113 protein-coding genes (1 of these 113 only partly in view) are annotated in these 115,343 nt (G+C 44.5%); 59 read left to right on the top strand and 54 right to left on the bottom strand.

The window, feature by feature from the left end; all coding sequences use genetic code 11:
• The 3 genes from ON006_RS31210 to ON006_RS31200 form a co-directional block, all read left to right on the top strand.
• Positions 1-779, top strand: the 3' portion of a protein-coding gene (locus tag ON006_RS31210) for a tagaturonate reductase (RefSeq protein ID WP_244821951.1). It extends 766 nt beyond the left edge of the window; 779 of the gene's 1,545 nt are visible here — the last part of the coding sequence; its start codon lies off the left edge, out of view; its stop codon occupies positions 777-779.
• Positions 780-798: 19 nt separating this feature from the next.
• Entirely contained in the window at positions 799-2,079 is a 1,281-nt protein-coding gene (locus ON006_RS31205) for an MFS transporter (RefSeq protein WP_244821952.1), read from the top strand.
• An 85-nt stretch (positions 2,080-2,164) separates the two neighbouring features.
• Positions 2,165-2,599 carry a nuclear transport factor 2 family protein gene (locus tag ON006_RS31200; protein ID WP_244821953.1) on the top strand — a complete coding sequence of 145 codons (435 nt, stop codon included), beginning with the start codon at positions 2,165-2,167 and terminating at the stop codon, positions 2,597-2,599.
• 57 nt (positions 2,600-2,656) lie between these two features.
• On the opposite strand, the gene ON006_RS31195 is transcribed toward ON006_RS31200, so the two are convergent.
• From ON006_RS31195 to ON006_RS31175, 5 genes are all read right to left on the bottom strand, one after another.
• A complete protein-coding gene (locus ON006_RS31195; protein WP_244821954.1) occupies positions 2,657-3,694 on the bottom strand; it encodes a PDDEXK nuclease domain-containing protein in 1,038 nt (345 codons plus the stop codon).
• Between the two features lie 90 nt (positions 3,695-3,784).
• Entirely contained in the window at positions 3,785-4,339 is a 555-nt protein-coding gene (locus ON006_RS31190) for a hypothetical protein (protein ID WP_244821955.1), read from the bottom strand.
• Between the two features lie 209 nt (positions 4,340-4,548).
• A complete protein-coding gene (locus tag ON006_RS31185; protein ID WP_244821956.1) occupies positions 4,549-5,763 on the bottom strand; it encodes an ATPase in 1,215 nt (404 codons plus the stop codon).
• A gap of 150 nt (positions 5,764-5,913) precedes the next feature.
• Positions 5,914-7,305 carry a leucyl aminopeptidase family protein gene (locus ON006_RS31180; protein WP_244821957.1) on the bottom strand — a complete coding sequence of 464 codons (1,392 nt, stop codon included), beginning with the start codon at positions 7,303-7,305 and terminating at the stop codon, positions 5,914-5,916.
• Between the two features lie 75 nt (positions 7,306-7,380).
• Positions 7,381-8,931 (bottom strand): M20/M25/M40 family metallo-hydrolase, encoded by a 1,551-nt coding sequence (locus ON006_RS31175; protein ID WP_244821958.1) that lies wholly within the window; start codon positions 8,929-8,931, stop codon positions 7,381-7,383.
• A 148-nt stretch (positions 8,932-9,079) separates the two neighbouring features.
• Here ON006_RS31175 and ON006_RS31170 point away from each other — a divergent pair, with 148 nt between their 5' ends.
• On the top strand, positions 9,080-9,997 hold the full coding sequence (locus tag ON006_RS31170; RefSeq protein WP_244821959.1) for a UbiA family prenyltransferase: 918 nt from the start codon (positions 9,080-9,082) through the stop codon (positions 9,995-9,997).
• Positions 9,998-10,012: 15 nt separating this feature from the next.
• Positions 10,013-10,672: a class I SAM-dependent methyltransferase gene (locus tag ON006_RS31165; RefSeq protein WP_244821960.1), complete on the top strand. Its 660-nt coding sequence runs from the start codon at positions 10,013-10,015 to the stop codon at positions 10,670-10,672.
• Here ON006_RS31165 and ON006_RS31160 read toward each other — a convergent pair.
• A complete protein-coding gene (locus tag ON006_RS31160; RefSeq protein WP_244821961.1) occupies positions 10,638-11,537 on the bottom strand; it encodes an EamA family transporter in 900 nt (299 codons plus the stop codon). The two genes, ON006_RS31165 and ON006_RS31160, sit on opposite strands and share 35 nt — an antisense overlap.
• 182 nt (positions 11,538-11,719) lie before the next feature.
• Here ON006_RS31160 and ON006_RS31155 point away from each other — a divergent pair, with 182 nt between their 5' ends.
• The gene (locus tag ON006_RS31155; RefSeq protein ID WP_244821962.1) at positions 11,720-12,517 is read left to right on the top strand and encodes an HAD family hydrolase; all 798 of its coding nucleotides are present in this window, start codon (positions 11,720-11,722) and stop codon (positions 12,515-12,517) included.
• 3 nt (positions 12,518-12,520) lie between these two features.
• Here the strand turns inward: ON006_RS31155 and fabF are convergent, their stop codons facing one another.
• The 7 genes from fabF to ON006_RS31120 form a co-directional block, all read right to left on the bottom strand.
• Entirely contained in the window at positions 12,521-13,774 is a 1,254-nt protein-coding gene (gene fabF / locus ON006_RS31150; protein ID WP_244821963.1) for a beta-ketoacyl-ACP synthase II, read from the bottom strand.
• 34 nt (positions 13,775-13,808) lie between these two features.
• Positions 13,809-14,045, bottom strand: a complete 237-nt coding sequence (locus tag ON006_RS31145; RefSeq protein WP_510185783.1) for a DUF2798 domain-containing protein — start codon at positions 14,043-14,045, stop codon at positions 13,809-13,811.
• Between the two features lie 45 nt (positions 14,046-14,090).
• Positions 14,091-14,849, bottom strand: a complete 759-nt coding sequence (locus tag ON006_RS31140) for an SDR family oxidoreductase (RefSeq protein ID WP_244821964.1) — start codon at positions 14,847-14,849, stop codon at positions 14,091-14,093.
• A 65-nt stretch (positions 14,850-14,914) separates the two neighbouring features.
• Complete coding sequence (locus tag ON006_RS31135) at positions 14,915-15,502, bottom strand: TetR/AcrR family transcriptional regulator (RefSeq protein ID WP_244821965.1); 588 nt, start codon at positions 15,500-15,502, stop codon at positions 14,915-14,917.
• A 150-nt stretch (positions 15,503-15,652) separates the two neighbouring features.
• A complete protein-coding gene (locus ON006_RS31130) occupies positions 15,653-16,915 on the bottom strand; it encodes a PQQ-dependent sugar dehydrogenase (protein ID WP_244822271.1) in 1,263 nt (420 codons plus the stop codon).
• Positions 16,916-17,071: 156 nt separating this feature from the next.
• On the bottom strand, positions 17,072-17,626 hold the full coding sequence (locus tag ON006_RS31125) for a DUF2911 domain-containing protein (protein WP_244821966.1): 555 nt from the start codon (positions 17,624-17,626) through the stop codon (positions 17,072-17,074).
• A 52-nt stretch (positions 17,627-17,678) separates the two neighbouring features.
• Positions 17,679-19,271, bottom strand: coding sequence for a serine hydrolase domain-containing protein (locus ON006_RS31120; protein WP_244821967.1), 1,593 nt, complete (start codon positions 19,269-19,271; stop codon positions 17,679-17,681).
• A gap of 116 nt (positions 19,272-19,387) precedes the next feature.
• Between ON006_RS31120 and ON006_RS31115 the strand changes: the two genes are divergently transcribed.
• Positions 19,388-20,545 carry a DEAD/DEAH box helicase gene (locus tag ON006_RS31115; protein ID WP_244821968.1) on the top strand — a complete coding sequence of 386 codons (1,158 nt, stop codon included), beginning with the start codon at positions 19,388-19,390 and terminating at the stop codon, positions 20,543-20,545.
• A 2-nt stretch (positions 20,546-20,547) separates the two neighbouring features.
• Here ON006_RS31115 and ON006_RS31110 read toward each other — a convergent pair whose 3' ends face one another.
• From ON006_RS31110 to ON006_RS31090, 5 genes are all read right to left on the bottom strand, one after another.
• Positions 20,548-21,663 carry a sialidase family protein gene (locus ON006_RS31110; RefSeq protein WP_244821969.1) on the bottom strand — a complete coding sequence of 372 codons (1,116 nt, stop codon included), beginning with the start codon at positions 21,661-21,663 and terminating at the stop codon, positions 20,548-20,550.
• A 58-nt stretch (positions 21,664-21,721) separates the two neighbouring features.
• Positions 21,722-22,729 (bottom strand): NAD(P)H-dependent glycerol-3-phosphate dehydrogenase, encoded by a 1,008-nt coding sequence (locus ON006_RS31105; RefSeq protein ID WP_244821970.1) that lies wholly within the window; start codon positions 22,727-22,729, stop codon positions 21,722-21,724.
• A 303-nt stretch (positions 22,730-23,032) separates the two neighbouring features.
• Positions 23,033-24,454, bottom strand: coding sequence for an efflux RND transporter periplasmic adaptor subunit (locus ON006_RS31100; RefSeq protein WP_244821971.1), 1,422 nt, complete (start codon positions 24,452-24,454; stop codon positions 23,033-23,035).
• Positions 24,455-24,553: 99 nt separating this feature from the next.
• Positions 24,554-26,047 carry a TolC family protein gene (locus ON006_RS31095; RefSeq protein ID WP_244821972.1) on the bottom strand — a complete coding sequence of 498 codons (1,494 nt, stop codon included), beginning with the start codon at positions 26,045-26,047 and terminating at the stop codon, positions 24,554-24,556.
• A 115-nt stretch (positions 26,048-26,162) separates the two neighbouring features.
• Positions 26,163-27,398 carry a spore maturation protein gene (locus ON006_RS31090; RefSeq protein WP_244821973.1) on the bottom strand — a complete coding sequence of 412 codons (1,236 nt, stop codon included), beginning with the start codon at positions 27,396-27,398 and terminating at the stop codon, positions 26,163-26,165.
• Positions 27,399-27,535: 137 nt separating this feature from the next.
• Here ON006_RS31090 and ON006_RS31085 point away from each other — a divergent pair, with 137 nt between their 5' ends.
• Positions 27,536-28,003, top strand: a complete 468-nt coding sequence (locus tag ON006_RS31085; protein WP_244821974.1) for a hypothetical protein — start codon at positions 27,536-27,538, stop codon at positions 28,001-28,003.
• A gap of 522 nt (positions 28,004-28,525) precedes the next feature.
• On the opposite strand, the gene ON006_RS31080 is transcribed toward ON006_RS31085, so the two are convergent.
• Entirely contained in the window at positions 28,526-28,744 is a 219-nt protein-coding gene (locus ON006_RS31080) for a helix-turn-helix transcriptional regulator (RefSeq protein ID WP_244821975.1), read from the bottom strand.
• Between the two features lie 169 nt (positions 28,745-28,913).
• On the opposite strand from ON006_RS31080, the gene ON006_RS32390 reads away from it, so the two are divergent.
• Positions 28,914-29,147: a SymE family type I addiction module toxin gene (locus tag ON006_RS32390; RefSeq protein WP_374760229.1), complete on the top strand. Its 234-nt coding sequence runs from the start codon at positions 28,914-28,916 to the stop codon at positions 29,145-29,147.
• Between the two features lie 125 nt (positions 29,148-29,272).
• Here the strand turns inward: ON006_RS32390 and ON006_RS31075 are convergent, their stop codons facing one another.
• Complete coding sequence (locus tag ON006_RS31075; protein ID WP_244821976.1) at positions 29,273-30,211, bottom strand: TIM barrel protein; 939 nt, start codon at positions 30,209-30,211, stop codon at positions 29,273-29,275.
• 6 nt (positions 30,212-30,217) lie between these two features.
• On the bottom strand, positions 30,218-31,477 hold the full coding sequence (locus tag ON006_RS31070; RefSeq protein ID WP_244822272.1) for a Gfo/Idh/MocA family protein: 1,260 nt from the start codon (positions 31,475-31,477) through the stop codon (positions 30,218-30,220).
• A gap of 211 nt (positions 31,478-31,688) precedes the next feature.
• Here ON006_RS31070 and ON006_RS31065 point away from each other — a divergent pair, with 211 nt between their 5' ends.
• Positions 31,689-33,284, top strand: a complete 1,596-nt coding sequence (locus ON006_RS31065; protein WP_244821977.1) for a Na+/H+ antiporter — start codon at positions 31,689-31,691, stop codon at positions 33,282-33,284.
• A 2-nt stretch (positions 33,285-33,286) separates the two neighbouring features.
• On the opposite strand, the gene ON006_RS31060 is transcribed toward ON006_RS31065, so the two are convergent.
• The gene (locus ON006_RS31060; RefSeq protein WP_244821978.1) at positions 33,287-34,813 is read right to left on the bottom strand and encodes a S8 family serine peptidase; all 1,527 of its coding nucleotides are present in this window, start codon (positions 34,811-34,813) and stop codon (positions 33,287-33,289) included.
• Between the two features lie 167 nt (positions 34,814-34,980).
• On the opposite strand from ON006_RS31060, the gene ON006_RS31055 reads away from it, so the two are divergent.
• The 12 genes from ON006_RS31055 (at position 34,981) to ON006_RS31000 (ending at position 46,877) form a co-directional block, all read left to right on the top strand.
• On the top strand, positions 34,981-36,270 hold the full coding sequence (locus tag ON006_RS31055) for an aminopeptidase P family protein (protein WP_244821979.1): 1,290 nt from the start codon (positions 34,981-34,983) through the stop codon (positions 36,268-36,270).
• A gap of 56 nt (positions 36,271-36,326) precedes the next feature.
• Positions 36,327-36,563 carry a hypothetical protein gene (locus ON006_RS31050; protein WP_244821980.1) on the top strand — a complete coding sequence of 79 codons (237 nt, stop codon included), beginning with the start codon at positions 36,327-36,329 and terminating at the stop codon, positions 36,561-36,563.
• Complete coding sequence (locus tag ON006_RS31045) at positions 36,553-36,885, top strand: type II toxin-antitoxin system RelE/ParE family toxin (protein WP_244821981.1); 333 nt, start codon at positions 36,553-36,555, stop codon at positions 36,883-36,885. The genes ON006_RS31050 and ON006_RS31045 overlap by 11 nt, the downstream gene beginning before the upstream one ends.
• Positions 36,886-36,971: 86 nt before the next feature.
• Positions 36,972-37,601 carry an MgtC/SapB family protein gene (locus tag ON006_RS31040; RefSeq protein ID WP_244821982.1) on the top strand — a complete coding sequence of 210 codons (630 nt, stop codon included), beginning with the start codon at positions 36,972-36,974 and terminating at the stop codon, positions 37,599-37,601.
• A 202-nt stretch (positions 37,602-37,803) separates the two neighbouring features.
• Positions 37,804-38,652 (top strand): EboA domain-containing protein, encoded by an 849-nt coding sequence (locus tag ON006_RS31035; RefSeq protein ID WP_244821983.1) that lies wholly within the window; start codon positions 37,804-37,806, stop codon positions 38,650-38,652.
• Positions 38,653-38,663: 11 nt separating this feature from the next.
• Positions 38,664-39,692, top strand: coding sequence for a TatD family hydrolase (locus ON006_RS31030; protein WP_244821984.1), 1,029 nt, complete (start codon positions 38,664-38,666; stop codon positions 39,690-39,692).
• A 2-nt stretch (positions 39,693-39,694) separates the two neighbouring features.
• Positions 39,695-40,564, top strand: coding sequence for a UbiA-like protein EboC (gene eboC / locus ON006_RS31025; protein WP_244821985.1), 870 nt, complete (start codon positions 39,695-39,697; stop codon positions 40,562-40,564).
• A gap of 39 nt (positions 40,565-40,603) precedes the next feature.
• A complete protein-coding gene (locus ON006_RS31020; protein ID WP_244821986.1) occupies positions 40,604-41,767 on the top strand; it encodes a 3-dehydroquinate synthase in 1,164 nt (387 codons plus the stop codon).
• On the top strand, positions 41,764-42,963 hold the full coding sequence (gene eboE, locus ON006_RS31015; RefSeq protein ID WP_244821987.1) for a metabolite traffic protein EboE: 1,200 nt from the start codon (positions 41,764-41,766) through the stop codon (positions 42,961-42,963). Before ON006_RS31020 ends, eboE begins: the two co-directional genes overlap by 4 nt.
• Positions 42,956-44,320, top strand: a complete 1,365-nt coding sequence (locus ON006_RS31010; RefSeq protein ID WP_244821988.1) for an alkaline phosphatase family protein — start codon at positions 42,956-42,958, stop codon at positions 44,318-44,320. Before eboE ends, ON006_RS31010 begins: the two co-directional genes overlap by 8 nt.
• 58 nt (positions 44,321-44,378) lie before the next feature.
• Positions 44,379-45,572, top strand: a complete 1,194-nt coding sequence (locus ON006_RS31005; protein WP_244821989.1) for a PQQ-dependent sugar dehydrogenase — start codon at positions 44,379-44,381, stop codon at positions 45,570-45,572.
• A gap of 60 nt (positions 45,573-45,632) precedes the next feature.
• Complete coding sequence (locus ON006_RS31000) at positions 45,633-46,877, top strand: saccharopine dehydrogenase family protein (RefSeq protein WP_255772942.1); 1,245 nt, start codon at positions 45,633-45,635, stop codon at positions 46,875-46,877.
• Between the two features lie 98 nt (positions 46,878-46,975).
• Here ON006_RS31000 and folB read toward each other — a convergent pair whose 3' ends face one another.
• The 3 genes from folB to ON006_RS30985 all read right to left on the bottom strand — a co-directional run bounded on the left by folB (position 46,976) and on the right by ON006_RS30985 (position 49,340).
• Positions 46,976-47,326, bottom strand: coding sequence for a dihydroneopterin aldolase (folB, locus tag ON006_RS30995; protein WP_244821991.1), 351 nt, complete (start codon positions 47,324-47,326; stop codon positions 46,976-46,978).
• A gap of 8 nt (positions 47,327-47,334) precedes the next feature.
• Positions 47,335-48,333, bottom strand: a complete 999-nt coding sequence (locus ON006_RS30990) for a DivIVA domain-containing protein (protein WP_244821992.1) — start codon at positions 48,331-48,333, stop codon at positions 47,335-47,337.
• 104 nt (positions 48,334-48,437) lie between these two features.
• Complete coding sequence (locus ON006_RS30985; protein WP_244821993.1) at positions 48,438-49,340, bottom strand: WD40 repeat domain-containing protein; 903 nt, start codon at positions 49,338-49,340, stop codon at positions 48,438-48,440.
• Positions 49,341-49,399: 59 nt separating this feature from the next.
• Here ON006_RS30985 and ON006_RS30980 point away from each other — a divergent pair, with 59 nt between their 5' ends.
• Positions 49,400-50,029 (top strand): 4'-phosphopantetheinyl transferase family protein, encoded by a 630-nt coding sequence (locus ON006_RS30980; protein WP_244821994.1) that lies wholly within the window; start codon positions 49,400-49,402, stop codon positions 50,027-50,029.
• Here the strand turns inward: ON006_RS30980 and ON006_RS30975 are convergent, their stop codons facing one another.
• Complete coding sequence (locus tag ON006_RS30975) at positions 50,030-50,875, bottom strand: transglutaminase-like domain-containing protein (protein WP_244821995.1); 846 nt, start codon at positions 50,873-50,875, stop codon at positions 50,030-50,032.
• A 212-nt stretch (positions 50,876-51,087) separates the two neighbouring features.
• Between ON006_RS30975 and galE the strand changes: the two genes are divergently transcribed.
• The 7 genes from galE (at position 51,088) to ON006_RS30940 (ending at position 58,274) form a co-directional block, all read left to right on the top strand.
• Positions 51,088-52,107 (top strand): UDP-glucose 4-epimerase GalE, encoded by a 1,020-nt coding sequence (galE, locus tag ON006_RS30970; RefSeq protein ID WP_244821996.1) that lies wholly within the window; start codon positions 51,088-51,090, stop codon positions 52,105-52,107.
• Positions 52,104-53,159, top strand: coding sequence for a dTDP-glucose 4,6-dehydratase (gene rfbB, locus ON006_RS30965; protein ID WP_244821997.1), 1,056 nt, complete (start codon positions 52,104-52,106; stop codon positions 53,157-53,159). Before galE ends, rfbB begins: the two co-directional genes overlap by 4 nt.
• A 93-nt stretch (positions 53,160-53,252) precedes the next feature.
• Positions 53,253-54,119 (top strand): glucose-1-phosphate thymidylyltransferase RfbA, encoded by an 867-nt coding sequence (gene rfbA, locus ON006_RS30960; protein WP_244821998.1) that lies wholly within the window; start codon positions 53,253-53,255, stop codon positions 54,117-54,119.
• Between the two features lie 47 nt (positions 54,120-54,166).
• Positions 54,167-54,811: an O-methyltransferase gene (locus ON006_RS30955; protein WP_244821999.1), complete on the top strand. Its 645-nt coding sequence runs from the start codon at positions 54,167-54,169 to the stop codon at positions 54,809-54,811.
• An 81-nt stretch (positions 54,812-54,892) separates the two neighbouring features.
• Positions 54,893-57,340, top strand: a complete 2,448-nt coding sequence (locus tag ON006_RS30950; protein WP_267609934.1) for a LysM peptidoglycan-binding domain-containing protein — start codon at positions 54,893-54,895, stop codon at positions 57,338-57,340.
• A gap of 12 nt (positions 57,341-57,352) precedes the next feature.
• Entirely contained in the window at positions 57,353-57,955 is a 603-nt protein-coding gene (locus ON006_RS30945) for a DUF3109 family protein (protein ID WP_244822001.1), read from the top strand.
• On the top strand, positions 57,939-58,274 hold the full coding sequence (locus ON006_RS30940; protein ID WP_244822002.1) for an MGMT family protein: 336 nt from the start codon (positions 57,939-57,941) through the stop codon (positions 58,272-58,274). The genes ON006_RS30945 and ON006_RS30940 overlap by 17 nt, the downstream gene beginning before the upstream one ends.
• Before the next feature lie 68 nt (positions 58,275-58,342).
• On the opposite strand, the gene ON006_RS30935 is transcribed toward ON006_RS30940, so the two are convergent.
• The 3 genes from ON006_RS30935 to ON006_RS30925 all read right to left on the bottom strand — a co-directional run bounded on the left by ON006_RS30935 (position 58,343) and on the right by ON006_RS30925 (position 61,224).
• Positions 58,343-58,741 (bottom strand): hypothetical protein, encoded by a 399-nt coding sequence (locus ON006_RS30935; RefSeq protein ID WP_244822003.1) that lies wholly within the window; start codon positions 58,739-58,741, stop codon positions 58,343-58,345.
• 241 nt (positions 58,742-58,982) lie between these two features.
• Positions 58,983-59,561 carry a hypothetical protein gene (locus tag ON006_RS30930; RefSeq protein WP_244822004.1) on the bottom strand — a complete coding sequence of 193 codons (579 nt, stop codon included), beginning with the start codon at positions 59,559-59,561 and terminating at the stop codon, positions 58,983-58,985.
• 187 nt (positions 59,562-59,748) lie between these two features.
• On the bottom strand, positions 59,749-61,224 hold the full coding sequence (locus ON006_RS30925; protein WP_244822005.1) for a sodium:solute symporter: 1,476 nt from the start codon (positions 61,222-61,224) through the stop codon (positions 59,749-59,751).
• 108 nt (positions 61,225-61,332) lie between these two features.
• Between ON006_RS30925 and ON006_RS30920 the strand changes: the two genes are divergently transcribed.
• From ON006_RS30920 to ON006_RS30910, 3 genes are all read left to right on the top strand, one after another.
• A complete protein-coding gene (locus ON006_RS30920) occupies positions 61,333-61,608 on the top strand; it encodes an ATP-dependent Clp protease adaptor ClpS (RefSeq protein WP_244822006.1) in 276 nt (91 codons plus the stop codon).
• Positions 61,609-61,690: 82 nt separating this feature from the next.
• Positions 61,691-62,305, top strand: coding sequence for a recombination mediator RecR (recR, locus tag ON006_RS30915; RefSeq protein WP_244822007.1), 615 nt, complete (start codon positions 61,691-61,693; stop codon positions 62,303-62,305).
• Between the two features lie 23 nt (positions 62,306-62,328).
• Positions 62,329-63,039 (top strand): superoxide dismutase, encoded by a 711-nt coding sequence (locus tag ON006_RS30910; protein ID WP_244822008.1) that lies wholly within the window; start codon positions 62,329-62,331, stop codon positions 63,037-63,039.
• Positions 63,040-63,209: 170 nt separating this feature from the next.
• Here the strand turns inward: ON006_RS30910 and ON006_RS30905 are convergent, their stop codons facing one another.
• Positions 63,210-64,553 carry a tetratricopeptide repeat protein gene (locus ON006_RS30905; protein WP_244822009.1) on the bottom strand — a complete coding sequence of 448 codons (1,344 nt, stop codon included), beginning with the start codon at positions 64,551-64,553 and terminating at the stop codon, positions 63,210-63,212.
• 195 nt (positions 64,554-64,748) lie between these two features.
• Between ON006_RS30905 and ON006_RS30900 the strand changes: the two genes are divergently transcribed.
• Positions 64,749-65,294, top strand: coding sequence for a TlpA family protein disulfide reductase (locus ON006_RS30900; protein ID WP_244822010.1), 546 nt, complete (start codon positions 64,749-64,751; stop codon positions 65,292-65,294).
• Positions 65,295-65,368: 74 nt separating this feature from the next.
• On the opposite strand, the gene azu is transcribed toward ON006_RS30900, so the two are convergent.
• Positions 65,369-65,866 (bottom strand): azurin, encoded by a 498-nt coding sequence (gene azu / locus ON006_RS30895; protein ID WP_244822011.1) that lies wholly within the window; start codon positions 65,864-65,866, stop codon positions 65,369-65,371.
• A gap of 104 nt (positions 65,867-65,970) precedes the next feature.
• Positions 65,971-66,573, bottom strand: coding sequence for a hypothetical protein (locus tag ON006_RS30890; protein ID WP_244822012.1), 603 nt, complete (start codon positions 66,571-66,573; stop codon positions 65,971-65,973).
• Between the two features lie 103 nt (positions 66,574-66,676).
• Here ON006_RS30890 and sucD point away from each other — a divergent pair, with 103 nt between their 5' ends.
• The 8 genes from sucD (at position 66,677) to ON006_RS30850 (ending at position 75,888) form a co-directional block, all read left to right on the top strand.
• Complete coding sequence (gene sucD / locus ON006_RS30885) at positions 66,677-67,555, top strand: succinate--CoA ligase subunit alpha (protein ID WP_244822013.1); 879 nt, start codon at positions 66,677-66,679, stop codon at positions 67,553-67,555.
• 60 nt (positions 67,556-67,615) lie between these two features.
• Positions 67,616-68,797, top strand: a complete 1,182-nt coding sequence (locus ON006_RS30880) for a DUF4271 domain-containing protein (protein WP_244822014.1) — start codon at positions 67,616-67,618, stop codon at positions 68,795-68,797.
• A gap of 41 nt (positions 68,798-68,838) precedes the next feature.
• Complete coding sequence (locus tag ON006_RS30875; RefSeq protein ID WP_244822015.1) at positions 68,839-69,621, top strand: uroporphyrinogen-III synthase; 783 nt, start codon at positions 68,839-68,841, stop codon at positions 69,619-69,621.
• Between the two features lie 130 nt (positions 69,622-69,751).
• Positions 69,752-70,729 carry a PorP/SprF family type IX secretion system membrane protein gene (locus tag ON006_RS30870; protein WP_244822016.1) on the top strand — a complete coding sequence of 326 codons (978 nt, stop codon included), beginning with the start codon at positions 69,752-69,754 and terminating at the stop codon, positions 70,727-70,729.
• Between the two features lie 356 nt (positions 70,730-71,085).
• Positions 71,086-72,159, top strand: a complete 1,074-nt coding sequence (gene porK, locus ON006_RS30865) for a T9SS ring complex lipoprotein PorK/GldK (RefSeq protein WP_244822017.1) — start codon at positions 71,086-71,088, stop codon at positions 72,157-72,159.
• 116 nt (positions 72,160-72,275) lie between these two features.
• Positions 72,276-73,091, top strand: a complete 816-nt coding sequence (gene porL / locus ON006_RS30860; protein ID WP_244822018.1) for a type IX secretion system motor protein PorL/GldL — start codon at positions 72,276-72,278, stop codon at positions 73,089-73,091.
• A gap of 98 nt (positions 73,092-73,189) precedes the next feature.
• Positions 73,190-74,782, top strand: coding sequence for a type IX secretion system motor protein PorM/GldM (porM, locus tag ON006_RS30855; RefSeq protein ID WP_255772943.1), 1,593 nt, complete (start codon positions 73,190-73,192; stop codon positions 74,780-74,782).
• A gap of 38 nt (positions 74,783-74,820) precedes the next feature.
• Complete coding sequence (locus tag ON006_RS30850) at positions 74,821-75,888, top strand: gliding motility protein GldN (RefSeq protein WP_244822019.1); 1,068 nt, start codon at positions 74,821-74,823, stop codon at positions 75,886-75,888.
• Between the two features lie 70 nt (positions 75,889-75,958).
• On the opposite strand, the gene ON006_RS30845 is transcribed toward ON006_RS30850, so the two are convergent.
• Positions 75,959-76,570, bottom strand: a complete 612-nt coding sequence (locus tag ON006_RS30845) for a hypothetical protein (protein ID WP_244822020.1) — start codon at positions 76,568-76,570, stop codon at positions 75,959-75,961.
• Positions 76,571-76,758: 188 nt separating this feature from the next.
• Here ON006_RS30845 and miaA point away from each other — a divergent pair, with 188 nt between their 5' ends.
• Positions 76,759-77,691 carry a tRNA (adenosine(37)-N6)-dimethylallyltransferase MiaA gene (gene miaA / locus ON006_RS30840; RefSeq protein WP_244822021.1) on the top strand — a complete coding sequence of 311 codons (933 nt, stop codon included), beginning with the start codon at positions 76,759-76,761 and terminating at the stop codon, positions 77,689-77,691.
• A gap of 46 nt (positions 77,692-77,737) precedes the next feature.
• Here miaA and ON006_RS30835 read toward each other — a convergent pair whose 3' ends face one another.
• From ON006_RS30835 to ON006_RS30820, 4 genes are all read right to left on the bottom strand, one after another.
• The gene (locus tag ON006_RS30835; RefSeq protein WP_244822022.1) at positions 77,738-78,043 is read right to left on the bottom strand and encodes a rhodanese-like domain-containing protein; all 306 of its coding nucleotides are present in this window, start codon (positions 78,041-78,043) and stop codon (positions 77,738-77,740) included.
• A gap of 27 nt (positions 78,044-78,070) precedes the next feature.
• On the bottom strand, positions 78,071-79,939 hold the full coding sequence (locus tag ON006_RS30830) for a T9SS type A sorting domain-containing protein (RefSeq protein WP_244822023.1): 1,869 nt from the start codon (positions 79,937-79,939) through the stop codon (positions 78,071-78,073).
• Positions 79,914-80,711 carry a PASTA domain-containing protein gene (locus ON006_RS30825; protein WP_244822024.1) on the bottom strand — a complete coding sequence of 266 codons (798 nt, stop codon included), beginning with the start codon at positions 80,709-80,711 and terminating at the stop codon, positions 79,914-79,916. Before ON006_RS30825 ends, ON006_RS30830 begins: the two co-directional genes overlap by 26 nt.
• A gap of 70 nt (positions 80,712-80,781) precedes the next feature.
• On the bottom strand, positions 80,782-81,375 hold the full coding sequence (locus ON006_RS30820; RefSeq protein WP_244822025.1) for a riboflavin synthase: 594 nt from the start codon (positions 81,373-81,375) through the stop codon (positions 80,782-80,784).
• A 142-nt stretch (positions 81,376-81,517) separates the two neighbouring features.
• On the opposite strand from ON006_RS30820, the gene hisB reads away from it, so the two are divergent.
• From hisB to ON006_RS30800, 4 genes are all read left to right on the top strand, one after another.
• Positions 81,518-82,642, top strand: a complete 1,125-nt coding sequence (hisB, locus tag ON006_RS30815; RefSeq protein WP_244822026.1) for a bifunctional histidinol-phosphatase/imidazoleglycerol-phosphate dehydratase HisB — start codon at positions 81,518-81,520, stop codon at positions 82,640-82,642.
• 343 nt (positions 82,643-82,985) lie between these two features.
• Positions 82,986-83,285, top strand: a complete 300-nt coding sequence (locus ON006_RS30810) for a hypothetical protein (protein WP_244822027.1) — start codon at positions 82,986-82,988, stop codon at positions 83,283-83,285.
• A 111-nt stretch (positions 83,286-83,396) separates the two neighbouring features.
• On the top strand, positions 83,397-84,044 hold the full coding sequence (gene can, locus ON006_RS30805; RefSeq protein ID WP_244822028.1) for a carbonate dehydratase: 648 nt from the start codon (positions 83,397-83,399) through the stop codon (positions 84,042-84,044).
• A gap of 49 nt (positions 84,045-84,093) precedes the next feature.
• Positions 84,094-85,671, top strand: coding sequence for a SulP family inorganic anion transporter (locus ON006_RS30800; RefSeq protein ID WP_244822029.1), 1,578 nt, complete (start codon positions 84,094-84,096; stop codon positions 85,669-85,671).
• A gap of 88 nt (positions 85,672-85,759) precedes the next feature.
• Here the strand turns inward: ON006_RS30800 and ON006_RS30795 are convergent, their stop codons facing one another.
• The 8 genes from ON006_RS30795 to ON006_RS30760 form a co-directional block, all read right to left on the bottom strand.
• On the bottom strand, positions 85,760-86,218 hold the full coding sequence (locus ON006_RS30795; protein WP_244822030.1) for a hypothetical protein: 459 nt from the start codon (positions 86,216-86,218) through the stop codon (positions 85,760-85,762).
• Between the two features lie 19 nt (positions 86,219-86,237).
• The gene (locus ON006_RS30790) at positions 86,238-86,678 is read right to left on the bottom strand and encodes a hypothetical protein (protein WP_244822031.1); all 441 of its coding nucleotides are present in this window, start codon (positions 86,676-86,678) and stop codon (positions 86,238-86,240) included.
• A 54-nt stretch (positions 86,679-86,732) separates the two neighbouring features.
• A complete protein-coding gene (locus ON006_RS30785) occupies positions 86,733-87,275 on the bottom strand; it encodes a sigma-70 family RNA polymerase sigma factor (RefSeq protein WP_244822032.1) in 543 nt (180 codons plus the stop codon).
• Positions 87,276-87,480: 205 nt separating this feature from the next.
• A complete protein-coding gene (locus tag ON006_RS30780; RefSeq protein WP_244822033.1) occupies positions 87,481-88,434 on the bottom strand; it encodes a transketolase family protein in 954 nt (317 codons plus the stop codon).
• 62 nt (positions 88,435-88,496) lie between these two features.
• Entirely contained in the window at positions 88,497-89,354 is an 858-nt protein-coding gene (locus ON006_RS30775) for a transketolase (RefSeq protein WP_244822274.1), read from the bottom strand.
• A 105-nt stretch (positions 89,355-89,459) separates the two neighbouring features.
• Entirely contained in the window at positions 89,460-89,918 is a 459-nt protein-coding gene (gene bcp / locus ON006_RS30770; protein WP_244822034.1) for a thioredoxin-dependent thiol peroxidase, read from the bottom strand.
• Between the two features lie 4 nt (positions 89,919-89,922).
• Entirely contained in the window at positions 89,923-91,881 is a 1,959-nt protein-coding gene (locus ON006_RS30765; protein ID WP_244822035.1) for a M23 family metallopeptidase, read from the bottom strand.
• Positions 91,882-91,956: 75 nt separating this feature from the next.
• Entirely contained in the window at positions 91,957-92,568 is a 612-nt protein-coding gene (locus ON006_RS30760; RefSeq protein WP_244822036.1) for a fumarylacetoacetate hydrolase family protein, read from the bottom strand.
• Positions 92,569-92,675: 107 nt separating this feature from the next.
• Between ON006_RS30760 and ON006_RS30755 the strand changes: the two genes are divergently transcribed.
• The 3 genes from ON006_RS30755 (at position 92,676) to ON006_RS30745 (ending at position 96,313) form a co-directional block, all read left to right on the top strand.
• Entirely contained in the window at positions 92,676-93,308 is a 633-nt protein-coding gene (locus ON006_RS30755) for a C40 family peptidase (RefSeq protein WP_244822037.1), read from the top strand.
• A gap of 132 nt (positions 93,309-93,440) precedes the next feature.
• Complete coding sequence (locus ON006_RS30750; RefSeq protein ID WP_244822038.1) at positions 93,441-94,661, top strand: hypothetical protein; 1,221 nt, start codon at positions 93,441-93,443, stop codon at positions 94,659-94,661.
• Positions 94,658-96,313 carry a DUF8832 domain-containing protein gene (locus ON006_RS30745; protein WP_244822039.1) on the top strand — a complete coding sequence of 552 codons (1,656 nt, stop codon included), beginning with the start codon at positions 94,658-94,660 and terminating at the stop codon, positions 96,311-96,313. Before ON006_RS30750 ends, ON006_RS30745 begins: the two co-directional genes overlap by 4 nt.
• Before the next feature lie 5 nt (positions 96,314-96,318).
• Here the strand turns inward: ON006_RS30745 and ON006_RS30740 are convergent, their stop codons facing one another.
• A complete protein-coding gene (locus ON006_RS30740; protein WP_244822040.1) occupies positions 96,319-96,975 on the bottom strand; it encodes an HAD family hydrolase in 657 nt (218 codons plus the stop codon).
• Positions 96,976-97,223: 248 nt separating this feature from the next.
• Here ON006_RS30740 and ON006_RS30735 point away from each other — a divergent pair, with 248 nt between their 5' ends.
• Positions 97,224-97,697 (top strand): RNA polymerase sigma factor, encoded by a 474-nt coding sequence (locus tag ON006_RS30735; RefSeq protein ID WP_244822041.1) that lies wholly within the window; start codon positions 97,224-97,226, stop codon positions 97,695-97,697.
• Positions 97,694-98,152, top strand: coding sequence for a hypothetical protein (locus tag ON006_RS30730; RefSeq protein ID WP_244822042.1), 459 nt, complete (start codon positions 97,694-97,696; stop codon positions 98,150-98,152). Before ON006_RS30735 ends, ON006_RS30730 begins: the two co-directional genes overlap by 4 nt.
• Before the next feature lie 69 nt (positions 98,153-98,221).
• Here ON006_RS30730 and ON006_RS30725 read toward each other — a convergent pair whose 3' ends face one another.
• On the bottom strand, positions 98,222-98,692 hold the full coding sequence (locus ON006_RS30725; RefSeq protein WP_244822043.1) for a Dps family protein: 471 nt from the start codon (positions 98,690-98,692) through the stop codon (positions 98,222-98,224).
• 254 nt (positions 98,693-98,946) lie between these two features.
• Between ON006_RS30725 and ON006_RS30720 the strand changes: the two genes are divergently transcribed.
• From ON006_RS30720 to ON006_RS30710, 3 genes are read left to right on the top strand one after another with little or no spacing between them, the layout of a single operon-like run.
• On the top strand, positions 98,947-99,423 hold the full coding sequence (locus ON006_RS30720; protein WP_244822044.1) for a hypothetical protein: 477 nt from the start codon (positions 98,947-98,949) through the stop codon (positions 99,421-99,423).
• 43 nt (positions 99,424-99,466) lie between these two features.
• Complete coding sequence (ispF, locus tag ON006_RS30715) at positions 99,467-99,973, top strand: 2-C-methyl-D-erythritol 2,4-cyclodiphosphate synthase (RefSeq protein WP_244822045.1); 507 nt, start codon at positions 99,467-99,469, stop codon at positions 99,971-99,973.
• Positions 99,974-100,006: 33 nt separating this feature from the next.
• Positions 100,007-101,140 carry an amidohydrolase family protein gene (locus tag ON006_RS30710; protein ID WP_244822046.1) on the top strand — a complete coding sequence of 378 codons (1,134 nt, stop codon included), beginning with the start codon at positions 100,007-100,009 and terminating at the stop codon, positions 101,138-101,140.
• 6 nt (positions 101,141-101,146) lie between these two features.
• On the opposite strand, the gene ON006_RS30705 is transcribed toward ON006_RS30710, so the two are convergent.
• A complete protein-coding gene (locus ON006_RS30705; protein WP_244822047.1) occupies positions 101,147-102,265 on the bottom strand; it encodes a tetratricopeptide repeat protein in 1,119 nt (372 codons plus the stop codon).
• A 146-nt stretch (positions 102,266-102,411) separates the two neighbouring features.
• Here ON006_RS30705 and ON006_RS30700 point away from each other — a divergent pair, with 146 nt between their 5' ends.
• The gene (locus ON006_RS30700; RefSeq protein ID WP_244822048.1) at positions 102,412-103,659 is read left to right on the top strand and encodes a M16 family metallopeptidase; all 1,248 of its coding nucleotides are present in this window, start codon (positions 102,412-102,414) and stop codon (positions 103,657-103,659) included.
• On the opposite strand, the gene ON006_RS30695 is transcribed toward ON006_RS30700, so the two are convergent.
• Positions 103,632-104,561: a glycoside hydrolase family protein gene (locus ON006_RS30695; protein ID WP_267609933.1), complete on the bottom strand. Its 930-nt coding sequence runs from the start codon at positions 104,559-104,561 to the stop codon at positions 103,632-103,634. The two genes, ON006_RS30700 and ON006_RS30695, sit on opposite strands and share 28 nt — an antisense overlap.
• Before the next feature lie 138 nt (positions 104,562-104,699).
• A complete protein-coding gene (locus ON006_RS30690; protein WP_244822050.1) occupies positions 104,700-105,992 on the bottom strand; it encodes a M16 family metallopeptidase in 1,293 nt (430 codons plus the stop codon).
• Between the two features lie 91 nt (positions 105,993-106,083).
• On the opposite strand from ON006_RS30690, the gene ON006_RS30685 reads away from it, so the two are divergent.
• Positions 106,084-107,202: a glycosyltransferase family 4 protein gene (locus ON006_RS30685; RefSeq protein WP_244822051.1), complete on the top strand. Its 1,119-nt coding sequence runs from the start codon at positions 106,084-106,086 to the stop codon at positions 107,200-107,202.
• 7 nt (positions 107,203-107,209) lie between these two features.
• Here ON006_RS30685 and ON006_RS30680 read toward each other — a convergent pair whose 3' ends face one another.
• Positions 107,210-108,616, bottom strand: coding sequence for a tetratricopeptide repeat protein (locus ON006_RS30680; RefSeq protein WP_244822052.1), 1,407 nt, complete (start codon positions 108,614-108,616; stop codon positions 107,210-107,212).
• Between the two features lie 77 nt (positions 108,617-108,693).
• Entirely contained in the window at positions 108,694-109,692 is a 999-nt protein-coding gene (locus tag ON006_RS30675; protein ID WP_244822053.1) for an NAD-dependent epimerase/dehydratase family protein, read from the bottom strand.
• 189 nt (positions 109,693-109,881) lie between these two features.
• Here ON006_RS30675 and metG point away from each other — a divergent pair, with 189 nt between their 5' ends.
• Positions 109,882-111,948, top strand: coding sequence for a methionine--tRNA ligase (metG, locus tag ON006_RS30670; RefSeq protein WP_244822054.1), 2,067 nt, complete (start codon positions 109,882-109,884; stop codon positions 111,946-111,948).
• Between the two features lie 773 nt (positions 111,949-112,721).
• Entirely contained in the window at positions 112,722-112,898 is a 177-nt protein-coding gene (locus ON006_RS30665) for a hypothetical protein (protein WP_244822055.1), read from the top strand.
• Between the two features lie 51 nt (positions 112,899-112,949).
• On the opposite strand, the gene ON006_RS30660 is transcribed toward ON006_RS30665, so the two are convergent.
• On the bottom strand, positions 112,950-114,215 hold the full coding sequence (locus ON006_RS30660; RefSeq protein WP_244822056.1) for an NAD(P)/FAD-dependent oxidoreductase: 1,266 nt from the start codon (positions 114,213-114,215) through the stop codon (positions 112,950-112,952).
• 1 nt (position 114,216) lies between these two features.
• Positions 114,217-115,308: a shikimate dehydrogenase gene (locus tag ON006_RS30655; RefSeq protein ID WP_244822057.1), complete on the bottom strand. Its 1,092-nt coding sequence runs from the start codon at positions 115,306-115,308 to the stop codon at positions 114,217-114,219.
• Between the last annotated feature and the right edge of the window lie 35 nt (positions 115,309-115,343).

Genomic DNA, 115,343 nt, shown 5'->3' with positions numbered 1-115,343 from the left:
ATTATCATCTGTGGGCGATCGAGGGCGACGAAAACATACGAAAAAAACTGCCTTTCTATGGTATTGATGCTGGTTTAGTCATCGAACCGGACATTGAGCTATACCGGGAGTTGAAACTTCGCCTGCTCAATGGTGCGCATACGCTCGGCGGCGGACTGGCACATTTGTGTGGTTTTAAGACGGTAGTCGAAGCGATGGCGAACCCATTGTTTTCGACTTACCTGGCTAACTTAATGGAAACAGAAATCGCCCCGGCAATACCTTACCCGGTAGCTCCCGGCACGGCGTTGAATTTCAGTCGTCAAGTCATTGAGCGATTCCAAAACCCCCACATTCAGCACAAATGGTTGAACATTACCCAAAACTATTCAGCCAAAATACTTTCCAGGGTGATGCCAACTTTCGTAAACTACGAGAAGCTTCGTGACTCCGTTCCCGATTATATGGCATTCGGATTTGCAGCTTATATCTATTATATGAAGGCCACGAGAAAGGATGGTGATAATTTCTATGGCATATTCAATGGTGATCCATATCTGATCCAGGATCAAAAAGCAGCCTATTTTTATCAGAAATGGCAGGTATCCTCACTACCCGAAATGGTAGTCGTTATTTTAAAAGATCAGTCTATCTGGGGAAAAGATTTGTCCAAATCAGAGGTACTTTCACAAAATGTCGTCTCCTACCTTGAATCCATTAAACAGAACGGCGCCCTGGAAACGCTCAAATCATTTCTGGAAAAAGTGGAATACGCCCGAACAGATCAATTTCAATTATAAATAACCCTTACAACCTTACATGGAAAACAAAATGACAGGATACCGCTGGCGCATTGTGGCCCTGCTGTTCTGTGCGACGACCATCAATTACCTTGACCGCCAGGTGCTCGGACTCTTAAAACCCAGCCTTGAAGCAGATTTTGGATGGACAGAATCCGATTTCAGCCACATTGTAATGGCATTTCAAACTGCATATGCCATATCGCTGATTGGTTTCGGGGCTATCATTGATAGGATCGGCACTAAGATTGGCTACGTCATTTCCGTTGTCGTATGGAGTATTGCTGCCATGCTGCACGCCCTTGCAACCGGCACCGTAAGTTTTGGTTTTATGCGCGCGTTACTCGGGCTTGGCGAAGCGGGGAACTTCCCCGTCGCAATCAAGGCGACAGCTGAATGGTTTCCTAAAAAGGAACGGGCGCTGGCGACAGGGATTTTCAATTCCGGTGCTAATATTGGTGCGGTGGTAGCGCCTATCATGGTACCCTGGATACTTGGCTCGTATGGTTGGCAGGAAGCGTTTCTGATCACCGGTGCGTTGGGCTTTGTATGGTTGATATTCTGGTTCAGGTACTATGAAGTCCCTGCGAAACAGGCCCGCGCAAACCAAGCAGAATTCGACTATATTCACAGTGATAATGAGCCGGATACCAGCAAGGAATCGCCCGTCAAATGGCTGGATCTGTTTAAAGTGCGACAAACCTGGGCATTTGTATTCGGTAAAATGCTTACCGACCCGATCTGGTGGTTTTTCCTTTACTGGCTTCCCTCCTACTTTGCCGAAGCTTTCAAACTCAATCTTTCCAAACCCAGCCCCGAACTGGTCCTCGTCTACACCGCTACCACGATAGGAAGTATCGGAGGCGGCTATCTTTCGGGTTATTTTATCAAAAAGGGTTGGCCCATCTTTCGGGCAAGAAAAACTTCCATGCTCATTTTCGCCTTTCTGGTAACACCTATCATGCTCGCTCAATACACTACCAATATCTGGCAGGCTGTTATCCTGATCAGTCTGGCGGCCGCGGCGCATCAGGCTTGGAGTGCAAACATCTTTACGACGGCCTCAGACATGTTTCCGAAGAAGGCTGTGAGCTCCGTAGTGGGCATTGGCGGCATGGCGGGATCAGTAGGAGGCATCCTTTTCCCGCTTTTAGTAGGGATTATCCTCGACAATTACAAAGCAGCGGGTAACATCGGTGGCGGTTACAACATCATCTTCGTCATTTGCGGATTTGCGTACCTCATTGCCTGGGGTGTGATGCATTTCTTTGCACCAAGAATGGAGAGAGTTGATATCTAGGCTTTCAGCAATCGGCTGTCGGTCATCGGTTATATTAGTAAACCTTGTCGGCCGATAGCCGAAGTAATACATCAAATTAAAAAAAATGAAAAGAACACTTTTATTAGCCGCATTTCTTTTATTGGGTAATATGCTGGCTTTTGCTCAAAGCGCAGATGAAAAGGCAGTAGCGGCCGCAATAGAGAAGTTGCGCGTCGCCATGTTGGATGCCAATGAAGCAGAACTTTTGAAATTGACGGCACCCGCATTGTCTTACGGCCATTCTAATGGGCTTTTGGAGGACCAAAAAGAATTCATCCGTGCACTCACCAGCGGAGAATCCAATTTTACTAAGATTGATCTGAGCGAACAAACGATATCTATTTCCGGGGATGTAGCGATGGTGCGGCACAAGCTGATGGGAGATACGCATAACAAAGGCAAAGACCCCGCCGCAGTAAGGCTTGGTGTTTTCATGGTCTTGCAAAAAGTAAAAGGCAACTGGGTGCTTCTAGGCCGTCAGGCATTCAAGTTGTTGTAACTGTTATTTTTCAAAAAAACGACCTGCTATTTTGAAGTAGCGGGTCGCCTTTTTATGTCAAGACTGAGTCTGATGTTCTAATTTATGGCGGGCTATCTCTACGGCCTTGTGAAGTTTCTCCTGTAAATCTTTTTGTGACGGTAGCGCTGTCAAATAGTCCGCAACTCTGATATTACTTTTATCCAGCTGCATCAATTCGATGTGTTCCTGACTTTTACCGGTACAAAGTATCAATCCTATCGGCGGGTTTTCTCCTTGTATCATTTCGTATCTTTCCAAAAACCGAAGATACAGTTCCATTTGACCTTTGAATGCTGCTTCAAATTCTCCAATTTTTAGGTCTACTACGACAAGGCATTTTAACCTACGGTGATAAAAAAGCAAATCAATGTAGTAATCGCGGTTATCGATGGTGATGCGCTTTTGCCTTGCCATAAAAGCAAAATCGTTGCCCATTTCAGTAATAAACCGCTGCAACTCTACGATAATGGAAGTTTCGAGATCTTTCTCCGAATACATATCTTTCAATCCCAAAAAATCGAGAAAGTATGGATCCCGGAAGACTAAATCAGGGTTGAGCTTCTGCTCAGTTTTTAATAGGGCAAGGTCATTAACAATCGTTTCTTCTGGCTTCTTGCTTATCGCAGTTCGTTCATAGAGCATTGATTGGATTCGTTCACGAAAAGTCTTTACGCTCCAACTTTCGTGAATGCACATTTGAATGTAAAAATCCCTCTTTAAAGGATCCTCAATGGGAATTACTGCAAGAATATGTGTCCAGCTCAATTGTCGTATCAGCGATACGACAATCTTCTCTTCCGGAAATGACGTAGCAAACTGCATCATCCTTCTCAGGTTCTTTTCCGAAAAAGAGCCGCCATATTGTACCTCTAATTGTTGAGACAACGCACAAACAATCTGCTTTCCATACTCCGCACGCCTATCCTGTAAAACTTCACTGTTAATCGCTTTCCCTATTTGCCAATATAGGAAGCTCATACCGGCGTTGACTGAAACTGCAATTTGTGATTTACTTTCTTCGATTAGCCTTTTTACAGAGACGAACAGCTGTGAACCTTGTAGTTTTTCACTCATATTTTTTCTGAATTACGGTTAAGAATTTCTTCTTTTGACGTGCATTCAGAGAAAAGGTCACATATCTGTTAAATAAATTCTCTCCAAAACTTACTTCTCATCATAAATCTTCAATGCCCCTTTATAAAACCCAGTAATGTGCTTGCCGCTATTTTCGATACAATCGAAGGTGATTGAATACTCGGTGTTGATCTTTTTGACGGTGATGGTACCCGCGATCATTTCGTGGAGGTCCGCGTCCCAGTCTACAAAATCATTGTCAAAAGTAGCGTATGAATAGAAGAAGCTCTTTGCTTTAAATGGACCCTGAGAGAAATCAAATGTATATTCTCCTTCGCCTAGCTGATTGGAAGATGCGCCAAAAAGCTGGAAAAAGATCCCATGCCCGCGACCATAGATCGAGTCAATCTTCCCACCCGATTCCCGAATCGTGACGCCGGAAGATGACAGGAACAATTCCTGGCCGTTGCCTTCATTGGGCGGGAAAGTACCATAGTCGATCAGAAGCCCTTTTGACAACTCATATTCTTTGCCATCGTAGGTCATGATCGTTTTCGGAACGATTTCTTCGTCCTTTTTATCACAGCTTGTCATAGCCGCGCCACATAGCAAAACGAATAAAACGGATTTGATAGAATTTCGCATAAGTTCCTGATAGTTAGGTTAAGTTGGGGTGCTGAAAATTTATAAAATTCACAAAAAAGCATCCAGGATGTATTTGAAATGTGCTTACAACCTGAATGCTCTGGGCAATGCTATGAAAATATGCTATTCTTTAATCAAATCCGTTGGGTCTGTTTTATCTGGCAGAATGCTAAGTTAACAAAAAGATAGTAAGTTGATTACGTATGGTTTCAATGAGAAGGTCTGTCCGGCGCGGGCGCCGAGGCGTGGTAGTCTTTTTGGATGATGGCAGCATATTTGTCCAGTAGCTCAATCACCTTTTCGCGCGACTTCGACCGTACTACGAGACCCACATGATAAGGCTCATCCATTTGCCACACAATTTCGGGATCATTAAAAACCGACAGATCAGGCCACTCCTGACGTGCCAGCGAAATGATAATGCCCGAAAAATCTTTCCGCACAGGTGGCAGTTTATAATTTTGCCCTTTCGCCTCCGCCGTTTCCATTTTCGCCCATTCTTTCCAAAGATTAATACCCGACGAAGCCTCTACCATCTCTGAAAGGTTCGCCCCGCCTACGCGGGAAGAGGTTTCAAGAAAATAATACTTACCATCGTCATGGCAACGGATTACTTCCGTGTGAGAAGCACTGTGTTTCAGCCCGAAAGCTTTCAAAAGATCCACAGCCAGCGTTTGCAGCGCGTGTTCTTCCGAAGAATCAAAAGGAACTGTTACCGACCGGAAAATCCCGCCGCCGTGCGCCACATCAAACGGAGGCGCGAGGTATTTGCTGTTCCAGGAGAATATCACCCGGCCATTGTATGAAATAGAATCGACGTGGTAAACGTCGCCGGGCTTGAATTGCTCAACAAGATAAGCATGCCGCTTATCTCCCAGCTCATGAATGGTTTTCCATAATTCCTCGGCGTCATGCATTTTCTTAATGCCTGTCGCAGAAGCTTCCGAACGCGGTTTGATCATCCACGGCCCCGGATATTTTTCTATAAATTGATTAATGTCCTCATCATTGAACAGCGACGAAAACCCCGGAACCAGTATCCCCGACTCGGCAGCTTTGGTCCGCATCGCCAGCTTGTCGCGAAAGTACCTGCCAGTGGTTTGCCCCATGCCCGGAATCCTGAAATATTCACGGATATGGGCGGCTTTTTCCACATCAAAATCATCCAGCGCCACTACGCGGTCAATGGGCCTGCTGCGCATTACATAGGCGAGCCCATTGATAATTTCCTTCATATTGTAGGTTCCGTCCTCACCCTCTTGCACGTAAAAAAACTCGTCCACAGCTTCCCTGGCCCACGGCTTGTCTTCCAGCTTTTTTGCGGTGATCAAAAAAACCTTATTCCCGGCCTCTTTACAGGCTTTCAAAAAATCATTACCCTTGAAATATGTCGATATGCAAAGAAAAGTTAGAGTTTGGGCCATAAAAATTAAATTGGTGGAAAGTAGATATGGCAAACCGCTAATACCGCGTGCTTACATTCTCAAATCTAGCAAAAAGAACCAGTTTTGCAAGGAGAGCCCTGGTTAAATTTCAGTGACCGAAATTTACTTTTCCTTCACATCAAATGTCCATTAGCTTTGCTCAGGAGCAGTCAGGTAGGCTAGTAGCAAGCGAATGCCATATGCCGTTCCCGCGCGCCCAGGGGCAAATTCGGTATCTCCAAAAGCCGTTCCCGCAATGTCCAGATGCGCCCATGCCTGATGCTCGCCGGTGAATGCTTCGAGGAACTTAGCCGCTACGATGGCACCCGCCAATGGTTTCCCGTGATAGTTTTTGACGTCGGCAATGTCCGAGGAAATTTCCTCTTTATACTCGTCCCAGACCGGTAACCTCCATAAGCGCTCGCCCGTCTGCTCCCCCGCTTTGGACAGTTCATTGGCCAGCGCATCATTAGGCGTAAAAAGGCCAGCCGCTTCATAGCCGAGGGTCTGGATCACGCTTCCCGTCAATGTAGCCAGATCAATGATCACATCCGGCCGAAACTCCTTCACGGCATAGCTCAGTCCGTCTGCCAGGATAAGTCTTCCCTCGGCATCGGTATCGATTACTTCAATGGTTTTACCGGAATAGGAGCCGATCACGTCACCCGGCTTCATCGATGAGCCGTCCACACAATTTTCAGTGGAAGGGATGACTGCAATCAGCCTCACGGGCAGCCTTAGCTGTGCAGCCAATTCAATCGTACCCAATACCGCAGCCGCGCCCCCCATATCGCTTTTCATCAGATGCATATTGGCAGAGGCTTTAATCGAAATCCCGCCGGTATCGAAGGTAACGCCCTTACCTACCAATGCGATGGTTTTTCTATAATGTTGCGGCGTGTATTCCGTCACGATCATCACAGGTGGCTCGTCGCTGCCTTTGCTCACCGCCAGCAAGGCGTGCATACCCAGTTCCTGTAATTTTTCTTTTTCAAAAACAGTAACCTTATACCCATTCGCGTCACCGGAGTCTTTTGCCCATTGTGCCAGTGTAGAGGGCGTTTTATAATTGCCGGGCGCATTCATAAGATCCATGACGCGACATTGTACCAATGCTGTTTTCTGTGCAGCTGCGATGTTATCTGCGATCCCGTACGCGTCCGACAAAATCCATAATTTTCCTTCTTCAAAAAAAGCACTGAATGCTTTCGGCTCCGTTTTATAGAGTTGCAGGTTGTACCCACCCAAAATGATCCCATTGATTGCACTACATACCCATTCTGTCTCCTTTCCTCTTGCATCGAGTATGATTTCCTCCGGCCAGCGGTCTTTTCTTTTAAAAAACAATGAGCGAAAAATCTTAATGATAGCAGGAAGCTTGGGTGATTTTCCAAGCCCCAGCCACAGCTCCTTCGAAGAATACCACCACAACTCCCCTTTTTCCGCCTTAAACATCGTCTGATTCTCAGGCTCAGCGCCTTGTTCAAATGACCGTATGATCAAAATATTCTCGTCTGCTTCTTGTCTTTGTAAAATCTGCATTGTATTTGTATCCGTTGAAATAAAAAAAGCAAAGACAATATAAGTCTTTGCTTTCAATAAAAAGATATGATTCCGTTAATCCAGGCCTCCTCTGCGGGTTGGCTTCCTTTGCACTGGCCAGGCACCAGGTTCGCCCTTGGCATTCACCGGCAGGATACTCTTCTCGCGGGACGTTTTGGCTGGATCTTCGCTGGCCTGATATGCCATGATAGCCGCCAGTATCGCATTGCTGCGAACGTCGTCGAAAACAATCTTATCATACGTATCGCGGTTGGTATGCCAGGTATAGGAACCGTACGACCAGTTAAGCGAACTCAATGAAAAAGCAGGAGCGCCCGCAGCGACAAATGACGCAAAATCAGAACCACCTGCGCCAGGTGCGCCGGGGAATTTGGATTCAATCGGCGTTTTGATAGTATCAGGCACTTTCGTCAGCCAGCGGCTCAGGTACTCGTATGAATTAAGGAATCCCTGACCCGACAGGTTCACGACCCGACCGGTACCATTATCCTGATTGAAAACCGCCTGAATGTTCTGAATAATTTCCGGATGATCTTCCACAAAAGCGCGCGAACCATTCAGTCCCTGCTCCTCGCTACCCCAATGTCCTACCAAAATCGTCCGTTTTGGATTAGGATATACTTTTTTCAAAATCCGCATTGCTTCCATCATCACGATCGTTCCAGTGCCATTGTCTGTCGCCCCACTACCACCGTCCCAGGAATCGAAATGCGCTGAGAGGATCACGTATTCATTGGGTTTTTCAGTACCTTTTATTTCACCTATAGTGTTGAATGTCTGGCTCACGCCTGTTTCCTTCGCGTCCGCCCTTACACTGATCTTAGGCGTATGTCCTGACTCGGAAAGACGATAGAGCAATCCATAGTCTTCCAGTGAAATGTCAACCGTAGGAACGGTTTTGGTATATGCGCCGAAAATTTTATTTGCACCAAAGCCTTTTGACCAATAAGACATCACCACACCAGCGGCACCTGCTTTTTCCAGTGCGAGAGGCAATGTGCGTGTAGTGTAGCCGGTCTTTTTCAGACGATTTGTCCAGGCTTCGGTTTGGGCGTCGCGCTCTTTTTTCATTTTTTCAAAAGACTCCTTCGTCGCAAATTCCTGCCAGTTATAATCCGGGCGACCAGTCGGCTGATTCATGCTGATCATCACAAATTTGCCTTTTACCGACGGCAGCCATTTTTGGAAAGCAACCGAATCGGCTACATCAGCAAGGATAATTACGTCGGCGGTAACTGTTTTTCCAGCGGTTCCCGGACTCCACGCGAGCTGCATTCCTTCGAGGGATTTCACTCGTGGCGCTACCATATCAATGTGCGAAACACCACGCTCCCACCCGCGCCATTCACCCCACTTTTCATTTTTGGCAGTAATATTCCATCCTTTGTATTTGCCCACGGCCCATTCATGTGCCTGCTGCATTTGCGGGGAGCCTACGAGCCGCGGACCGATCACATCCATCAGTTCATGCGCCAATTTTTCCAGTTGTGAATTTTCCGTAGCTTCTTTGACGATATTTTCAACGACGGGATCTTTACTCTGAGAGAATCCCGGGTTGAAATAGAATGCAAAGACGAGGGCAAAAATCAAGGAGATTTTTTTCATTTAAGTAATGGTTTAAGAATTGTATATGTTTCCTAATTTAATGAATCCCGTCGTAGATTAGCTCGCCGTCTTTAAAAATTCTAAATCGATATTTTAATTGTATTATTCCCGAGGTATAACCTTGCAGTCAACGGTTTAAAGCGTCAACATGGGCAACAGAATTGTAGCATTTATTTTCTTTGCAAATTACTTCGTGGGTTTGCTGGCTGTCGCGTTGTCTGTGGAAACTGCTTTTCAGTTGGGTCTTCCGCTGAATTCGGCAACGTATTACATTCTCCTGTTCGCCGCCACCGTTTTTTATTATACCAAAGCATACTCGGTTCCGCCGAGCGCGACGGTTTCCGCCAATCCGCGCACTGAATGGTACCGCGTCCATCACCGTTTTGTCCGGACAAGCCAGTTAGTTGTTGCTGTGATTTGCATTGCATTGGCATTTTGGCTTTTAATGAAGGATTTTACCAAAATAATCGGTTTACCTTTTTACAATTGGCTGCTATTGTCAACCGTCCCTGCGGCCGCCATTCTTTACTACGGCCTTCTCCCTGAATCCATTATATCATTAAATCTCAGAAGAACAGGTTGGTTCAAGGCATTCGTGATCGGCTTTGTCTGGGCCGGCTGCGTGAATCTTTTCCCGGTGGCCATGGTCAGGATTGAACATGGAATCACTATTCAAGAACCGCTTCTGATGTTTTGGCTATTTGTAAAAAACTGGATGTTTTGTACCGTCAACGCGATTATGTTCGATGTGAAGGACTACGAAGACGACGCCAACATTGAGCTCAAAACATTCGCAGTCAGGATGGGGCTTAAAAATACGATCTCCTATGTGCTGGTACCTTTACTTCTGATCGGCCTGCTTTCGTTTCTCACATTTGCTACTTACCGGCAGTTTAGTACGGTTACCATTTTATTGAACCTGATACCATTCATTTGTCTGTTAATCGTTGCTTTTTCGCTTCAACGGCCACGCAAAATTCTTTACTATCTCATTGTGATCGACGGGCTTTTGCTGGTTAAAGCGATTTGCGGCATTACGGGCATCCTTTTTGAACGACTTTATTGAGAATTAATCAAAAGCATGACTAACAATTACGACCAGATCGCCGGAAGTTATGATATGCTCAGCAGACTGGTTTTTCGAAAATCAATCGTGCATTCCCAGCAAGTTCTACTTCCGTTTCTGAATGTGCCTTCCCGGCTACTCATTGTGGGCGGCGGTACCGGCTGGATATTGGAAGAACTGGCGAAAATCCATGCGAGCGGCTTCACGGTTACTTATGTTGAGATTTCTTGCAAAATGATTGATCTGGCCAAAAAGCGGGATTTTAAACAAAACCAGGTTTCATTCATTCACACAGCCATTGAAGATTTTGAATCGAACGAACAATTCGACGCGGTCATGACTCCTTTTCTGTTTGATAATTTTGGGAGTGAAAGAGCTGCGCGTGTTTTTACAATACTCGATCGGCAGTTGGTTGAAGACGGAATGTGGCTTTTCACTGATTTTCATATTGATAAAAAAATCAATGGTACCTGGCAAAAGATCCTGCTCAAAAGTATGTACTTGTTCTTCAAAATACTATCGCATGTAGAGGCCAGCAGATTACCGGAAATGGAACCGCTTTTTAACGATGGCGGATATGCCGTGATGCATAAAAGCTATCATTTCCGCGGCTTCATTCAGTCGGTAGTGTACAGGAAGATCAGATCAGCGCAGCCCGCCTCCGACCAAAAATGAAACGCTCATTGAACACCACAATGGAGATCAGTATCAGCGAATACGCTATGATCTGAATCGAATTAATCTGCTCATTGAAGTACAACAATGCAATCGCAAAGTTCATGAGCGGGTTAATGTAAAGCAAAATCCCCATCGTCGATGAAGTAACTCCCTGCAATGCATAGAGATTCATAAACAGAGGCAGAATCGTAAAGACAATGGCAATCAGGGAGATCAATGCGTAAAACGAAAACTCACTTGGAAGTGCAGCACTGTATTTCGGGTAAAATGGCAGCAGTATCAGGGCAGAAAAAAGAATCTGCACGGTAAGCACCAGGAATTTGTCCAATCCCGCATTTTTGCGCTGGCTTACCAGATAAAAAGCATAAGAAGCGGCAACGATCAGGCTGTACGCAATGTCCGCAATGTTATTGAATGACAGCAACATACAGCTTACTACGCTCATCAATACCGCAGTCCATTGCCATTTGCTCAGTTTTTCATCCAATACAAAATAGGCGATCACGGTGGTCATGATAGGGCACACCAGATACGCAAATGACGCTGCTTTGACGCTGATATGGTTCATCACGTAAATGAAGAAAAACCAGTTCGCCGTCAGCAACATGCCACCGGCTAATGTCAGCAGTGCTACCTGTTTCCGCTGAGCGGCAGGCATTTCTTTAAATTTCTTAACGTTTTCCTTCAGTACTTTGACGCGAACAAAAAGACTGATCACGGCCATAATCACGGCACACATGAATACCCGGTAAAAAAGAATGTCGAGAGACGGATAATCGTGCAGCGGTTTTAAAGCCAAACTAAAAAAGCCCCAGATAACGAACGAAAGAAATGCAATGAGGTAGTATTTTGAAAATTTCATGAAGTGGTGGTATTGAGTCGGTTGCAACCGGTGACGCCGTCCCGGACAATTGTTCCAACAACAAAATAAAAAAGCCAGTTCGTCAACCAGCCTAATTCGTGCAAAATGTGAAAAAACACCTCACACATGAACCTTAGCGTGTATATTTGGCTTGATCAATGAGGTAACATTTAAAAAATAGTATGACTTTTTCGGATATCAGACTGGTGGCCACAGATATGGATGGCACGCTTTTGAACTCAAAGCACGAAATTCATGAATCTTTTTTCCCGGTTTTCAGAAAACTAAAAGAACGTGGGATCATTTTCGTAGCAGCCAGCGGACGCCAGTATTTTAATCTTACCAAAACCCTGGACAGGGTTAAAGATGAAGTCATTTTCGCTGCGGAAAACGGAAGTTACGTTGTTTTTCAAGACCAGGAAATTCACATCCAGGCTATTGATCAGGAGATTGTTAAGGAATTGATATTGAAATCCAGAAACATTCCCAATACTTACCCGATCATTTGTGGCAAGAAAAAAGCCTATGTGGAAAGTGACGAGCCTGAGTTCATCAACCACTTGAAACTGTACTTTGAAAGGTATGAGATCGTCAAAGATCTGACAGAAATTGAGAATGACCAGTTTTTGAAGTTTACCCTTTGTGATCTGGCCGGATCGGAAGTAAACAGTTACCCACATTACAAGCACTACGAAGAGAGCCTGCAGGTGAAAGTTTCAGGGCCGATATGGCTGGATATATCGCATAAAAATGCGAATAAGGGCAAGGCAATGGAGGTTCTTCAGAAAAAATTCAATGTATCATTCGAACAGACCATGGTTTTCGGCGATTACCTCAACGACCTGGAAATGCTGAGCAAGGCACATTACTCCTATGCCATGGCCAATGCTCACCCGGATATCAAAAAAATAGCCCGTTTCATCGCCAAAAGCAACGATGAAAACGGGGTAGTTGAGGTACTTTCGGAACTGACAGACTAGCTGTTATTCCCCAGTATATTTTTTAAAAATAGAGGTAGCAGTGTGCCCTCCAAATCCAAATGTATTGTTGAGCGCGTAGTTCACAGGCTGTTTCACCGATTCGCCCAAAATAATATTCATCCCTTCCGGAATATTCTCGTCCAGGTTTTCAGTATTAATGGTACCGGGGATAATGTCATTTTGTACCACCAGGGCGCAAATGATAGCTTCCAGCGCTCCCGCCGCGCCAAGCAAATGGCCCGTCATAGATTTCGTAGCACTGATCGCAACCTGATGGTCGCCGAAAACTGTTTTCATCCCATTCAACTCGCTCATGTCGCCCAATCCTGTGGAGGTCGCATGCGCATTCACGTAGTCGATCTTATCGGCTGAGATACCCGCTTCCTTCAAAGCTTTTCTCATTCCTAATGCCGCGCCCATTCCGTCCGGCGGTGTTCCCGTTAGATGGTATGCATCAGCAGCCATTCCGCCGCCGACAATTTCAGCGTATATTTTCGCACCTCTCGCTACTGCATAATCCAGATCTTCCAGAATAAGCGCAGCAGCGCCTTCACCCATTACAAAACCGTCCCTGTCTTTATCAAACGGGCGGGAAGCTTTTTCGGGCTCGTCATTTCTTTTGGAAAGTGCCTGTGCTGAACCAAATCCTCCCAGAGAAGAGTAAATAATCGCAGCTTCCGAACCTCCTGCCACCATTACTTTTGCCTTGTCCATCCGGATGGTGTCGAAAGCGCTGATTAAAGCAGTATTGGAAGAAGCGCAGGCAGAAACTGTACAATAATTAGGCCCATGCAGTTTGTGACGGATAGAAATAACACCCGCCGCAATGTCCACGATCATTTTTGGGATAAAGAAAGGACTGAAACGTGGTACCCCGCCAGAAGCGTGGAATTCAAGCAACTGCTCCTCAAAAGTCCCCATTCCACCGTTACCAGTCGCCCAGATCACGCCCATGTCGTAGCGTTCGGTAACGTCTATACTTTCGAAATCCAGACCGGAGTCTTTGATAGCCATGTCGGACGCTGCAATCGCATACTGGGTATGCAGGTCATACTTTTTAAGTTCCTTTTTTTCGATGAAATCCTCTGGATTGAAGTTCTTTACTTCGCATCCGAACTGCGTCTTAAACTTCGAAACATCCATCTTGGTAATGGTGGCGGCACCGCTAACACCATTGACAATATTTTCCCAGAATTCGTCTACTGAATTGCCGAGGGGAGAAATGACTCCCAGACCTGTAACAACTACTCTTTTCATAAAAATTTTAGAATTTTTTCGAAGACATCAGAAGTTATGTGTCAATCTCCTGAGTCACTGCATCTTTGAACATGTTATTCACCAGTTTTTGAACCTTCGGCCCGACCAGTAATATCACGGGAATGACCAGTAAATATGCCATGCTCCAAGATTTCAGCCAAATCACCAAAAAATTGGCAACAAATCCAATATTTATAGAAATCAAAGTAAAGGAAATTATACCCGTCGTGATAATTCCCATGATCATAGCAAAAGCGATTTTCTGTCTCACCTTAATATAGTTTATTGGATTAATATTGAAATAAACTGTAAACGGCTAGGCCGCTTTCTCCTGAATACCAGGATTCATGGCCAGCAAAGCATCGGAAGGCGACTGTAAAAACAATTGGAAAAGCTGTGCGGTACGTCCCACGTGTATTTCGTAAGTATCATTCTCAAATGCGCCGATCAAATCGTCAGCCACTTCTTTGGGTGGAATCCCGTTTTCGCCACCAATCTCTGTTGAAAATTCAGTATTCACCAGCGGCGGCATCAGTTCAAATACTTTGATATCAGTAGCTTTTGCCAAAGTAATCCGTAGCGACTTAGTATACGAATGTAATGCAGCCTTACTCGCAGCATAGGTCGGGATCACATGATTAGGAACAAACGCGGCGATGCTCGATACATTCACAATAGCTGCCTCCCCATTCGTTTTAAGCAATGGCAACAGTTCCTGGTTCAGGCGAATAATAGAAAGATAGTTGGTCAGTATTTCTTCTTCGGCATTGGTGTAGGCATCTACATTTTCGTCCAATCCGTAGTACGAAGCCTTACCTGCATTGTTGATCACAACATTCAAAGAAGGAAAATCCGTTTGCAGAATTTTGACAAGTCGTGCAACATCATCAGTACTAGTCACATCAAAAGCGATAGGTGTAACATTTTTCAGCTTTGAAGCCGCATTCCGTAATCTCTCTTCGTTTCTGCCTGTGATGATCACATGATTGTCTTTTTCTGAGAATGCCTTTGCGATCTCAAAACCGATTCCGGCGCTACCGCCTGTTACTAATATTGTGTTTCCTGAAGTTTTCATTTTTGTATTGATTGAATTGATTTGAATATTAATATACCGATCGGTATATTTTGGTTTAAAATTTTTTAGCTTAAATCATTGATCATCTTCTCGACCGATTTCATAATGCAGGTCCGGTAGTTGGGATTGCCTGTCACTTTACCGATCATAATTCCTCCTTCAATGAGTGCGACAATCGTAATGGCGATTTGCTCGGGATCAAGCTCTGCACTGAACTCATTGTCAGCGATACCTTTTTTGATGAGCGCAGCAATGTTATTTTTCCACGAAGTGATCGCTTCGGCCGCCTTTTTTCTAAGCGTAGGATGTGTGTCGTCGGCTTCCGTGGAAGTATTAAGAATGGGACACCCTCCTTTCGGAAAACGGCTACCCATAAAGTCTTCATAAATGGCGGCATATACCTGCAATTTCTCTTTAATCGAGGTCTGCTTGTCCATTTCGCCTCTGATCACGCTGAACATCTGTTTCACATTATGGTCAAATGCGGCTAGCGCAACTTCGTCTTTATTTTGAAAGTTACCGTAAATGCTACCTTTCGTAAGGCCGGTCGCCAGGATCATATCATTGAGAGAAGTACCGGCATACCCTTTCGTATTGAAAATCGGTGCGGTTTTCTCGATGATAAATTGTCTGGTTTTTTCTGCCTTATTCATATGATCAAATATTAACAATACAAAAATATACCAATCGGTATATTTCTCCAAATATTTGCGAGGATTTATTTTCAAATCTTTTTTCAAATACAAAAAAAACGGCCTGATCATCCCGACCAGGCCGCTATTCTATTCCCCATAGCTAATGTCTTAATTGGCGGTTACCCGCCATATTGTATTTCCCGAATCGTCATTGACGAGTAACGAGCCGTCCTCCATGACAGTCACTCCCACCGGACGACCGTATACCTTTTCTTCACTCTCAACAAACCCGGTCAAAAAATCTTCCGGCTCCCCCGCCGGTTTCCCATTTTTAAACGGAACGAACACTACTTTATATCCTGCTAACTGAGAACGGTTCCATGAACCATGCTGACCAACGAATGCGCCATTTTGATATTTGGCCGGAAACTTCTTTTTATCATAAAACGTCAGCCCCAGCGAGGCAGTATGTGATCCCACCGGCACGTCCGGCACTAATGTTTTCGCTACGAGATCAGGGCGCTCCCCTTTTCGTCGTGGGTCTTCATTTTTACCAAAATAAGCATATGGCCAACCATAGAAACCGCCTTCCTTCACACTGGTAATGTAGTCGGGAACAAGTTCATCTCCCAGCAGATCACGTTCATTAACGGCTGTCCAAAGTTCATTGGAGCCCGGTGCCCAGTCCATGCCTACCGGATTTCGCAAACCGCTGGCAAACACTTTTTCACCAGTCCCGTCAGGATTAATTTGTAGAATATTCGCCCGGCGCTTTTCCTCATCAATCCCATGGTCCGCTACATTACTGGCTGATCCCACGGATACATATATTTTGGAACCGTCGGCGCTAGCTAGCAGGTTTCTGGTCCAGTGATTGTTATAGCCGCCAGCTGGCAGATCCAATATCTTCTCTCCCTTGCTGGTTATTTTGGTTTCACCTGATTTATAAGGATACCGGTACAATCCATTGGTGTTGGCCACATAGAAATAGTTTTTGAGTACCAGCATTCCCAGAGGCTTATTGAGCTTTTCCATGAAAATTTCCCGCAGCTCAGGTTTACCGTCCTTGTTGACATCTCTTAAAAGCGTAATCCGGTCAGCACTTTTTTTGGTAGCCGATTCTGCTACAAACACATCACCATTGGGGGCAACGTATGTCCAGCGCGGACTGTCAAATTTATCTGCGTATTTGGTCACTGTAAATCCTTCCGGTGCTTTGGGAGTGACCCCGTCGGGCCAGCCGGCTTCCTTGGGCCTCTTCTCTACTGATTTCGTAGCAAATGGCGCTGGCAGGATAAGGCTATCGGTAACAGTCTGTACGGAATCCGGGCCGCTAAGGGCAGCCTCCTCTTTCTCCTTTTTCTTACTGCCACAGGCAAGCATAGCACTAAGCGCCAGCATGCACACGACATTGATATGAATCCCTCTCATCATTTTATTTGGCGTTAAATGCAAAAAGCAGATCATTGGTTCGTTGTCAATGATCTGCTTTTACAATAATAATGCCAGCGATATCAGTATTTGTTCTTTCAAACTGCCTGCTCATCACCTGTGATGTGGGCAAAAATTGAAGCCTTTATTCGGACATTAGAAGGTAACCGGTACTTCTACCACAGCTGAATCCCAACCCAGGAACATTTTCGCCGAAGTATCCGATACTTTTTCGAAAACAATGGAGAAGTTTTCAATCGGTGCATCTGCCTTTTTCACAGGAGCAGTAACTCGGAGCACATCGTTGGCTTCCTTGTATTTGTAGGCACCCCAGTAATCCAGGTCCGAACTTAGAATAAGCGTCCACTCCTTTTCACCAGGAATTGAAAACAAAGAGTAAGTGCCGGCCTTTACTTTCTTACCTCCGAAAGTCGCGTCCTGGTAAAACTTAATTTCAGTCGATTCGTCCGCACCGGTTCTCCATACTTTCCCGTAAGGTTCCAGTTTACCAAATACCTCGCGGCCTTTCAGGTACGGGCGGCTGTACGATACTTTCACCAATGCTTTCTCTCCGTCTTTGCGGTCATGTGCGAAATGGTCAGGGAAGTAAGCGATGTCACGCGGACTTTTGTCCAACGCCCTGAATTTCTGAGCCTGTGCTCCAAATGCCAATACTGCCAATAAAAGGGAAAGGATAATGTTCTTTTTCATAGAAACAGATAAGTTGTTATTTATTAATAGAGTTAGTGAATGAAAGATAATCCTAAGTAAGCATTTTACCATTCAAAACCGGACGGGGATCTTTGGTATTGCCCAGAATAGCAAGGCTTCGTTTGAATGAAACCTGGACATTATCGCCTTCAAACCGACAGGTAACCGTTTCGTAATGAGCCGTTTCAATAAATCGCCACGTCATTTCAAATGTATTATCGTCGATCCACGCACCATTCCCCGCAATTTTGGATTTGATCTCTCCGGGAACTGGCGTGAGTACCAGCTTCAACGGCAATGTCGAAAGGTCTGTCATCCCGATTTTCCAGCCGCCAATACCATTCACTATCAAATGCTCTCCGGCATCGTCTTTTAGCCTGAACAAACACCAGCCTTTTGCAAATTCGAATGATACCTTGCTAATTTTCAGCTCATTATCTGCAATTTTGAAACTCTTACCATTCAACTTTGCTGCCAGCGTGCCATCGGGTTTGCCCGGTGTCAGCGGCAGGTTCAATGTCGTCAGTTTTTTCTGCAATCCTGCTAGTACATCCTTATCTTCCGATACCCGGGTGATTTTTACGGATTTCAATATGTGGTTCCAGACGTGGTCTAGTATGGCTTGCATATTGCTCGTTTCGCTGGTAATAGCGATGACCAGATCCTCTTTGGGTAGCACTATGCAGTACTGTCCATACGCACCGTCGCCTCGGTAGCCGTCATTGCGGCAGCGCCAGAACTGGTAGCCATAGCCTTGCAACCAGTCATTTTCCTCAGCCGGGCGGGCGCCTCCTTTTGATTGTATGTGTGACCGCGTCGCTTCTTCTACCCAGGCCGCAGGCAGGATACGCTTGCCATTCCATTCTCCTTTTTGCAAATACAGCTGACCAAATTTCGCGATATCCTCAGTTTTAACTCTCAGCCCCCAGCCACCGGTATTAATGCCGTTCGGATCTGTTTCCCAGTCCATATCTTCAATAGCCAATGGCTGGAAAAGTCGCGGTTTCAAATACTCAAGAAGGGTATTTCCGGTCAGTTTCTGGATAATGGCGGAAAGCATATAGGTTGCGCCGCTGTTATACACAAAAAATGTCCCCGGCGTATGTTCCACAGGCTGTGCAAGGAATGATTTTACCCAATTCTTATCCGGGCCTCCCCTCAATGCAGGCGTAGAATCTTTATCATGTCCTGTCGACATTGTCAGCAGGTCTTTTACCCGCATAGCAGCGAGGTTGGGGCTTATTGTCGCCGGTTTATCATTTGGAAAAAAGGATACTACTTTGTCTTCAACCGTCAGTTTACCTTCTGCGACCGCCAGCCCGATCGCCGTGGACGTAAAACTTTTGCTCAATGAATAAAGCGTATGTTTCAGATCCGGCGCATACGGTGCCCACCAGCCTTCCGCGACCACTTTCCCCTGCCGCAAAATCATCAGACTGTGCAGGTTCAGTTTGTCGGTTTCAACAGCATTGGCAAAATCCATAATCCCTTTTGCGGTCATGCCCTGCTCGTCCGGCGAGCTTCTGGGCAGCTGACCATATTGAAGCGATGATGCCCAAACGGAGGCCGGAATGGCACTGATAACGCCCAACTGCAAGGCGCCAAACCCTAGTTGTTGTAAAAATTCCCTGCGATTGTAAGACATTGTGATAGAAGTAAAATGTTCGGTAAAGTCATGGGGTGAGACAGTAGCGGGACCGATTAGTCTGAAATGTTTGCAGGTAATGGTATCTTTGTGCTTTTCACAAAACTTTTGACCCATTGTCAGATAACACAGCATCTTTCAAATCGCTTGGCCTGTCCGAACCACTATTAAAAACCATTGCAGAACAGAATTATACTCAACCATATCCTATTCAGCAGGAAGCCATTCCCGCAATTTTGAAAGGAAATGATGTTCTGGGGATTGCTAAAACCGGTTCTGGCAAGACTGCTGGTTTTGTATTGCCCATCCTGGAATTGTTTCAGGACAAACCGGCAGCGCCAAACAGGCATATCACGGCATTGGTACTGGTTCCTACCCGAGAGCTGGCTGTGCAGATAGCGGTTGTGTTTCAGACATTTGGTGAAAGATTGCCCAGGAAAGTAAAAACGCTGGCGGTATATGGTGGGGTGTCCATTAATCCGCAGATGATATCGTTGCAGGGCGTGGAGATACTGGTAGCGACACCCGGCAGGCTTTTGGACCTACTGTCATACAAAGCATTAAGTCTTTCGGAAACACAGATTCTTGTTTTGGATGAAGCTGATAAAATGCTGAACCTCGGGTTCGCGGAAGAAATGAAGGATATTTTCTTCCTGCTTCCTAAAAAACGCCAGAGCATTCTTTTCTCTGCCACATTGGGTGACGAGGTGGATGCTATCAACAAGAATCAGTTAAAAAACCCGGTACGCATTGAGATTGAAGAAGAAGAGGCAAACCTCGATCTGATCAAACAGACAGGTTATTTCGTCGATCCTGAACGCAAAGGACCATTACTCAGGTACATTATCAAAACCCAGGAAATGAAGCAGGTACTCGTCTTCGTGTCCGCTACCCGCACGGCTGATAACTTGGTCGAAAAACTCAATAAAAACGGAATACAGGCTATGGCGATGCATAGCAAAAAAAGTCAGGGCGCCCGTACGGAGGCCCTGAACAAGTTTAAATCCGGTAAATTGACTGTCCTCGTGGCTACCGACCTGGTTTCCCGAGGGATTGATATTCAGTTTCTTCCTTATGTGATCAATTTCGAATTGCCCCGCTCTCCCAAAGACTACGTTCACCGCATTGGGAGAACAGGCCGTGCTGAATCTCCCGGCGAAGCATTATCATTGGTTTGTCCCGAAGACGTCCATCATTTCAAGATCATTCAGAAAAAAATGGGCAAACGTGTTGAAATGCTGGAATCTTATGACCTTGAACTACAAGGTTACTGATACTATTTTTTCTCTTTCGCTGCCAGTTCAACAATGTCTTTTTTACTACCCGTCCAGAAAGCGACTTTCCGGCGGTTGAATGTATAAGTAACTGCTACTGAGTCGCCCCAGCTGATAATTGCTGGGTAAGAATATTCGTCTTCCTTTTTACCAGTGGCAATGTCGATCTTATCCGTCCAGTTTTGGCCATTATCGTACGACAGGATCAGTGAAAGCGGTGAGCGTGAGCCCCAGTTTCGGTCGTCAGGGTTGTAAGCCAGCACCAATGTACCGTCCGCAATTTTAGTCAGGTCAATGCCGCTGTTGGGGTTAGGCAAGCTTGTTTTTTTAATGGTTGACCAGGTTTTACCAAAGTCTTTTGAATCGCTGCGTGCAATCACACCACCAGTTGTCCTGATCAGCATATGCACATTACCCGGCGTAGATTCCCACAATGTAGGTTGAATGGCCCCTTTGCCTTTGATTTCCATAGTATCGATCTTGAAATATGGGCTGGCAGTCCAGGTTTTACCTTTATCGGTGCTCCTGTCTACAAATACTTCCCAGCGGTTCACTTCATTGGAAGCGCCAGCTAGCCAATCGCCATTGGAAAGCTCGATCAGTTTATTTTTAACTGGCCCTCTTCCGCCTTTGTCTCCTTTTACCAATTCATAAGCCTCCGACCAGGTTTCCCCATTGTCAGCCGACGTTTTTACCCAAGTCTCCCATTGCGCGATTTCTTTTCCTACTTTGAAATACAAAATCACTTTCCCATCCGCAGTTTTCTGCAAAACCGGGTTCCAATGTGCGTCCTCACGGATTTTAGCCACTTCTTTCGGCGCACTCCAATTTCCCGGCCTGCCTTTTGAAACCCATATTCCTACGTCAGGATTTTTCTCTTCGGTCCCGCCAAACCATGCGACCAGAAACTGGCCGTCGTTCAAACGTACCAATGTAGATGCGTGACATTGCGCAAATGGACGGTCGTCGCCAAAAACAAATTCTTTCTTACCAGCCAGGGAATCAGCGTTTTCACCTTCCTCAGTTTCCGACTTTTTTGAATTACAGGAAGATAGTATGATAGTACCCAGCAAAAGACCGGCTGCTACACAGGTATAGAGTTTTTTAGAAATAGTCATAATTGGGTTTAAAATGAGATGTATTGAAAAGTACCTGGCATGGCACTAAACAGGCTATTTATTTCAGCAATTTCTTCAACTCTTCCATTACTACTGAGGGCGCTTGGTCCTCATATAAAATACTGTAAACCGCATTCGTAATCGGCAGGTTAACATGGTGGACATTATTGAGTGAATGAATGCTTTTGGTAGCATAATAACCCTCAGCGATCATTTTCATTTCGAGCTGCGCGGCCTTTACACTATATCCCCGGCCGATCATATTGCCGAAAAGACGGTTACGGCTAAACTGCGAGTAAGCTGTCACCAGCAGATCGCCCAGGTAGGCAGACGAGCTCAAATCCCGTTCGCGGTGGTCTACAGCCGTTACAAAATGGCCGATTTCCTGCATGGCATTGGAAACCAGTACGGCTTGAAAATTATCTCCATAGCCCAGTCCGTGGGTAATGCCGCAAGCAAGTGCGATAATGTTCTTCATCACGGCCGAATATTCCACACCGTACAAATCGTCCAGCGGATTGGCGGTAACGTATCGGCAGGTCATCAGTTTGGCAAAATCCTCCGAGGTCGGACATTCAGTGGAGGCAATTGAAAGATACGATTGCTTTTCCAATGCGACTTCCTCGGCGTGACAAGGCCCGGCGATTACGCAGGTGTCGTGCATATCAATGTCAAATTCATTGGAAATCCAGTCTGTAATGAGGATATTCTGGCCGGGCACCATGCCTTTAATGGCGGAAACGATGCGTTTTCCCTGTAAATGTTTGGCGGTTAAATGTTGTAATGATTCCTGTACAAAAGCAGCGGGTACTGCCAGAATCACATAATCCGCGCCTTTGACGGCATCAGTAGTTTTTTCAAAAACCTTTACTTTTTTGGGAGAGAGCACCACGTCGCTGAGGTAAGTAGGATTGTGATGGAATTTGCGGATATGTTCAATGTCTTTCTGATTTCTCAGCCACCACCTGATCTGCACATTATTTTGTTCACATAAAATTTTAATCAGCGCCGTTGCCCAACTGCCTCCACCGATGACCGCAATTTTGATATTATTTAAGAAACTCATTCCTGACTCGGTTTAAAATGATCCGGTCATTTATTAGCAGATTTGGCCGGTCGGTTTCAAAAATGGGAAGATTTTGACAGAAATGTATAAGTACCTGCGATTTTTTGACAGCTACATGTACGCCAAACAAATACTACACTACAAGTTCTACAAGGTATTAGCATGGGCAATGATTAAACTAAAAACCTCATTTTAAGCACATTAAATAACATAAAATAAAAAATCCTTGCAGCAAAGCCGCAAGGATTTTCCTTTTTAACCTAAACTAAATCGAACTTATTACATTTTTACAACGTACCAGTTCTAGTTTTCATTTGATTTTTTATCGTCTTTTTTCACTTCCACCTTCTTTTTTTCTACCAGGTCACCATTATTCAGGTTTTTGGACACCGCAATGTACGGTCCTGAAATAATCTGATCACCTGGTTTGAGGCCGGAAAGGATCTCTATATTCTCGAAATCGCTGATACCGGTCTTCACTTCCTTCATCTCTGCCTTTCCTTTTACATCGATAAAGACAACTTCTTTAATCACCTCCTCTTTCTTAGGTTTTTTGTCGTCTTCGGCGGGCGCATCATTGTTAGGCGGACCCTGTGTAGGCGCTCCGGCAGGAGGCGTGTTACTACGGGTTGTCACAGCGGCGATAGGCACAGAAACTACACCGTTCTTCCTTTCGGTAATGATCTCCACAGAAGCCGTCATACCTGGTTTGAAAGGATAAGACTTTTTGGATTTCGATACCATCAGGTCTTCAAACGACTCATTCAGGATCTTTACTTTTACTTCGAATTCCGTTACCGCATCAGCAGAAGCACTGGAAGCAGCGCTACTGCTTGCGGAAGTTGATGCAAGGCCAGCCGCAGTGTTCGCAATCTCTTTCACGATACCTTTAAACTTCCGCCCGGACGAACTATATGCATCCACGTCTATCTCCGCCGTGTCGCCAAGCTGTACCCGCACAATATCGTTTTCGTTTACATTCACACGTACTTCCATGTTGCTGAGGTTAGCGATCCGCATCATTTCAGTACCGGCCATTTGGGAAGTACCTACTACGCGTTCGCCGGCTTCTACATTCAGCAGGGAAATAATACCGCTCACAGGTGCAAAAATGTTCGTTTTGCGAAGGTTCTCTGCTGCATCCCGCATACTGGCTTCGGCACTTTTAATGTTATACAAAGCAGCAGAAACATTAGCCTTGGCCGATTCCACATCTTGCTGGGCTACACCAAATGTTGAAGAAAACTGTTCAAAATCGGCTGCCGAGATCACTTTGTCTGTATAAAGCTTTTTGTTCCGCTCAAAATTGGCCTTGGCTTGTATCAGCCGCGCCTCCGATTGTGCTACCATTGCTTTGGTCTGCTCATAATTAGCTTTGCTGGAGTTGACCGCCGCCTGAGCCCTCGCCATTAACGACTCGTAGTTATCAGGCCGGATCTTCAATAGCAGCTGTCCTTTTACAACAGAATCGCCCTCAGCAACATTGAGCGCGATAATTTCTCCCGAAACATCAGGACTAAGCTTCACTTCCACTTCCGGCTGGACTTTCCCCGACGCGCTGACGCGCTCGATGATATCCGATTTCTTAACAATCGTGTATTCAACCTCGGTGGTTTTGGGCTTACCAATGTAACCAGCCTGTTTGGCCCCGAATAAACCGGCAACGAGAAGTACTACAAAGCCTGCTGTAATCCACCAGATTTGTTTCGAAGATTTACGTGCCATATTTTTTTAGATTACAATTAATTGTTGGTTGCTGATATCAATGTGATTTCCCGTTCGTGTCAATCCGGAAAACCTGAGGGTAATGACTGAATGCTAATATTAGAAATCCGAGAGTGGCCGGTTCATGTAGAAGTCAAGGATTTTAGTCCTGAAAACGTAGTCATATTTAGTTTGTACCAGGTTTCCGTTTGCTTTGTCGAGATTGGCTTTGGCTATGTTGTATTCCACCGAGTTAATGGCCCCGGCATCAAACCGTACCTGTGAAACCCTGAATGTTTCCTGCAAAGCCTTCACTTGATTAGCGGTGGCGGAATATCGCTTGGCCGCATTGTTCATATCGATATAAGCCTGCTCCACATTTTTACGAATGGTCAGTAGCACCTGCTGTGCCTGGTACTCGTATGTTTTCTGCTGAATTTTCGCATTTGCTACATTGTACTTCACGCGGAAGTTGGAGAAAATCGGAATGGTCAAATTCAGGTTGATCGCAGAGTTGCGGTTAAAGTTCAACTGATCCAGGTATCCGAATGTCCTCAATGCTCCATTAGGAGTCGTTATTTTTTGAACAATCGGCACTTGCTGGTTATTTACAATCACATAATCGGTTTTTGAGATCACATCAGTGTTAGTAAATCCTGATCCATCTGATACAAACCGTTCTTTCGGCGCCGCGCTTGAAAAGGCTGTGTAAACTCCCCCGCTCAATGTTAGTGAAGGCAGTGCCGCACCTTTCGCGAGATCAACATTGGTTTTGGCAGCTTCAATTCTGATGTTCGCCGCTTTCATTTGTGGCAAATTACTCATCGCTGTTTCAAATATCTCCTGAATAGTAGCATCGTAGGCTTTCAGGCTTGGATCGGCCACTTCAATCTTCACGACATTGATCTGCTCGCTGCCAGGCATGTTCATGAATTGTTTCAAATTCAGCTTGGCAGTTTCCAGGTTATTTTCGGCATTCACCAAAGTAAGTTCGTCATTGGCCAGCTGCGCTTTCAGATCCAGCAGGTTGCTTTCGGCCAACGTTCCGGCTTCCACCAGTTTGGCCGTTCTGTTAACCTGTAAATTGGAAGCGTCAACCTGTCTGCGTGCGACCTCGATCAGTTCCTGGTTGGTAATCACTTGCAAATAAGACAATGCTACATTCAGCATGATATCGTTGCGGGTCGCGTCCAGGTCTTTGGCGCTGGCCTGGTAATTGGCCTCATTGAACTTGATATTATTTTTGATCTGAAACCCGTTGAACAATGTGATCTGCCCACCCAGCTGGTAGTTGTTGGAATTAATGTTCTGCTGAACAAACTGGTTGGTAAATGGGTCAATATTTCTACCGGAGCTGAACCCCTGGCCTGCGCTAAAACTGATACTCGGCCAGCGCTGCCACTTGGACTGGGCGTAAATGTTGCCATTGGTCTGCACCGTAAGCTCCGATTGTTTCAGTTGCGGATTGGTTTCCAGCGCTATTTTAATGCAGTCTTCCAGCGAGTAGGTATTGGCTGGCTGCGTCACATTTGTTTGGGCAAATACCGGCTGTATGACCTGTGTTGCGCAAAATATCAGGAAAACAAATGAAGAACGACGTAACGAATTAAACATAAGCAGTTCAGAGTTAGATGACCAATATTAATGTTTACCATAAAAAACAACCATCCAATTTATACGGACGGTTGCATAACAGGGTAAAAGGGCAATTTAAAGAGAGTTGGAAAAATCAGTGAAAAAATAAGTATCCCAGCCAGATTCCGGCCAAAACACCGATCAGATCCGCAATTAATCCCGCTACAATGGCATAACGGGTGTTCTTGATCCCGACAGAGCCAAAGTAAAGTGCCACGATATAAAGTGTAGTGTCAGCCGATCCCTGAAAAATACATACCAGCCGTCCGACAAACGAGTCCGGCCCGAATTCTTTCATCGCATCGATCATTAAAGCGCGCGCTCCACTACCACTGAGAGGCTTCATTAATGCAACAGGAAGGGCATCTGTAAAGTCGGTATTCAACCCGGTGAAGGAAAACATCCATTTCAAACCATCGATCAGGTAATCCATCGCTCCGCAGCTCCTGAATGCGCTGATCGCCACCAGCAAACCCACCAGGTAAGGAATAATGGTCACAGTGGTAGTAAAGCCAGCCTTTGCACCTTCGATGAAAGATTCGAATACATTGATTTTTTTGACAAGAGCCGTCCCTAAAAATCCGGCGATTACCGCCAGTAAAACTGAGTTACCCACAAAAATAGAAATCGTTTCAATCTGCTCTTTCGGTAACCCCGAAAGGTACCATAGCAACAATCCCAGAACAGCCGTAATGCTTCCCAGCCACGACATAACCGTCCAGTTGAATAGATTAATTTTTTGCCACGACGCCGTGATAATCATGGCGGTTACCGTGGTAATGTATGTTCCCACCACGCAGGGTATAAATACATCAGAAGGACTTTCGGCACCGAGGATCGCCCTTTGAGCAATAATGGACAAAGGAATAATCTGCAGGCCGGAGGTATGCAGCACCAAAAACATGATCTGTGCATTGGAGGCGGTGTCTTTGCTGGGGTTCAGTTCCTGCAAGCTTTGCATGGCTTTGAGACCAAACGGAGTAGCCGCATTGTCGAGTCCCAAAAAATTGGCCGAAAAATTCATGATCATCTGCCCATTGGCCGGATGGTCCTTAGGTACTTCGGGAAAAAGCTTGTTGAAAAACGGCCCGATGATTTTGGCAAGACCATTGATAATCCCTGCCTTTTCACCCACATTCAAAACACCCAGAAAGAAAGTCATGACCCCGGTCAATGGCAAAGCAATGTCCATCACTGCTACTTCCGCCATTTTCAACATTCCCTCGGTTACTTCCTTAAAAGTCTGTACATCGCCCGTCAGAATGAACTGTAATGCTGCTACCGCAAAGGCAATTAAGAAGAATCCTACGAAAATATAGTTTAAAGCCATAGTTGGGGTCTTATGTGAGGGGCGGGATTAATAACGATTTGTTTACAATGTAGGGAGTAAAATATTTTATTTAATGCAAATAACAAAGGTATATTGCAAAGTAGTCATGTCCTCTTAAACCAAATTAGCCATTACCAATGAAGTATTGCTGCATTCTTTTTCTGCTCACATTGTTCGCCTGTAACCAGCAAAACAAATCAGAAGGCTCCTCAGACCAGTCCGAAATTGTGATCAACGATACGATTCCGCCTTTAAGAAATGAGGTAGCGAGCGGTCCGGTTGCCAGTTTCAGCGAAAAGGTGAAAGATCCCCTGAACGACTGGAAATTTGCTGTTGAAGTATATGAAACCAAAGCTACTTTTGAATTTTTGGCTAAAATAAAATACAAAGAACTGGAAGTGGAAGACTCCCTAAAAATTCCGAATTTCGGTATTATGCCCAAAATTGAGATTCAAAAAGGGCCAAAGGAACAATCCTGCATCATTGGATTTTTGGACAAAAAAGGCGTTTTCAAAGAATACAAGCTGGTTCAGATCAAAAACCAGCAATTGAAAATATCTACATTGAAGTATTACGCAAGAACCAGGTATAAAGTGAAGAAGTAGTTGGGATTTTTTTGGAGGTAAACGATTCAACCTTTTTTCACATTCGAAAATAGAAGTTCTCTAAAAACCATTGCTCATCAATCGCGTAGCGATGAAACATCGGTAGCAACGGTATCGGTCAGTCGTTTGAAAATCCCTTTAGGGATGTAACAGGTTGCATCCCTAAAGGGATTTCGAAAAATTCGATCGACGGATTGCTACCAAGATTACATGCCTAAAGGCATTGGAATTCAGTATCATCCTATTTTTTCAAAATGTAGCAATTCCAGTCTCTAAAAACCATTTTTCAGTCAATCGCGTAGCGATGAAACATCGGCAGCAACGGTATCGGTCAGTCGTTTGAAAATCCCTTTAGGGATGTAACAGGTTGTTGCATCCCTAAAGGGATTTGAAAAAATTCGATTGATGGATTGCTACCAATATTACATGCCTAAAGGCATTTGAATTCAACCTCATTCTATCTATTCAAAATGTAGCAATTCACAAACAGGGACATCGAGCCATGTTGAAAACAGACGTTATTCAACCTTTTTTCACATTTGAAACTAGAAGTTCTCTAACATCGACTTCTAAGACATCAGCAATCTTAAACAAAGTTTCGATGGGTGGTTGAACATCATTTGTACACCACTTTGAGACTGTGGTTTTATTTTTCTCTAATTCTTCTGCCAGCCAAATATTGGTCCTTCCTTTTTCGGCGAGAACTGCCTTTATCCTGTTATATGTTTTATTTTCAGCCATTGAAGTGAAATCAAATACCATTTTAGTGGTAAGATAATCACATCTAAAAACTCGTCTTTAAGTAAAAAATCGTATTATTTTACATTTAAATATATAATTTAAACACTATAATTGCATATTTTTACACTTATTACTACTTTTGAAAAATGTCACTTTGGAAATTAACACAATGCACATCCTTACACCTAAACCCCGCCAACTGAAAATCTATTCAAAATTCCAAAGGACTTCCCAATGGCGAACCAAGTTCGTCCCGGAAATCAAGCTGTGTGGAGAGTGGCTGAAAGATTTGGGATTTGATCATGGAGAGCATATTACTGTTCGCTTTGAAGATGATAGGTTGATTATAGAACCTGTGGGAGAATTTCGGAAGAATATGCAGTTAAAGATTTGGGTGGATTAATCGCAAATTCAGGAAGAAGAGCAAAGCCAATTGTTTAAAACGAATGAAATCCACTTGCTTAACAAAACCAACAGCGCCGCTCCAAAAAATGAAGCGGCGCTGTTGTATAACATCAAATTTTCTTTCTAAGCCTTAAAAACCTCATCCATTTTTTCGCGGATCGTTAGCAAACGTTTACGATCGCCGCCGGGCACTTCCGCAGAAGCCCAGCCTGAGTAACCTACTTTCTGCAACGCCTTATTTACTTCCGGCCAATTGTTGTCGCCTTCCATAAACTCTACATCAAATCCTTTCCAAAGACCCAGATCATTTTGCTTCTTAAAGCTGAATTCTTTCAAATGGAGCTTTAAAATGCGTTTGTTCAACGCTTCGATCCAGGAAACAGGCCAGCTGTAACGCAGCACATTTCCAATGTCCAGGTACCAGCCAACCATTGGGTTATTAAAGTCATCGACAAATTTTGCAGCTTCCAAAGGACTCAGCAAAAACTGGTTCCAAACGTTTTCGATCGCTATTTTCACACCTGTCTTTTCAGCGATCGGAATTAGCTTACGGATCTCGGCCTGAGAACGTTCATATGCTTCACCGTAAGTAACGTTGGCGTTCACCACGCCTGGCACTACCAATACCGTGCTGCCACCGTACTCTTTCGTATCCCACAATGCTTTCTCAATTGATTTCGCGCATTCTTCCCTCTTCTTTGGATCAGGATCGGACAATGGCAACTTCCAGTGCATTGAATTGACAGTTCCCGGAATCAGCAAACCAGTTTTGTCCCTGGCCGCAAGTACCTCCTTCATATCAAGTTTGTCGGGAGAGTCGAGCTCAACCCCGTCGTAACCTAGATCTTTCAGTAATTTAAATTTGTCCATTACAGACAAATCTTCTTTCACCATCCCCCACATAAGGCTCTTTTTCACCATCGGTCTTGCCAATGGATTAGTCAGTCCCGCAGTATTTGAAATGATACCTTCTGCCGAAGCATTGGAAACGACAGTTGTACCCACTGCCGCAGTACCGACTGCTGCGAAAGCGGTGTTCTTTATAAAATCCCTTCTTTGCATATAATCTTAAGAAAAGGCTGTGATACCAGGTTTCGCAACTTCAACTACCGGAGGTTTCATATCAAAGCTATATTGATCTGGTCCCAGTTTCTCAGTTGAGTTCATTGCTTCTTCCCAGGTAACGCGTTTTCCTGTATACGCGGCCATTCTTCCCATGATCGCAAGCAGCGTGCTTTGCGCCATAAATTCGCCATCATTGATCAGCTTACCGCTTCTGATGGATGCAAAAAGCTCGTTGTGCTCAGTCTGGTACATATCATTCTGCGCACCTTCGTATTTCCATGGGTTTTGTCCGAAGATCTCATGTACGTTACGCGCACAGTTCACCATCGCACGACCTTTTGTTCCAATCGTTTCAACCAGGTAGCTGTTCTCGCAGTTAGCCTGTTGTCTCGAATGATGGAAACCTTTCACACCGCCTTCATATTCATAAGTTACAGCGAAGTGATCGAAGATGTTACCGAACAATGAATCGGTACGAACCTGACGTCCGCCAGTTCCTACTGCCGACAAAGGCAGTTTACCGCCCATTGCCCACGACATCATATCGATACTGTGTACAGCCTGCTCCACGATGTGGTCACCTGCAAGCCAGGTATAGTATGTCCAGTTACGCAATACGTATTCCGCATCTGTCCAGCCCTGTACGCGTGGGAAAGACCACAATGTACCTGTATCGTAAGTATTATAAATCGCAGAAATATCACCAACCGCTCCGTCCAGGATTTTCCCGAAACTTGCACGTTTTGGCTCATGATAACGCCAGCAGAAGCCTGACATTAAGGAAACATTTTTTTGTTTGGCCAATTTAGCCGCATCCAATACCTTGCGCACACCAGGAGCATCAACAGCTACCGGTTTTTCGCAGAAAACGTGCTTTCCTGCATTGATCGCCGCTGTAAGGTGCTCGGGGCGGAAATGAGGAGGCGTAGCAAGAATGACAACGTCAACACCAGACTCAAGTACTTTTTTATATGCGTCAAATCCAACGAATTTATGACCTTCATCCACTTTTACTTTAGGACCATGCACCTTGGTCAGGTTTTCAAGTGAAGAATCCATTTTATCTTTGAAAATATCTCCCATGGCGTGAAGAACAACATTAGGATCTGCTTTCAAAGCCTGGTTGGCAGCACCGGAACCACGTCCGCCGCAACCGATCAAGCCCACTTTAAGGGTCTCAGCGTTAACACCGCCAAAGGCACGATTTGGATTCAGAATTGTAATGGTTGGTAATGTGCTGCCTGCAAGAGCAATACCCGCCATTTTCAGAACATCTCTTCGAGAAGTACTCATTGGTAATAGGGATTAGGTGATAGAATTGTCAGATAGAGCAATAAAGATATAGAAAACTCTTATTTTTTCAGAACAAATAAACCAAAAAATCATTTTGCGTGCTCGTTAACACACAAAAGTATATAACGGTTAAATTGACAATTTATATACATTTATATCATCGTTTCTTGAACCTGCCTATATGATCCAGGATAATTTACTATTAATAATATCACTGCTGTTTGTCGTTTCAATGCTGACTATGCTCAGCGAAAAAATTGGAGTTTCCTATCCGATCTTCCTCGTGATCGCCGGCTTACTAATCAGTTTTATTCCTGGAATGCCGCATATGCAGCTGGAACCAGACTGGGTTTTTCTGATCTTTTTGCCCCCACTTTTATACTCCGCAGCCTGGAATACTTCATGGAAAGATTTCTGGGGATCAAGGCGGCCTATTGGGCTGCTTTCCATTGGCCTGGTGGTTTTTACGGCTACCGCTGTCGCTTACCTTTCCAGCGCTATCATTCCCGACTTTACACTGGCCATGGGCTTTTTGCTGGGCGGTGTCATTTCTCCTCCGGATGCGGTGGCTGCAACTTCGGTTCTTCAAGGACTTAAAGTGCCTAAAAAAGTTGTGACAATTCTGGAAGGTGAAAGCCTGGTCAATGATGCTTCGTCACTCATTGTGTTCCGTTTTGCCCTGGCAACCATTGCAACAGGAGAATTCGTTCTTTGGAAAGCTGGGGTAGACTTTTTTATTGTGGCTGGAATGGGTATTGCTGTTGGCCTTGCTATCGCCACGCTACTTTTCTTTGTGCATAAATATTTCCCGACCACACCTGCCATCGACACCGCGCTTACATTCATCACACCTTATATGATGTACATTACGGCTGAACATTTCGAATACTCGGGTGTGTTGGCGGTAGTTAGCGGCGGGTTATTTTTAAGCTTCCGGGCGCATGAGGTTTTTGCTTATCAGTCGCGGATGCAGAGTACTTACGTCTGGGAAACGGTAATTTTCCTGCTCAATGGAATCGTTTTTATCCTCATCGGCCTGCAATTGCCGCAAGTCATGACAGGGCTTGGAGCCTATTCTTTATTCGAACTGATTTCCTACGCTGTAATTATCAGCCTCGTCACTATCCTGATCCGCATTGTGTGGGTTTATCCCGGCACTTATTTGCCCAGGATTTTATCTAAAAAAATTCGAGAGAAAGAGATTCGGCCAAACTGGCGGACCACGTTTATTGTGGCATGGAGCGGCATGCGTGGCGTTGTTTCGCTCGCGTCTGCATTAGCCATTCCCCTAACCCTGGACGGCACAGCATATCCGAACCGTGATCTAATTTTGTTTATCACTTTTGTCGTAATCCTGTTTACGCTTGTTTTGCAGGGTTTAAGCCTTCCATGGCTCATTCGTGTGCTCAAAATTGAGGATCCGGGCGAGAATATGACCGAGCAAAAAGCGATCATCAATGCGCGTTTGGCAACTGTTAGCCTGGAATATATGCAGTCTAACTACGAAGGTGAGATTTCGCAGTTTGAGCCATTCCGGCTCTTGAAAGACCGTTATGAAAAAATTATTGAGCTGGCGGACACGCGTTATCTGGACATTGATAACAATGCAACCATTGGCTTTGCCAGGGCTTACCGCAGAATGCTCGTGGAAATTGTGGGCGTGAAGCGTGAGGAAATAAAAAAAATTCGCCGGGACAAAGTTTGTTCCGACGAAATAATAAGGACAAAAGAAAGAGAATTGGACCTCGAAGAAGCAAGGTTGAGAAACTCAGGCTGACATTAGTCCCAGGCCACTTCCACCACATAATCCCGGAGGTCAATGGTGGTGAACTTTTCATTGTTCTGGCGTTTGAGGGAAATTTTGCCGTTTTGCACTTTGGCAACTTGTTGCGACATGACGTCCTTGTCATTTTTCTTTCTATAAATAGCCACCAAAGAATCCTGGCTGGTTACTTCCACATCACAAGAACGACCTTTGGCATTGATCAATTTGGCATTATCCGGTAGATATGGAGCCTTGGCCAGCGCAAGCGCGCGCGTGGCCTGAGGTACACCATAGCCAATGTAGTTATTGCCATAAGGATACAAATGCGACGATCTCTCAATCAATTTAAGGAGTTCTTTATTCGATAATCTTGGGTTAGCCTGTAAAAGACAAGCTGCAAAACCGGTAATGACCGGTGCCGATAACGAAGTACCGTAAAGCGAGAAACACGAGACATTGGGTTTCACATAAGGCAAAAATTCAGGCCCGGTGCTGCTATAACCAATTCTGTTCCAAAGTTTTCCATTAGTAGCACCTACCGACAATACGCCTTTTGCATCTGCAGGGGCTGACACGATGCCCCAGCTTTTATCATCTCCCTCGTTACCAGCCGATACGATCAGCATAATCCCTTTTTGATCCGAAGCGATTTGAGCAGCGCGTGAAATGGCGCTGGTTTTACCGTCCATTTGTGAAGGCGTATAATTTTCCCTTGGATCCGAAAACCCTTTGGCATAGCCTAATGAAGTATTAATGAGGCGTACGCCCAGGCTATCCATCCATTCCATTGCCGCGATCCAGTTATCCTCTTCCCCACGATATTCTCTTAAAGAATAATCGGTGCGGGCGAGGTAGAATTTTGCATTGGTCGCCATTCCGTATTGGATCTGGTCCTTATAATCTATACCTGCAATTGCTGCTAGTACTTCTGTCCCGTGCATATCCGAAAATGACTCTGCTGTACTGAACAGCAAATCACCCGCGCGACCGGGTTTTACGTAATCGCGGATCCCTAAAACTCTGCTATTTGAAAAAATCTGAGATAATGACAGTGAAGAATCTGCTCCGTAAAAACCAGCGTCAATCACACCAATCGTAACGTCCTTCGCTGTAATTCCTTCTTTCAGAAATGCATTAGCCTGTACCTGCGACATCACGGGAGCCATTTGTGCTTTTTCGATCGGCTGTGTGCGGGCAATGTAAAATCCCGGGTCGATCATCACTACATCCTGAACAAAATCAAGCTGCCTTACTTTCATGGCCTGCTCGCCGGTCATCACAGCTGACACTGCATTCAGCCATTTGGAACGGTTAATAATGTTAACAGACTGTTCCCGAAGCGTTTGTTCATAGTCCCTTTTGATCGGCAGATCCATTTCATCCGAAAATGCCAGACCAAGTTTCTGACGGTTTTCCAGCGTCAATGGCGAAACTGCCGGCGCAGCATTCAGATCTTTATTTTTAAGGTAAATCCAATATTTGGGACTAGCCGACAAAACAAAGGGAATCAATACAAACGCAAGCAAAAACAATCTTTTCATGAACAATATGATAGTTAGGTATTCTTTGTCAATTTGGTATTTACGGGTATTTATTCTTCAAAAGGCATTTACAAACTGCTGTATTTGCTACTTAACCCCATATAATTTTTGAACAAGATAAACGTAATTTTGCAAATTAAATTACCAGTTACAAAAAATTACCTGCTATGCGATACTCCCCTATTGACAAATCCCTGTTTGTAGAAAACCGCCGTCGTCTCACTGAATTATTGAAGCCCAATTCATTAGTTATACTAAATTCAAATGACATCATGCCCACCAATGCGGACGGCAGTATGGGCTTTAAGCAGAGTACGGATCTTTTTTACCTCACTGGCGTTGATCAGGAGGAAACCATTCTTCTGATATTTCCTGACCATCCGGACGAAAAATTCAGGGAAGTATTGTTTTTGAGAGAAACCAATGAGCTGATCGCCGTATGGGAGGGCGAAAAGCTGACCAAAGAGCAGGCAAAGGAAGTAACCGGAATACAGACGATTTTCTGGACACACCAATATGAAACCGTTTTCAGAAATATTGTTTTTGAAGCAGAGCATGTTTATCTGAATACCAATGAACACACCCGCGGCGACTCGCCCGTCCAGACTCGCGAGGCGCGATTTGTGATCGATTTCAAAGAAAAATACCCCATTCATTCACTTCAAAGACTGGCTCCGTTGATGCACAGGCTGCGGGCTATCAAACAACCCATTGAGATTGAATTGCTTCAAAAAGCCTGCGACATTACCAAGCTTGGTTTTGAACGTTTGCTGAAATTTGTAAAACCGGGTGTTCATGAATTCGAGATCGAAGCCGAGCTGGTACATGAATTTGTCCGTAATCGTTCGAAAGGATTTGCCTATCAGCCCATTGTCGCTTCCGGTGCTAATGCTTGTGTGCTACATTACATTCAAAATAACCAGCCTTGCAAAGACGGGGATGTGTTATTGCTGGATGTAGCGGCTGAATATGCTAATTATGGAGCTGATCTAACGCGATCCATTCCGGTCAATGGTCGGTTCACCAAGCGGCAGCGGGAAGTTTACGATGCTGTTTTACGCGTATTCAAAGCCGCTAAGGGTATGCTGATCGCCGGTAACATATGGGATGAGTATCATTTGGAAGTGGGCAAAATCATGGAAAGTGAACTCATCGGTCTAGGGTTGATCACCAAAGATGATATTGACAAACAAGATCCGGAGTGGCCGGCTTACAAGAAATATTTCCCACACGGTACTTCTCATTTTTTAGGCCTGGACATTCATGATGTTGGCAATAAATACCGTCGCTTCGAAGCTGGAATGGTTTTCACTTGCGAGCCCGGTATTTACATTAAAGAAGAAGGGTTAGGTATCCGGTTGGAAAACGACATTCTCATCACGCCAAACGGCAACATCGATCTCATGGAGCACATTCCCCTGGAAGCCGATGAAATAGAAGAGATGATGAATAGGTAAGAGGAATGCTTTTGACTCATTCTTTTGTAAATTTGTTCAGATCAAATTGAAATCAAATGGAAAACACGATCAATTTTACAATTCCGTTGTCGTTTCAGCAGCTTGTAGATTTGGTAAGGCAGTTACCAAGGCAAGAGCGTGAAAAACTGGTTACTGTGATTCAAGATGAGCAGTTGGACGAAGATGAACCAACAAAAGCTCAGATTCTTGAAAACTTGAAGCAAGATTACATTGCTTTGAAGGCAGGAACATTAAAAACCCGTCCTATTGAAGATATTTTAAATGAGCTATAAAATTATCGCCTCCGAAAATTTTGAAAAAGGGTTAAAAAAGCTGGCAAAAAAATATGCTTCATTAAGGCAAGAGATTACTGAATTGATTCAAAACCTTAAAGAGAATCCTGTTCAGGGAACACCGATTGGGAAGGACTGCTTTAAAATTCGCTTGGCGATCAAAAGCAAAGGCAGAGGGAAAAGTGGCGGCGCTAGGGTAATAACCTGTGTCTTTTCTTTGCAAGAAAAAGTTGTTCTCCTCAGCATTTTTGACAAAGCAGAAAAAGAAAATATCAGCGCAAAAGAGCTAAGCGATTTGCTCGACGCTATTGAAAGAACTTAGTAATGTGGCACCCACATTCACCAAAAGCCGGGAGATTATGAATCTTCCCGGCTTTTCATTCTAAGGCCAGGACTGAACTTGCGAAAATGGAATTATTACCCGAAGACGTTTACAAGCTGCTTTTATCCTTTCTACTAGGTGCTATCATTGGTACCGAAAGGGAGTACCGCAGTAAATCTGCCGGACTACGGACCATGATCCTGATCGCGGTGGGGTCAACGCTTTTTACTATTCTTTCCATCAAGATCAGCTCCGACGCAGGACGTATTGCAGCCAACATTGTAACCGGTATCGGATTTATTGGTGCGGGGATCATTTTCCGGGAAAACAACCGGGTAGTAGGTATTACCACGGCGGCCATTGTTTGGGTTACAGCGGCATTGGGAATGGGCATTGGTGCTGGCTTCTATGAAATCTCGATTGCCTGCTTCTTAATTTCAGGGCTCTCGTTGGTCGTTTTGGCACCCATTCAAAAATTTATCCGTCAGAAAAGCCAGATCAGGAATTACCGGCTGATGTGCGTTTACCAAAAGCAAAGCCTGAAAACTTACGAGGAGCTATTTAAACAATATAATTTGAAAATTCTGAGAGGTGAGCAAAGTCGTACGGGAAACCACATTACCGGAAGCTGGACGTTACAAGGTTCTGAAAAAAAGCACGACCAGCTGACGCACCAGTTATTGAATGATACCAACATTCAGGAATTCGATTTTTAAGCTGCTAAATGCTTCGGGCAGATTAGTTTTTCATTAAAACTACGGGAATAACGCTCATTCATGAGTCTTATCATCTTTTTAAAACGTTATAATACGTCACCCGGAAACTTTATAACAGTAAATAGGCATTATAAGAAAATAACCCGCAATAAAGAATGGTCGCCCGGAAGTATCCGGTGCTGATCAGATTAAGTCACACGGTATGTCGGACATCATTAAAAATAAGATTTGGGAGCTAATAACCCGCAATACAACAGCCTCTGAGGCCGACTGGCTACGACAAAAAGGTACTGCCAGTCCCATGGAACTCATGACCGCGTTTGTGGCGGCACCCAGGTTTCTTTCCAAAAAAATCATAACTATCAGCCAGGAAATACCCTGGGACCTTAGCTCGGAAGTTTCCGGGTTTTCAGTGGAAAACTGGTCACTGGTACGGCTGGCCAGGGTTTGGCTCCTCACACAACTTGATCCGTCTGATAAGGAAGAATACGTTAAAAACATCGAAACGCTCTTTGATACTGCGGAAATGAATGAGCTGGTGGCACTTTATTCTGCATTACCACTTCTTTCTTATCCTGATCAATGGCTTTTCAGGGCTACTGACGCGGTCCGTTCCAATATGGGTTTTGTGTTTGATGCCATTGCATTGCATAACCCTTATCCCGAAAAGTATTTCAGCGAACTGGCTTGGAACCAGATGGTTTTGAAGACTATTTTCAATGATAAACCCATTCATTTGATCCAAGGGCTTGAAAACAGGTCTAACGAAAAACTGGCCGTAACGCTTTCCGATTTCGCACACGAACGCTGGGCAGCCGGACGTAGCGTGCCTCCGCAGGTATGGCGGCTTGTTGGCAAATATATGAACCCGACACTGCTCGCCGACGCGCAGCACCTCTTCGATTCCGAAAATACCGGCGACCAAAAAGCAGCCGCATTGGCTTGCAGCGAATCGACACTTCCGGCAGCACATTATTTATTGGCTAAATATGCTGGTCTCGAAAAATCCGTAAAATCAGGAGAATTAACCTGGGCCGAACTTGAAAACTGACATCTAAACCTATGTGCCTTAACCATAACGATACCACCCAGAACCCTTCACACTTTGAAGAAAGTGAAGAAATAGCAACTGCGCCCGCGCACCGCGACATTGCCTGGAACGACTATAAAGAACTGATCAAAGGAATGCGGTTTTTCGATCCGCATATCCACATGGTTTCCCGTACCACCGACGATTATCAGGCCATGCACCAGGCCGGGATCGTGGCTTTGATCGAGCCTGCTTTTTGGGTAGGACAGCCGCGGACGGGATTATCCAGTTTTAAAGATTATTACAGCAGCCTGGTAGGTTGGGAAAGATTCCGCTCTTCCCAATTTGGCATTAAACATTACTGTACCATGGGGCTCAACTCCCGGGAGGCCAATAATGAGCCTCTGGCTGAGCAGGTAATGGAGATTTTGCCCTTATACATTTACAAAGAAGGCGTAGTAGGCGTGGGTGAGATCGGGTTTGATGACCAGACATCGGCCGAAGAAAAGTACTACCGCCTGCAACTGGAACTGGCCAAAGAAGCGAAGCTTCCCGTACAGATCCACACGCCGCACCGGGACAAGAAAAAAGGTACCGAGCGCAGCATGGCGATTGCATTAGAGCATGGGCTTGATCCGTCATGGGTCATTGTCGACCATAATAATGAAGAGACTGTCAAAAGTGTGCTGGACCAGGGATTCTGGGCTGCTTTTACGATTTATCCATTTACCAAAATGGGCAATGAAAGAATGGTGAAAGTGGTGGAACAATATGGTCCGGAAAGAATCATGGTCAATTCCGCTGCCGACTGGGGCATTTCTGATCCGCTGGCCATTCCTAAAACCGCCGCTTTAATGAAAATGAGAGGCATTAGTGACGAAACGATCAGACTGGTAACTTACCAGAATGCCATTGATGCATTCGGAAAAAGCGGACAAATCGACGTTTCAGATTTCGAATCGGGATATGCCATTGACCATACCGAAAAATTCCACGGAAACAGCATTTTGAGAGGCGGACAGCAACCTGTTCCTGCCAAAGATTCCTTAGTAATTCAATAAAAGTGAGCAGTTTTAAACCTTATCTGCAGCTAACACGCCCTGCCAATCTTGTAACCGCCATTACTGATATCCTGGCGGGGATGGCTATTGCACAATTTACTTTTTCAGACTTTTCGCCTGCGCTACTCGTCGTCTCAACATTAGGCCTTTATGGCGGTGGTGTGGTCATGAATGATGTTTTCGACGCCAAACTGGACAGTATCGAACGCCCCGAACGCCCTATTCCAAGCGGTAAAGTGCCATTATCCTCAGCAACAACGCTCGGGATATCACTGCTGTTTCTGGGCATTCTGGCAGCAGCAATGTTCAGTTTTCAAAGCGGGATGATTGCTGTTGTGATCGCCTTACTCACTGTATTATATAACCGCTTTGCGAAGCATCATGTGTTTTTTGGCCCATTAACAATGGGAATGTGCCGGGGGGGAAACCTGATTTTAGGAATGAGCGTATTGCCAGAATCTTTCCAGAGCTGGGCATGGGTCGCAGTGTTTCCAATTATTTACATTGCCGCGATTACACTGATCAGTCAGGATGAAGTGCATGGCGGGAAAAAGACCACCCTTTACATTGCCGCCATGTTTTACGCCATTGTTTTACTATCACAGCTAAAACTCGCTAATGAGCATGGTAATCTGCTTTATACTGTACCATTCGTCTTGCTTCACGCCTGGTTTATCTTCAGGCCATTGTGGAATGCAATGCAAAATCCGGTTGGCCCATTGATCGGTAAAGCTGTGAAAGCAGGGGTCATTTCCCTGATCGTGATGAACGCTTCGTGGTGCGTGGCTTTTGGATTATGGCCGGTGGCTTTGGCCGTTTTGGCATTATTGCCGTTATCTATGCTTTTGGCAAAGGTTTTCGCAGTAACTTAGTATTAAAAATTATTTTTTGCGTGTTCAATGTCGATTTCGATGCAAACCATACAACAGCGTTTCAAGGTAGAATACAATTATGCGGTATTCTTCACACAGCATTTATTTGATCAGAAAAACCCATTACTGAAAGATTTTTTCAAGGATTATACCGGGCAAGGTTTTCAGCGTAAGGCTTTGGTGATAGTGGATGAAGGATTTGCTCAATACCATCCAGATTTAGCAGACCAGATCAGGTCTTACTTTTCCATAGCAGTTCCACACATTCAGCTCGCACCCCAAATCATGATTGTTCCTGGTGGAGAAGCTTCAAAAAACGATCCTGCATTATTTGAAAGCCTCGTAGAAGCCGTGGACGTACACGCCATCGATCGGCATTCATTTATTATTGGTATTGGCGGCGGTGCCGTGCTGGATTTGGTGGGGTACGCTGCGGCGGTTTCGCACAGAGGTATCAAGCTCATCCGCATTCCGACTACTGTTTTATCACAAAACGATTCAGGGGTAGGTGTAAAAAACAGCATTAACTTTCATGGCAAAAAGAACTTCCTGGGCACATTTGCGCCGCCCATAGCGGTTTTCAATGATCTTACTTTCCTGAGAACGCTCGACGATCGCGACTGGCGCGGAGGAATTGCGGAGGCTATCAAAGTAGCATTGATCAAGGACGCATCGTTTTTTGAATGGATGGAAGAACACGAGACAGCACTCGCCCATCGTGACGAAGAAGCCATGGCTTACCTGATCCACCGCTGCGCTGAAATGCATACCGACCACATTGCAGGCGGCGATCCTTTTGAATTTGGCTCTTCGCGACCATTGGATTTTGGACATTGGGCTGCCCATAAACTTGAATATCTGACTGATTTCCAGGTTCGTCATGGAGAAGCAGTGGCGATTGGTATCGCGCTGGACTGCGTGTACGCGACCCAGGTTGGGAAACTCCCGGAAGCTGATCTCGCCCGCATTCTTGACCTGCTGAATAAGCTGGGTTTTGATTTATATCATCCCAAATTATCTGAAAATGAAAAGGTTAACCTTCGAAATGGTTTGCAGGAATTCCGCGAACATTTAGGCGGACGGTTGACCATCATGCTTCTTGAAAAAATTGGAAAAGGTGTGGAAGTGCACGAGCTTGACGCTGATATCATTGCCAAATCAGTGGATTATCTGGAAGGCTCTAAAATCATTCATGCCCTATGATAACCCCTTACGGACACCTTACCTATTGCAGTAACATTCATCCCGGCGAAAAATGGGCTGACCATTTCCAGTCGCTGCGTGACAATATTCCTTACATCCGCCAACAGCTTGCGCCGGGCCAGTCTTTCGGGCTTGGACTTCGTATTGCGAATGAGGCATCCATTGAGCTGAGTAAACCGGAAGTACTGCTCGAATTCAAAAACTGGCTGACCGAACAGGATGTTTACGTTTTTGTAATCAATGGATTCCCTTATGGCGGCTTTCATAATACAGTAGTAAAAGACGATGTACATACGCCAGACTGGACTACTACCGATCGGCTGGAATATACAATTCGTCTGTTCAATATATTAGCCGAGCTGCTTCCTGAGGGAATGCACGGCGGCGTCTCCACTCCTCCACTGACTTACCGGCTTTGGTGGAAAACGGAAGCCGACAAACAGCTCGCAACCGAATCTGCCACCAACCACGTACTGCAACTACTGGACAAACTGATCAGCATTGAAAAGGAAACCGGTAAACTGCTGCACCTCGACATTGAACCAGAACCAGATGGAATGCTGGACAATATGGTCGATTTTGTAAACTGGTACCGTGATGTGCTGCTTCCAAAAGGTATTACACATTTGTCTAAATATTCATTTTCGGAAGAGCAGGCCAAAGAAACTATTCTCAAACATATCCAGCTTTGCTACGACATTTGTCACGCGGCGGTTGGTTTTGAAAATCCAGAAGAGATACTGGCATCATTGAATGAAATCGGTATCAAGGTGGGCCGCATTCAGGTGAGTTCTGCGCTCAAAGTGAATTTTTCGAGCGAAAAAGAGATCAAATTGAAGGCTATTGAAACTTTCAATGAGCCGGTTTACCTGCATCAGGTCGTGTCCCGAAACAGCGATGGAACGAAATCGCACTATCCTGATTTGAAAGAAGCATTGGCCGATTGGAACGAAAATCAGGAAGAATGGCGCGTTCATTTTCACGTTCCTCTTTTTATCAATTCTTACGGCGTTCTGGAATCCACTCAGGGTGATATCATCAAAACCCTGGCCCTTCATACAGAAAACCCTTTTTCTTCATTTCTTGAAGTCGAAACCTATACCTGGGGCGTACTGCCGGAAGATATGCAAAAGCCTATCGGCGAGTCTATTGTAAGGGAAATTGAATGGGTGAAGAAAATATTGAGTTATGAATAAGACAGTTGTCATTGACATCGTAGCGTTAAGTGCCAATCTGATCGGCGAACATACTCCGTTTCTCGCCGGATACTTAAAAAACAAGCATTTAACCCCCATTAAACCGGTTCTTCCAGCTGTTACCACCACTTCCCAAAGCACTTACATTACCGGTAAATGGCCGGTAGACAATGGTATAGTAGGAAATGGCTGGTATGACCGTGAAGATTCGGAAGTGAAATTCTGGAAGCAATCCAATAAGCTGGTGAAGGGCGAAAAGATCTGGGATGCAGCGAAAAAGCTGGATCCGGGTTTTACTTGTGCCAAAATGTTCTGGTGGTATAATATGTACTCCACTGCGGATTTCTCAGTTACCCCGCGTCCGCAGTACCATGCCGATGGCGTGAAGGCGCCTGACTGTTACTCTTATCCGCCGGAGTTGCGTGACGAGTTGCAAAAAGACCTCGGTCAATTTCCACTATTCAATTTCTGGGGACCTAATGCCAACATTAAGTCTACCAAATGGATCGCGGATTCGTCAATGTGGGTAGAGAAAAAACATAATCCAACATTAACATTCATTTACCTCCCGCATTTAGATTATTGTCTTCAAAAGTTCGGCCCCGATTTTTCGAAAATCAATAAAGAACTAAATGAAATCGATGCGATTGTGGAGGAGCTGGTGAAGTTTTATGAAGCCAGAAATGCAAAAGTGATCCTGCTTTCGGAATATGGCATTAATCCAGTCAGTAACCCAATCCATATTAATCGCATTCTGAGAAATGAGGGACTGATTTCCGTACGTAACGAGCGCTGGTACGAATTGCTGGACCCAGGTGTTTCCAAAGCATTTGCAGCGTCAGATCACCAGATTGCACACGTTTATCTCAATGATCCTGCCGTTAAAGAACAGGTAGTCAATGCATTGAAAAAAACACCTGGTATTGACCTGATTCTGGATAAAGAAGCCCAAAAAGCATATCACATTGACCATGAACGCTCCGGTGACCTGGTGGTAGTGGCCAAACCTGACAGCTGGTTTACCTACTATTACTGGCTGGACGACGAAAAAGCGCCCGACTATGCGCATTTGGTAGACATTCACCGAAAGCCTGGCTACGATCCGGTTGAAATGTTTATGGACCCCAAAAATCCGTTCATCAAACTTCGTGCAGGTTACAAGCTCGCACGCAAATTGCTCGGTTTCCGCTACTTAATGGACGTCATTCCATTGGATGCGACATTGGTGAAAGGATCGCATGGAAGTCCGAATGTTCCCAAAGAGTACTACCCGATCTGCATTACGGATTCTGCTTTGGATAAAACCGAAATCGAGGCGGTAGATGTGTACGACGTAATCTGGAAGCATCTGATTTAAAAGGCTTTCCCAAAACAAATAGAGTTTCATGACGTTGTAGAAAGAAAACTTCAACGTCATGCAAACCGCCTCACTAAGAACTATACTCCCCTTTGCCCTGGTCATTTTGACCCTCGCATGCTCCTCCAACGACAAGGACGTAGAAGAGGTGCCAGAGGTCCCCGAAAATACGGTAGGTTCAAAAGAGGCTTTTCCGGCGCTCACATTTAATCAACCGGTAGATCTTCAACAGGCACCGGGCGACAGCAGCCGCTTTTTTGTAGTGGAAAAAGATGGGGGCATTAAAGTTTTTGACAATTCTGCTTCTGTAAAAACCAGCACTACCTACCTCGACATTAAAAGAAAAGTAACGTCAGGTGGCGAGCGCGGTCTGCTAGGGCTAGCCTTTCACCCTGATTTCAAAAATAATGGTTACTTTTTTGTCAATTATACCGTCGGTAGTCCATTAAAAACAGTCATTGCACGCTACAAAGCGGCTACCGCCAGTTCGGCACAGGCTGACGCTGAAAGTGAGACCATTCTCTTTACATTCAATCAACCTTACGACAATCACAACGGCGGCGGCCTACAATTTGGCAAAGATGGCTTCCTCTACATTGCCACGGGTGACGGAGGTAGCGGAGGTGATCCTCAAAACAATGCTCAAAACCGAAAAAGCTATCTTGGCAAAATATTGAGGGTAGATGTAAATTCCACTGGCAAAGGCAACTACGGGATACCTGCTGATAATCCCTATGCTATTTCCACTGATGGATTTCTACCTGAAATTTATGCTTATGGACTCAGAAACCCCTGGCGCATTGCGTTCGATAAGGAAACGGGCCGGTTATTTGCCGGAGATGTGGGACAAAATGAAAGAGAGGAAATTGACATTATCACCAAAGGAGGAAACTACGGCTGGCGCATTAAAGAAGGAATCGATTGCTACAATTCATCCAACTGCGACCAGGCTGGCCTCATAGAACCGATCCATGATTATACCCAGAGCAATGGCGACAGGTCAATTACCGGAGGCTATGTTTACAGAGGTACCTCGGTTAAAAGCCTTGTTGGAAAATATATTTACGGGGATTATGTGAGTGGACGGATCTGGGCATTGGAACTGGACGGCGATAAAAAGAAAAGCAATAGTCTGTTAATGGAGAATAAAGGCTCAATCTCTTCTTTTGGACAGGATATTAGCGGTGAAGTGTACTATCTGAATTTGGGCGACGGCAAGATTATGAAACTGGTTAACGGAAATTTAAATTGATAAATTGAACCGTCATTTTATCTTTGCGGGAAATATAAAGACTTACCAAGTTTTGGAAACTTGGCAAGTCTCAAAACTTTCAAACGAAATAAAATGTCGAAGGTCCTTATTATTGGTGCAGGAGGTGTTGGTAGTGTTGTAGCTCACAAATGTGCGTTGAACAGCAATGTTTTTACTGAAATTTTACTCGCCAGCCGTACCAAGGCGAAATGTGATAAAATAGCAGCCGAAATCAGGGAAATGCACGGTGTCACGATCCAGACCGCACAGGTGGATGCTGATATCGTTGCGGAAACAGTTCTGTTGATCAAACGTTTTCAGCCAACCATGCTCATCAATGTAGCGCTTCCCTACCAGGATCTAACGCTCATGGAAGCCTGCCTTGCAACCGGCATACATTACCTTGATACCGCCAACTACGAGCCTAAGGATGTCGCGAAATTTGAATACAGCTGGCAATGGGCTTACCAGGAAAGATTTAAAGAAGCAGGTTTGATGGCTCTTCTTGGCTGCGGTTTTGACCCGGGCGTTACCCAGGTTTATACGGCTTATGCCAACAAGCATCACTTTGATGAAATGCATTACCTGGATATTATCGATTGTAATGCAGGTGACCACGGCAAAGCGTTTGCAACGAATTTTAACCCGGAAATCAATATCCGCGAGATTACTCAGCCAGGCCGCTACTGGGAAAATGGCGAATGGGTTGAGATCCCGGCGATGTCAATTCACAAGCCTATCGAGTACCCTGGCATTGGACCCAAAGAAAGCTACGTTCTTTATCATGAGGAACTGGAATCACTGGTTAAAAACTTCCCTACCCTGAAACGCGCACGTTTCTGGATGACATTCGGCCAGGCCTATATCACGCATTTGAATGTGCTGGAAAACGTAGGAATGACCAGTATCAAGCCGATCAAATTCCAGGGAATGGATATCGTACCACTGGAATTCCTGAAAGCAGTATTGCCTGCTCCGGATTCATTGGGAGAAAACTATTCAGGACAAACATCTATTGGTTGCCAGATCAAGGGTATTGAGAATGGTGAAGAGAAGACCTACTACGTCTGGAACAACTGCGACCATGCCGAATGCTATAAAGAAGTGAAGGCGCAGGCTGTGAGCTACACAACCGGCGTTCCGGCAATGATCGGTGCGATGCTGATGCTTACGAATGAAGAATGGCTGAAACCAGGTGTCTATAATGTAGAAGAGCTTAATCCCGATCCGTTTATGGATCTGCTAAACCAGCACGGTTTGCCCTGGAACGAGCGCATTAATGTGCCGCTACCACACGAATACTGATCGCCTTGCTTGTGCATTTGCACTTCGACTGCGCTCAGTGTGACAAATAAAATGCTCAGCCTGACAATTCAATTTGTCAGGCTGAGCGCAGTCGAAGCCTACCCTTCCATCGTAATCACCGCCCGCGTGCAGACGCCTCCTACCGGCGGATTGAATTTTGAAACCCTTACTGTAATATTAGCAACAGACGGGTAATATTCCCTGATCTTTTCGATGACCGTGAAACCAATGTGTTCCAACAGTTTGGCAGGCTCCTGCATGACCTTGGAGGCAATCTGGTATATGGTTTCGTAATTCACCGTTTCGCTGAGCTTATCATACTGCGCGGCTTTGAAAAAATCGGTAGTAATGGTGATATCCAGTGCATATTTGTTACCTATCCGCTGTTCCTCGGGATAGTAACCGTGGTACGCAAAAAACTCTAATCCTTCCAGGCTGATGGTTCCCAATGTGTAAATTAAATTTGATCAAAAAATGAACCGCCTCCTGTTTTCTTGGGTTGGCTGCTTTCGCGTGGCCGGTTAATACCTGGTGACGCATCTCTCGCTTTTTCGGCTGACTTGTGCATTTCTGCCAGGGCCTCGCTTGCTTCGTCAGCAGCACTTTTGGTTACTTCCTTCGCCCTGTACTGAATTTCCTCCACAACCGGTTCAGGTTCTGGCTCCGGTTCAGGCTCGTCAACAGCTTTTACTTCATCTTCGAACTGTACTTCGGGCAATGCATCTTCCTCCTCTTCCACTACGTCGCTCTCAGTATCTACTACTTCAAAAACAACATCCGGCTTCTCATCCTGCAATACCACATTCACCTCTGCTTCCGGCTCGTCCTCTACTTCCTCGGCTGGTTTGACAAAAGATTGGAATACAGCTTTTTTGGGAATTTCGATTTCGGAAACGTGTTGTTTGATTTCCTCCATTTTGTTCAAAACCGACTCTTTATCATATTTTTGTTCGAATCGTTCTACCGTTTCAATGGTGTTATTGGCAAGTGACGAAAGCTGAACGATCAGGTTATCCCTGAAATTTTCGATCGCTCTGAAATCCCGTTCCTGGATCTTCACCTCAGCCGCAAAATCTTCTTTGAAACGCTTCAACCGATCCTCCGTTTCACGTATGATCTGATTCGTTCTGGCTTCCGCTTCCGTAACCAGATCATTGGCTGTAGTCTTGGATTCTTCTATTCTTTTTTCAGCCATTTCGATGGCTTCTTTTTCAATCAGTTTGCTGGTATCTTCTGCCGCTTTTAATGTTCTGAACAGCGTTGATTCAATGTCTTTGAGCTTTCCAAGTTCCTTCTCGGCATATTCCAGCTGCATTTTCAGGAGATTGTTTTCACTTGAAAACCGCTCCCATTCCTGTGACAATGAGTTCAGGAAAGCATCTACTTCGTCCGGGTCGTAACCTCTGAAAATCTTCTCAAAAGTATGCTTGCGTATGTCTATAGCGGATATTTTCATGATGCATTCAATGCTTTGTTACTTATATAAAAACGGTCGTGTAAGTTAAAGATATATGAATCATTTTTCAAAGTATTTACCAATATTACCATATTATAAGTACTCTATTCGGTGACCTCCCAAATCGAAACTGTACGGTCGTCACTGCACGAAATCAGCTGGTTTTCGAAGGTCGTCCACAGCAGTTTATTGACCGATGTTCCATGCCCCGCGTGACGTGCGCGGTCGATGATTTTTTTGAGTTTAAACGTCCCTGCATCCCAGACTTTTACGGATTTATCCATGCTGCAGGTCGCGAACAATGTCCGGTCCGGACTGAAACTAATGTCGTTGATCGCGTACAAATGCGCGGGTATGTCCATTACCATTCCGTAGGCGTCGTTTACGTCCCAGATTTTCAGGTGCGCATCCCGGCCGGTGCTGAACAGATATTTCCCGTCCGGTGAGTACTTAACGGAAAAGACGGAGTTTGAATGTGACTGGATCGTCTTTTTTAATGAAAAACCATCCATATCAAAAATATTGACGTTCCATTCACTGTCTCCCACAGCGAATTCATTGGTGTAAGGGTTCACCGCGATAGTACGTATGCTTTTCGACGATACCTTAATGTGCTTTTGAACCGAAAACGAAGGAATGTCCATCACTACTACTACGCCGTCGCCTAATGCGATTAATGCTTTTTCGCCAACAATCTGAATGTCGAAAATAGCTGCTGTTGTGATTTTGGAGGTTTTATCAATCCGGTTATTCACGCTGTCCAGTACCTGAATCCCCTCATAATTTTGGCCAATCCAGAGCGAATTGTCAGCTTTATTGAGTGCCATGGCATAAACAGAAACCCCAACCCTGGCTACCAGTTTTCCGAGATCAGGCTTGTTCAAATCCCAGTGGATTACGAAACCATCACCTCCCGCAGAGTAAAAACCATGAGCAGTATGATCAGAAATAATTGTATAAACACTGTCTCTATGACCGGAAAAAGTATCTACTTTGCGAATATTCATCCTATTAATTTTGTAACAGAAGTTGAGGGTCAAAAATAAAGATTGTAAACAGAATTATTATGCCGCTCGTTCATTCGGAAATGATTGAGGAGACCAGTACATTACTGCTTTGGAAATTAACGGAAACCGAAACCGAGCTCAGAAACAACCTTGGCCACGGTTACAATGCCGAGGAACTACAAAGCATATCTCATCCCCAGAAAGTGCGGGAGTGGCTCGCAAGCAGGCTGCTCGTTAAAACCCTTGCCGAGCAATTTGGCATAGCATACCTTGGTACCCACAAAGACGAACACGGGAAAGCGTTCCTGATCAATAACGATTCGCACATTTCCATTACCCATACATTTGAATATGTCGCCGTGGCGATCAATCCTTATGCCGCTGTCGGTATTGATATGGAGAAAAGCGACGAAAAACTTCAGAGAACTTCCAAGAAGTACCTTTCCGCTCCCGAATTTACCCACGCCGGCAACGAGCTGCCATTACTTAGTATGTACTGGTGTGCGAAAGAGGCCTTGTACAAACTGCATGGCAAAAAGAAGATCAGCTTCAAAGACGCTATCTATATAGAACCTTTTGACGCAAATTCCGTGATTCTCAAAGGGAGGTTAACCGACGAAGAGCTGATAGTAAGCTCCGATATTTATGTCAGGTGGTTTGGCGAGCACTGCCTCGCCATTGCATTATAGCTATTCGATGATATCGTCGATCGTCGACTTCAATATCTTTTCAATTTCCTTGATCTTATCCTGCTCGCTCGTTTTTTCGTAAGATAAAATAAGGTTCCGAAGTACACGCTGCACGATTTCGAGGTTCGTGCAGGGCTGATAGAATATCTCTTTGGACTTAATGTTTAGCTGAGCAATGTAATGGTCAATGTCGGTCTTGGAGAATATAATCCCGCGGTTGAATACATTGATATAAAACTGCGTCTTGTCACTCTTGTAAGTCAGTACAAACAGATTGGGGAGATTGACGCCATACACCGGCAGACCCAGCTTTCGGGCAATCAGCAAATAGATAACACAAAGCGTGATCGGGTTTCCTCTGCGGCTTTCCAGCACCACATTGATCATGGAATTGGAAGGAGAGTGGAAGTTTTTGGTATTGGCCGCAAAATTCATCACCCCAAAAAAGATACTATTAATGCGTTTGATCTGATCCACCGCATTCATTTCCTCCTGAAACTGGATCCAGATATCGTAGTAAAGCTGTTCAATGGTCGTTTTCAGTTTCTCCATTGAAAGATCCGGATAATGATAGGTCGAAATGATCCACATCCCTTCCAGCAAATCCAGCCCGCCTCCGTTTTTCCATGATTGTAAACGCTCAATCATGATACTCAATTGAAGCTCGTGGATCAGTTCTTCTATTTTTCGTTGTACGATCGGGTTAAAGCTTTCTTCCCATTCTGTTTCCAGAAAAGGTATTACATTGCCTCCTAATGACAGGATTTTACCCTCAACATGCTGGCTTACTTCATGATCTTCGTCATCAAGCAAGGATATCAGTGCTTTAATTTCTCTCTGGTTCATTTTCCTCAAATCTGCATTTAACAACCAACGGATAAATAAAAACATTTTTTTTTTATGGACATCAAATTTTCTACTTTTGCCCGGAAAAAAATGCAGCCTAAATGGATATAAATCAATTGTAACTCTGTCGAAAATTCCGTTTTATTGCATATCTGATCCCGTTTTTCAATTTCATCTGTACCACATTTTTTTAAAAATCTAGATTATAGCGCATGAAAATTCTCGTTACCGGAGGAGCTGGGTTTATAGGTTCTCATACTGTTGTTGAACTGGATAAAGCAGGATTTGAACCCGTCATTGTTGACAATCTTTACAATTCGAACCTGGACGTTCTGGAAGGGATTAAAGAAATTACAGGAAAGGATTTCCCTTTCTATCAGATCGACTGCAACAACGCTGAGCAAATAAGGGCATTGTTTGCAAAAGAGAAATTCGATGGTGTCATTCACTTTGCTGCTTACAAAGCTGTGGGTGAATCCGTTGAAAAGCCTTTGAATTACTATGAGAATAACCTCATTTCGCTCCTGGTATTGTTGAGGGCAATGAAAGAGTTTAATGTAGATAAATTTGTTTTCTCCTCCTCTTGCACAGTTTACGGCCAACCTACTGAACTGCCGGTAACCGAAAACACACCGCGTCTTCCTGCCAATTCCCCTTATGGTAACACCAAAGCTATTGCCGAGGACATTATCCGGGACCACGTTCATTCCGCTCCGGGTATCAAAGCCATTTGTCTCCGGTATTTCAACCCAATCGGGGCGCACGAAACTTCATTGATCGGCGAGCTGCCCAATGGAGTCCCAAGTAACCTGGTACCATTCATTACGCAAACGGCCGCAGGCCTGCGCAAATCACTGACCGTATTCGGAAGCGACTATGACACACCTGACGGCACCTGTATCCGCGATTTCATACATGTAGTAGACCTTGCTAAGGCTCACGTGAAAGCACTTGGGCTGCTGGATGAACAAACAGACGCCGACTATTACGATGTCTTTAATGTCGGAACCGGCGAAGGCTACACGGTTTTGGAACTGATTAAGACATTCGAAGAAGTAAATGGCGTAAAACTAAACTATACCATTGGGCCACGTCGTGCGGGTGATGTAGAGAAAATTTACGCACAGTCTGATAAAGTGAACAACGTTATGAAATGGCATGCCGAAAAATCCATGGCTGATGCGCTTCGCGATGCGTGGAACTGGCAATTAAAAATCACACCTGAAAAATGAAAAAAATCTTAATAACAGGCGGTGCAGGTTTTATCGGATCGCATGTGGTGCGCCGGTTTGTGAACTTTCACCCGGAATACCATATCTATAACCTGGATGCGCTTACTTACGCAGGAAACCTTGAAAACCTGCGTGATATAGAGAATGCACCCAACTATACTTTTGTAAAAGGGGACATTGTCGACGCCGCATTTATCGATAAGCTGATCGGTGAAAACAATTTCCACGGAATCATTCACCTGGCAGCCGAAAGTCACGTCGACCGCTCGATTACCGACCCGATGTCATTTGTAATGACGAATGTAGTTGGAACGGTTAATTTGCTTAATGCAGCGAAAGCCGCCTGGAAAGGCGACTTCACTGATCGTCGTTTTTACCATGTATCGACCGACGAAGTATACGGAGAACTGCACGATCCGGGAACATTCTTTGTGGAAACTACCAAGTATGACCCAAGGTCGCCTTATTCTGCCTCCAAAGCATCTTCGGACCACTTTGTGAGGGCTTACCAAAACACTTACAAACTGCCGGTAGTTATTTCTAATTGCTCCAATAACTATGGCCCCAACCATTTCCCGGAAAAGCTGATCCCGCTGATGATTCACAACATCATGCAGAAAAAACCACTTCCTGTTTATGGAAAAGGCGAAAATATCCGCGACTGGTTGTTTGTGGAAGACCATGCCATTGCCATTGACGTGATTTTTCACAAAGGTGCCAACGGTGAAACTTACAACATTGGCGGCCACAACGAATGGAAAAACCTTGATCTGGTACTGTTACTTTGCAGCATTATGGACAGAAAACTGGGCCGTGAGCAGGGAGAAACTGAAAAGCTGATTACCTATGTAACTGACCGTGCAGGACACGACCTTCGTTACGCGATCGATGCGACAAAACTTTCGGACGAATTGGGCTGGAAACCTTCGCTGCAGTTTGCAGAGGGATTGGAAAGAACTGTTGACTGGTACCTGAACAATGAAGAGTGGCTGAACAATGTCACCTCGGGAGCTTATCAAAAATATTACAACGAAATGTATTCCGACAGGTAGTCCGGGACGCGCAGTTCGGGACGCGCAGTCCGGGACGCGCAGTCCGGGACGCGTAGTCCGCAGTCAATGCTACTTTAATTTGAGATTCCTATTATGAAAGGTATTATTCTGGCCGGCGGTTCCGGAACAAGATTGCATCCATTGACATTGGCAGTGAGTAAACAGCTTATGCCTGTTTATGACAAGCCAATGATATATTACCCGTTATCCATCCTGATGCTGGCGGGAATCCGTGAGATATTGATTATTTCAACACCCCACGATCTCCCGCATTTTGAAAAGCTGCTGGGCGACGGAAGCAGGCTGGGCTGTACATTCACCTATGCCGTACAACCAAGCCCGGACGGACTGGCGCAGGCTTTTATCATCGGTGAAGAATTCATTGGAAATGATAAAGTTGCATTGATCCTGGGTGACAATATTTTTTACGGGTCAGGTTTGTCGCTTTTGTTACAATCCAATAATGATCCTGACGGCGGCGTTATTTTCGCATACCAGGTACACGATCCTGAGCGCTACGGCGTAGTAGAGTTCGATAAGGCGAACAATGTGCTGTCGATAGAAGAAAAACCTGAGTCCCCGAAGTCCAACTACGCGGTACCAGGCTTATATTTCTATGACAATGATGTGGTGGAAATTGCCAAAACCATTCCCCCATCACCCCGCGGCGAACTTGAAATCACAGACGTAAACCGTGTTTATCTCGAACGCGGCAAGCTGAAAGTAGGCGTCTTGAACCGTGGTACTGCCTGGCTCGATACCGGCACTTTCCAGTCGCTGATGCAAGCCGGGCAATTTGTTCAGGTGATTGAAGAGCGGCAGGGCCTAAAGGTCGGCTGCATTGAGGAGATTGCCTACCGAATGGGCTTTATTGATGCAGTACAACTAAGTGAAATCGCCAAACCGCTGGTTAAAAGCGGCTACGGAACTTATCTTGAACGCATCGTAGCAAACGGCTGATTTCATTAAAATCAACATTGCTATACTTTTACAGAATACAGTTAAAAATGAAGTTTTTGGCAGAGGAAATTGAGGAGTATTCCGTGCTGCACACGGAAAATGAGAGTGAGTTGCTAAAGTCTTTGAACCGGGAGACCCACGCCAACATTCTCAACCCCCGTATGTTGTCCGGGCATCTGCAAGGAAGGTTTTTATCTATGATTTCCAGAATGATCCGTCCTGAGCGCATTCTGGAAATCGGTACTTATACCGGATATTCCGCGATCTGTCTTTGCGAAGGATTGAAGCCCGGCGGAAAGCTCATTACCATTGATATTAATGAGGAGCTGGAAACTTTCACCCGCAACTTTTTTAAGCGTTCTCCGTTTGAAGATTCTATCGACTATCGCATTGGAGTTGCGCTCGACATTGTGCCGACGCTCAGCGATACCTTCGATCTGGTCTTTATTGATGCAGATAAAATAAATTATTCTTCTTATTTTAACCTTTGTCTTGAAAAGGTGAGGCCCGGTGGATTCCTGATCGCCGACAATGTGCTATGGAGCGGTAAAGTTATTCAGTCCGAGCAAACAAAAATTGATAAGGACACCCAGGCATTACTGGATTTCAACCGTATGGTTCACGAAGACAGCCGTGTTTCCAATATTTTGCTTCCTATCCGGGATGGGTTGATGATCCTTCAAAAACTATAAATACACTAATCTTTAAGCCAAGCATTTTAATTTATGGCCAGGACTTTCATTAAAAACATCAATTATATCAAAGTTGCATGTATGCTACTGCTTTTCGCAGGTAATCATGCCATCGCTCAGAGTTATCCCGAAATCCCTGCAAGTGTATCTTTCGGAGGAATTACGGTTAAGTTCGATAGAAGCGCACAGGATATTATTGAAACAGATGTAAAAAGCCTGATGTCTAATAAGAAGTTTTGGGAAGAGAAAATGGACCGCGCCATTCTCCATTTTCCAATTGTGGAAGGTATCTTAATGGATGAAGAGGTTCCCATTGATTTCAAGTACCTCGCCGTTCAGGAAAGTTCGTTCCGTCCCGATGTGGTGTCTTCTTCCAATGCAGTCGGTTACTGGCAGTTCAAACCAGAAACTGCGCGTGAACTAAACCTTCGCGTTGATGGTGATGTGGATGAACGAAAAAATATCAGTTCTTCCACACACGCAGCAGCCTGGTACCTGAAAAAGAACAATCAGCAGTTCAATAACTGGGTTACTACGCTATACTCCTACTATCAGGGTGCAGGGGGGGTAAAAAAAGTGGTTCCGGCTAGCTGGGCATACGCTCGCGAAGTGACGCTCAACGGCAAAACGGACCGCTACATGCTGCGGTTTTTTGCGCACAAAATAGCTCTGGAAGCTGGAATCGAGAGATACAAAACCAACAATGCCCTGATCCTGATGGAATCGGATTATGGGAAGGGACAGAGCTTTGACGAAATTTCGGCATCTCTGGGTATTGCTTCGGCAGAACTTAAAAGCTATAACAAGTGGCTCAACGACGATAAGGTACCTACCGACCGCGAATACCTCATTACGTTACCTGTACCAGTAAATCAGGTAGCATCAGTACGCGAAAAATTATCATTACCGCCACGCCAGACCGCTGTTGCGTCGGTATATGAAGACACCGGATTTCCTGTCCTGAAAAAATCTGCATACAAGTCAAAAGAGCCCAATGGCCCTGATTTATATGAAATCAATGGTCTGCCCGGTGTGGAAGCCCGTGCGGGTGACAAACCGAAGACGCTAGCCAGGGAAGGGAACATGAAGGCCCCGAAATTTATGCGTTACAATGATATGCTTGCAGAAATGCCCCTTATTCCGGGTAAAGTATACTATCTGTCGCGCAAGCACAAAAAAGCTGCAACACCTTTTCACACCGCACGTCCGGGCGACACCTGGCACAGCGTATCCCAGCAATATGGCCTTCGGCTGGTTAGCTTATTGAAATATAACCGGACAACAAGCCGCAACTACCCCATTCAGACGGGACAAGTATTGTTCCTGACCAAAAAGAGACCCAGAAGACAGCCTGTTGAAATCATCGCTCCGCCGCAGCCAGCGCCGGTACCAGCTACACAGGATGCTCCAATCGCCGCTGCCGAAAAAGCGCCTGCAACTTCACAGACTACCGCTAACACTATTCCCGACAAACCGTCTGGCAGAAAAAAATATACCCCTGTACTGGTTGAAAAAAGTGACACTGGCACTGCCAGCGAAACAGTCGTCACTGAGCCAGCTGCTCCCGTAACAAAGGCTCCGGTAGCCACCGCTGCTGTTCCTAAACCGAGTGAAACAGCCCCGACTAGAACTTCCGCTGCTAGACCGGAAGCAGACGATCGCGTAGTCATCATCACCCAGGATAACGCTGATGCTTCCTTCAAATCAACTGATGAGAATAATGCAGCGAAGTCGACCACGCCTTCGAAAGTGATTACACCCAATGACACCAGGACGACCGCTCCGACGTCGGTATATGCCCGGCAAAGAGCTGCTGCTGAAGAGAGGGCTGCCAGAGAAGCTGCTTCAAAACCAGAAGCAACAAAGGTGGCGACCAGTAGTGGACAACCAAGTTACCACACCGTTCAGTCAGGAGAAACTTATTACAGTATTGCCAGTAAGTACAACCTCACATTGCGTGAATTATTAACCCTCAATGACAGGAAAGGCCAAAACAGGCTTGTTACAGGTCAGAAACTGTTGGTAAGCAAAACTGAAAATGCAGCTGTTGCAGCTGAACCGGTGGCTGTAAAAGAGAAAGTGGTGCCGGAAAAGATCGAAGTTAGCCGCGCTGAACCTGCCGCGACATTTAAAACTCCTGAGGAAATTAAACAGGAAATCAGGAACACCGCCAACCAGGGAAATGAATTTCACGTGGTACAAGGTGGACAAACTTATTACAGTATTTCAAAGGCATACGGGCTGACCATTAAAGACCTTTTGGCATTGAATAATCTCGATGATTCCGACCGGTTGAAATCGGGACAGCGCCTGCGGGTAAGAAAAGCTGGCGATGGCGAGAGTTCTGCCTCCGAAGCTGTGAACCAAAATATATCTGCGGGAGCCCAAACCCACGTGGTAGCACCTGGTGAAACGCTGTTCCGCATTTCCCAAACTTACCACACCAATGTGGAAGACATTAAAAGGTTAAACAATATGTCTGGCAATAGTGTTATGGTTGGACAAAAACTAAAAATACCTCAACAATAGGTATACCGATTTATGATACTCATTGATAATACCTGCATTAGTGATGACATTGAAGACCAGCAATTTGTCTGTAATCTGGACAAATGCAAGGGGGCTTGTTGCGTGGAAGGGGATTCGGGTGCTCCGCTGGACGAAGATGAGCTTGCTATTCTCGACGAGATTTACCCACACGTGGCGCCTTATCTGACGGAGGCTGGAAAAGCAGTCATTGCCAAAGAAGGTACTTACACCAAAGATTGGGATGGTGATTATGTGACACCGGTCATCAATGGAAGGGAATGTGCTTACGCGACTTACGACAAAAAAGGAATCTTGAAATGTGGCATTGAAGATGCTTACAATGATGGAAAGATCAGTTATAAAAAACCCATTTCCTGTCACCTATATCCCATAAGGGTAACCAAATACGAGCAGTACCACGCACTCAATTACGATCGTTGGGAAATATGCAGCCCGGCTTGTAGCTTTGGCAAGGAATTGAAGGTTCCTGTTTACAAATTTCTGAAAGAACCACTTATCCGCGCCTATGGCGAAGGCTGGTATGAGCAGCTCACCCAGGAGATTGACGAACGGCAGGAAGCAAGATCAAGAGAGGCCAATGAAGAAGGGGAATGAATTTTTCAATGATGTATATGATGTAGTGCGGCAGATCCCGGAAGGCAGGGCTACTTCCTATGGTGCCATTGCCGCATACTTAGGTGCAAAACGAGGCGCAAGAATGGTCGGCTGGGCAATGGGAAACAGTGGTTATCACCCAAATATTCCTGCTCACCGGGTAGTGAACAGCCAGGGCGAGCTTACTGCCAGGGAGCTTTTCGAAACCCCAACTACCATGCAGGAACGTCTGGAAAGTGAGGGATTAGTGATAAAAAACAATAAAATACAAAACTGGAAGCACCACTTCTGGGATCCTGAAAAGGAGTTACAGTTATAAACAAAGAATCCCGGTCTTGCGATCGGGATTCTTTCATTTGTGAACCTTTGTGTACCTCTCCAAGGTGGCTATTGTAATGAAATCAACTTTTCGTTGGTACTGTGGATCTCTACTTCTTTAACGAGTTTCGTCTTGTTATTGAACAACTCAAAAAAGTAAGTACCGTCATTCATTTCGGCCAGGTCAAAAACTCGGCGGTATTTGGAGTCTCTCTGGTTGAACATTTCAGAGTAATAGATCTTGCCCGCTTTGTCTCTCAGGACTACTCTTAATCTGTCTTTCGCGTTCTTATCAACCGACAGTTTTACTTTGTTGGTTTGCGCAACTTTGTAAAGTGCTGCGTCAAAGACCACCGCTCCGGCAGTTTCTTTTTCTTCATTGTTTTTCTTTTTGTCTGTTGTAAATGAAGCAAGAGACAAAGACAGCGCTACTGCGCAAAATAGGTTTGAGAAGTTTGAAATTTTCATGGCTAATGATGTTTTAAAGTTATGCCCACACATTCTTGCATGGTTGAACTATACATAAAAAAGGATGTGCCAGAATCTGATTTCGCGAAAACCAGAGCGGCACATCCATCTATTAACTTCTTAACTTTCAATAACTTATAATAATATTTCCGCTGCTTTTATGCCTCTATGGCGGTGTCCGCTTATGTTCAGAAGCGAACGCTTTGATTTAAAAGCGAACGGTCAAAAAGTTACACTGAACTCAAATTTTATTTTTACCTCTGCTCTCATTTGCGATTTTTTTGATCATCGGCAGTCGGCTTGCGGGGATAAGGTGTTTATAGTCCCAGAACGCTGAGACACATACAATTTTCCATTCGCCGTTAATTTTCTCCATTACCCTCACTTCTTTACTGTGATGGAAGTTCTTCTCCATTTTGTCACTGTTGAACTGGTCCCAGGTAAGGTAGGCGACATTGTCATCAAAAAATTTGAAATTCATATTCTTACGTTCCACAATCGGGTGGCTTGATACTGGCTCAGGATTGTCGGCGATATACTTGCCTATTTGCTTGTTGATATCGTCCCATCCAACATTAGAGTCGAATGTGCCATCGTTGTTGCTCCATGCCTGAAACGCGTAGTCGGTTTGCGCATAGTTTGCTTTCCATGCGTTATAATCTCTGGCGAAGAATGCTTTGGTTTCGTTTTCAATGACTGCGGTAATGGCCTTTTTCTCTTTTTCCAGATTGCTTGCGCTGGTGGCTTCGTCTTCTTTTGCGGTGTCTTTACAGGACGTACAAAGGACTATTCCCAATAAAATAACTGACAGTGTTTTCATTTTGCAAAAGTTTAGTTCGTTAAATAATTAACCCAACTTAATCTTTCAATCAACATCCATCATTGGCTCGAATTCGTGCCTGATTTTATCAGAAAGTTAATATTTTTTTGTATAAATGCAAGAAAAATAAAACGAAATATGTAACCGTTTTTACGAAAAAAGGCTATTTGAAATGACTCAAAACTAACTACTTTCTGGAAGAGTATGGTATCCATCCCTTTGGTCTGGGATCACGCAAAATCCACAAGCCAATGAAGGTGATCAAGCCGTTAATAATCAATCTTTCGAAGCCAAATTTAAAGCCATTAAACCATTCAGCTGAGTGATCATTAATGATATAGGTTAAAATTGGCGCGAGAATACAGACCAGTGGTACCCATCGATCTTTGACCGGCCGTTTCAAAAATGCCCCGAATGAAAACAGCCCCAGAAGCGGACCATAAGTATATCCCGCCAGATCGAATACCGCAGTAATAACCTCCTTGCTATTCAGTTTGTTAAAAATCAGAATGACCAGATAGAAAACGACTGAGAAGCCAATGTGTACCCAGAATTTAATGGTTGAACGCTTTTCTTCCGGTCTTTTTTCAATTTCCATAAAATCAATGCAGAAAGCGGTTGTCAGCGCCGTGAGCGCGGAATCCGAACTGGCGTAAGTGGCGGCTGTGATCCCGAGCAGGAATGTGATCCCTACTACCAGTCCCAGGTGATTCAATGCGAGCATTGGATAAAAATCGTCCGTCTTCGCAGGCGTAGGAATGCCTTGCGCTTCGGCATATACGTAAAGCAGCGCTCCGAGCGATAAAAACAGAAAGTTGACGATCACCAGCACCACTACAAACCAGAACATATTTTTTTGCGCTTCCCCGATGTTCTTGCAGGTCAGGTTTTTTTGCATCAGGTCCTGATCGAGGCCAGTCATTACAATGGCGATAAAGACGCCAGCGAAAAACTGCTTGAAGAAGTTCTTGGGATCATTGGTATCCCAATAGAAAATTTTGGAATATCCACTCGTCTGAACCTTGTCCCAGATATCACCCATGCCGTCCAGATGCAACTCTTGCGAAACCAGTATAATGGTCAGTATCACTGCGGTAATCAGGAAAAACGTTTGCAAAGTGTCAGTCACAATGATCGTTTTGACACCGCCTTTGAATGTATAAATCCAGATCAGAAATATGGTGATCGCTACCGCCACTTCAAATGGAATACCGAGCGGTTTGAACAATGCGAGCTGTAAAACCTGCGCTGCCACATATAACCTCACGGCCGATCCAATAGTACGCGAAAGCAGGAAAAAACCAGACCCCGTTTTGTAAGACCAGAAGCCGAAACGTTGTTCCAGGTAAGCGTAAATTGAAATTAGATTGAGCCGGTAATAAAGAGGCATAAGCACCGTACCGATCACGAGATAACCCAAAATGTACCCTAATACGACTTGAAAATACGAAAACTGAATGTTAGCAACTGCACCTGGCACCGACACAAATGTGACCCCCGAAAGCGATGTTCCGATCATTCCGAATGCTACCAGATACCACGGAGACTGCCTGTTAGCCGTGAAAAAAGTATTGGTATCGGCCCCTCTGGAAGTATAAACAGAAACTGTGATCAGCATCCCGAAATACACGATCAGGATGACCAGGGAAATATATGGATTCATTAAAGCGGGTTATAATTTGAATTTTAGCAGCCGATTAAAAGGTAGTTAAAACTTCCGTTAATCTGCGTTTTTAATTAGATTTGCTAATCAAACAGAAATTTGGTTGTTATGCAAGCGCTTACTGAGACGGAGGAAGAAATTCTGGACAAAACAGTAGATACCGACATAAAAAAGCTCGTGATCTACAATGATGACATTAATACTTTTGACTGGGTGATAGATACATTGGTTGAAGTTTGCGGCCATTCGAATGAACAAGCAGAGCAATGCACGATTATCATTCATTACAAAGGAAAATGCTCAGTGAAAGAAGGGGCGTATCATGAACTGACCGGCATGCGTAACGAAATTTGCCGCAGAGGTATTTCGGCCGAAATCCACTAAAATTACACACAGTTCCTGCCCCGCTAGTCGACAAATCAGGTTTTGATCCTTACATTGCAAAACCATCACCTAAGCTTTTCACATGAATTACCCCTCACGTCTTATTGAGGATGCCGTTAGTGAAATTTCCCGTCTTCCGGGAATAGGTAAAAAGACAGCTTTACGCCTGGCATTACATTTGCTGAAGAGAGAAGAGCAACAAACCCGGTCATTGTCGGATGCTCTTCTGAATATGCGCACCAAAACTACCTATTGCGTTAAATGCCACAACATTGCGGACGAGAGGCTTTGTAATATTTGCGGCAGTTCAAAGCGTGACCATTCCATCATTTGTGTGGTCGTGGACACCAGGGATGTTTTGGCCATTGAGTCTACTAATCAATATAAAGGCTTGTACCACGTCCTGGGAGGGATAATTTCCCCACTGGAAGGTATCGGCCCTTCCGATTTGCAGATCGATTCGTTACTGGCCCGAATAGAAAATCCCACCGAGCAGGAAACGGTACAGGAGATCATTCTGGCATTAAGCCCTACGATGGAAGGTGATACTACTGCCTTTTACCTGCAAAAGAAGTTAAAATCAACAGGAGTTAAAATGAGTACCATCGCCCGTGGAGTTCCCATCGGGGGCGACCTCGAGTATGCGGATGAGATTACCCTCGGGCGTAGCATCGTGAGCCGGGTGGCTTACGATTAATACTAAACACTTAATATAAGGTTATGAATAGAACAGATTTTTTGCGGACCCTGGCAGGCAGTACGCTTGCGGTTGGCGCACTGGCTGAACAATCTTTCGCGGGATCCTCAACACCTTTACTGGTAGAAACTGCTCCTTTTAAACAAGCTCCCCTGCCTTACGACTTTGGTGCATTGGAGCCTAGCATCGATAAAATGACCATGGAGATCCATTACGGGAAACACCATGCTGCTTATGTAAAAAATCTCAACGATGCTGTAAAAGGTACGGCGTTTGAATCGCAGTCCCTGGACGAAATTATTAAATCGATTAGTAAAGCACCTATGGCTATCCGCAATAATGGCGGCGGGCACTGGAACCATACTTTTTTCTGGGAAGTAATGGGCCCTAAAAAAAGTGCAGCACCCTCTGGTGCAGTAGCCGACGCTATCAACGGCCAGTTCGGTTCATTCGATAAGTTCAAAGAAGAATTTGCCAAAGCGGCTGCTACCCGCTTCGGCTCCGGCTGGGCTTGGCTGGTTGCCAAAGGCGGCAAATTGGAGGTAGGGTCGACTCCTAACCAGGACAATCCTTTAATGGATATATCGGACATAAAAGGCACACCAATTTTAGCGCTTGACGTTTGGGAACATGCCTACTACCTGCATTATCAAAACAAGCGCCCCGACTACATTAAAGCATTCTGGAATGTTGTTAACTGGGATAAGGTGGCGGAAAACCTGAAAAAAGCGTAAAGGGAACGACGCTTCTTGAATATCACAAAGGGCTGTTTCATAATCAATTACATTGTCAAACTGAGCGGAGTCGAAGTGCATATGCACTGCTAAAAAATGCACTTCGACTCCGCTCAGTTTGACAAAATCTGGTAAACTTACCAATGCTGCGCAACTTCTTTTTATCTCTCCTAGTTGCAGTAACTACCAATCACTTTATAAGCCTGCTGATAACCCAGCTCGCCAGCTTTACTTAAATCCAGGCAGCCGTCATTGATTTCTCCCAAACTGTTTTTCAATATTCCTCTCAGATAATAGGCCTCAGGAAAATCAGAGCGCAGCTTGATTGAACTCGTAAAATCCAGCACGGCACCCATTTGGTCTCCGCTTGCGGAACGGATTATAGCGCGTGAGAAGTAGGCAGTGGCGTAGGTAGGGTTCAGTTCCACAGCCTTAGTCAGGTCCTGGATAGCTCCCTTAACCTCTCCTACTTTGGATTTATTGATCCCCCGGATAAAGTAAGCCTCCGCTCTTTCGTTGGTCAGATTGTCAATTTTAATGTGGTCCTTCACCTGATCGCGCAGCTCATCCAGCTTTTCACGGTTAATTTTCCCAGTATAGGCTATCTTCTTCGGCTCACCTACATAGGTATTTTTTATTTCAATTGACTTGGAAAGATCGGCGATGGCGCCGCGGGGATCATTCAGCTTTCCTTTCGAGAAGCCACGTCCATAGTACGCATTGAAATCGTCCGGGTTCAGTTGAATGGTTTTATCAAAATCAAGGATTGCACCCTGAAAATCCTCTATTTTGTTTTTTGCAAAACCGCGGCTGCTGTAATATTCACTTTCATTCGGACTAAGCTCGATAGCGCGTGTAAAATCCGCAACTGCTCCCTGGTAGTCACCCAGATCAAGTTTCGCCAATCCACGACCTGCGTACGCACCTGTCCTTTTGGGACTTAGCTCAATCACCCTGGTAAAATCCGCCAGGCTTCCGGCGTATTCCTGCAAATCCTGCTTGCAATTACCCCTCGCATAAAGTGCAGCAAGCTCATCGGGATTCAGCGAAAGGGCACGATCCAGATCGATCAGTGCATTGCGATGGTTTTTGAGTTTGGCATAACTTACGCCACGGTTGTAATATGCTTTGGGCTCCTCAGGATTGAGTTCAATAGCTTTGGAATAGTCCTCGATCGCAGAACGGAAATCTTCCTGCAAGCTCTTGCTAACTCCACGGCTCTGGTAGTAAAGCGCTTCCTTAGGGTTCAGCTGAATGGCGTGGTCATAGTCCTGAACCGCCCCTCTGTGGTCTTTGAGGTTCGCTTTTGCCAGCCCACGGTTAAAATAGCTCGGCGCATGCTCGGGACTCATGGAAATGACGGTCGAATATGCCTGCAAAGCTCCGCTGAAATCACCGGTCCCGGCTTTTGTATTTCCTTCTTCAAAAAACTCAGCAGCTGAACGTTGGGCGAAAGAATGGTATGGCAGGATAAGCGCAATGAGAGAAGCAATGCCAAAAAATAGAACTTTCATGAATGTAAACCGTTTCCTCAAATCAATTATTTTTTTATTATTCTATAAAAGTATTCAAATTCCGATTCAGCATCAAAAAAAGAAAAGCCCTATTTTTAGAAACCAGTTTATAAATCAGTTTTGTCAGAATATGGTTACTTTTGCCGTTCTGTCAAAGACATCAATTACATTCTTTTCACTTACCTACGCACTCTCATGACATCTGGTTCCAAGAAAATATTCCTGTTTCTGTTAATATTTCTGGCTGTTGGCGCAATTTATTACGCATTCTTCAAACCCACTGACAATGAGCAGGTAAGTGCGGAAAATGCAACACCTGACGCAGGAATTCCCTCATCGATATATCTGTCGTCGATGACCGACCTGGAAGGAAAACCAGTTGCAATGGACGAAAACAAACTCGTTTTTATTAATGTGTGGGCAACGTGGTGCGGACCGTGTAATATGGAAATGCCGGGTATTCAGAAGCTTTATGACAAGTATAAGGCACATGAAAAAGTAGCTTTCTACATTATCTCTGACGAAAGTGCTGAAACCGTCAATCCATTCATTGAAAGAAAAGGATATAACCTGCCGTTCTATCAGTTTGCCGGGCCCTATCCGCCGGCGCTGGATGGGAATGCGATCCCAAGAACCTACATTATATACAAAGGAAAAATACTGGCACAGGAAATCGGAGCCTCACAATGGGACCGCCCGGAAATCGTAGACCTGATTGAAAAGCAGCTCGCTGAAATCTAAATGTGCTAAACGTTAGTAACAAAAAAATGGCGCTGGTGAAATCACCAGCGCCATTTTTCGTAATGCGGTATCCACTATTCAACGATAAAACTTCCTTTCATTAAAGCATAATGTCCTGGGAAGCTGCAGATGAAAGTATAGGTTCCTTTTGCAGGAGCTGTAAATTCGATTGTATCGCTCTCACCACCACCAACAAGTTTGGTATGTGCGATGATGTTAGCTTCTTCTGATTTAGGGATGTACTCAGTTTCTCTGGCAGCAGCAGCTTTTGAACCAAATGCAGCAATATCAACACCTGGCTTCAAAAGAACCCAGTTATGTCCCATTGCAGCTTTTGCAAGCTTACCTGAGTGAGTAAGAGTAAGTTTCACTTTTTGTCCGGCCTTTACTTTAATTTCTTTAAGGTCAAACTGCATTGCATCACTACCTTTTATAACGATGGTCTTAGCTTGTTTTACATCGCTTGCCACTGTGCTGGCAGGGGATACTTTTGCCTCAACAGGGTTCATTGTAACAGCTCCGAAAGCCAAAACTGAGGCAAGAAGCATTACGCCATACTTAGTCCTTTTCATATTCTGAGTATTAGTAAACTTGTTTGTTTTAAATTAACTGACGCAATTTACAACACGGCTTTTTAAAAATACAATTCATTAACAATTGTTTGAAAACTAAAACGTCAGAACAGGACCTTATACTGATCCCTGACGGCCCTGCCTACGCAAATTACCGAAAGCACCATCATATAATGGTTAATATCCACAGGGTCCATCGGAATGGGCAACCTGCCCGACTTGGTGGAAAGTGCCAGCAGCATCATTGAGAATACCACCCAGAGTGCGCTTTTCTGCCGACTTGCCAGTCCCACGCAGGAGATCAGTAATGTGATCAGGATACACAGTGATTTAATGATCAATCCCACATACTCCACATTGAACCAGGTAATGCAGTAAAATAGCAGCAGGCCAAGGCCAAGGGTTGAATAAAATAGAAAATTACCTCCCTGGTATCGCATGATCAGGCACCACGATGCCGATACCAGGCAAAACGCTCCCAAAGTCATTTCTCCCGCAACAATTACTCCACGCACTTTCTCGAGACTCTGCACACCTGCGTATACAAGCAGGTCCGTCAACGCGACGAGTGAAATACTGAACAGGAATATTCCCCAGAGCCATCTGGTAATAGCAGGTTGCTCATTGAAATATCTGAAAAAAATAAACAGGCTCGTGAAGCTTAAAACAAGATTGGAAAATATATGAGGATTGCTAAGTATATCCATAAAATGGCGTCAAATTATCAAAAAAGCAATTTACAAATTCTGGTTACATTTTGCTACTTCGTGCTTTTCGTTCTACTTTTACCAAAAAAACTGATTTACCAACATGAGCGTTTTAGTTAATAAAAATTCTAAGATTATAGTTCAGGGATTTACTGGTTCGGAAGGGTCTTTTCATGCCCAGCAGATGATCGAATACGGTACTAATGTTGTAGGTGGTGTAACTCCTGGCAAAGGCGGGCTATCTCATTTGGAAAGACCTGTTTTTAACACGGTTGACCTTGCAGTACGTGCCACCGGTGCAGACGTCGCCATCATTTTCGTTCCGCCGGCATTTGCCGCTGACGCAATCATGGAAGCCGCGGATGCTGGTATCGGCGTAATCGTTTGTATCACTGAGGGTATCCCTACCAAAGACATGATGCAGGCGAAAGAATATATCAAAAGTAAAAATTGCCGTTTGATAGGCCCTAACTGCCCTGGGATTATTACCGCAGAGGAATGTAAGGTAGGTATCATGCCAGGCTTTATCTTCAAAAAAGGAACGATAGGGCTTGTATCAAAATCAGGTACATTGACTTACGAAGCGGTTGATCAGCTGACACGTTCAGGATTGGGACAAACTACGGCGATCGGTATCGGTGGTGACCCTATCATTGGTACAACTACTAAAGAAGCGGTTGAGCTGCTAATGAACGACCCTGAGACAGAAGCGATCGTCATGATCGGTGAAATCGGTGGTAGCATGGAAGCCGAGGCTGCACATTATGTGAAATCAACAGGTAACAAAAAACCGGTTGTAGGATTTATCGCCGGACAAACTGCTCCAAAAGGCCGTCGTATGGGCCATGCTGGTGCTATCATCGGCGGTGCTGACGATACAGCAGAAGCTAAAATCAGGATCATGAAAGAATCAGGTATCTTTGTAGCGGAGTCACCTGCCCTGATCGGTGAAACCATGTTGATCGCCCTTGGAAAGAAATAGTTACCTGCTTACATATAACTTGATAAGAGGGCTGGGGAAACCCCGCCCTTTTTTATACTGATGAAGTCCATATTTTCACCTATTTATTGGGCTTTTTTTACAGCACTTTTGCTATTCGGAACATTTGCTCAAAGCGCCGTCAAGGTCACGCCTCCCGAGCAGTTTTTCCCCATTTACAATTATCAGAACGACTGGCTGGTATATAATGGTCAGTACAAAAACTATGTCCCGTTCTCACAGGGGATCAATGAAGGAACCCGGTTTGTAAGTCTTTACATTGACTTGGTTAAAAACAGAAGATATTCGCTGCTCCTCAATGCTGACAATGAAAGTTACCTGTTTCTGGAAGGTGCTTTGCAAAACAAAATTACGCCGGATCAATGGCAGGAACTCAATATAGACAGCCTCTACAAGTTTTATAAGAAAGACGAGTTGCTGCTGACGATCTATGGCAGCCCGGGAATAGTCGATAAAACCGTCCTCCTGTGCCATGAAAAAAAGCAAAATGAGAAAGGTATAGCGCCAAATACCAGTTCTAATTTTATTAATATTAAACCGATCTCTTTTTCACCGTTCGGTAACTTTGCCGCCATTGCTCTTATCATCATACTGATCCTGAATGCATGGATTTTCAACCTGAATCCGCTTTCATTTATCCGTTTGATAAATCCAATTGAATTCTTCAATAACGATCCGCGGGACCAGCTTTCCAAAATAAACAAACCATATAGTAATACTGTCATTTTCTTCGTCATTATCAGCTCAATGATGATGAGTTTCCTGGTAGTGTTTTGCTCGGCCAACAGACTTAATCTGTTTTCAGTAAGCACTATTTTATCCGAAAAATCCAATACGCTCCAAATTCTGGGTGATTTCTCCCTCCTGACGGTGATCTTTTTCCTGTTGGTTTATGCCAAATATATATGCATGGTGCTGGCAGGAAATATGCTGAACCTTGATAAACAGGTCGACACTATTTTTATTAAAATAGTGCAATCCTCCTATCTCTTTTACGCCTGCATTTTCTTGCTTGTTTTCACATTGGGTTTCAACCATATCAACTGGCTCGACGGGATAAGATCGTATATACTACTACCCTTTCTTATCTTCTATCTCGCCCGCTTCATAGGGCTATATGTTGTAACCAAGCCTTCTGGTGCGTTGATTAATCTGTATTTATTTTCTTACCTTTGCGTCATTGAAATAATCCCGCTCATTGTTAGTATAAAATTCGCTTTGTAACCAGCAATGATGATTCGGGAATAAACTAATGAGGATTATACATGAGTGAGACCATCAATTTTGATCAGGAGCGGCTTAAAAAAGTAACCAGTCTATTAGTCAGTCAATCCAGACCAGCCGACGAGAATTCACCTTACTATGAATTAGCCAGAAAGTACAATATCAAAGTTGATTTTCGGCCATTCATACAAGTCGACGGCATTTCCTACAAAGACTTTCGCAAACAAAAAATTAACATTCTGGATTTTACGGCGGTAATTTTTACAAGTCGTAATGCCATTGACCATTTCTTCCGGATTTGTAATGAGGGAAGAGTTGAAGTTCCGGCGACTATGAAATATTTCTGTATTTCAGAACAGACTGCGAACTACCTTCAGAAATACATCGTGATTCGCAAAAGGAAGATCTTCACAGGCACGAAAACGGCTGCTGAACTGATTGAGCTAATGCGTAAGCATAAGAAGGAGAAGTTTTTGTATCCCTGCTCCGATGTTAGAAAGAATGATATTCCGGAATTTGCGGATACGGAAGAGTTTAACTTTGTAGAGGCTGTCATGTACCAGACGGGCTCTTCGGATTTGTCGGATCTGGAAGATGTTTACTACGACATCATTGCATTTTTTAGCCCGTCTGGGATCAAGTCACTTTTTGACAACTTCCCGGATTTTAAACAGAATTTCACGAGGATTGCAGCTTTCGGCCCTACGACGGCCAAAGCGGTAGAAGACGCAGGGTTAGTTCTTGATATTCAGGCACCATTGCCGAATGCACCTTCGATGACGGGAGCCCTCGATCTATACATTCGAAAGGCCAATAATATTTGAGTCTGGCCCCATAAAAAAGCCCTGGAAAATTTCCAGGGCTTTTTTATGTTTATATCAATTTTTTTAAGCAATATGCGTTATGAATTAAATCCCAAAACTACCCGCGTGTTCCTTAAACAACCCAACAGGCATGACTTTGACGTTTACTATTCGAAGTACTAAATATATCCGGCTGATCGCCATTTTGTTCCTCTTACCGTTTTGTGCAGTTGGCCAGAAAGATGCTCAGTTCAGTTTATTTTCTCTAAACCAACTTTACCTTAACCCGGCCGCAGCGGGAGCAGACGGGCTTACCAAATTCCAGCTTACGCACAGAACGCAATATTCGGGTTATCAGGGAACCAACACGGACGATACCGGCGGCGCGCTTTCGACTCAGCTGTTTTCATTCAGCATGCCTTTCAAGAATTTCGGTTTCGGTTTTTATGCATTGAACGACAAAAGCGGACCGCGCACGGATCAGGATTTCAAGGTTTCTGCTGCCTATCACATACCGCTTGCAGGAGGCCAGTTTCAGGTAGGTGCCAGCGCCGGGCTGTTCCGTCAGGCTATCGATTATGGTAAATTACGTGCCCGTGATCCCGACGATCCATTGATCCAAACGGGCGTTATTTCAGAGATCAATCCCGATTTTGCTGTGGGTGCCCGGTATGAGAATGAGACATTCTATGCTGGTGTTTCGTTGAATCACTTTTTAAAGCCAAAATATCAGCTCGGATCGGAAACTGCAACCAATCCACTTCCACGCACATTGTATTTTAATGCCGGTGTGAATATAGAATTGGGATACCTTCTTGACATTCAACCTATTGTACTAGTAAAATCAGACATCAGCACTGTTTCCGTAGAAGGCGGCGCAACTGTTACGTACAATAAGCGATACTGGATCGGAGGCACTTATCGTCAGCAGGATACCTACTTTATCATCATGGGAGGCGTTTATCTTTTGTCGGACCAATCTCTAAGGCTTTCAGGAGCTTACGATATGGTTATAGGCGGGGATAACACCAAATCACCTTCTTCATTCGAGGTAATGCTCTCATACGCATTGCCTTCTCCCAAGTTCGGCAAGAAGGCAATTATCAGAACGCCACGATTCCGATTTTAAGGATTTATGCGTTTAACCTCGATTTATATTAATATTTTATCCGGAAATTATTAAAAAATCAAGAATTAACGGTTTAATCGCTGTTTTTTGTAATCCAGTTGGTAACTGGGGTGAACCAGTTTGCAAAACTTTAATTTATATTTGTAAAATAATCGTGACTTATACCATTTATCATTTTCTTACGTTAACTCGATAAATGCTTGATTTAGTAACGGATTCAGATATCTTCGTTTCAAATCCATTGCCGCATTGTTACAAGTTTTGATTGATATTTTTGTTGTATTTCAAGTATACTATATAGCATTGGTCGTCGTTTTTAGGCTAACATTTTATTATTCAAATTTTACAAAACCACTATGAATGTGAAAGTGTTCTATCGGGATGGAGTCAAAAGCCTGCTTTTGGTAGCCGCTCTTATGCTCATGCAAAGTTGCGGATTTATCAAAAGTAAGTTTGGCAAGGGAGGAAAAGAAGAAAGCGGTATTTCAAACGGAGAAATTACAGCAACTGCCCGTAAAGGCTTTAAGCAGACTACGCCAGCGGGTATGGTTGTAATACCTTCAGGATCGTTTGTAATGGGCCAGGCAGACGAGGACATTGCGTCTTCTATGAACAATATGAACCGGCGAGTTACGATCAGTTCGTTCTTTATGGATGACACTGAGATCACCAACAATGAATACCGCCAGTTCGTCAATGCCCTTCTGGTTGACTCTGTATCTGTTTTGGGCGAAGAAGAAATTATGTCCAAATACTATCCCGATACAACTGTATGGAAAAAGGATTTTGCTTATTCCAACGGAGATCCATTTGTAGAATATTATTATCAACACCCAGGATTTGATACTTACCCTGTGGTAGGAGTGAGCTGGATCGGCGCCGAATACTTTGCAAAATGGCGTACCAATCTGCTTCACGATTTTCAGAACAAAGAAGGACAATTCAATTCAACAGGTTTCCGTCTTCCTACCGAAGCGGAATGGGAATGGGCGGCGAGAGGCGGTCGTGCGGTTGCCAAATATCCATGGGGAAATCCATATACGATGAATGCCAAAGGATGTTTCCTTGCCAACTTCAAACCACAGCGTGGAAATTACGATGCCGACGGTTACCCGTATACAGGCCCTGCCAACGCTTACAACCCCAACGATTTCGGCCTTTATAATATGGCGGGTAACGTAGCAGAATGGACATCAGACGCATACACCGACAATGCAACTGCTATTGTTTGGGATATGAACCCAGAATACAATAATCCTGACGAACCACGTAAAGTAGTTAAAGGAGGTTCATGGAAAGACATCGCCTACTATCTGCAAACCGGCACACGGACTTTTGAATTCGAAACCGAACGCCGCGCCTTCATTGGTTTCCGTTGCGTAATGGATAACGTGAACGACCGCGGTGGAGCCCGTGCCCGTCGTCGCTAGATAAGCTCTCACTAAAAAAGAAGCAGCGTTTCATACTCTGCTTCTTTTTTACATCTCCTCAAATCAAATAATACTTTCTAACTTTTAATTTTTCACTGTAACCGATTTCAATTCGTATGGCTAAGAATAGCGGACCTAATTTTTTTTGGGATAAACTAGTACCAACAATATATAGCGCGGGTGCTGCCGTTGTAATTTTAGGGGCGTTGGCAAAGATTCAACACTGGGATTTTGGTGGGCCGTTGCTTACTGCCGGTTTGGGTACCGAAGTACTTATATTTTTACTTTACGCTTTGCAGACTCTGACCCAGTCCAACGATAAAGATCCGGATTGGACACGCGTTTATCCTGAACTCGCTGATGACTACAGTGGCCCGGCAATTACCCGTGGCAGCACCCAAAGCAGCAACATTACCGCCAAGCTTGACAACATGCTTGACAATGCTAAAATATCACCAGAAGTTTTCGACAGCCTTGGAAAAGGATTCAGAAACCTGTCTGATACCGTTGGCAAAATCACTGACCTGACCGACGCAACAGTTGCTACTAACGATTACGCAAAAAATGTAAAAAGTGCGTCAACTGCGATCAATGATATGAACAAATCTTACGGAGTTGCCATCAACGCAATGTCTTCCATGGCAGAAGCAACCAAAGATGCGCAATCATACCGTGACCAATTCCAACAGATCACCAAGAATATGGGTGCCCTGAATGCAGTTTACGAACTGGAACTTCAGGATACAACAAAACACCTGAAAGCAATGAACGCGTTTTATGGTAACCTTACGGCTGCCATGGAAAATATGGCTGATGCTACCAAAGAATCCCAGGTTTTCAAGAATGAAATGTCCAAGCTGACAACCAATATTTCATCTTTGAATGGTATTTATGGTAATATGCTCACAGCTATGCGTGGCGGAAATGCCTAGTACACCCCTAACAAGCATATAGTAAATCCTCTGAGTGAATTATTAATTGTTTGTTATCACTAAATTATTTAATCACTGATAACTGATTACTGAACAATATGGCAGGTGGAAAAGAAACACCCCGTCAAAAGATGATTGGAATGATGTATCTGGTACTTACCGCCATGCTCGCATTGCAGGTAAGTTCAGCCATTATAGAAAAATTCATTCTTCTGAACAATTCTTTGGAACTATCCTCCGGAGCAGCGAATAAACTTAACCAGGAAACTGTACTTAAAATTAAAGCCGCAGTTGAAAAATCAGGTAACCGTGCCGCCGACGTAGCTGTAATCAAACAAGCTGATGAGGTACGCAAGTTTTCTGCAGATATTACTAATGAGCTGAATGCATTAAAACAAGAGATCATTAACAAAGCTGGTGGCGGACTTAATGAAGAGGGTGGAATCAAAAATCCTCAGGAAGAAGCCAAAGTTGCTGAATTGATGATCGCCACTGGGAAAAAAGGCAAAGCTTACGAATTGAAGGAAACGCTGAACGCGTATACTGCAAAGCTGAATGAGTTGTCTCCCAACAAATTCCAAATGCTGGCAATGGACGGCAGGGAAGATCCCGTAGTTAAAGGCAACAAAGAACAAAGAAATAAGGACTTTGCTGAGCTAAACTTCGAATCAACCCCGGTTGCAGCAGCATTGGCAGTTTTGAGTCAGAAACAAACCGATATTCGCCGTATGGAAGGCGAGGTTTTGAACTATCTTGCAAGTAAAGTAGGAGCTGCCGACGTTAAATTTGACCGAATATTAGCAATGGTAAGCGCCGATGCTAAGACGGTTGTGGCAGGTACGAAATTTAAAGGTCAGATGTTCATTGCTGCTTCTGCAACTGGTATAACGCCTCGCATGAGCCTGAACGGATCGCCTGTGAAGGTTGAAAATGGCGTAGGACTTATTGAATTCACCGCACAAGGCGGTGGTTATGATAAAGAAGGGTTGGCAAAAAGACAACTGCAAGCCCGCATTACTATCCCTACTCCATCCGGCCGCGATACTACCTATACGATGAACCAGGATTACTTCGTAGTAAAGCCTTCGTACCAGATCGAAACAGGGACTCTTCCTCCATTGTATTTGGGTTGTGCTAATAAACTAAGTATCCAAAGCCCGGCATTAGGACCACTTTGGGCTCCTAGCTTCTCAACTGACGGTGGAGAAATCATCAATAGTGGCCAAAAAGGTAAATTTACGATTGTACCTAGCAAAGCTCAGCTGAATATTACGGTAAGCAATGCTGGGAGTGTTCTCGGATCAGAACCTTTCCGCGTGAACAAAGTTCCTAAGCCTTCACTTGAAGTAAGAGTAAATGGAGCGGTGTTTGACGAAAGGAGAGGCGCTCCGGCCAGCGGAACCCGCAGTATTCAGGTGATTGCGGTACCGGACGAAAGCTTTAAGAATTTCTCTCCGGAAGATGCCAAATTCAGGGTAGCTCAGGTTGAGATTTCATTGGCAAGAGGTACCAGACGTATCACCGGCGTCACATTGAATGGCGGTGGCGGATCTATCTCTTCTCTGGCACAACAAGCACAACCTGGTGATCGTTATGTGATTACCATTTTGAAAGTAGAACGTCAGAATTTTAAAGGGGCGGTGAATGAAGTGGAGATGGGTAATCAATTCAGACAAGTTACGCTATACTAATCCTTATATTCAGGTCGTTGATTGGACAATACAACCTTATGTATGATATGAGAAGAATGAACGGAAAAACGATTGCATGGTCATTATTATCTTTGTCTCTGGGTAGCGGTGCCGCTTTTGCTCAGGAGAAAGAAGATTCTACTGCTAATCAATTCTCGTCACGGCCCATCGCCGAAGGCGACGTAATGATGAAAAGGACGCTATGGAGAAGGGTGGATCTGAAAGAAAAGCAGAACATTTCCATGTTCTCTAAAAATAATGAGATAACCCGTTATCTTCTGGAAGCTGCGAAAGCTGGCTTGATCGACGCTTATACAAATGATTCCTGTGCTACTAAAATCACTTCGGATGAGCTTCACAAGCGCATAGTTATTCCAAATCAAACAGCTGGTTTATCCGCCGAGGAGATTGCAGCGGGATTTGGCGAACCTGCCAAAGCAGATGATGGATGGGCGAATAAGCCGAAAACTGATCCGTCGAAAACAGCTGCTGCAACGGATGATGGCTGGAACAATACCGCTAAGAAAGATCCCAAAAAAGAGGTTGCTGTTGAAGACGACGGTTGGGGTCCTCCAAAGAAGAAGAGCACAAAAAAAGGCAAAAATCAAGTTGCTAAGGAAGAGCCACCTGTTGTGGAACCACCAAAAGTAGATTCCAGCTCTTTCGACAATCAGATAGCTGCTTCGGACGAAGAATATTTCCCAGACCAGTTGAGCATTCTTGAAATTAAAGAGGACTGGACGTTTGACAAGAAAAGATCAAGGCTGTACAATGATATTCAAACAATATCTATCATCCTGCCATCTGAACAAACTGCTACCGGCCTTGAATTGCCTGTTGCTTCATTCAGATGGAAAGACGTAGAAAGATTGTTCAGAAGCGACCCTAAGAAATATATCTGGTATAACACCCACAATACCGCTCAGAACAAAAACCTTGCAGATGCATTTGATTTACGTTTGTTCTACGGCAGGATCACCAAGTTTTCTAATGCCAATGACAAAGCATTTCTTGACATCTACAACGGTGAAAAAGAAGCACTTATCAAGTCTCTTAATTACGAGCAGGAGCTAATGGAGTTAGAACACGGACTTTGGGAATACTAAGAAAATTAAGACAAAAAAAATATGGCTGCCAGAATTGGCAGCCATATTTTTTTTGTCTTAATGGTATCGATTACTTCTTAAGAAACCTTTTAAGTTGTTTGCCCATTTTGACTTCCTTGTCCGTTAAGCCCAATGCAGCAATAGTCTTTTCGTAATTTTTGAAATCAACCTGTGCATTCATTCTTCCAACTATCGTACCTGGAATGATCACAATGCGAACATCTTCGAATATACGTACCGGAGCATCGTCCTGATCCTCTGACCAGTTGGTAGGTAAAAGTTGAACAAAGAATGTAGATTCCTGTACGCCATGAACAAAAGTGTAGCTACTCAACTTGCCTGTACCAAAACTAACAATCCCTGGTAGCGCCCAATACACACCTCCCGATTTTATATATACCAAAACCGCCGATGCTGACAAAAGGCTGTCTTCTTCCGCGGTAAGATCTGAAATTCCGGTAATATATGTACCATCCGCGTCTGTCGTGTCCTTTCCTGATGAGATAATGAGAGCGCTGCTTCCCGCTCCGTCCTCGCCATCCGCTCCGGCTGGCCCCGCTGGACCAGCTGGACCCGCTGTTCCTGTATCACCCTTCGGGCCAACTTCCCCCTGCTTACCCTCGCAACTTACCAAGGCAATCATCAACGCGACGCAAGCAAATAGTAATAATCTTCTGAACATAACTGCTAAAGTTTAGAATGTGAATTGAAAAATGATAGAAACTGTAAGAGTCAATACGCGGAACAATCCCAAAATGACGAGAGTGAGGGCGTTGAAAGCATAAATTATACAAAAAAACTTAAAAGTGGTGCGACTGAATCTGCGATCTTTAATTTTGCACCAACTAAAATTCAGATAAAAAGCCCACAATGCCAAACAGCCAAAATAAATACCTAATTATTGTTGCAGGTCCGACGGCCGTTGGCAAAACTTCACTTTCCATTCAATTAGCAAAAGATCTCAAAACTGAAATTATCTCCGCGGATTCACGTCAATTTTTCCGTGAATTAAATATTGGTACCGCAAAACCTTCTGCCGATGAATTAGCAGAAGTCCATCATCATTTTATCAATTCTCATTCTATTACAGAAACCTATAGTGCAGGCGATTTTGAGAGAGATACATTGAAATTACTGGATTCCCTTTTTCAGAAATTCAATGTGGTAATTATGACTGGCGGTTCTGGTTTTTATGTAAAAGCTGTTTCAGAAGGATTGGATTATTTGCCCGCACCCGCGCCCGGCCTGCGCGAGTCTCTCACACAAAGACTGAATGATGAAGGATTAGCCAAATTGCAGGAAGAAATCAGTGAGTTTGATCCCGTATTTGCCAAATCGAACGAAATCGCTAATCCACAGCGCGTTTTACGGGCCCTGGAAGTATATCACACCACTGGCGCGCCGATTAGCAACTATCATATAAAAGACGTCCAGAAACGCCCTTTTCAGCAAATATGCATTGCATTGGACCGGGACCGAAAAGAATTATATGACCGTATCGATTCCCGCATGGATACAATGTTACAAGACGGCCTAGTAGAAGAAGTCAGAAGCCTGATCGATTTCAGGTCGCATCATGCCCTGCAAACTGTCGGATATAAGGAAGTGTACGGATTTTTGGACGGCCACTACGATGAGAATGAAATGGTGCGGCTATTGAAGCAGAACTCACGCAGGTATGCTAAACGTCAGCTCACATGGTTCCGTCACCAGGGGAATTTCGAATGGTTCGATGCGGATGAATATGAAGGGATCCTGAGCTATATCAATGAAAAGACAGGAGATAGTGTTCCGAATAAATAATATAACGAGCGTTCACAGTTCTTCTTACCGTGAACGCTCACTTTTATTACTCTTGTTCTTCCAATTCGCGGTACGCGAGGATTCCACCCAGTACGTTTCTTACGTTAGCATATCCTTGTGATTCCAGGAATCTCGCAGCCTTACCACTCCTTGCGCCAGAGCGGCAATGAATGATGATCTCTTCGTTCTTCAATGGTTCCAATTCTGCAAGGTGATCGGGTAGCTCTCCCAAAGGAATCAATATCGCACCCAAATTATCCTCTTCGTACTCATGTTCCTCACGAACGTCATAAAAATGCAGGTCCTCGCCTTTTTCCAAACGTTCTTTTAACTCTTCTACGGTAATATCCATTATGCTTATTTTTTGTGACGATTAGATTTATTTGAAAATTAACATCTTTTGAACAAAAGATCGTTTCCCATCGGTCGCATTTAAAATATAAACGCCGTCCGTGAGGTTGCCAAGTGACGCAGACCTGTCTCCCGGCTTGGGCAAGATCGTCTGCACTACCCTACCTCCATTGGTATAAACATCTATTTTCTTCAAAGACATACTTTCCCAATTGATGATCCCTTTGTTTGGGTTCGGGTAAAATCTTGTTTTTGCCTCAATGCCCGGTTCATTACCCGTAATAATTCCCTGGGCCTTTTTCCCAAGATAAGGGCGTATCATAATGCTGCCTTTCAAAGTAATCTCCTTTGCCCACTCTGTCCCCAGATTGTAAAAAACTGCATTCTTTCCTAGCATTGAATTCCTGTCAAAACCCACCGTAACAGGTTGCTCATTGATTTGCAGCCAGCCTACATAAAAAGTATCAGGCACCGCTACCGGAGCAGTGAATGCATAATCAATAAAACCATTACGCTTACCAGGATAACGGGCGCCTACCGAGCGTTGCGCGATAAGCTGATCAGGCTTACCATTTTTATTATTAAAAATCTGAATCGTAAAAGATTGCCCTGAAATGTCTTTGTTAAATGGTACCATCGCAATCCTCACTCCGCCGATCGTGTCCGGCTTTGAAAGAATATACTGAACTGCCACCCGGCCCAATTTCTGATTAACCTGCACGCCATATTCCGCGCTGCCGTCATCAAATGCATAATAATCACTTAATGCAACCCGCGAAGTAATGGTGTCATTCGTTTTGAGGTTCACATTCGGGATCGTATCGGTAGTTATCACGTAGAACTTCGCAATGAGGTTCAGACTATCCCCAGTGTTACCAGTCGTAACCGGGGCTGGCCTGACAGAAAGGCGTTTTGATTTGAGCGACTCAACATAAATGGATCTCTGCACATTCCGGAAAAACTCAGTGCCTTTCGCCTCATCGGTGATGATAACAGTGCTCGTGAGGATGTTGAAGTTATTGAAATGGTTCACAATGTCAGTGCTCATCGAATCGGCAGTCGCGGATTTTGCGTCGACATTGTACTGCCTGAGAGGCATCGCCGTATATTTTTTTAGAAACGGTGTGACGGCCTTCCGCATCGCAACATCAAAAATGTACGGCGATTTTACCGACCGTTTCGCATTCAGATAAACATAGTCAAGATGCCAGGTATCATAAGAACCGGAATTTCTGCCATAAGACCGAAACCTGAACTGAAATGCCTCGTGCAAATACGAAGGATCAGTTACCTTGATAAACTGGTTGTGAAAAAGTGTATCCAGTTCATATCCAACCTGGTTCCAAACTGTAACCCATTGATTGGTTTTACTAAAAAACTCTAACCGTAGAAAATCACTGGAGTCAGGCAATTCTCCCAGTCCTTTTGCCATCCAGTAAAAACTCAGATAAACAGAATCCGTCGCGGTTTTGCCAGCCAGGTTAATAGGCTGTGAAGTAAGTGTATCTGTAAAATTTTGCGCCAATGGATTTACCAGGTTGTAAGGTGCTCCGCCCGCATTTAAGCCATCAAAAGTCGCAACATTCAGAGAAGGATGCGAAACTGTCAGCGTATTATTGATGTAAACACCGCTTCCTGGCAACCAATATTTAATGCTGGGCGAGGATGTTTTGGTAGTGGCGAAGTCGTCAAAAAAAGGAAGATTTACCGATGCCCCGGTACGGTTTCCATCACCGGTTTCAGCGCTTGTTTCATCTTCAAAAACATGTTCTCCAAGAGGAACAACTGTAAGCTGCGCATAAAGAAATTGACACTGAAACAGTAAAAAGATCCAGGTTAGCGATATACGTGTGTTGTTGATGAAAGAAACTTTACTGCTCCGGTTGAATATTTTCATTCTCAGTTGATTCCGCAGCCTGCGGCGTTACCCAAAGATCAATTACGTCCCCTATTCTAACATTGTTGCCTGCATCCGGATTTTGCCGTACTACCGAGCCAGGCGCCTGTCCTTCCTCGGCGGGTAGCTCCATTTGCTGCCCTACTTTCAAACCTGCGCCGATAATGGCTATTTTCGCCTCATCCAATGGCATTCCTATCACCGATGGCGCTTCAAACTGTGCAGTACCTAACCCCTCTCCCAGTTCAAGGTCAATTTTTGACCCTTTTGCAACAGGTTGTCCCGGCAAAATTTCTTTACCATTATACATTTGTTTCAATACGGCATTTTGAGCCATATCGGGAACATAGGAAATGTTGCCTTCTTCCAGTCCGACACTTTTAAGGAGCATTTGAGCACTTCTGTGCGTCATATCCGTCAGTTTCGGCATTTTGATCAAAGGCGCAGTGCGGGAAACGACTGTCACATATATTTTGCGTCCCTCTTTTACCTTCGAACCCGGTAAAGGATATTGAGATATAATGGTCAGGGGAGGTGCATTGGTTACAAAAGTGCAATCCACTTCATATCGCAGGTCTCTGTCTCCCAAAAAATCTTCCAGTTCTTCCACATTCTTTTTCTTCAGATCAGGGACCGTGATCGCCTCTCCGTGATTGGTAGTAAAAGGCAGATAAACAAAAAAGAATCCCAGGAAAAGAACCAAAAGCAGTGAGACAATTATTCCGATATGTATGAAAAGATCCGTTCTGGATTGTGTACTAATTTTGGCCATGAATGTACTTGATGCTCGAAATTTTTATAGACGGGTAAAAATAAACGTAATATTCCAAGAAGCCAATATACTAAGCTGTATATGAGCCAAGAATTCTTTTAATGTACTTACCCAGAATATCGAATTCCAAGTTGACAGAATCACCTGCTTTTAACGAATGAAAATTAGTAAAAGAGTAAGTATAGGGGATTATTGCCACCCGGAACGAATTCTCTGTTGAGTTAAAAACGGTAAGACTCACGCCATTGATACAAATCGAACCTTTTTCTACCGTTAAATTTCCGGTTGAAGGATCATATTTAAAATCAAAAAGCCAGCTGCCATCCCTCTCTTCTACATTGGTACAAATACCTGTCTGATCCACGTGCCCTTGCACAATGTGCCCGTCGAAACGTCCATTTGCCGGCATACAACGTTCCAGGTTCACCTTACTTTCGACGGTTAATGAGCCCAGATTTGTCTTGATCAGCGTTTCTTCGATCGCGGTAACCTGATAGGTATCTTCTTCCACTGCAACCACTGTGAGGCAAACACCATTATGATTGATACTCTGGTCAATTTTAAATTCTCTGGCGAGCGGCGACGCCAAAGTAAAAGTCCGGTTAGTACCCTCGATATCGATCTTTAATACTTCTCCGGTTGATTCAACTATTCCTGTAAACATTATCAATGACGAATTTTAAAACACAAAGTTACGATTTCCCGGGTACTCTAACTTTTCAATTCCACATAGTTTGCGAACTTTGCACAAAAATAAGGGAATCGGCCGCGTGCTACTCTTATCTGCTAATCCTAATAATCAGTTAATGAAAAAAGTCCTATTCATCGATCGTGACGGAACGATCATTGTTGAACCTCCCACAGATTTTCAGGTAGATTCACTGGAAAAACTGGAATTTTTGCCAAAAGCAATTTCAAATCTTCGTAAGATCGCAGAAGAGACTGATTATGAACTGGTCATGGTGACCAATCAGGACGGACTGGGTACAGATTCTTTCCCTGAACCAACATTCTGGCCCGCCCAAAATAAAATGCTCGCTACGCTTGCCGGTGAAAATGTACATTTCACCGAAATATATGTGGACAGAAGCTTTCCCGAAGACAATCTGCCGACACGCAAGCCGGGGATAGGAATGCTTACTTCTTATTTTTCCGATGAATATGACCTCGCCAATAGTTATGTGATCGGCGACAGACTGACAGACGTTCAACTGGCGGTTAATCTGGGTGCAAAAGCGATATTGTTTTTGCCATCGTTACCGGAAGCAGGGATCTCAGACAAGATGAGTTCGACTACTTCCTTTGTTTCCAATGACTGGGATGCCATTTATGAACATCTGAAACTTCCATCCAGAACCGCATCGGTAGAAAGGAACACCAAGGAAACACAAATCAAAGTTGACCTTAACCTCGACGGAAGTGGCCGTTCCGACATTCATACCGGCCTGGGCTTTTTCGACCACATGCTGGACCAGCTCGCAAGACATTCCGGCGCTGATCTTTCCATTCATGTCGAAGGTGACCTGCACATTGATGAGCATCACACCATTGAAGACACGGCACTTGCATTGGGCGAAGCTTACCGCCAGGCGATAGGAGATAAAAGAGGCATTAGTCGTTATGGATTTTTGCTTCCTATGGACGAAGCGCTCGCCCAGGTGGCCATTGATTTCTCGGGACGTCCGTGGATCGTGTGGGACGCCGAATTTAAAAGAGAGAAAATCGGGGAAATGCCTACTGAAATGTTCTTTCATTTTTTCAAGTCCTTCTCCGATACGTCATTGTCTAACCTGAACATTAAAGTAGAAGGTGATAATGAGCACCATAAAATTGAATCGATCTTCAAAGCCTTTGCAAAAGCAATTAAAATGGCAGTCAGGAGAGATTTGAAAGCATTGGATTTTATGCCTTCGACAAAAGGAGTGCTTTAAAAAAATTAAACGAAAACGCTGCCATTGGCAATTTTTAGTTATTTTTGTTCAAGTCAAGTCAGGAATTAATTGAATATTTTATGGAAATGACCATTGTAATGATCGTCTTTTATATCGTTCTGCTGGGTTCGGCGTTCCTTGTTGGACGTTGGCTGGAGAACAATGAAAAGGCCTGGAAAACAAAATAATTACGAGGGGTTGTGTAATAACGACCCTTTTTTTGTGCCTTTCGGTTTCAGTAGTTAACAGAAAATTAACCTGTTCCGGATAATAAATTACACATTACCGAACGTTTTAGACGCGTTGAGTGTTCCCAAATCGTTTCGCAAATACCTTTTATACCTTGCTTAGAAGTCTCTGTCTCATATTGCTCACGGCCTTCCTCATCTGTAAAGCCACAGATGTTGCCAGTCTTTTGCTGGCCAAGGAAAAGTCCTCTGTGGTTTGCGATTCCGGCACTTGCGATAATGAAGAAAAGACAGAAGTTGAGAAAATCAATGACGACCAGTTGTTGATTTCAAATAGCGTATATTTCGATAAATTCTGTTTGTCGATTCCCCTCAAAAATTCGTTTACCTACTCTGTTAGTTTCCGTACCGAGATATTTCACAATCTTCTCTCTCCCCCACCGGAACTGATCTGATTTCCCTTTTTTAAATTATTTCTGTAAGAATGGCCATTCTTCGGGTGAATTATTATTCATCCCGAACGCTGCGCTTTCTTATATCTCCTATTCAATAATTTTACCGAAATCATGATCCAGTCATATAACCAATTGTTCGAAAACAATAAAAAGTGGGTAGCGAAAACTAACGAGGAAAACCCAGAATTCTTCACTAACCTGGCCAACGGACAAAGTCCCAAGTTTCTTTGGATCGGCTGCTCCGACAGTCGTGTTCCAGCCAACGAAATCACCGGCACACAGCCCGGCGATATTTTTGTACATCGTAACATCGCCAACATGGTGATCCATACCGACATTAGCATGCTAAGCGTACTCGATTATTCGGTGAATGTACTGGGAGTGAAACACATCATCGTTTGCGGACATTACGGCTGTGGCGGGGTAAATGCTGCAATGGGTAATAAGCAGGTGGGTTTGATCGATAACTGGCTGCGCCATATTAAAGACGTTTACCGGTTCCACGAGCAGGAATTGAATGCTATTACCGATCCCCGCAAAAGAAGCGACCGACTTGTAGAATTGAACGTTCAAGAGCAGGTTAGGGACTTGGCAAAAACGTCTATCGTTCAGAATGCCTGGTCAAATGGCCAGTTTATTCAGGTACATGGCCTCGTATACGATATCAAAAATGGTATTCTCAATGATCTCAATGTCACCGTTGATGATAATACCGATGTTGAAGAAGTGTACCGCCTGGATGCGACAGTTGTCGCCTGATCGCCACAAGTAACATAAAACCAATTAATGATCCATTAGAATCAATCGTATGTCATTGACTAAGAATAACTTATTTTCCAATATCAAATACGATTTCCCCGCCGGACTGGTCGTGTATCTGGTAGCATTACCGCTTTGCCTTGGAATTGCCCTGGCCTCTACTGGCAGATCCGACCTGCTTTTCTCTGGAATCATCGCCGGCATGATCGGCGGAATTGTAGTTGGCTCGCTCAGTGGTTCTTCATTGGGCGTGGCCGGCCCGGCCGCCGGGTTGGTGGTAATCGTCGTGAATGCATTGGATACGCTGGGAAGCTTTGAAGCTTTCCTCCTCGCTGTGGTAATCGCAGGGATTCTGCAGGTAGTTGCCGGATTTATGAAAGCCGGTATTATCGGTTACTATTTCCCATCATCCGTCATTAAAGGTATGCTCGCAGCCATTGGTATCACACTCATTTTAAAGGAGATACCGCATGCTTTCGGATATGACGCTGACTTTATGGGCGATGAAGCATTCGACCAGAAAGACGGCCAGAACACTTTCACCGAGCTTTATAATTCTGTAAAATACAGCAGTACCGGCGCAATTATTATTTCCGCAGTATCACTCGCCATGCTGATCCTGTTCGACAGGCCGTTCATGAAGAAAATACAGCTGTTTCGCTTTGTACCGGGAGCACTGTTTGTCGTGATGTTTGGTGTGGTACTTAACCTCGTATTCGCTGGTACCATTCCTGCCTGGACATTGTCAGGAGATCACCTTGTTCAGCTGCCTGTTGCCACGAACGCGTCGGAGTTCTTCGGGTTTTTCAAAACACCCGATTTCTCAGCAATTACAAGAGTGGAAGTTTACACCATTGGATTAACGCTGGCGATTGTGGCCAGTTTGGAAACATTGCTGTCTGTAGAAGCAACCGACAAGCTCGATCCTTTCAAACGCAACACGCCCACTAACCGCGAATTGATCGCCCAAGGAATTGGTAACATCACCTCCGGCCTGATCGGTGGGTTGCCCATTACACAGGTTATTGTTAGAAGCTCAGCCAATATCGACTCAGGCGGCAGGACCCGGCTCTCCACCATTACGCATGGGACTATCTTGTTACTGTCTGCTGTTTTTATTCCAAGATTTCTGAATTTTATTCCATTGGCCTCGCTGGCAGCGATATTACTGGTAGTAGGTTACAAGCTGTCCAAGTTTTCACTTTACCAGGGTATGTATCGGCTCGGTAAAGAACAGTTTATACCGTTTATTGTCACGATCATCGCCATTCTGAGTACCGACTTGCTTAAAGGTATTGCTGTGGGAATGGTGGTAGCCATATATTTCATTCTCCGTAAAAACTCCAAACATTCTTACCACTATGTGAAGGAGGAACATCGGGACGGTGAGGTAATCACGCTCATTTTATCTGAAGAGGTTACTTTCCTCAACAAAGGCAGTATCAGCGCCACACTGGACCACTTGCCCGACAATGCTACCGTAATAATTGACGGAAGCAAGTCGCTGAACATTGATTACGACGTACTGGAAATCATTCAGGAGTTCAAGAAACATTCGGCACCGCTAAGAAACATTACCGTAGAAACCAAAGGAATTGACGCCGTCGAAGCGGTTGGCGGACACTAATAAAAATCCCACAATCGAGTTGAATCGATTGTGGGATAAAACTATTTTGTAATAAGTCGAATAGGTGGTCTGCTATTCCTTTAGGGCTCTATCGCTGTTTAAGACGCTGGATCAGCATATCGTTGAATGTCCTTTCAGCTTTATATAACTCTACGACCTGACTGGCCGTAATGACTTTCAGAAATCTGTTCTGATACTCTTTTTCAAGATCCAGTTCCTGCTGTTTCAGCTCCTGTACTTCTTTGAGATTGTTCAAAACCTGCTCATCGGTCTTCCCTTCGGCTTTCTTGTCGTTAATGATCTTTTTCTGCGCACGATGAATATCTCGTCTCTTTTGTGAATACTCGTTATAAACCGGCCAGAAACCTGTTGATTGCTCGGGAGTAAGATTCAGGCGGTTCGTGATAATGGCCACTTTGGCATCCTGTATTCTTTTAATTTCTTCTTCTGAGCGCCGCTGCGCATTGGCTGAAGTAACGGCGCATAATGAAATCAGGAGGATGGCAAAAATGTTACGATACTTTCGGGATATTAATTGTAAGTTCATTTGATTCATGTTGTTAGGGTCAGATCGTCTCTGATCCGGAGACAGTTTCCTGTATTTGTTGACGAAGTACATCATCGTCAAGGCCGTCCAGATAAAATAATACTGTTGAATCCGTATCGAATGCTTTCTGAACTACTTTATGTTCGCTTAAATCGTAATAGCTGATGTTCTGCTCTTCCAGATAATCAATAATGGACGCATTGCTGATTCCGCTCAATGGCTCCTGCCCCAAAGATCCCTGACGTTCCGGAACGGTAACCCACACCAATACCAAAATCAACGCCATCGCCGAAACCAAACCTACCGACCTCTGCCACGACCAGCCTATAACAGGCTTACGCACAGCCTCCGAAGGAATTCTCGATTGAATTATTTGAGGTAGTTTATCAAAATAGCCTTCGGGTACAGAAAAGGGCGTTTCCCTTTTAAGATCATCCAACCTTATCCGCTCTTTGTCCATGATTATTTATATTTCCTGACTTGTAAATGTTTGACCAAAGTAATTGCAAATAGTTTAATCCGTATCGTTTAAAAAATCCTCAATTTTTTTTGTAGCCCAATGATATGAAGCTTTTAGCGCCCCTACCGACGTTCCTGTGATCTCCGAAATCTCTTCATAAGGAAGTTCTTCGAAGTATTTCAGGTTAAAAACCAGTCTTTGCTTTTCCGGTAATTTTAATAATGCCTTTTGCAATTTGAGCTGTATCACATCGCCGCCGAGTTCAGGATCAGCTTCCAGCTTCTCACTCAGCTCATTTTCAACGTCATATATCGGTATAAAGAACTTTCTCCTCTTTTTGTTCAGAAAATTAATGGCTTCATTACTCGCAATCCGGTAAAGCCAGGTGTACAGTTTTGCATCACCACGGAAATTTTCGAGTGCAGTCCATGCCTTTATGAATACGTCCTGTGTAATGTCATTAGCATCGTCGTGATCCACCACCATCTTGCGGACCAGCCAATAAACTTTTTGCTGATACTTGCGCACCAACTGATTGAAAGCGTTCCGGCGCGTTTCGGGATTTTCAAAAAGGGATAATAATTCTTCGTCAGACATTTAATCAGTACTAACCTGATGGTTTATTTCGGAGGAAACTTCATAAAAACGATGGCGGCCTCTGATTTCCGAAATCAACGCAAGTCAATAATAGTTTATTTTTTGGTTCAGGGCAAATAAAATTTGAGTCCTGCGGGAGCAAAACCATGTTTTACTTTCCACAGGACTCAATGTATTCTAATGTTCTTCGCAGAACTGTATGTTCTTATTTTCTAGCAATCGCGCGTTTCGCAGCTGCAACAATGTCTTTCGCAGTCAAACCGTATTTTTCCATCAGCTGTGCAGGTGTTCCGCTTTCTCCGAAGCTGTCATTCACTGCCACATATTCCTGAGGAACCAGTTTGTTTTTCACCAAAACCTGCGCAACACTGTCCCCAAGCCCGCCCAGACGGTTATGCTCTTCGGCAGTTACCGCGCAACCAGTTTTTTCAACTGATTTCAGGATCGCCTCTTCATCCAATGGCTTAATGGTGTGGATATTAATGATCTCAGCATTAATACCTTCTGCTTCCAGGATTTCGCCAGCTTGTATTGCCTCCCAAACCATGTGGCCTGTTGCGAAAATACTTACATCGGTTCCTTCGTTGACCATCCATGCTTTCCCGATCTCGAATTTCTGATCTGCATCCGTAAATACTGGAATCACAGGACGTCCGAAACGAAGGTACACAGGTCCTTCATAGTCAGCGATGGCGATGGTAGCAGCCTTAGTCTGGTTGTAGTCGCAAGGGTTGATCACAGTCATTCCCGGCAACATTTTCATCATACCAAGGTCTTCCAGGATCTGGTGTGTTGCACCATCTTCACCCAATGTCAAACCTGCGTGTGAAGCACAGATTTTCACGTTTTTATTGGAATAAGCAACACTCTGACGGATCTGGTCATAAACACGGCCAGTTGCAAAGTTCGCAAATGTCGTAGCAAAAGGAATTTTTCCGCCAATCGTCAATCCAGCTGAGATACCGATCATATTGGCCTCAGAAATACCGCATTGTACGAAACGCTCAGGATTTTCCTTGATAAATGGTTCCAGTTTCAGAGAACCAACAAGGTCAGCACAAAGTGCTACAACGTTAGGATTCTGCTGCCCCAGAACGTGCATTCCGGCACCAAAGCCAGAACGGGTATCTTTCTTCTCAGTGAAAGTGTATTTTTTCATTATCGTCTTAATTTCTGTTTTATGAAACCGGCAAGGTCGTCAGTAACCTTCGGTTTGACTGATTAATAATCTCCCAAAGTTTCTTCCAACTGAGCCAATGCAGCGGCAAGTTGCTCGTCATTTGGTGCTACACCATGCCATTTGTGGCTTCCCATCATAAAATCAACACCAAAGCCCATACCGGTATGCAGCAACACCATGATAGGTCTGCCGTGTCCCAGTCTACTTTTAGCTTCATAAAGGCCTTTTACCACAGCCGCCATGTCGTTACCCTCTTCAATAGAAATTACTTCCCATCCGAAAGCTTCGTATTTTTTACCGAGGTCAAGGTTGTTCATTACCTTCACCGTGGGACCATCTATCTGTTGTCCGTTAAGGTCAATGAACGCAACAAGGTTATCAACCTGGTGGTGTGGCGCGAATGTAGCTGCCTCCCAAACCTGGCCTTCCTGCTGCTCACCATCGCCCATCAGGACATATACCAATCCTTTATCATTGTTCAACTTCTTGGCAAGAGCTGCACCGATCGCTACTGACATACCCTGGCCCAATGAGCCGGATGCGATACGGATTCCTTCCAAATGCTCGTGCGTTGTAGGGTGTCCCTGCAGACGCGAATTCAGCTTACGGAAAGTCGCCATCTCTTCTTTTGGAAAATACCCGCGGCGTGACAGAACACTGTACCAAACCGGAGAAATGTGCCCGTTAGACAAGAAGAAAAGATCTTCGTCCTTTCCGTCCATATCAAATACCGGCTTACCGTCCTGCTCCTTCAGTTTAAGACGCTCGAAGTATAAGGCCACCAACAATTCAGTGCAACCCAGGGAACCTCCCGGGTGTCCCGACTGACAACCATGTACCATCCGTACGATGTCTCTCCGAACTTGCGAAGCTACTTTTTCTAATTGTTCAATTTCCATTTTCATTGATTTTCTATTGGACTGTCCTTAATCTGGTTAGCAAGCGAACAGATCATTTTGCGGATGTAAATGTCCTGCTATTCAGTATTCTTAAATGACTATTTATTATTCAGTTTTACCAAGAATTTGATCAGAGTGACGTTGAGATTCCACTTTTTGGATAATTTCCTCAATAACGCCTTTCTTATCAATGACGAATGTTGTCCGGAGTACCCCCATATAAGTACGACCGAATAATGTCTTCTCTCCCCAAACACCGTAAGCCTCTATGATGGCGTGCTCAGTGTCCGCCAGCAAAGGAAACGGGAGGTTGAATTTTTTTATAAATTTCAAGTGTGATTTTTCATTGTCAGCACTCACTCCCAACACTTTGTAACCTTTTTTCAGGAGCGAATGATAGTTGTCCCTAAGATTACAGGCCTGGGTAGTACAGGTAGGTGTGTTATCTTTTGGATAAAAGTACAGAATAACTTTTTCTCCTTTGAAATCTGATAACTTTACTTCGTTTCCATTCTGATCTTTTGCCGTGAAGGCAGGTGCTTTATCGCCGACTTGAAGTCCCATTAACTTATCTTTTTCGTTTTCTTGATTTCTTAGGGATAACAACCGGCTCCGCTATTTCTGTTCGCAAGATAGTACTATTTCCGGCCCTATCCGTCACTTCCAGCACGAGTTCTCCTTCAAACAACTGGTTTTCATCGAGCTTCTCCGACCAGATATATCCTTTCTTAAAATCATAGTTCAGCAGCACCCATTGCCCGTTTACCAAGGCCCTAAAATGATCAATACCTGACAAGCCGTCGCCCACAAATCCTCTTATCCTTTTCTTGCTGTTTTCTACAAGCCGCACCCTCGGCGGAACCGTGTCTGTCTGAATCACGAATGTCCCCAATTCCCGGGTTTCAAATTTGATCTGGTCGCCATCCCAGGTTCCTCCCACAAACCGATAATCTCCGTTCAGATATCGGTACACACGTGTCCGCTCTCTGTTTTCCGGGATCTTGTCGGGCGTAAATGCTACCGAAATGTAGTCATTGAGCGCCGTGCCACGGTTATTGATGTAGAGTGCATTAAAACTCCTCTCACCAGTTAGAAACAGCGTATCAAACAAGCTGGTAGGCTTAAAATCCACAGACCAGTTATCGGCCTGATAATTTGATGCAACGCCCGCAAAGATCTGGCTCCTCAGGTAAGTTTTTACCGTGGAGTTACCAATCCTGACTGAATCGGGCCGGTACTCGCGAAGGTCCGTCACAAAAACGGCCGATTCGTTGGCATAAAAATCAGGTTTCTTTTTGATCTCTTTGCCTTGTGCATAGTAGGTAGCAAACGGAATGGAACTGCGGTAATATTTCGCCTTCACAACCAATGTATTTTCCTGAACATCCGTAAGTACCGATTCCGGGTTAACTTCCACATCATAAACAGGTAATGGCGGATTCTGCGGTTCTCCTTTGACGGTGAACAGAAGTTCGGAGACATTCTCGTAAGAATCCGAGATTCTGATACTTACCTCATGGCTTAATGTGTCCGTAATGTTCAGCTTTCCTTTGTAGGCATCTGTTTTGTACAGATTAAAATTGTTGCCGTCGGGAACATAACATTTCAAAAAACGCTGTCCCGTTTCCTGTTCCGTTTCGTAGTCGATCAGGTTGTTATAATCTCGGGTAGAAGCATTTGGAAAGATTTCAATGTTATAGGAAAACACTTCCCGCCCGTCCATTTTGATCTCAATGCATTGTAATCCGTAGCGGAATCCGGTACCCGTCATCTGATCGTGTGCTACCAGGTCGAAACCGATGATTCCGGTCGCAGAAACCGGAGCAGGAAGCCTGTATGAACCGTCTTTCAATCTAACCGGTGCGTACACTTTTCTGTCAAACTGTCCATTCACCCGTCCATTAATATCGAGCGGCCTCACCGCCAGATTCACGAATTTAGGCGCCGTAATATCTTTGATCTCATTGAAACCAAAGTACAGCGGATTCAAATAATTATCCTTCGAATCGCGGATCTCGAAATGCAAGTGAGGACCAGCAGAACCGCCCGTGTTTCCCGATAATGCAATGATTTCTCCCTTCCTGAAATTAAATTTACCGGGTTCCGGAAAGATGTCTATCTCGAAGCTTTGCTTTTTATATTGCTCTTCACGGACATAGCTGGCCAGCGGGTCGCTGAATTTCAACAAATGTCCGTAAACAGTTGTCTGTCCATTGGGATGACGCAAATAAATGACATTACCATATCCGCTGCGCTGCACCGCTACTTTGTAAACATAACCCTCGGCCGCGGCATAAACAGGTAATCCTTCTCTCTGCTGAGTACGAATGTCGAGACCAGCGTGGAAGTGATTGCTTCTCAGATCGCCCAGCCCGCCAGCCAGTGAATTGGCCAGGCCCGGTCTTATCGGGAATTGATAATAACCTTTAGTATAGGATTGTTTTTGGGCAAATGTTCCTTGTCCAAAAACCATTAACCCCAAAATAAATAAAGCAGAACGGACTATCGCCCGGAAATAATATCGCATGAAAGAAGTGTATGAATGGGCCGGACCTGCCTGGCGGGACCTGACCGGCGAATGAGGCGTACGGTTGCGTACGGTTTACCTAACGAATAATTCCAGCATCTTCTTGCCTTCAATGGACGCCGTAAGCTTATCCCCGATCTTTACGGAGGAAACACCTTTGGGAGTACCGGTGAATATCAGGTCACCTTTTTTAAGCATGAAATATTTGGAAACAAATGAAATCAGGTAGTTGATGCGGTACAGCATCATGGAAGAATTCCCGCTCTGGCGCGTTTCATCATTCACGTCCAGGCTGAAATTGATATTTTGAATGTCCTCAAAATCGGATATCGGGACAAATTCGGATACTGGCGCAGAACCGTTAAAAGCTTTCGCCAATTCCCAGGGCAAGCCTTTGCTCTTTAATTCCGACTGCAAATCGCGGGCAGTGAAGTCAATACCAACCCCGATCTCAGAATAATACTTATGTGCAAACCGCTCTTCAATGTTCTTCCCTACCCTGTTGATCTTGACGACCAGCTCTACTTCGTGGTGAATGTCTTTGGAAAAATCCGGATAAAAAAACGGTTCTCCTGCACGGATCTGTGCCGTTTCCGGCTTCAAAAATATAACTGGTGCGTCTGGTTTTTCGTTGTTCAGTTCAGCAATGTGCTCAGTATAATTCCGGCCTACACAAATAATTTTCATTCGAAGCAAAAATAAGATTTTAAACAGGATGAAAGTCGGGGACAAAACTACGGAAGATTTTCTTACTATTTTTGAAGCAAATATCGTTATCAACAGAAAGCTTACGCATGAAGAAGCAAATTTCCATTCCCTTTTTTCAAATCATTTGCGCTCTTACGTTATCCATTCTGATGTCTTCCTGTGAAGTGTTCCGCAAAGCACCGGAAAGACCTTCCGTCTCTCGCTCTTCGGGCAGGCGAAACACCACAACGGCAAAACGCCCTCCGGCCAGAACACCTTCCCGGAAAGCGACTCATGCTGCAAAACCAACCTATTCAAGACCAGGAAATTCCACTACTTCGGAAATCCCTGAGGTTATACAGGTCGCACGTACTTATACAGGCACACCCTACCGCTCGGGAGGAAATGACAAAAACGGGATCGATTGCTCTGGGCTAATTTGCTCGGTGTACTCCGAAATTGGCGTCAAAGTCCCCCGTATTTCGTGGCAGCAGTCGGAATATGGCCAAGAGATAAGCAAGCTGGAAGACATCCGCGCCGGTGACTGGCTGTTTTTTGTCCCCGAGGCTGGCAAGGAGGGATATGTTTCGCATGCGGGAATTGTAACCGACGTGAGAAGTCAGCAGGAAATTATCTTCATTCACGCTTCCACATCCCGCGGGGTCAGGGAAGACAATTTGTTCTCTACCTATTTCAAAGGCAGGTTCGTAAAAGCAATGCGCCCGTTTTCACAGCTCTAATTTCTCCGGAAAAATTGGCTGGATCGCCGCATTTAAAGATTTTCAAGTATACATCGTAAGGGTTTTGCTTACATTGATTGTCTGATTTGAAGTATCGGCAGTATATTAATATATTAATCCTTTCTCAACATAATGGAAACGACAATAGGCCCTCCACCGCCGATCAGCGGACGTGTACTGCCGTTACAAGGCAACCCGGGTATTCCGGTCTATATATTTGCTACGGTTTTCGCCTCCTTTTGCGTGATCACCGGGCTTATCTGGGATATTTGCTGGCACATGAGCATTGGCCGTGACGGCTTGCTGTCTCCACCGCATTTGGTAATTTATCTCGGCGCAGTCGTAGCAGGGCTTTTTTCAGGTTTTGAGATTTTGCGTAAAACGTTTTGGGGAAATTCACTTGAAAAAAGCCGGAGCGTTAAGATCTGGGGCTTCTTTTACAGCTCATTAGGTTCGTTATTCTGTGTATGGGGCGCATTGTCTATGCTTACGTCTGCCCCTTTCGACGACTGGTGGCACAGTACTTACGGACTGGACGTGACCATTCTTTCACCTCCCCATACCGTGCTGATCCTCGGAATTATAGGAATCCAGTTCGGAGCTATGATCTGTGTCGTGGCTATCAAAAACCAGATCCGTGCTTTCGAAGGCCTTAATTACATTAAAAAGAAAACGCTCGACAAAACACTCTTCTGGCTGTTTGCATTGTCTGCCGGTTTCCTGCTGACCATTTGGTATACATTAATATCGGAAGAACTCGGACGTATGCGCGTTCACCGTTCCAGTTATTACATATTCGCGGGCGCTGCTTTTCCAATACTGTTAATGTCGGTAGGCAAAGCAGTGTCACACAAATGGGCGACCACAGCAGTAGCAGGAGTTTACACGGTGCTCATGCTCACCACACTCTGGATTATTCCACTCTTTCCCGCCGAACCGAAATTAGGGCCGATCCTGAACCACATTGACCATTATCAGGGCTTTCAGTTTCCACTACTACTTATCATTCCGGCAATTGCCGTAGATTACATTCGTCATCGCTTCGGGCATTTGAACGACTGGCAAATGACGCCAATACTAGCCGCATCCTTTCTGATTGTCTTCTTTGTTGTCCAATGGTTTTTCGGCGGTTTTCTAATGGAATCCCCATACGCCCGTAATTGGTTCTTTGGCAGCCACTACTGGTATTTCGGCAATAATCCCGACTGGGAATATCGCTATAAATTCGGCCCGTGGATGGTAGAAAGCATACCTGTCCTGCTAAAAGGATTGGGTATCGCACTGCTGGCCACATTAGTTTCAACCCGGATTGGCCTGGCCTGGGGCAACTGGATGCACAAAATTCAACGATGAAAAAACTGTTATTGATACTGCTGCTGACGCTGGTCGGAAAGATCGCGCAGGCGCACATAGGAAGTTCTGGCGTTCAGATGCAGGGACAGGCCGGGCCCTATAAGGTCATGGTGAGCGTACAGCCACCCGACGTAATTCCCGGAACAGCTCAGATTACCGTTTTTATTGAAAGCGGTGATGCCAGGAAGATCGTGGCAAGGCCCATTTATTTTTATTCCGGGGACAAAGGCGCACCTACTCCCGACGAACTTATACCAGTACCAGGCCAGCCAGGTCAGTTCAAAGGTTTTGTCTGGTTAATGGAATGGGGTTCTTCCAGTGCACAGATACAAATTGAAGGTGATAAAGGGAAAGGCGAGCTGATAATCCCTATTGTCGCCGTCTCCACTGCCGAAAGGGTTATGCCAAAGGAACTAGGTATCGGACTTAGCATATTAGGAATACTGCTTTTTCTACTCATGATCACAACGATCGGCGCAAGTGTGAGCGACGGAATCCTGAAACCCGGCGAAGTACTTACTCCCCGGCAAAAACGAAAAAAATGGATGAACATGGGCATTGCAACCGTGGCGTGCTCATTGATTTTGTATGGAGGAAGCAGCTGGTGGGATAGCTGGGCGTCGGAATATAAAGAATGGCTTTACAAACCAATGAAAGGCAATGCAGCGATTTTAAAAGACGACAATCAATATAAATTTCAATTAAAGATCGATACTACCAGCTGGCGGAAGCAGCGAAAAGGTAGTATGCTAAGCCTCTTGATTCCGGATCACGGAAAGATCATGCACACATTTCTGGTACGTATGCCGGGGCTGGACGCATTTGCCCACATTCACCCCGAACGAAAGGACAGCCTCACATTTGAGGCCTACCTGCCTAAGTTACCAGCCGGCCGATACATTGTTTACTCTGATATTGTTCAACATTCAGGCTTCGCCGAAACCATTGTCGATACGCTGGAAATTCCTGCGCAAAATCTAAAATCGGAGAATCTGAAAGTCACCGCCTATGAAGATACTTATGTTGTTACCGACCCGATAGACTCGCCCGGCGAAGTGCCATTGGACGAGAATGTGGTCATTTGCGGAAAACCAGGCACGAAAACAGTTTTCAAGGACGGTTCATACGCGGTATGGGAAGGCAAACCGGATCGTCCGCTCGAAGCGGGAAAGCCCTATTTACTCAACTTCGAAATTTTCAATCCGGACGGAACCCCATGCATTCCTGAACCATACCTGGGTATGACAGGGCACGTCGCGGTGGTGCGTTCCGACGGTTCGGTATACATTCACCTGCACCCGACCGGTACCTTCGCTATGGCCGCGGAACAAACATTCAAAAACCGAATTTCGGACACGTCAAAAATTGCAAAACGACCCGCCCCCGCTATTTTCAGGGACAGTGTCGATAAACACCTTGCCCGCCTGAACGCGATGCCGGTACTGGAAAGGGAGCAATTCCTGATGACCGAAATGGGAATGTATGAAACAAATGCGGCGGGAGTAATGGGTATGGAGCACGGAAACCGAATTTCATTCCCCTACTCATTCCCCAAAGATGGCCGCTACCGGATCTTCCTGCAAGTAAAACGTAATGAGAAAGTGCTGACAGGTGTTTTTGATGTGAAAGTTACCGACCCGACCACGCTATAATTACCTCAGAACAAATCTTTTATTTTCTCGAAAGACATCTCCCTGTAATTTTCAATGTACAGATTGCAGGGAGGTAGTTCTTCAATGGTATGTGAGCTAAGGACGCCTACTACTCGCATTCCGGCATTCAATGCAGCCGATACTCCCGAGAAAGAGTCTTCAAAAACCACGCATTGGTCCGGCATTACCCCCAGATTTTGGGCAGAAGTGAGGTATACTTCCGGATCAGGCTTGTGTTTCTTTACATTTTCACTGGCCAGGATCGATCCCAGAATAGGCCTGATGAGCACTTTGCTCAATATCAGTTCAAGATTAGCCCGGGGAGCCGATGTTGCTACGCCCAGATCTACTCCATTGGCTTTTAAATCTTGCATGAATTCAACGATTCCCGAGATAGGATCAATGTAAGGTTCGTAGATCTGCCGGAATAAGCTCTCCTTTTCGTCTTCCATTTGCAAGAGCTCCTCGCCTTCAATCACCCGTTTCAAAAAATGACTGAGTATGTAGCTATTGCTTTTTCCATACATATGCTGCGCAAATTCTTCGTCAGTAGGAGCCAGGTCACGCTTTGAAAAAAACGCACGAAAGGCCTTGGAATGGAAGGGATTGGTGTGACAAATAACACCATCCATGTCAAAAATTACTGCAATTTTTTCTTTCATGCGCCAAAGTTAAGCAATACCTTCATAGGTGAAAAAATGCTTTGAGACTAATCAGGACGCATTATGCAAGGGAAGGAGGTTCATAGCAGCAATTTTTCCGAGTAAATGGCAATTTTTAAGGTTATTCTATTAAATTTACCACAACAACTCACACCGCAACCGGAAAGAATTTCTATGTTTTGAAATAATCAACAGCTTTTCCGACCACATCCTGACCCTGAAAATTTTGTTTTAATTAATGGTAGTGTATGAATGAATTGGAACGAATTAACAGTGGAGTTGACCGCCAACCCCTTACTAAGACAAATAACACCCTCACCTCTCTTGAAGTATATGATCAGTATGGAGCAATGGCTTATGGCATTATTTTACAGATCATACCGCAACCACATTTAGCCCAGGAAGTATTGGTAAGTGTTTTTTCATCGCCTCAATTACTGTCTTGCAATAGTTACCCATTCACTTTTGCCGTTTGCGTGATCAAGCTGGCGAGGGCAAAGGCTGTGGAAGCAAAACGCAAATTAATGGCCATAGCACCCGTGGGAGATGATTTTATACACAACTCAGACGCTTCACCACAAGCGATTTTCGATCTGGCTTTCAGGCAGGGCTTCACGCCGGAGGAAGTTGCCCGAAAGTTGAATATATCCAAATCAGAAGTTCTTCGTTCTTTTCATGAGTTTTTTAAATCTTATCGCAACGCTAATCTGAACACCCAGTGAACAAGCAGGATTTTATACAAAGTGGAATTTTGGAGTCGTATGCCCTGGGGTTTGCCAGCAGCGAGGAGCAGGAGCAGGTGAAGCAGCTGGCTGAATACGACCAGGACATTTCTGCACATCTTGTGGATCTGGAAGACAGTATCAGGAGCTACTTTAACAAGGAATCTGTCACGCCACCGGTTGCTATTAGAGAAATCATTCAGTTAAGGACGGAAAGGAAACAAAAGCATAATTTCAACAAAACTGTTCAGGATGACCCGAAGCGGTTTTTAGAAGTTGAGGTCAATGATACGCACATTAAGGTCCACAAGTATTGGCGCCCCGCTTTTATTGCCGTATTTGTCCTTTCCAAGATCTTCCTGATTGCCGGATTATATCTTTATTTCAAATCCGCAAGCCAGCAAGAAGAGCTTCTCCGTCTCAAACAGGAAATTCAGCAGCAGCAACTCAAATAGCAAATAATTTAACAATAAGAAAGCCGGACGAATCTCGCGATTTGTCCGGCTTTCTTATTATCGATCACATTACTTCAGAAACGCGCGCAACATCCATGCCATTTTCTCGTGGGTACGCAGTAAGCCAGTCACATAGTCGCTCGATCCCAGGTCTTTATAGGTATCTGCGAACTCGGTGATCTCTGTACGCAATATTCTGATAATCGTTTCGTGATCATCCAGGAGGTTTTTCAACTGAGTTTTTTCATCATTGGTGTACTCAGGCTCCAGCAGGTCTGTCAATTTTAGAATATCCACCAACCGGGCTTCCGAATAGTGACCTATGGCTCTGATACGCTCTGCGATTTCGTCCATAATCTCCTGCAGTTGCTCGTATTGTCCTTCAAACAACTTGTGAAGTTCGAAAAAATTCATCCCGCCGATGTTCCAATGGTAATTGCGGGTTTTGGTATAAAGCACAAATTCATTGGCCAGCAACTTGTTCAGCTGAAAAGCGACAGCCTGCGTATTACTGTCCGAAATTCCGATGTTTGTTTTCATATTGATGAGTAATTGGGATGGTATTGTTAATATAGTACTAGCTCTATACGTAACCAATCTTTGGAGCAAAAAGGTTGCTCTTGGCTACTATAAATCAAACATAAACCTTTTTAAACCTCGTCGGATTAAGATATCGTTAAAGTGTGTGAATTTTTGAAACCGAAAATAAAAGCTACCTCTCAATTGTGACCTGCAACCAATCCCGCCGTATAGCTATAGAAAGTTTTATTATATTTGTTTAACCACATTATGCAATGAAAGACAGGGAAAGGATTGGAAATCTTGAAGAACTAATGGCCGAATCACTCATCCGCTTCGACCGATTAGATGACGGTCAGCACAGGCTAGACGGAAAAATAGACTCACTCTCGGGGGCTATGGAATTGCTCAGAGGACAGATGGGATCATTACAACAAAACGTGGGATCATTACAACAAAACGTGGGATCGTTACAGCAAAACGTGGGATCGTTGGAAGACGCTATGCGCGAACTGGCTAAAAATCAATTTCAGCTGAATGACAGGCAAAGTACCCTGGAAGAAAGCATGGCTATGTTAACCCAGGTAGTCCGAAAAAATTCAACTGACATTGAAGATATCAAAGACACAATGTCAACCAAAGAAGGTATTGACAACCTCTTTGAAGCCATGATGAATCGTTTTGACCGGGTGGATACCAGATTTGATTACATGCAGGGAGAAATTGACCTGCTCAAAGAAAAGGTGAAGTAAATTGATCCTTCTCCCATTTTTACATTCACAATAATAAAATTAAATGTTTCCCTTCCGGATAGGACAAGGCTACGACGTACATCAATTGGTAGAAGACCGGCCTTTTTGGCTTGGCGGTATTTTGATCCCCCACACACACGGTGCAAAGGGGCATTCAGACGCGGATGTAGTCTGTCACGTCATTTGCGATGCACTGCTGGGTGCCGCTAATCTTCGTAATATTGGATATCATTTCTCCGATAAGGATCCGCAGTGGAAAGGGGTGGACAGCAAAATTCTGCTGGCCAAAGTCCTTGAAATGATCAGAGAGAAAGGATATGAAGTAGGAAATGTAGACGTCACTATCGTACTACAAAATCCTAAACTGAACCCGCATATCCCGGATATGAAAGCGTGCCTGGCAAAGGTTACCGCCATTTCCGAGGAGGACATTTCTATTAAAGCGACGACTTCGGAACATCTCGGATTTGTAGGGAGAGAAGAAGGTATTGCCGCGCATTGTGTTGCATTGATATACGTTCCTGAGCACTTTCCGGGAAATCAAAAATAAACGTTCCATTCAAAATCTTTGACAATTCGCTACATGAAAAAAGTAATACTCCTCCTTTCCATAACGGTCAGCGCATCGTTTAGTGCCTGCGCGCAAGATGCTTCGAAAGTCACACAACCACTTGGTTTTGAAGAGTATGACCCGATTTCCACGCTCAAAGTGGAAGAACATGTGGTAAGGCGCGCCAAATTTCCATTCATCGACGTACACAATCATCAGTACCAGATGCCAACCCAGGACCTGAAAGCATTGACCGCTCAAATGGACAGCCTGAACATGGGAATCATGGTCAATTTGAGTGGTCGCGGATGGTCACAGGAATGGAGCGAAGGTACTGCTACATTGAAAGGTTCTTTGGAAAATATTGCCAAAAATCAACCGAAACGCATCGCTGTTTTCACCAATCTTCAGTTCAAAGGCTTTGGTGAAAGCGACTGGTCTGCCAAGGCTGTAAAGCAATTGGAGGAAGACGTTAAAATGGGTGCGAAAGGATTGAAAATCTATAAAAGTCTTGGTTTCAGTGGCATTAAGGATGATAAGGGTAATCGGGTAGCTGTAAGCGATCCAAGATTACAACCTGTGTGGCAGAAGTGCGGCGAGCTGGGTATACCGGTTTTGATCCACACGGCCGATGTCCCATCATTCTGGGACCCGATGGACCGATACAATGAGCGGTGGCTTGAATTAAAAACACATCCTGGACGTCGTCGCGGTGCAAATGATCCCATTCCTTTCGACTCACTAATCGCTGAGCAGCATCATATTTTTCGCAAGAATCCCAAAACTACTTTTATCAATGCACATATGGGCTGGTATCCCAACAATCTGAAAAAGCTTGACAGCCTGATGATCGCATTCCCGAATATGTATGTAGAGATCGGCGCGGTTATTGCGGAGCTGGGCAGGCAGCCACGCACGGCGAAAAAGTTTTTTAACAAATACCAGGACCGCGTTTTGTTCGGGAAGGATAGCTGGGTACCGTCTGAATATGCAACTTATTTCCGCGTGCTGGAAACGGAAGATGAGTACTTTCCCTACCACAAAAAATACCACGCATTCTGGCGAATGTATGGTATGGGTTTGTCTGACGAAGTGTTGAAAAAGTTATATTATAAGAACGCCCTTAAAATCATTCCGGGATTAGATAAAAGCCAGTTCCCCAAATAGATATGGCTACTTAAATGCCCTGGCTTCTTTGATTACCGAGCGGTATTCAGCTTTGTCAAGGCATTTTTTATAATAATCCTTTGCCTTCGATTTACTTCCTGCACGTGCAGAAATCCGTGCAAGCCCGGCGTAAGCCAGCGCATGATATTCCTTTGTGTACTGATCATCGTGGGGTGTTTTTAATGCCAGCAAATACTCTTTTTGAGCAGCAGCATCATTCTTTTCGTTTTTCTCTTCCAAAATCCCCTGAAAAGTCCGCCAGGCAGCAGGGTAAAACCCGGTATTGATCTTTTTCAGGTTAACAATTTCCTTTTCAGCCAGATCGTACCTCCCTGAAAGCAGCAATGCCTCAATATTTTTCATCAGGTAAACCGGATTCCTTGGATACAGATTGACCAGCTTATCCATATAAAAAACCGCCTTTTCCGGCTTACTTTCATATTTTAGATAAATGTGCGAAATATAAAAACAGGACTCTGCCTTTGTGATCATACCTACTTTGGTGGCATTGTCTATCTGTTTCAATCCCAACGCTTTATCGCCGCTCTTAAAAAACACCAGTAACGGTTTTACAATAGGATGTTCTTCGGGATAAACCTCGACATAATAGTTGTACATCCCCGAAGTGAAATAGAATTCTGGGTTTTTATTGATAAGTTTCAGCCCCTCCACGAATGCATTGTAGGCTTTTTTACCTTCCCCAGCCGCATTGACCATTTCGCCACGATAATTATAGATCATAGCCATGTAGCCCCGGGCCACCATTGTGTAAAAAACCGCTTCCGGATCCAGGCTGTTTTTGCCGTATTTTTTATTGATCGCTTCCAGACATTGGTCCAGTTTATGAATATACTCCTTCGACTTCACCGGGTTATCCTTGATCGGAAGGTATTTCCAGAAAAGAATAAATGAATCGAGAATGTAGGAAACGGGGTGGTTGGGATATTTTTTTTCAACCTGTTCAATAATGGTTTCAGCCTCGTCGAATTCGTAGTTGTAGATTTTGTCAAGACTACCCTGAATATTTTTGAGAGAAGCAGGATCGTTTAGCAGTTGAGCTCGGGCGGTGGAAGAGAAAATAGACAGCAGTATAATTAAACACAGAAATCGAAACGTATTTTGCATGGCTTAGACTATTAACTCAAAATGGTTTGGTGGTATCCCAACTGAACAGTAGCTTTGTTTATAACCCTAATTTTAATGTATGGGTTTCTACCACCAACGTTATTTTGGCCTCAAAGTTTTAATTATTATTTCACAAGATTGATCATATGATTCGCTACAAGCAGTTTACATTGGATAATGGACTTAAAGTTTTTGTTCATGAAGATTTTTCAACACCGATGGCTGCGGTCAATATTTTATATAATGTTGGGTCCCGGGACGAAGATGAGGAAAGAACAGGTTTTGCACATCTCTTCGAACACCTGATGTTCGGTGGTTCAAAAAATATCCCCAGTTACGACATTCCAGTACAGAATGTAGGCGGCGAAAACAATGCTTTTACATCTCCCGACATCACCAATTATTACATTACCCTACCTGCCGACAATGTTGAAACTGCTTTCTGGCTTGAATCGGACCGCATGCTCAGCCTGTCCTTTGATCCCAATGTGCTGGAAGTTCAACGAAAAGTGGTCATTGAAGAGTTTAAACAACGCTATCTTAATCAGCCCTATGGCGATATCTGGCTTAAATTAAGACCGCTTGCTTATCAGCAACATCCTTACCGCTGGGCAACCATCGGAAAGGACATTGAGCACATTGAACGTGCTACGATGAATGACGTACAGGATTTTTTCTTTCGGTTTTACAGGCCTAACAATGCCGTGATGGTAGTAGCAGGGGCTGTTACGCTGGAACAAATACAGGAGCTTGCCATTAAATGGTTTGGAAACATACCAGCCGGACCAACCTACGTTCGAAATATCCCGAAGGAGCCAGTGCAATCGGAAATAAGGCATTTGGAGACTTCCGCAGCGGTACCATTGAACTCAATTGTCAAAGTGTTTCATATGCCCGGAAGATACCAGGACGGGTTTTACGCTTCCGATTTGCTCAGCGACATTTTGGGAAGGGGCAAATCATCCCGGTTGTATCAGAAGCTTTTGAAAGAAAAATCATTGTTCAACAGCATTAGTGCCAGTGTAACCTCTTCGCTTGATCCGGGCTTGCTGGTAGTAAAAGGTAATCTCAACCCGGGTATAAAACTGGAAGACGCCGACGATGCTATCATGGAAATATTGCAGGAAATTACCGAAAATGGCGCGACCGATGAGGAGGTTACCAAAGTCAAAAACCAATCGGAAGCCTCACTGGCTTTTTCGGAAGTAGAACTGCTGAACCGCGCTATGAACCTTGCTTTTGCAGCCAATGCCGGTAACGTGGACTGGGCAAACAGCGACGCCGAGACTATTCGCAACCTTACTTCCGCAGACATTCACCAGGCCGCCAAAAGTGTATTAAGGCCCGAAAACGCCTCGACATTATATTACCGGGCTGAATCCAAAGAAGGATAATAAACATTCACCTCCGGGTGCATGGTGTACATCCGGAATTGCGAGCCGTCGTTCACCAAAATTCCGCTGGATTTATTGTTCCCGAGAATAGGGTTCTTCGGATACTTTTTCCAATGGATCAAATCTTTTGAAACTGCCACGTTTGTCGACCATTCACGCCAGTCTTTGAACGCCGAGGCGTGGTAGTAGCCATAATACAATCCATTGTATTTAATGACCTGGTTCATCGCTACCGCAAACTGGTCATACTTTTCAGGTCCCATTTTCAGTACAGGCTCGTCCTGTACATTGGTCCATATTTTTAGATCACTGGAAGTCGCCAGCCAAACCCCGGTGTCATTTCGCTCGTAGAAAAGGTACCATATCCCCGCCTCTTTCCACACTGCCGGCGTACCATACGGGCCTTTCCCGATCGGTTGTCCATTTTTCAGGCGAACATCCAACGCTCCCTCATCCGTCCATTTAACTTTATCCTGGGACGTGAGCAAATGCGCAGTATCGCCCCGGCTCTCGGCAAACATATAATAAGTGCTGTCCGATTTGACTACACACATATCCTCTACCCAAATCGAATTGTGAATCGGTTTTTCAGACGATCTGTTCCATTTGATACCGTCCGTCGACGTAGCCAGTCCCAGATATTTTATACTATCACCTGTCTGTTCCGTGTAGCCGGTATACCACATATAATAGGTACTATCCTCCCTGAGAATAAACCCTCTTTCTCTTATCTTCTCATCCCACTTTGTCGAATCGCCTGTTCCTGCAAATAAAGGGTTACCCTGATATGGTTTGAAGCGGACAAGCTCTTCCGGAAATTCATTTGAATCCTCTGCCGGCTTTTCTTTGCTGCAACCCAATAAAGTACAAATAAGGAAAAGGATCAGGTATTTCTCTTTCATTGGGTTAGGATTAAAGTTTTCCGGTAATGTCAAAAGTCTCATTTTATTTACAAATTAATTCTCAAAAAAGGCTAGTCTGCGCGCCAATAAAAAAAGCCATTACGTAATGCAATGGCTTTTTACTATCTAAATGTTATGCTATTCTTCCGGCAAGAAAGTCAGGTAGCTGAAATTCTGTTCATTGAACATATCTATTGCAATTTCCTGTAACTCGCTGGACGTAATCTGTTCTATCTCTGTGAAAATCTCAGGTAATGAATCCACTTTGCCAGTGTCCAAAAGGCTTTTTGCCATCATGAGCATAAAACTCATATTGCTTTCCTCCGACATCGCCAGTTGACCCATCAGCTGAACTTTGGTTTGATGTAATTGCAAAACAGATAAAGGCACTTCTCTCACACGTTTCAACTCTTTGTGGATCAGCGAAATGCTTTTGTTCAGCTGTTTTTTTTCTGTTCCAAAGAAGATACCCATAAAACCCGTATCCAGGTAAGGCGTGTAATTTCCTTCAATGGAATACACAAAGCCATATTTTTCGCGCAGTGAAAGGTTAAACCGCGAGTTCATTCCTGGTCCGCCCAGCAGATTGACCAACATAAAAAATGGTAACCGACGGTCGTCCAGCAATGCATATGCGGGTTGTCCCATAGCACATTGTGCCTGCGAAATAGAACGTTCTTTCTGCTGATGCAATGGAGAATACAATGCCGGTGCTTGTCTGATACGATTGGTTTTTCGGTGAGGAACATCGCCCAGATACTTCTCTGCAAGGCGGATCACTTTGGAAAATGGCAGTCGGCTTACGGAAGAAACCACAATCTGTTCCGTATCAATATTTTCGTTGATAAACTGATGCAATTCCGCTCTGCCAAATGAATTGACAGTCTCAGCAGTTCCCAGAATGTTGTTTCCCAATGCGTGATTTGGAAAAACGAGCTGATCAAAATCATCCTGTATCGCATCCTCGGGAGAATCAATGTACATGGACATTTCTTCGATGATCACATTCCTCTCTCTTTCAATTTGTTTATCAGGAAAAACAGAATGAAAAGTAATGTCAGCTAACAAATCCATCGCCTTCTCGAAATGATCATCGAGTACCGAGGCGTGAAAGCATATTTTCTCCTTGGTGGTATAAGCATTCAGCTCTCCGCCTACATTTTCAAGTCTGTTAATGATATGATAAGAACTGCGCTTTTCGGTTCCTTTAAATGCCATATGCTCCCAAAAGTGCGCCAGGCCCTGCTGATGTGGCAATTCATCGCGGCTTCCAATGTCGAGCATAATGCCACAATGCGCGATTTGCGTGTAGGGAACCTGCTTGTGTGCAATGCGTATCCCGTTGGCAAGCGTATGTAACTGATATTCTTCTGTAAGTGTAAGGGAGGATGTTTTCGGGTTTCCCCGTTTACGCACGTTATTTCTCTTCATTCCTTTTGAACACAAAATACACACCAATAATTTTCGGTGGTATCCGCAAAATTACAGACTTTTGCTTGGAAACCCTTGCACAGTACCAGTTATGCGGATCGGATTTGATGCCAAAAGAGCGTTTGCCAATAAAACAGGTCTAGGAAATTACAGCCGTTTTGTACTGGAAGCTTTACTGACTTTTGAGCCAGAACACGAGTATCTGGCCTATACACCCAAAAACCGGCAAAAACTTTTCACCGCGTTTCCGGAAGACTCGATCCGGATGCCTCAAAGTTTTTTAGACAAAAAATTAGCAGCCTATTGGAGGTACAGCGGCATTACCCGGCAACTTCAAAAAGACGATGTCACTGTTTTTCATGGTTTGAGTAATGAGATACCACAAGGATTGCAGAAAGCCGGTATTCGCTCAGTGGTAACCATTCACGACCTGATTTTTGAGCGATTACCAAATCTTTTCAAACCCATTGACCGGATGATTTACCGGCACAAATTCAAGTCAGCCTGCGAACGTGCTGATGTGGTGATTGCGATCAGTGAACAGACCAAACGCGACCTTATTGACCTTTATCACATTGAAAAAAATAAAATCCAGGTCGTTTACCAGGATTGTAATCCGGTTTTTAAACAGCTTCCCAATCAACAAGTGACAGATCAAATCCTTTCACTTTACGACATTCATGAACCCTACATTCTCTCGGTTGGAACATTGGAAGAAAGAAAAAATCAGCATCGGCTGGTAGAAGCTTTTGCTATGCTGAAAAACACAGATTTCCAGCTGGTACTGATCGGGAAGCCAACTCCTTATACCCAGACGATCAAAGATTGCATTACCAGATTCGGCGTTGGAAAACAGGTAAAACTGGTCCACAATGTTCCTACCGAGCATCTTCCTGCGCTTTATCAAGCCGCCAAGATCTTTGCATATATCTCAATTTACGAAGGTTTTGGCATTCCAGTGCTGGAAGCATTGCACAGTGGCACGCCCGTACTCGCAGCCCGCGGCTCCTGCCTGGAAGAAGCGGGCGGCCCGGGAGGGCTATACGCCGACCCTTATCAAACAGAAGACATCAGCAATCAATTAAAAACATTGATGACTGATGCCTCATTAAGACATTCTCTGGTAGCTGCCGGCAAGACGCATATCGCTCAATTTACCGGGAAACATATCGCCAGGCAATTGGTTGATTTATACCAAAACCTGGCCTGATTCAAATCTATTTTTCTCTGTATTGCTCAATGATCCTGAACAATGCTTTTTGTTTTTCAAGATCTGGAAAAAAGTCAAAAAGCTGCACGTGAGCATCATAATCCAGGGTTAACCCTACTTCCAAATTAACCAATGCTTCCCGGTATTCTCCCGCATGGATCTGGTATACCGACATTCTGTAGTATAAATCGGCTTCCTCGGGCATTTCGTCAATTGCAGCTTGCAAAAGATCACACGCACGCGCGTAATTTCCCTGCTCGAATAACACATGCGACCATTTCAGCCAGATATCCGGGTTGGACGGTTCAATTTCTGCTGCCTTTTCAAACGCTTCAAACGCAGATACTACATTGCCTACTTTAAATTCCGTTTCTGCCAGCGCCAGCCAATAGTCAGGGTTTAATTCCGTGATCTGGATTGCTTTTCTCAAAAAACCGACTGCCTCATACCAGCGGCCCAGCTCACTGAAACAGATACCGAGACCGTACCAGCCGTCATCCCACTGATTATCCAGTTTGACTGTTTGGCGATAGTATTTAATGGCGGTTTCGAACTCTCCGAGCTTTTCATAGCAGGTACCCAGGCAACAGCAAGTTTCCGGCTGCTCGCCTTCGAGTTCTATTGCTTTGAGATACTGATCCTTGGCATCATCATACTTTTCCAGGTTCATGTACGAATTGCCCAGCTGGAAAAATGCCGAGGCAAAATCATCCTTAACCAATGTAGCATACTCATACGCATTGACAGCATCCTCATACCTTTCCAGCTTGCTGAATGCAATCCCGAGGTTGTACCAGGCATGGTGAGAGAATGGATCTCTGTCAACCAGATCGTTATAATAGCCCAAATGACTTTCCAGCTGCCCTACCAGATCCAGGCAATGTGCCAGTTCGTATAAAGCGCTTTCATTGTTCAGGTTATTTTTGAGAGACCTTTTGTAGAATTTAATGGCCTCTTCGTACTTACCCCAGTTCTGGTAAGTCTGCCCTATCTGAAAGTAAATTTCATCCTTGTCTTCTACCCGCTGCAGCAAGTTTTCCAGTACTTCGATGGCTTCTTCAAACTCGCCCATCATATTGGAAATCGCAACCTGCATAAAAGAGATTTCAATGTCGCCGGGATGAAAAAGCGAAGCCCTTTCCAAAATCTCCTGAGCCATTTCATGCTCTCCTCTGTTGGCATGCAGCTGAACCATACTTAGCAGCAGGTCCAGTGAATACGGGTAATCTGAAAGTCCCAGCTCGCAGGCTTTGTAAGCCTTTTCCCAATCTCCTTTTTCTATATAGTGGCCCGTAACTTTCTCGTACGTATCCAAATCAAAAAAAACCGGCTCGCTGGTCTTCAGCATTCTTTCAAACCTGAGCAATGTCTCCTTCATATAATCCTTTCTTTCCCCGAAATTTTTCTCCATCATACGAACCTCTAGGTTAGAATTGAGGGCTAACGCACCACTAAATAATAAAAGAAAGTTATAAAATAATTCCTCTTAATTCAAATCTTGCCAACCAAACTTTCGCTTACGCGGGCGACCGTTTTCTCAACAGGCTGAAAGTTAAAACCTAATGCATTTTTGATTTTCGCATTATCATACCTGACCCTTCGCGCTGCCGACTGTGCCGTTTCCCGGGTAATTAATGGCTTCGTGCCCAGCAACCATGTCCTCAACGCCTCCACACGCCAGATAATCCCTGCAAGCCAGGGCTTTACCTTAAATGACGGTCGTTTTTTATGCATTGCGTCAGCAATGGAGTTAAACAGGTTGTGGTAGGAAATGCTTCCGGCGTTGAGCAAAAACCTTTCTCCTGAAATGTCAGAGTCAACCAGCTTAAAAACGATTTCTGCCACATCCAGAACGTCCACGTAATTCGCCAACCCTTCCGTGTAAAACGGCTTTTCCCGATATACGTAACGAAAAATCTGAGTGCTGCTCTTCGTCCAGTCGCCTTCTCCCAAAATCAATGTAGGGTTAACGATTACTGCATTAAGGCCCTCTGCTACTCCCCTCCACACTTCCAGTTCAGCGAGGTGTTTGGTTTTGGCATATTCCGAGTTCTCGGGAGAATCTTCCCAGCGCTGGCTTTCGTTTAGTACCGTATCCTGCCCGGGAAGCACCTTCCTTGAATCGGGACGGCCTATTGCGGCGATGCTGCTCACGTGGCAAAGTTTGACTGACTGATGTTGAAGGCACACATTCACCACATTGGCTGTACCTTCCACATTGACCTTGTACATCATTTTGCGGTCGCGAGGCACAAAGGATACTACTGCAGCAGTATGTATCACGACGTCCATGCCCTCAATGGCTTTTTCCAGCAAGCTGAGATCCAGAATGTCACCTTCCACCCATTGCAAACGATCAGCTATTCCGGTCAGTAAACTTCTGTCTGACCCCGCACGGAACAATGTAAAAACCTCATGATTTTCGGAAAGAAACTTTTTGGCAACAGCGCTGCCGACCAAACCCGTGGCACCGGTAATGAGAACCTTCATAAATTAAGAACAAATTGTGCGGTTCAAAGTTCGTCTTTTAGGTTGGTTTTTGGAGAGGGTAACGGTAAAACTCATTTCAGTTAATATTTACTTTGCGACTGCGCTTTTACTAATTTTACCCTTCGTATCAGGTCCGGCGATCTAAAAAGCTCCGAATTTTGTTGTTTAATTTACTTTACCCGTTTTAAAATGCCCATTTCCAATCCAAAACGATATACCGTTACAGCAGCGCTGATTTATGCAAATGGCCCAATCCATATCGGGCATTTGGCCGGTTGCTATATTCCTGCTGATATATATGTACGTTACCTGCGTTCAAAAGGAAAAGAGGTTGCTTTCATCAGCGGAACCGATGAGCATGGCGTTCCCATCACCATCCGAGCTAAAAAAGAAGGTCTGACGCCTCAGCAGGTCGTGGACAAATATTACGAGCAGATTGATAATTCTTTCAAAGCGCTGGGGATCACATTTGATATCTATTCCAGGACCAGCAAAAAAATCCATCACGAAACTTCGCAGGAAATTTTCAAAGATCTTTACGATAAGAATGTCTTTGTTGAAGAAACTACGGAACAATATTTCGATGAAACGGCCCAGCAATTCCTCGCGGACAGGTACATTGTAGGTACCTGCCCGATATGTGCCAACCCAAACGCATACGGAGATCAATGTGAGCGCTGCGGTTCTACTTTGAGCCCTTTGGAATTAAAAGACCCGCGTTCGATGCTGTCTGGCGCCAGCCCGGTTTTGAAGGCAACTAAAAACTGGTACCTGCCGCTGGATACCATGCAACCTGAGATTGAAAAATACATTAATGGCCATAGCGAGTGGAAAACCAATGTTTTCGGGCAATGTCAGTCCTGGTTAAAGGACGGGTTGAAACCTCGCGCCATGACCCGCGACCTCGACTGGGGGATTAGCGTGCCACTACCTGACACTGAAGGGAAAGTGCTCTACGTATGGTTTGAAGCACCGATAGGATACATTTCCGCTACAAAAGATTGGCTTTTTCAGAAAACCGGATCAGTCGAGGGATGGAAAAAGTGGTGGCAGCCAACAGGCGATGGGGAGACCAAACTGGTACATTTCATTGGAAAGGACAATATTGTATTCCATTGCATCATTTTCCCTGCGATGTTGATGGCTGAGGGGAACTACATTCTCGCAGATAATGTGCCTGCCAATGAATTTATGAACCTGGAAGGTGATAAAATTTCAACCTCGCGCAACTGGGCAGTCTGGCTTCATGAGTACCTCGAAGAAATGCCGGACAAACAGGATGTACTCCGTTATGTACTTACCGCGAATGCTCCCGAGACCAAAGACAGCGAATTTACCTGGAAAGATTTTCAAACCAGGAACAACAGCGAGCTGGTAGGTATTTTTGGTAATTTTATCAACAGGGCCGCAGTCCTGACCCATAAGTTTTGTGAAGGTAAAGTCCCGGCAAAAGGAGATTTGCAAGAAATTGATCTGAATGTATTGAAGGAACTGGAAGCATTTCCTTCGAAGATCGGAGATTCTCTGGAAAATTACCGGTTTCGGGAAGCGCTGACATTCATCATGGACCTGGCAAGACTGGGTAATAAATACCTGGCCGATACCCAGCCCTGGCATGCCATCAAAACAGAACCGGAACGCGTTAACACCATTTTGAATATCGCTTTGCAGATTTCCGCGACCTTATCTATTGTTTCCGAGCCTGTACTTCCCTTTACCGCGGCCAAATTACAGGAGCAATTCGGAATTACAGAAAATCTATGGAAAGACGCCGGCAAAGCTGATCTTTTACCAGCGGGACAGATTATTCAGGAAGCACAATTGCTGTTTGAGAAAATTGAAGATCACGTCATTGAAAAACAAGTTCAGAAATTACACGACGCGAAACGTCTGAACGAGCTGGAAGGCAAAACGATAACACCTGTCAAGCCGGAAATCCAATATGATGATTTTGCTAAAATGGATATTCGTATCGCTACGATCGTCGAGGCCGAGAATGTGCCCAAAAGCAAGAAACTATTGAAGCTGCTTGTTGATATAGGAACTGAACAGAGAACAGTACTGAGCGGGATTTCGGAGCACTTTAAGGCAGACGAGATTATCGGCAAAAAAGTACTATACCTTGCCAATCTTGCACCTCGTAAAATGATGGGAATGGAGAGCCACGGCATGATACTCATGGCCGAAGACCGCGATGGAAGCCTTGCCTTCGTACAACCAGGAAAAGATGTCTGGAACGGAGGAACTGTTAACTAGTTTTGAGAAGGGGCCAGGATACTCTCAGCCCCTTTTTCATTTCCGTCGTCCTGCTTATTCCTGTCGAGTTGCTGTCCAGCAGAGCCTGTTTCCGCTTCACCGGGCGATTAGAAGTTATCACTTTCGTCGAAAAGCTCGTTAACGTTTTTGCTCTTGGAATTGCTCTATTATCAAAAAAAGGTCTGCAAATTGATCCTTGTCAAGCGCCTCTGTCAGCCACTTAGCTGACTAAACTTTGTCCGCAAGAATTATCTTTTGATCCGCTTAAACTTCTGCTTAGGCATTCACTAAGTGTTTTCGTTTGACGCAAACTTAGTGAACCATTAAATTCGTTTTCTTAAAATAATCCTTTTTTCGCACACAGATTTAAATTGAACAACACATGCTAGAAAACTCTTTGGATGCCTTTGACCTTAGAGGTGGAGGGCTTCTTGACTTCCTTATCAGTGCGCCCGAACTTATCCCAAGTATGCAATCCTTGAAGGAAAATCCAGGCTTCCTTCGGGGACTTTCAAATGGAGTAGTTGACGCTTACGAGAATTCCTTTCCCTTTTTGTACAGGATCTTGACCTTAAATAGCTGGTATAATGGGGAGGGTGACTTAGATAATTTAGTAAAGATGCCGTCACACATTCGAAATTCCGATTACTATGTTACATTTAAAAAAATACACGCAAATACATTAAAAATAATTAAGGCGTGGCAAGAGCTGCCTCTCTGTTAGCCAAAGCGAAAAATATATTCTCTTTCACCAGCATTATTCTTCAAAGTTTGTGAAAGACATCATTAGCAAACACTACAAGCAAACCCAAGGCGCAGAAGAACATCCGACGTTATATCTGTCGCGGAACCGGCCTTATCATATTGATTATTGCTACGTCTCTGCGGATATGGCTGAAAAACTGGAATCTGTCGAAATTGGTGATTTTGATTTCTGGGCAAAAATATAGCGACCATGTTCCGGTGATCGTGACTTTCGGGATTGAAATGCTTCTTATGTTTTACATCCCCCGCCTTTTTCGGAGGACTAATAGTGATAACCAGTCACCAACGTTACGAAACATCGTTGGTTTGGAAGGCATGAAGTATTGGAAGAAGAACCATCTCATGATCCATCCCAATGCGCCAGTGAATTGCATCCCATATAGTTCGGTGATCCCTTTTCCCAATCCCAGGCTGGCTGTCTGTCCCAAACCTTTATATGTAAAAGGCCGGAGCCCTTTACCATTGATAGCCCTAGCCATGTTCAGGCCGGCGTAATGTCCGTGTTTGATTGCCCAAAGTGCATTGGACGTGCATGGCTTGCCCGAATCGTGATGGATGATATGACACGCATCTCCCCCGCCCCAGACATTTAACAAACCGCTAACCTGCTGATAGACGTTGGTATGCAACCTACCCACCTCGTCACGCACCAAACTTTCGGTTCCGCCCAGAACTAATCTGCCCTGCCCCACCGTTGAAATTACCATTGAACTCTCGAGGAAAATGCCGCTGCTGAGCATGGATCCTGTAAGCGTTACCTCGGTTAATTGGGTATTATTAATGATCTCAATTCCGTAACTTTCCAATGTTTTTTGTGCGTAACTGACCAGTCTTTTCAACCCGGGACCTATCGCGCCCAAAATGTTGCTACCCTTATTAATGAGATATATTTCAGGTTTAATTCCATCCAGTGACCTGTGACATCTTTTCATTACTTTAAGCCATTCTGCAATATTCGCTGCTAATTCTACGCCGGTTAACCCACCTCCTGCGATCGTAAATCGGAGTAAATGACGGGCCTGATCCGCATTCCCAGCGGCAGCTTTGGTCACGAGATCCGAAAGTGCCTGTTTCGTCCGATCAAATGCTTCGGGATTTTTGACCTGAAATCCATAGGAACGACTTCCCTTAATCGTCTCTTTATCAAATGATCCGGTCCCGATCAGCAAATGATCATATCGCACCGAAAGACTGGTGCCATCTTCTTTTGACAGGTACACCAGCTGCTCATTTTCATCCCAACTTTCTGCCATTCCAACGATCAAAGTCGCTTTTGGAAGAATTTCTGAAAGAAGGCTCATCCGGTTTTGTTCTTGAATGATGCCAGTAAGAGATTCAGCAGTCCAACCGTGATAATAATGATGTTTATTTGGACAGATAACAGTGATCATCACCTCGCCCCGCCGTATTCGTGCGCCGAGTGACTTGATCAATGAGCGATAAGCCCAGACAGTAACATAACCGCCACCTAGCAATACAATTTGTGTTGGAGCGCATTTCATACTACTTGTCGGTAACGATTTCAAAAGTCTGGCGCAATGCGTCGAGATTGAGAGGATTTCTGACAGGCTGCCCGAAACTGTGATCGGGGGCTACACAAAATCCCAGATCCCCAAATTGGGCTGCGATGGTGCTGATGAATTCGGCTTGCTCAGTGCCAGGGTTACCGATGCTAAAATCACCCTCGTAATCGGCCATCGCTAAAAGCATTGTCTCGGCCATACATGCATATGAAAGTCCCTGAGGCAATCCGATCCCGCCCCTTGTGCAATTCAGATGGGTCACCGACACCAAGCCGCCATCTATTATTCTGATGTCGGGACGCTGCACCAACAAATCCGGATGCGTGTTCCGGGGCTGCGTATCATCCAGCACAATCGCGTTTCTTTTAAGCTGATTTGCTTTTAAAAGACAATCTGCTGCAGTCGTCAGTAACACCACAATATCAGCGCTTTTTATACTGTCAATATTTTGAGAAATTGAAACTGTACTGTCGTTCTCAAATGCATTCATCTTATTAGCCAATGCTTTAAGCCTGTTCTCATTTCGAGCGACCAGTAAATAATTATTACCAGCATTATGTTTGGCCAATAATAAACTCACTAGTGTGCCGACGCTACCAGTGGCACCAACTAACGCCACAACCGGGCGTTTGTTTGGGCAACTTCCAATGAGCTGTTTAATTCTTTCGTGGGTAATGACAGCTGTAAATGCATTTCCATTTGTAACGGAAACAAAAGGATTATTGGCAACCAGCTTTCCTCCCAGCGTAATCGGAGATGTTAATGCGCCGAGGCCCATTATTTCTGCCCCTTTTTGCTTGGCCAGCTCCATACCCCGCATCACAAGTGGAAGCATAAGCTTTTGTTGTTCAAGCAATTGCCTTCCTGAATAAGGAAGCATTATCACAAAACCTTCGGGCTCCTTCGCCCCAGGAGTGAGTGTAACATTGCTCCACACAAACGGTTTCAGCGGCCTGTTTTTTAAGAGAAAACGGTAAACCGGATCAGGCACTAATCCCAGAGGCGAAGCCAATTCTCCTAAATCTTTTCGATAATTGTCCCGTAAATGAACCAGGAATGCAAATTTTTTCATCTAGTGTGTTTGAATAAAATAATCAGGCAAAGCAA

It is taken from the genome of Dyadobacter pollutisoli (assembly GCF_026625565.1).
GTDB classification, from domain to species: Bacteria; Bacteroidota; Bacteroidia; order Cytophagales; family Spirosomataceae; genus Dyadobacter; species Dyadobacter pollutisoli.
This window is presented reverse-complemented; position numbering and strand designations above follow the sequence as displayed.

Coding starts and splice junctions, on each gene's coding strand:
- ON006_RS31205 (WP_244821952.1), top strand. CDS start 799: ATGGAAAACAAAATGACAGGATACCGCTGGCGCATTGTGGCCCTGCTG.
- ON006_RS31200 (WP_244821953.1), top strand. CDS start 2,165: ATGAAAAGAACACTTTTATTAGCCGCATTTCTTTTATTGGGTAATATG.
- ON006_RS31195 (WP_244821954.1), bottom strand. CDS start 3,694: ATGAGTGAAAAACTACAAGGTTCACAGCTGTTCGTCTCTGTAAAAAGG.
- ON006_RS31190 (WP_244821955.1), bottom strand. CDS start 4,339: ATGCGAAATTCTATCAAATCCGTTTTATTCGTTTTGCTATGTGGCGCG.
- ON006_RS31185 (WP_244821956.1), bottom strand. CDS start 5,763: ATGGCCCAAACTCTAACTTTTCTTTGCATATCGACATATTTCAAGGGT.
- ON006_RS31180 (WP_244821957.1), bottom strand. CDS start 7,305: ATGCAGATTTTACAAAGACAAGAAGCAGACGAGAATATTTTGATCATA.
- ON006_RS31175 (WP_244821958.1), bottom strand. CDS start 8,931: ATGAAAAAAATCTCCTTGATTTTTGCCCTCGTCTTTGCATTCTATTTC.
- ON006_RS31170 (WP_244821959.1), top strand. CDS start 9,080: ATGGGCAACAGAATTGTAGCATTTATTTTCTTTGCAAATTACTTCGTG.
- ON006_RS31165 (WP_244821960.1), top strand. CDS start 10,013: ATGACTAACAATTACGACCAGATCGCCGGAAGTTATGATATGCTCAGC.
- ON006_RS31160 (WP_244821961.1), bottom strand. CDS start 11,537: ATGAAATTTTCAAAATACTACCTCATTGCATTTCTTTCGTTCGTTATC.
- ON006_RS31155 (WP_244821962.1), top strand. CDS start 11,720: ATGACTTTTTCGGATATCAGACTGGTGGCCACAGATATGGATGGCACG.
- fabF (WP_244821963.1), bottom strand. CDS start 13,774: ATGAAAAGAGTAGTTGTTACAGGTCTGGGAGTCATTTCTCCCCTCGGC.
- ON006_RS31140 (WP_244821964.1), bottom strand. CDS start 14,849: ATGAAAACTTCAGGAAACACAATATTAGTAACAGGCGGTAGCGCCGGA.
- ON006_RS31135 (WP_244821965.1), bottom strand. CDS start 15,502: ATGAATAAGGCAGAAAAAACCAGACAATTTATCATCGAGAAAACCGCA.
- ON006_RS31130 (WP_244822271.1), bottom strand. CDS start 16,915: ATGAGAGGGATTCATATCAATGTCGTGTGCATGCTGGCGCTTAGTGCT.
- ON006_RS31125 (WP_244821966.1), bottom strand. CDS start 17,626: ATGAAAAAGAACATTATCCTTTCCCTTTTATTGGCAGTATTGGCATTT.
- ON006_RS31120 (WP_244821967.1), bottom strand. CDS start 19,271: ATGTCTTACAATCGCAGGGAATTTTTACAACAACTAGGGTTTGGCGCC.
- ON006_RS31110 (WP_244821969.1), bottom strand. CDS start 21,663: ATGACTATTTCTAAAAAACTCTATACCTGTGTAGCAGCCGGTCTTTTG.
- ON006_RS31105 (WP_244821970.1), bottom strand. CDS start 22,729: ATGAGTTTCTTAAATAATATCAAAATTGCGGTCATCGGTGGAGGCAGT.
- ON006_RS31100 (WP_244821971.1), bottom strand. CDS start 24,454: ATGGCACGTAAATCTTCGAAACAAATCTGGTGGATTACAGCAGGCTTT.
- ON006_RS31095 (WP_244821972.1), bottom strand. CDS start 26,047: ATGTTTAATTCGTTACGTCGTTCTTCATTTGTTTTCCTGATATTTTGC.
- ON006_RS31090 (WP_244821973.1), bottom strand. CDS start 27,398: ATGGCTTTAAACTATATTTTCGTAGGATTCTTCTTAATTGCCTTTGCG.
- ON006_RS31085 (WP_244821974.1), top strand. CDS start 27,536: ATGAAGTATTGCTGCATTCTTTTTCTGCTCACATTGTTCGCCTGTAAC.
- ON006_RS31080 (WP_244821975.1), bottom strand. CDS start 28,744: ATGGCTGAAAATAAAACATATAACAGGATAAAGGCAGTTCTCGCCGAA.
- ON006_RS32390 (WP_374760229.1), top strand. CDS start 28,914: ATGCACATCCTTACACCTAAACCCCGCCAACTGAAAATCTATTCAAAA.
- ON006_RS31075 (WP_244821976.1), bottom strand. CDS start 30,211: ATGCAAAGAAGGGATTTTATAAAGAACACCGCTTTCGCAGCAGTCGGT.
- ON006_RS31070 (WP_244822272.1), bottom strand. CDS start 31,477: ATGGCGGGTATTGCTCTTGCAGGCAGCACATTACCAACCATTACAATT.
- ON006_RS31065 (WP_244821977.1), top strand. CDS start 31,689: ATGATCCAGGATAATTTACTATTAATAATATCACTGCTGTTTGTCGTT.
- ON006_RS31060 (WP_244821978.1), bottom strand. CDS start 34,813: ATGAAAAGATTGTTTTTGCTTGCGTTTGTATTGATTCCCTTTGTTTTG.
- ON006_RS31055 (WP_244821979.1), top strand. CDS start 34,981: ATGCGATACTCCCCTATTGACAAATCCCTGTTTGTAGAAAACCGCCGT.
- ON006_RS31050 (WP_244821980.1), top strand. CDS start 36,327: ATGGAAAACACGATCAATTTTACAATTCCGTTGTCGTTTCAGCAGCTT.
- ON006_RS31045 (WP_244821981.1), top strand. CDS start 36,553: ATGAGCTATAAAATTATCGCCTCCGAAAATTTTGAAAAAGGGTTAAAA.
- ON006_RS31040 (WP_244821982.1), top strand. CDS start 36,972: ATGGAATTATTACCCGAAGACGTTTACAAGCTGCTTTTATCCTTTCTA.
- ON006_RS31035 (WP_244821983.1), top strand. CDS start 37,804: ATGTCGGACATCATTAAAAATAAGATTTGGGAGCTAATAACCCGCAAT.
- ON006_RS31030 (WP_244821984.1), top strand. CDS start 38,664: ATGTGCCTTAACCATAACGATACCACCCAGAACCCTTCACACTTTGAA.
- ON006_RS31020 (WP_244821986.1), top strand. CDS start 40,604: ATGCAAACCATACAACAGCGTTTCAAGGTAGAATACAATTATGCGGTA.
- eboE (WP_244821987.1), top strand. CDS start 41,764: ATGATAACCCCTTACGGACACCTTACCTATTGCAGTAACATTCATCCC.
- ON006_RS31010 (WP_244821988.1), top strand. CDS start 42,956: ATGAATAAGACAGTTGTCATTGACATCGTAGCGTTAAGTGCCAATCTG.
- ON006_RS31005 (WP_244821989.1), top strand. CDS start 44,379: ATGCAAACCGCCTCACTAAGAACTATACTCCCCTTTGCCCTGGTCATT.
- ON006_RS30990 (WP_244821992.1), bottom strand. CDS start 48,333: ATGAAAATATCCGCTATAGACATACGCAAGCATACTTTTGAGAAGATT.
- ON006_RS30985 (WP_244821993.1), bottom strand. CDS start 49,340: ATGAATATTCGCAAAGTAGATACTTTTTCCGGTCATAGAGACAGTGTT.
- ON006_RS30980 (WP_244821994.1), top strand. CDS start 49,400: ATGCCGCTCGTTCATTCGGAAATGATTGAGGAGACCAGTACATTACTG.
- ON006_RS30975 (WP_244821995.1), bottom strand. CDS start 50,875: ATGAACCAGAGAGAAATTAAAGCACTGATATCCTTGCTTGATGACGAA.
- galE (WP_244821996.1), top strand. CDS start 51,088: ATGAAAATTCTCGTTACCGGAGGAGCTGGGTTTATAGGTTCTCATACT.
- rfbB (WP_244821997.1), top strand. CDS start 52,104: ATGAAAAAAATCTTAATAACAGGCGGTGCAGGTTTTATCGGATCGCAT.
- rfbA (WP_244821998.1), top strand. CDS start 53,253: ATGAAAGGTATTATTCTGGCCGGCGGTTCCGGAACAAGATTGCATCCA.
- ON006_RS30955 (WP_244821999.1), top strand. CDS start 54,167: ATGAAGTTTTTGGCAGAGGAAATTGAGGAGTATTCCGTGCTGCACACG.
- ON006_RS30950 (WP_267609934.1), top strand. CDS start 54,893: ATGCTACTGCTTTTCGCAGGTAATCATGCCATCGCTCAGAGTTATCCC.
- ON006_RS30945 (WP_244822001.1), top strand. CDS start 57,353: ATGATACTCATTGATAATACCTGCATTAGTGATGACATTGAAGACCAG.
- ON006_RS30940 (WP_244822002.1), top strand. CDS start 57,939: ATGAAGAAGGGGAATGAATTTTTCAATGATGTATATGATGTAGTGCGG.
- ON006_RS30935 (WP_244822003.1), bottom strand. CDS start 58,741: ATGAAAATTTCAAACTTCTCAAACCTATTTTGCGCAGTAGCGCTGTCT.
- ON006_RS30930 (WP_244822004.1), bottom strand. CDS start 59,561: ATGAAAACACTGTCAGTTATTTTATTGGGAATAGTCCTTTGTACGTCC.
- ON006_RS30925 (WP_244822005.1), bottom strand. CDS start 61,224: ATGAATCCATATATTTCCCTGGTCATCCTGATCGTGTATTTCGGGATG.
- ON006_RS30920 (WP_244822006.1), top strand. CDS start 61,333: ATGCAAGCGCTTACTGAGACGGAGGAAGAAATTCTGGACAAAACAGTA.
- recR (WP_244822007.1), top strand. CDS start 61,691: ATGAATTACCCCTCACGTCTTATTGAGGATGCCGTTAGTGAAATTTCC.
- ON006_RS30910 (WP_244822008.1), top strand. CDS start 62,329: ATGAATAGAACAGATTTTTTGCGGACCCTGGCAGGCAGTACGCTTGCG.
- ON006_RS30905 (WP_244822009.1), bottom strand. CDS start 64,553: ATGAAAGTTCTATTTTTTGGCATTGCTTCTCTCATTGCGCTTATCCTG.
- ON006_RS30900 (WP_244822010.1), top strand. CDS start 64,749: ATGACATCTGGTTCCAAGAAAATATTCCTGTTTCTGTTAATATTTCTG.
- azu (WP_244822011.1), bottom strand. CDS start 65,866: ATGAAAAGGACTAAGTATGGCGTAATGCTTCTTGCCTCAGTTTTGGCT.
- ON006_RS30890 (WP_244822012.1), bottom strand. CDS start 66,573: ATGGATATACTTAGCAATCCTCATATATTTTCCAATCTTGTTTTAAGC.
- sucD (WP_244822013.1), top strand. CDS start 66,677: ATGAGCGTTTTAGTTAATAAAAATTCTAAGATTATAGTTCAGGGATTT.
- ON006_RS30880 (WP_244822014.1), top strand. CDS start 67,616: ATGAAGTCCATATTTTCACCTATTTATTGGGCTTTTTTTACAGCACTT.
- ON006_RS30875 (WP_244822015.1), top strand. CDS start 68,839: ATGAGTGAGACCATCAATTTTGATCAGGAGCGGCTTAAAAAAGTAACC.
- ON006_RS30870 (WP_244822016.1), top strand. CDS start 69,752: ATGACTTTGACGTTTACTATTCGAAGTACTAAATATATCCGGCTGATC.
- porK (WP_244822017.1), top strand. CDS start 71,086: ATGAATGTGAAAGTGTTCTATCGGGATGGAGTCAAAAGCCTGCTTTTG.
- porL (WP_244822018.1), top strand. CDS start 72,276: ATGGCTAAGAATAGCGGACCTAATTTTTTTTGGGATAAACTAGTACCA.
- porM (WP_255772943.1), top strand. CDS start 73,190: ATGGCAGGTGGAAAAGAAACACCCCGTCAAAAGATGATTGGAATGATG.
- ON006_RS30850 (WP_244822019.1), top strand. CDS start 74,821: ATGTATGATATGAGAAGAATGAACGGAAAAACGATTGCATGGTCATTA.
- ON006_RS30845 (WP_244822020.1), bottom strand. CDS start 76,570: ATGTTCAGAAGATTATTACTATTTGCTTGCGTCGCGTTGATGATTGCC.
- miaA (WP_244822021.1), top strand. CDS start 76,759: ATGCCAAACAGCCAAAATAAATACCTAATTATTGTTGCAGGTCCGACG.
- ON006_RS30835 (WP_244822022.1), bottom strand. CDS start 78,043: ATGGATATTACCGTAGAAGAGTTAAAAGAACGTTTGGAAAAAGGCGAG.
- ON006_RS30830 (WP_244822023.1), bottom strand. CDS start 79,939: ATGAAAATATTCAACCGGAGCAGTAAAGTTTCTTTCATCAACAACACA.
- ON006_RS30825 (WP_244822024.1), bottom strand. CDS start 80,711: ATGGCCAAAATTAGTACACAATCCAGAACGGATCTTTTCATACATATC.
- ON006_RS30820 (WP_244822025.1), bottom strand. CDS start 81,375: ATGTTTACAGGAATAGTTGAATCAACCGGAGAAGTATTAAAGATCGAT.
- hisB (WP_244822026.1), top strand. CDS start 81,518: ATGAAAAAAGTCCTATTCATCGATCGTGACGGAACGATCATTGTTGAA.
- can (WP_244822028.1), top strand. CDS start 83,397: ATGATCCAGTCATATAACCAATTGTTCGAAAACAATAAAAAGTGGGTA.
- ON006_RS30800 (WP_244822029.1), top strand. CDS start 84,094: ATGTCATTGACTAAGAATAACTTATTTTCCAATATCAAATACGATTTC.
- ON006_RS30795 (WP_244822030.1), bottom strand. CDS start 86,218: ATGAACTTACAATTAATATCCCGAAAGTATCGTAACATTTTTGCCATC.
- ON006_RS30790 (WP_244822031.1), bottom strand. CDS start 86,678: ATGGACAAAGAGCGGATAAGGTTGGATGATCTTAAAAGGGAAACGCCC.
- ON006_RS30785 (WP_244822032.1), bottom strand. CDS start 87,275: ATGTCTGACGAAGAATTATTATCCCTTTTTGAAAATCCCGAAACGCGC.
- ON006_RS30780 (WP_244822033.1), bottom strand. CDS start 88,434: ATGAAAAAATACACTTTCACTGAGAAGAAAGATACCCGTTCTGGCTTT.
- ON006_RS30775 (WP_244822274.1), bottom strand. CDS start 89,354: ATGGAAATTGAACAATTAGAAAAAGTAGCTTCGCAAGTTCGGAGAGAC.
- bcp (WP_244822034.1), bottom strand. CDS start 89,918: ATGGGACTTCAAGTCGGCGATAAAGCACCTGCCTTCACGGCAAAAGAT.
- ON006_RS30765 (WP_244822035.1), bottom strand. CDS start 91,881: ATGCGATATTATTTCCGGGCGATAGTCCGTTCTGCTTTATTTATTTTG.
- ON006_RS30760 (WP_244822036.1), bottom strand. CDS start 92,568: ATGAAAATTATTTGTGTAGGCCGGAATTATACTGAGCACATTGCTGAA.
- ON006_RS30755 (WP_244822037.1), top strand. CDS start 92,676: ATGAAGAAGCAAATTTCCATTCCCTTTTTTCAAATCATTTGCGCTCTT.
- ON006_RS30750 (WP_244822038.1), top strand. CDS start 93,441: ATGGAAACGACAATAGGCCCTCCACCGCCGATCAGCGGACGTGTACTG.
- ON006_RS30745 (WP_244822039.1), top strand. CDS start 94,658: ATGAAAAAACTGTTATTGATACTGCTGCTGACGCTGGTCGGAAAGATC.
- ON006_RS30740 (WP_244822040.1), bottom strand. CDS start 96,975: ATGAAAGAAAAAATTGCAGTAATTTTTGACATGGATGGTGTTATTTGT.
- ON006_RS30735 (WP_244822041.1), top strand. CDS start 97,224: ATGAATGAATTGGAACGAATTAACAGTGGAGTTGACCGCCAACCCCTT.
- ON006_RS30725 (WP_244822043.1), bottom strand. CDS start 98,692: ATGAAAACAAACATCGGAATTTCGGACAGTAATACGCAGGCTGTCGCT.
- ON006_RS30720 (WP_244822044.1), top strand. CDS start 98,947: ATGAAAGACAGGGAAAGGATTGGAAATCTTGAAGAACTAATGGCCGAA.
- ispF (WP_244822045.1), top strand. CDS start 99,467: ATGTTTCCCTTCCGGATAGGACAAGGCTACGACGTACATCAATTGGTA.
- ON006_RS30710 (WP_244822046.1), top strand. CDS start 100,007: ATGAAAAAAGTAATACTCCTCCTTTCCATAACGGTCAGCGCATCGTTT.
- ON006_RS30705 (WP_244822047.1), bottom strand. CDS start 102,265: ATGCAAAATACGTTTCGATTTCTGTGTTTAATTATACTGCTGTCTATT.
- ON006_RS30700 (WP_244822048.1), top strand. CDS start 102,412: ATGATTCGCTACAAGCAGTTTACATTGGATAATGGACTTAAAGTTTTT.
- ON006_RS30695 (WP_267609933.1), bottom strand. CDS start 104,561: ATGAAAGAGAAATACCTGATCCTTTTCCTTATTTGTACTTTATTGGGT.
- ON006_RS30690 (WP_244822050.1), bottom strand. CDS start 105,992: ATGAAGAGAAATAACGTGCGTAAACGGGGAAACCCGAAAACATCCTCC.
- ON006_RS30685 (WP_244822051.1), top strand. CDS start 106,084: ATGCGGATCGGATTTGATGCCAAAAGAGCGTTTGCCAATAAAACAGGT.
- ON006_RS30680 (WP_244822052.1), bottom strand. CDS start 108,616: ATGATGGAGAAAAATTTCGGGGAAAGAAAGGATTATATGAAGGAGACA.
- ON006_RS30675 (WP_244822053.1), bottom strand. CDS start 109,692: ATGAAGGTTCTCATTACCGGTGCCACGGGTTTGGTCGGCAGCGCTGTT.
- metG (WP_244822054.1), top strand. CDS start 109,882: ATGCCCATTTCCAATCCAAAACGATATACCGTTACAGCAGCGCTGATT.
- ON006_RS30660 (WP_244822056.1), bottom strand. CDS start 114,215: ATGAAATGCGCTCCAACACAAATTGTATTGCTAGGTGGCGGTTATGTT.
- ON006_RS30655 (WP_244822057.1), bottom strand. CDS start 115,308: ATGAAAAAATTTGCATTCCTGGTTCATTTACGGGACAATTATCGAAAA.